Below are 115,343 nucleotides of genomic sequence, written 5' to 3' on the forward strand. Positions count from 1 at the left end.
CTCCTTTGTCGTTGATTACCGGCGACATGGCGATTCTGAAGGAGCGCGGCCCTACCGTGATGGTCGAAGTGGCCGGATTGCTCAGCTTTTTAAGAAGGTTGCGTTGATGTGCGGGATTGCGGTGGAATATGTCTATGTTTTTGCCCAGCAGCCGGGTCGCGTCGAAATCCGGGTAAATGGTTCGCAAATCCTGTTCGGCCATCTTGAACATTTCGATTTGCGCGTTGTTCAGATAAACGATGTTGGCCTCGTTATCGGTAATCATGGTGCTGGCTGCCGAACCGTCCAGCGCAAATTTGATGCGGTCGGTGACATTTGCATGGCGTTTTGCCTTGGTCATCGTGCAATCGAGCTGCCCCTGCATTTCCTTGATGCGTTCCAGCAGCAGGTCGATTTCATTGTCGCCCTGAATTTCGATGTTGTTGCGGTAACTGCCTTCCGAAATTTTGATCAGGACCGTCGCCATCAAGTTGAATCGCGATCCCAGCCACAATCTCAGCAGTGCTCCCAGCGAAACTGTCGCGACAAAGCTTGCGCATATAAACCCCAGCAGCAATTTTAAATCGAAATCGCGCGCGGCCTGATCGGTATCCTCCGCAAGGGAGAAGGCGAAATAAGCGATCAGGGCCAGAATGACTGCGTTTATTGTAATTTCTATCAGGATGCGCGCCTGCACCGAAAGATCGGCCAGCTTGTAAGGAATGGAGCGAATCCCGGTAGGTTCTACCCTGCCGCGATTCAAGCGGATGCCCTTGGCTTTTCCTTCTCTTATCCGCCGGTAAAGCTCTTCCGCCGTCTTGACTTGCGCGCGCGTGGGTTTGGTGCGCACCGATATGTATCCGACTATCTTCCCATTTTCGCGTTTCGGGGAAGCGAAGGCATGCACCCAGTAAAAATCGCCGTTTTTACAACGGTTTTTTACCAGACCGGTCCAGGATTGGCCTTGTTTCAGCGTTTGCCACAAGTCGGCGAAACCCGCTTCCGGCATATCGGGATGGCGCACGATATTATGCGCCTTTCCCATCAATTCGTTTTCGGAAAAGCCGCTGATCTTGAGAAAATCATCATTGACATAGGTAATGACGCCTTTTAAATCGGTTTCCGAGATGATGGTGGTGCCTTCGGGAACGAGGTGTTCGTGTTGTGTAACGGGCTGGTTGTTTCTCATATTCCTGTGCCATCTAATTGGGGGCCCCAAATGAGTCATTTATATACTAATTAATCAGCTACCCGGTTTATAGGGGCTGCGGGTAAGGCTGTCGAAACACGCGGAGCGAGCCTATCTTTCGTTACGCAGTGGATTCATTTCTTGCGGCTACGCTTTTGGGGCAGGCCATGGAGGAACCTCCTCCATGGCATCTCAGCGCCATAGATGGACGGTCTTGCCAACCTCGCCCGCGCAGCCCTTGTGCAGCTTCAGACTCGATGGTTATGAAATGGTTGTTTTTTAAAACGATCATACGGTATGTATTTGTTATTATTATATGAATGAAAATTAACCTTTATTTTATGGTGGGATTGTAGTCTATCATGCACTAACGCGCCAAGTGTGCGTACGCCTCCAGGGTTTGTATGCGCATATCGAACACGGACCCTCCCACTGTAAAATGATATAGGCTATGCCATCGTCTTTTGGTGATATCGATCAATTCCTGTACCGGATCGTCAAAAAAACAGCCTATGCCCGTGCCTCCGTATCCGGCTGCCACGGCTTCAAGATACAGGATCTGGCCGATTACGCCGCATTCCCAGTACAACTGGCGGTAGGCCCACGGCGCTGCTTGCAGCGCCGGTTCGAACTCGGCAATCATGCCGAGACTGAAGCAGCTGTCGGCGGCAATGGCCTGATGGCATGACAGGCGTTTGGCGGTATTTTTCGCGTTGGCCGCTACCAGCCTGAAAAAGTTCAGCGTTTCCGGGCAGTTGTCCGGTTTATTCCATTCGAATTCCGCTCGTAACCCGGTGCGGAGCTCCGTCGGCGCGTCGTCCGAGCGGCAAAACAGATAAAGTCCCGGCGCCAGATCCTTGACACGATGCACGAACAATATCAGGTGTACGCGCGGCGCCCATGGCCAGGTTTGAAACGGCGGGCCGTCGCGATAGGGCAGCGTGGCGTCCAGCATGCGGTACAGCTGTGCGCTGGAGATTTGAGTTTTACCGTCGTAGGCTTGCGCGCTGCGCCGATTTCGGATGACTGCTGCGGCCGGTTCAAGACTGATCAATGGCAAACGCGGCTGTGCCGCCGTTGTCTTATAGCGGGAGGCGGCTGTGCGCGGTTTTTCGGTGGCGCGGCTGACCGCTTCGATGGCGGGCCAGCGAATATGTTCGCTGCCGAGCGCGTCTGCCGTCCCCCTCCAAAGTCCCGCGCCCAGCGCTTGAATCAGGCGGTCCACGCGGATATGTCCCTGCTGTATCGGCGTATCCGTCGACGCAGGAAAGGGAATAAGCCGGCAGATCATGTCCGGCGTTTCCCGTTCGCCGTCGATAAAGTCGGCGCTGCGCGTCAACCCCAGAATAGCGGCGATATCGTCATCGCTCCATTCTTCCAGCATTTGCGCATGCCAGCCGTGCACTGCCGCAGCATATTGCAACGCGGCGTAGGCATGACCTGCATCATGCTGGCAGTAGCGGAATGCCCTGACGCCGTACTTCCAGGCTTCGCGCCAGTGCACCGAACTGAAGGCGATCAGCAGGCCGGTAAACGGAGCTTCGACTTCACAGCGCAGTTCCAAAGCGTGTTCATGAACCGCATAGTGGTACAGGCCGGATTTGAAATCAGCCATACCCGATATAAGGATATAAACCTCGGTAGGATGCAGATTGCCGCTGGAAGGGTTGCAGCGCAACGACCAGCGCTCGCCGCCGTATTGCTTCCATGCCGCCAGACCGAAACTATATTGCAGCAATGTCGACAAAGTCGACAAATTGATGTCCGCGCTTTGTTCGGGTGTCTGAAACAGCTCCTGGTAGCTGGGCGCAAGCGGCGTTTCCTGCAACGGCAGTTCGACCAGCGGCGCGCCGGAAAAGCGCCGAAACGGGTTGGGCTGGCAGGTCCAGTCCAGAAATTCCGGACCTGGGGCATAGGCGTCGAAATGATGCTTGCTTGCGTCGTGATAAGCGTAAACTTGTTGTAAAGCGTCATTCATGGTTGGTGTGCCTCATTGGACAAGAGGAAAGCTGGTTGTGATATGTTGTTTTTTCAGTAGCTTGACTCTATCTGGAGTAACTTGGCAAACTTTCTGCCAGCGGGCGATAAGCTTAGGCTTGCGGCGTATTACGTCAGGGCGCGGCGTTTCTGGGATGTTTTTCCGCAAGCGGCATAAGTTTGACGGAACCGAAAGTTTGTCGAGAATAGTATATTTTATGCATTAAACGCGCCAATTGCTGGCTATCTGATGCGGACGATTGCACTACTCCTGTAGTCCGATCCGTTAGGGAACTTGCATCAGCGATTGCTTATGTCAACCGCATGCGCTCGGATTAAGCCGTTAACCGTTTTGAGAGGAAATTCTGGATAACGGCAAACCGGATCAGGCCGCCGGCTTGCCCAAGGATGGGCGCGACCGGATGTCGTAGCCATGAAACATCCCGGCCTTGAAGCTTTCAGCCATATGTTCGGCGCGGGCGATGGCGTGTTCGGCAGCTTCCGCCGGCAGCGTTTCCAGGGCCGTTTTTCGAAACAGGTTCAGCCAGCTTTCGAAAAGCTCCGGACGTAGCGGCAGGCGGGCATGCAGAGGGTAGGGGGTGCCCTGGTAGCGGTCAGTTTGCAGCAGCGTGCGCGACCAGAAGTTTTCTACCACGCGATGGTGAGCGTCCCAGTCATCAATTACGGATTCGAAAATGGCTTGCAGACCGTCATCGGCCGAGGCGCGCTCATAAAAGCGGCGGACCAGTTCGGTAATATGGCGTTCGGTGAGGGTATCGTCTTCTGCATTCATCCTTAATACCTGTGGCGTCGACGGATTCGTCTACTATTCTGTTCGAAGCTGCCGGAGACTATACCCGATGCCAAGGATAATGTTAACTTTATCGAACCGGCGCGCAGCGCCTGGAAATAAATACAATGTTTCCTCGATAGCGATTATCCCTCAACGGCTGTTTTTACTCCCTCAGGCTTGATAAATATGACTGATAATTTGCACCTGACCGCACCGTCCTGCAGCGATGACCACGATCCCGCCGCGTTGCAGGCGGATGTTGCGCGACAACGTATATTCGATGCGGTTGCCCCGCAGGGAGCCGCCGGCGCAAGCGAACGGCTGAATCTGCTGCAAGCGCTGGATCGCGTGCTTGCCGAAGACATTGTCGCCGCCATTGATGTTCCGCCTTACGTCAATTCGGCGATGGACGGTTATGCGCTGCATGCCCATGATCTGCCCGACGGCGGCATGCGCGAGCTGCGCATAGCGGGCGCCAGTTTCGCCGGACATCCGTTTAATGGCGTCTGCGGCAGCGGCGAGTGTGTGCGGATCATGACCGGCGCGGTGATGCCCTCCGGCGCCGACACCGTGATTCCCAAGGAGCATGCCGAGTGCGTAGACGCTACGGCTATCCGCATTGATGGCCGCACCCGCGCCGGCGAGAATGTCCGCGCAGCCGGAGAAGACATTCGCCGGGGCCAGACCGTGCTGACCGGCGGACGCCGGATCACCTCGGCCGATCTGGGACTGATCGCTTCGCTGGGCATTGCGCAGGTCGCCGTCAAGCGCCGCCTGCGCGTGGCGGTCTTTTCCACGGGCGACGAATTGTGCGCAGTCGGCGCAAGCCTGCAACCCGGCCAGATTCACGACAGCAACCGTTATACGCTGCATGGCCTGCTAACCCGCCAGCATTGCGAAGTCAGCGATCTGGGCGTGGTGCGCGATGATCCGTCCGCGTTGCGCGGCGCCTTGCAATCCGCAGCGCGCGAGCATGACGTCGTCATTACCAGCGGCGGCGTTTCGGTCGGCGAGGCTGATCTGGTACGCCAGGTTTTGGGGGAGTTGGGAGATATCGCTTTCTGGAAGGTCGCGATCAAACCTGGACGGCCGTTGATCTTCGGTCATCTGGGACGGGCCGTATTCTTTGGCCTGCCCGGCAACCCGGTCGCTGTGATGGTGACCTTTAGCCAGTTCGTCCAGCCGGCGTTGCAGCGTCTGGCCGGTGAAACAGCCGAACCGCCGCTGATATTACGCGCGGTGTCCGGCTCGGCTTTGAAAAAACGCGCCGGGCGCACCGAATATCAGCGCGGCATCCTGACCCAGGACAGGGACGGAAAGCTGGTCGTATGCAAGACAGGTGAGCAGGGCTCCGGCATGTTGAGTTCCATGTCGCGTGCGAATTGTTTCATTGTGATGCCTTCCGAACAAACGCGCGTGGAGCCGGGGACCGAAGTCATGGTACAGCCCTTCGCCAGCTGGATGTAAGACCGCGCCCGGCGCGAAGCATGCTTCGTGCAGGGATGAGCGCTTAACTCATCGGCAATATGGGCATGGGCGAGGATTAATGCCGTTGCAGCCCGGTTCCCGGCGTGTTTATGTTGCCGTATCCGGCGGAGGAAACGGCCTTGAGCGGCTGCGGCATTTTCATTAACTGCCGCGCAGCGACGCATCGGGTCATGCCCGGCTTCTACATGCGGAACTGTGCAGCCGCTTCGACCGCGAGCACTTGTTCTTCGACCAGGATAGCATCGAATCGGGCGAGCGCTTTCCTGAACGGCTGCGACAGGGCGTGCGCGAGTCGGCAAGACCCAGCCGGCGTTGCGCTACAGCCTGGACTACGGCGGCGAGTACGCCGGATTTTGGTGGTTCCTGGCGGAAGACAAAACCGCGCTGGAACACGGCAGTCTGGGCCTGCTGCCGGTGCTCGAAGATTAAGTTCTGTCCCTGTTCGGTACCGCCGGGTTTGACGTTACGTGAAGGGCTGGGGCGAGGTTGGCGAGACCGTCTATGGCAGGCAGCCAAAAGTCGAGCCTCCTGGTAAGGATTCACTGCGTGTCTCGACAGCTACCCCTTGACCCAATCCCTGTAGCACGTAGCTCCGTGGCGCGGAACAAGACGAGCGAAGCCGGTCACGGCGCAAAAGCATGCCGGTTCCGGCGCGACATCACACCCCGTTGGTCATATCAATTTACCGATTCACACTCACTGCATAATATTTTATTAAATACATATTAAAGAACTCCCGGTATGCCGGATTGTCTAATATGTTGAAGGTTTACGAGTATGGCGTTGTGCAGATGTGAGGTGTGTCATGCGTGGTAAGTTACTGATTTTATGTTTGTTGTTAGGTTGCTTCCTGGGGCTGGCCGGTATCGCGCAGGCGCAGCGCATCAAGGATCTGGTCAGCGTGGAAGGCATACGCGAAAACCAGTTGACCGGTTACGGTCTGGTGGTGGGGCTGGACGGCACCGGCGACCAGACCACGCAGACGCCGTTTACCACGCAATCCATCAATAATCTGCTCAAGCAATCCGGCGTTTATCTACCGGAAATCAGCAGCACCACCATGCGTCTCAAAAATGTGGCCGCAGTGATGATAACGGCGTCCATGCCTGCTTATGCCCAGATTGGGCAAGCGATCGACGTTACCGTATCCTCCATGGGCAATGCATCCAGTTTGCGCGGAGGAACGCTGGTGATGACGCCGTTGAAGGGCGCGGACGGGCAAATCTACGCGGTGGCTCAGGGCAATGTATTGATAGGCGGTTATGGCGCGAGTCAGGACGGCAACTCGGTAAAGACCAATCAGCTGAATGCCGGCCTGATTTCCGACGGGGCCACCGTAGAACGACTGGTGCCTACCACGCTGGCCGAGGACGGAGTCATGCGCATCGATCTGGGCAACGCCGACTTTACCACCGCGAGCCGTATAGTCAACGCCATCAATCAACATTTCGGCTTGACTACCGCGTTCGCACAGGATGAGAGAGTGATTCTTGTGCGAGTACCCCGGAGCACATCGGATCAGGTTGTTTTTCTCAGCGAAATGGAAAATCTCGACGTAACCCCCGGTCAGATGCCGGCCAAAGTGGTTCTGAATGCGCGTACCGGTTCGGTGGTGATGAACCAGGTGGTCAGACTCGACCCTTGCGCGATTTCGCATGGCGATTTGACCGTGGTGGTCACTTCTACGCCGATTATCAGCCAGCCTGGCGCATTTTCGAACGGCAGGACCGTAGTGCAGCGTCAGACCCAGATAGGCGTTAACAACCAGCCGGGCAAAGTGATGGAACTGGATGGCGGTCCGACTTTGTCTGATGTGGTGGAAGCCTTGAACTCGATAGGCGCGACCCCGCAGGATCTATTGTCCATATTGCAGGTGATGAAGGTAGCCGGTTCCCTGCACGCGAATTTGGAGATAATCTGATCATGGGGGCAGGATTTTTTCAGGCGGTCCTACCGCCTGAGTTTCAGCCCGTCAAACGCTTGAAACGAAGTTTTGCGGCTATCGTCGCGTTATAGCTGATCCGGGGCATTACGCGCTTGCGATCCTTGTCAAGCCGGATGAATACCGAGATACCGATAACCTTCCGCACGCGCTGGATATTATACCCTCTCCGGCACTTATAGATGCAATGATCGCTGAAGCAGGTTTGACGGGCGATTTTCAGCAGGGTTTTCAACGGTATTCCAATCTTCATCTAAATTTGTATTGTCATCAACATAGTCAATACTCCCCGTTCGCGATGCGCCTGCCGGACCATGAACAGTCCTTCGACAGGCTCGGCGCGAACGGGGTAGAGTGTGAGCCCGAAACTGGTTTGTCCAAATCCTCCTGACATTTTAATTTAATAGTAATTAGTGTAACTCTTGTCTTTCCTGCGTTCGGTTCTGATCGTAGCGCTGTTGTTGAATGATTCCATTGCACCCAGAAGCAATTCCTGAAATCCTCCGCTCGGCAGCGCCTGGGCTGACTGCTGTGACCGGGAAGCTTGTTGAACGCCGGTTTCGCGCATGACGCTGGTTTCATCACCATAGCTTTGACCCAGACCGTCCACTTGTGACCAGTTCCTGGTGTAATGCGAAATTGCGCTAACGTTCATGGCTGCACCCTCTGTTGCTGCGGATTCTTCGGTACTGCCTCAACCTCCCAATTCATCCGCTGTATTACAAACCGCTTGTATTACTTATCGGATATTTCGCACCACATTTTAGGCTGTGGCGTCATAAAATATTGTCGGTTCAAGCGCTTCCGATAATGGGTATGCTTCAGCAACTGATGGAAGCATCGGGGCTTGATGTTGGTGAAATCGAATGCGACGGCGCATGGCTATAGCCGCGGTCTACGCTGCCGCCCGGTCAGGAAACAGGGGCGCGGCAACAAAATTGCCGCACGGTTTGACTACGCATGCATGCTCACGTTAGCATGCTGAAAACGCATGGGGGTATAGTGACCGCATTTCTTACACACTTGGGATTAACCGCAGCCTTTTTGCTGCTCGTCGCTCATCTGGTGCGTGGCGTACAGGTGGATGGATGGGGTCCGGCTTTGGTCGGCGCCATAGTCCTCGGCCTGGTGAATGCGTTTGTGAAGCCCGTCATGGTGCTGTTCACGTTGCCGCTGACGATACTCAGTCTCGGATTTTTTCTATTGATTATCAATGCCTTCATGCTGATGCTGGTGGCGTCGATCGTTCCAGGCATCCGTGTGCAGGGCTTCTTGCCCGCGCTGCTCGGCAGTTTGTTGCTGACGGCGCTGAATATCGCCATCGCATCGCATATTCCTTCATAGTTAAAAAATAAATATCTATTCAACCACCCGATTTTCGTTCGTTCCTTATGGCTCCCTTCGGCTATGCTCAGGTCAAGCCGCTCGCGACAGGATTGCGCTCGCCGCCCACAGCAGCGTGTCTGCTGTGGGCAAGCTGCCTGGACCGATGTCGACGCTCGCCATGAACAGAAACAATAGCCGGAATATGCTAATGAGATGAGTTGGCGCGCTTTTTATCCGTTTCTGCGAACTCGCTGTCCTCCGGCTGCCGGCTTTCGCCTTCTTCGGCAGCGGATAGAGCGGGATCGCGAACAACGACTTCAACATCGCGCAACCCATCTATCATCTCTTCATCGACACGGCAAATCTGTACGCCGTCTATGGACGGTACGTCGAACATCGGTTTACGCAGCACATGCTCCAGTATGCTGCGCAGCCCGCGCGCGCCGGTTTCGCGTTCTATCGCTTTCTGCGCAATGCGTTTCAACGCAGCCTCGGTAAATTCCAGTTCTACATTTTCATAGGAAAACAGCTTCTGATACTGGCGCGTCAGCGCATTCTTCGGCTCGGTGAGTATGCTGATCAGGGCTTCTTCGTTTAACGGCTCCAGCGGCGCCAGCACCGGGAAGCGCCCGATGAATTCGGGTATCAAGCCGAAGTGACGCAGATCGCCCGGCTGCGTTTCGTTCAGCAAAGCCTCCAGGTCCGGTTTTTCATCGCTATCGACCGGCTCGGCATGAAAACCTATGCCGCTACGCGAAGGTTTCAAACGCTTGGAAACGTGTTTCTCCAGGCCTGGAAACGCTCCGCCGGCTATGAACAGGATGTTACGGGTATCGAGCGCTACTTCGTCGCCGCCGCCATCGCGTTTTTTACCTTTTTGCGAAACCTTGACGACGGCGCCTTCCACCAGCCGCAACAATGCCTGCTGTACGCCTTCGCCGGAAATATCGCGGGTGTTGGTCGCCATTTCCGGGCTGCGTGCCAGCTTGTCGACTTCATCCAGGTATACGATACCCCATTCGGCGCGGCCGACATTGCCGTCGGCGACTTCGAGCAAGCGTACCAGTATGTTTTCGACATCGTCGCCGACATAACCGGCCTGGGTCAGCGTGGTTGCATCTGCAACCACGAAAGGCACGCCCACGGTTTTAGCCAGCGTGGATGCCATCAGGGTTTTACCTGTTCCGGTCGGGCCGATCAGCAGGATGTTTGATTTCCCCAGTTCGACCTCGTGGTGCAGGTGATTGAAGCCCTGATCGCCGCTTTCATGCTTCAGACGTTTGTAATGGTTGTAGACCGCAACCGACAGTATTTCCTTGGCAAGATGCTGGCCGACGACGTAAGTGTCGAGTATTTCCTTGATTTTAGAGGGCTTCGGTATAGGCCCATGCAGCTCGGTCAAAACGCGCTTGCGCCCCCAGTTGCTGACCACCTGGTCGGCCAGCTTGACGCAGGCTTCGCAAATGGCGCCTTCGGCTCCGGCGATCATCGGCGTCGCCGGTGTTTGCTCTATGCCGCAAAAAGAACAATGGGAATGAACCGAAGTATGTGTTGTTGCGTTCATGATCTTGCTCCCGGTTGTGTTGGTTTTTGTAAACTGCGTATCCAATTTCTGCGGCGGCTTTCCCTGGTGCGATCCTGCAGGATAAGGCGGATCTGCGGCGTCGCTTTTTTCAGCGATACCGTTTTCGCCGTAGTGATCGATTTGCACCAGAGCAAATGAAAGCCCATTTCCGATTCCACTATGCCGCTGATCTGATCCGGCTTCATTTCGAACAGCGCCTTATCCAGTTCGGGATAGAGCTGCCCGCGCACCACTGCGCCGATTTTACCTCCGTCCATCGCAGTCGGACACTCGGAATGTCGAGTAGCAAGTTCCTCGAACATGCGCGGTTTCTGCGCCAGACGTTGTGCAATTTGCTTGATGCGCACCAACGCCTGCTCGCGGCTGTTTTCCGGAAATTGCTCGTTGACGGTAATCAGTATATGCAGAACTTCGCGTTTTTCCGGCTGCACGAAACGCGTCTTGTGTTCGTGGTAAAACAGGCCGATATCGACCTCGCTGATTTCGTCGTCGCCGGCAACAACCTTGTCCAGTACCGTATTGACCCGGCATTGCCGCGCCAGCGCGAGCCGTAGCGTTTCTTCGGTCAAGCCGTTTTCAGCCAGTGCAGCCAGAAATCTATCGTCGTCCTCGTAGCGGGCGCGCACTTCCTGAATGGCGCGCGTGACTTCATCCTCACCGGCCACCACACCGATTGCTTCCCTGGCGCTTAAAATGCGCGATTCGAGTTCGAGCACGCGCGCCGCCTGACGTTCGGCCTGGATGCGTTCTTCATCGCTCAGTTCGGCAGGCGCGCGTTCGAAAAGCTCAAGCGCCGAACGCAGCATGGCATAAGGTAAATCGGCCTGGCCTGGACTTGCGGCCGTCTCGATGCGTGTCTGTTCGAAGCTCATGCAGTTTCCTCCTGCGTATCCTGTTCTTCCAGCGGCAGCAAACTGGCTTCGGGAACCAGCAGCGTATGGCCTGGAAAACGCACGTGGTATAAAACATTTTCGGGGTTGTCGCGCACGACTTTCAGTATTTCTCCTTCCGCGCCGCTGGCTGCGATCACCTCGCCCTTTACCGCCAGCGCATTGCGGCTGCGCACCTTATCCCTGAATTCGAAGCGGCTCGGCGCCCATGGCGCGTCCGCGGGGATCAGTTCTTCGGCGCGGCAGCCGACCATGCGCTGCTCGTTCATAAAGTGCACCGAGTAAATGACCTGATCCTGCAGGAAGGTGCCGACATTGACTACATAACCCACGCTGCCGCGCCGCACCAGAAAGTCGCCTACTTCCATCCCCGGATAAGTGCCGTCGTTGCGGACGTTGCGTATCACGCGAACTTCGGTTCCGTAATCATAGCGTTCCGGTTCCATAATACCCCCGATTACTTCTTGAACAGCCCTTCGATTGGAACAAACGTTGTTTGCGGCTCGTGCATGTGAAACACCTTGAACACTTTTTCCGTCAGCGCGTCGGAGACGACAAAGTCCTGGTAAGCCTGTTCCATTAGCCGTTTATAGACCGCATGCTTCGCTTCTTCATCTTCCGGCATTGTTTCCGCGCCCTGGTTCAGGTAATTATGGAAGCGTTGCAGGATATGCAGACGGTTTACATGCACCACCTTGGGGTCGTATTCGAGCTTGAAATAGTCCAGGAAATCTTCCGCGGATTCGAGGCTTTCAAGGTCTTCTTCAAAATTCATGGTAACTCCTCATATTCAAAACAAACCGCGTTTGCGGGACAAAACCTTCAGCACTTCAGCGGTTTGGGTATAGTATCGTTTTCTTCGGCTATATCCAGCACATCCAGCAACTGCTGAGCTCCCAGACGATTGTTGCTGTCCAGCGCCACCAGTTTTTGCAGCATCGATTTGCCGGTTTCCAGCCGCCCCAAACGCAGTTGCACGAAAGCGGCGGCTTTCAGGCATAATAGATGAAAACGCAGCAGCGTCATCGATTGCGTAATCGCCTGTTCGACATGACCGGTTTGCAAGGCCTGCCAATCCGGCGGAAAACCAAGGTCGCGACCGGTAATGGCCAATACTCTCCGGGATACTTCCAGTGCATCTTCAAGACGATGCTGATAATAATAAAAGCGGTAAAGCGCAACCAAAACGGTCAAGGACTCCGGCTCCAGGGCACAGGCTTCAAGTAAAGGCAACTCTCCACCGTCTTCCGCATAGAGCGCGGATGACTTCAAAATCAAGGCATCTATTTCCGGGTGTTGTGGTTTATCGAAATAGAGATCCTGTCCTTCAAAATCCAGTAAATCCACTTATTTGCTCCTTTATCCCTGACATGGCGTCGCACTCCAGCGCGTCTTGCCCGGAATCGGCGGCGCGGGTATTACGAATGTCGTTCTGAAATTGTCGCTTTTCTTGATTTGCCCTGATAAATCGGCCGGAATCGTATTGCTGGCGGCCTGATTCTTTTTTTCAACAGCTTGTGTATTCATAACGTCATCTCCGATGGGTAACAGGTCATGGTTTCATTCCGTTTGACGGACACTTCAAGTCGGCGGTACAACTTCCAAAGCAGTCCGACATCAGGAATCCGTTTGTAACAAACGACATAGGCGCGTATATCTTTCAACAGGCTTTCGGCCTGTGGCGGCTCCAGTCTGATGCCGATTTTTTGGTAAGCATCGATAACCGCTTGACGGCCGGAGTGCTTCCCTAGAATGAACTCGTGCTCGCGTCCTATGATGGCCGGATCAACCCCCTGATAGTTGAGTTTGTCTTTCAGCATGCCGTCGACGTGGATACCGGCTTCATGGCTGAAAACACGCTTGCCAACCAGGCTTTTGCGCCAGCCGACCGGTTCGCCGGAAGCGCGTTCGACGCAGCCGGAAACGCGGCAGAAATCCTTGAGATCGATCCCAGTTCCAATGCCGTGCAGTTGATGGAGCGCCGCGACTACTTCTTCCAGCGCCGCATTGCCGGCGCGTTCGCCCAAACCATTGACAGTCGTATTTACATGCGACGCGCCGCCCAGAACCGCTGCAAGGGTGTTGGCTGTCGCCAGCCCCAAATCGTCGTGCGCATGCATTTCCAGTTCCAGATCGGTAGCGCTACGCAAACGGCTGAAGGCGTCCCGCAATGCAAACGGCTCCATGATGCCGACGGTATCGGCGTAACGAAGACGGTTTGCGCCCGCTTTTCCAGCCGCTTCCGCAACTTGCAGTAAAAAGCCGATGTCCGCGCGGGATGCGTCTTCCATGCCGACGCAGACGTGAAAGCCGGCGTCGACGGCCGAGCGCACGCAGACGTTTATGCGCGACAGCACCTGCTCTTGTCCCAGATTCAGCTTGCGCCGCATCTGCTGTTCGGATACCGGAATGGAGAGGTCGATGCTGGGTACGCCCAGCCCGTTGCTCTGTTGTAAATCGGCAGGACACATGCGCGCCCAGACCATCAAACGCGCCTTGAGTCCCAAAGCAGCCAGTACCCTGATCTCGTCGCGCTCGCGCTCGCCCATGGCCGGAATACCTATTTCCAGTTCCGGTACCCCCAGGCTGTCCAGTTGCCGTGCAATCTCGATCTTTTCATCAAGCGAGAATGCAACGCCCGCCGACTGCTCGCCGTCTCGCAAGGTCGTGTCGTTTATGGTAATCGAGCGAGTCATGACAGCTCCTTAAGTTATAAGCTGGTAATCTGTTCGGGCCGTTGCGCGCCTAAGCAGCATATAGCGAAGCGGCAAAAATACAGCCCGGAGGCAGCCACGCGTTATCCGTGGATATCAAAACACGGAGTCTCTCCCTGATTTCACTACCTTTCATTCGGGCTACAATAATCGGTTTCCCTCACCCCAGCCCGCTCCGCGCTCCACGGACTGCCTTGCAGCGCAGTCCGTCTACGGCGGGGCGAAGCATGCTTCGCAAAGTTCCCTCTTCGCCCCAGCGGGAGATGAGGGTCGGTGTTCGCTACGCGATTTGCACGGGATAACGTTGCTCTTGCTTTACCCTTTATGCATAGGCCGGTGCAAAGGCCTTGTCCGGTTCGGTAATTGGGCCGTTCTCGCCCCAATACGGAGAAAGACGGCGCAATTCGGCCACAATGGGCGGAACCGCTGCGATCACGGCGTCGATTTCCTGCTGCGTGTTATAGCGCGACAGCGAGAAACGGATGGTTCCGTGCGCCGCCGTGTAGGGAATATTCATCGCGCGCATCACATGCGAGGGCTCCAGCGAGCCGGATGTGCAGGCCGAGCCCGACGAACCTGCTATCCCCTGTTTATTGAGCAGCATCAGGATCGACTCGCCCTCAATGTATTCAAACGCAATGTTGGCGGTATTGGGCAAGCGATTCGCTACATCTCCGGTTACGAAACAGTGCGGTACCTGGGCTAAAATCCCGGCTTCCAGCCGGTCGCGCAAGGCCTTCACCTGAGTATTCTCGAACTCGATATGCTGCTCGGCCAGTTCGCAGGCCTTGCCCAGGCCGATTACCGAGGCCGCGTTTTCGGTACCCGCTCGCCTTCCGCGTTCCTGGTGTCCGCCGCGCAGCAGCGGACGGAAGCGCACGCCGCGTTTAAGGTAGAGTACGCCGACGCCCTTGGGAGCATGCAGCTTGTGTCCTGAAACCGACAGCATGTCGATCTTGGTATTTTTTAAGTCGATGGGCACTTTGCCGACGGCCTGCACCGCATCGGTATGGAACTGCACGCCCACTGCATGCGCCATTTCCGCCATCTGCTCAACCGGAAACAGCGTGCCGGTTTCATTGTTGGCCCACATCACCGAAACGATGGCGACGTTGGGCGTTAACAAACGCTGGTACTCGGCCAGATCCAGACGCCCCTGACCGTCCACCGCCAGGCGGTGTATGGTGTAGCCTTCCTTTTCCAACTGTGCGCACAGCGCCAGTACCGCCGGATGCTCAACCGCAGTGGTGATGATTTCCTTGCGGCTCGGAAAGCATTTGATCGCAGACAGGATCGCGGTGTTGTCCGATTCCGTCCCGCACGAAGTCAGGATGATTTCCGAATCATGCGCCGCGCCCAGCAGGCTCTGGATCTGCTTGCGCGCCTTGCTCAACGCGCGGCCGACGCCGTTGCCGAAGCTATGGATGGACGAGGGGTTGCCGAACTGCTCCAGGAAAAACGGCAACATGGCCTCCACAACTTTCGGGTCGCACTGCGTCGTCGCGTTATTATCGAGATAGATATCAGCCATGAGCAGCACTCCTTTGATCATGCGCCAATTGGTCGGCGGGTATTACCCGGATGAATTCACCCAGATCTTCCATCAATTTTTGCTGGATGCCGCCGATGGTCATGTTGGCCATCCCGCATCCGGCGCAAGCTCCGGTCATTTTGATGTAGACGCGGTTGCCGTCGACTTCGACCAGTTCGGCGTCGCCGCCATCCATGCGCAGATTCGGACGTATCGCCTCGATTACCGCTTCGATACGGCGGATACGCTGCACCGAGGTCAAAGCGCCGCTTTTCTTGGCGGCAATCGGCAACGGCGCTGGCTCTTCCACTTTTTTTACGTCAGTGGAAAAAACTTCTCCTTTTTCGGTCAATACCTTTACCAGGATTTCTTCTATCCCTTCGTGGCACGACGAGCAACCGCCGCCGGCCTTGGTGTAATTGGTGACTTCTTCGACGGTATGCAGATTGTTAATGCGTATGGTTTCCTCTATCAGCACCGCGTCGACCGCGAAACATTTGCAGATCAGCGCGCCTTCTTCATGGTCGTCGCTCCATTCTTCGCCGCGATAGTTGGCAATCGCCGCCTGCAGCGCCTCGCGCCCCATCACGGAACAATGCATCTTTTCCGGCGGCAGGCCATCGAGATACTCGGCTATGTCCTGATTGGTGACCTTGAGCGCATCGTCCAGCGTCATTCCCTTGACTATTTCGGTCAGAGCCGATGACGACGCAATGGCGGAGCCGCAACCGAAGGTCTGGAAACGCGCATCTTCGATAACATCGGTTTCCGGGTTGACCTTCAGGCTCAAGCGCAACGCATCGCCGCAGGAAATCGAGCCGACATCGCCGACGCCGTTGGCTTCTTCCAGCACACCGACGTTGCGCGGTTGATAGAAGTGTTCTTTTACTTTTTCAGAATAATCCCACATGGGGTGACCTCCTCGGTATTCAATGTTACGCTGAGAAAGAATTGCCGCAGGAGCAGGCATTCTTGGCGTTTGGATTTGAGAATTTAAAGCCGGAACCTTCGATACTTTCGACAAAATCGACGCTGGTGCCTTCGATCATCGGTAAACTGCCTGGATCGACAAACACTTTGATTCCGTCATATTCAAGAACGGTATCGTCTTCAGCTGCGGCTTCTTCCAGCTTCAGACCATACTGCAAGCCGGAGCAGCCGCCTCCGGAAATCTGTATCCTCAATCCCGAAGCCGAGCCGGCTGAATCGGAACCGGAAGTAAAACGGTGTATGGCTTTGATGGCATTATCGGTTAGGGTAAGCATATGGATCTCCTGCTATGGGTGGTGGCACTGTCTTTGTAATATGTATTTGCACCCCGCGTGCCAAGTTTTTTTGTTGAAGTTAATATATTGTTTTTTATGATTTATTTTGAAATTCAACCTTGGGTAATGGCGCGGGTAGACCAAAATCACTCCTTTTGGAGTGTCGTATTTCCGACAAAATAGCAGAGGTATACAAAAATGCAGGCAGTAGAAACACTCGAAGAAGGCGACATCGTTTATGCGCTGATCGATTTTTATAATGACGGCAGCATCGAGCATCTAGATGAGGGCGCCTTGTTGGCCTCCAGGGGCGCTCGCGGCGTCATAGTGCGTATCGGCCATGTAGAACACCTTCCCGACAAGACCGTATTTCTGGTGCGATTCGAAGACAAGGATAATAACCTCGGCGACCCGGTCGGGTGCTGGGCTGATGAGCTGGGTGTTACATTGGCAAGCTGATTTATCCTGACAACGAGATCATTCAAGGGATCGTCTGCCCCGTCCGTCATGGTTGCCGGCGTCATGGCCGCCTTGAGTCCGGCCGGGGCGGAATGCGATCCGGATATAATCATATGGGGAGATCGTCTATGGCTGGGAGCCAAAGGCCGATTCTCCATACGGATTTTGGTGTGGTTGATCTACCGACACGCCCCCGCATGTCCAAACCGCCTTACACCCAAAAAATATTTAATGCGGTAGCCGGATAGTTGGCAAAAGACAAAAAAATACAGACAGAGTCGATCATTACTCATTACCCTGATAGAATAATCATGGAATTAGTTAAGCGCCTGCGCATAAACTCAGGTATCGGTCGGACCCGCAGAACAGCTCCCGAAATCCAATAAGGGCTTTTATGAGTCTTGACAAGAAGAGCAAGCAGAAACTGTCGAAGAGCCAGTTTCTGGTCGGAAAACCTATCGAATTCGACTGTTTCGATGAGCAAGGCGTATTGTTGTTCAGGAAGGGTCTGGTCATAGATTCCGCGCGCACGCTGGAACATATCCTCGAGCGCGGTTTGTTTGCCCAGATAGGGCAACCGTCGCAGAACACGTCTCAGCCTGCTGCGTCCGAATCAAGGCGTTTGCTGCTTGGTAAGTGGTCGGAAGCCGATGGTGATGCTGATGCTGATCCTTCGCCTTTCCAATATTTTTCCGGCTTGAACCGGCAACTGAAACAGCTCTATAGCGATATATGCGCAGAATCGGGGGCTGACGGCCTTGATTTTGCTTCGCGCGTGGGGCGCATCGCCGGTCAGGTGCAATCCCTGTGCGAGGTTGACTCGAATGCCGCCATCGGTCTTCTACACCTTGACCAGCGCAATCGCTACACTGTTTTCCACCCGCTGCATCGCTCGGTAGTCTGCAATCTGGTCGGAAAACGCTACGGTTATTCCGAAGAAGAGTGTAAACGCATTATCTGTGCCGCTTTGACCTGCGATTTGTCCACGCTCGAACTTCAGGAAAAACTCAACAACCAGGTAGCGCCATTGAGCCCTGAGCAACAGGCCAGTCTCCGAAATCATCCCGGCGATTCGGTCAGATTATTACGCGAACTGGGCGTTACCGACGAAGAATGGATTACTGCCGTCAACCAGCATCATGAAACTCTTTGCCAGTCCGGGTATCCGGGCGGAATACACCGCGACGAAGTCACTGTGTGGTCACGGCTGATTAAGCTTTCGGACAGCTATACCGCCATGATCACCCCGCGCCGCTATAAGCAGGCCATTACCTCCCAGCATGCCATGCGTACCCTGTTTTTGGCACGCGGCAGCCAGGTTGACGAGCATCTTACGATACTTTTTGTGAAAGCTTTGGGGGTATTTCCGCCGGGCGCTTTTGTCAAACTGGCAAACGGCGAGACCGCTGTCGTCGTCCGCCGCGGCAAGGATTCGAAAGCGCCGATGGTTAAAAGCGTGGTCGGCCCGCGCGGTGCGCCGCTCAATAGACCGTGTTTGCGCGATACTCAAATCAAACAGTTCGAGATTCGAGGCGTGGTTGAGCGAGACGGTGTCGCTGATATCGATCTGAATCAGCTTTGGGATTACACGCGGGGATCAAATGATGAACGTGGATGATGGGTCCGAGATGACGTCGAACAATGTACCTGCGGAAAGCTATGACCCCTATTTTAAGGAAGAGAATCTGGCTGCGCAGACGCGACGCTTTATCGCTACGTCGACGGATATTCCCGCAGACGCGCATGGCGCGCTGGTCGATATTCTGGTTGCCTACGAGTCGCTGCTGCGCGAAACCAAGCAACTGCTGCGCCAGGCGGACAAATTCAATCTTCGCCACAAGCGTGCAAACGAAAAGCTGAAGCGCCAGTACGAAGAACTTAAGACGACGCAGGCGCGCCTGCAGCAAGCCGAGCGCATGGCCTCCCTGTCGCTGATAGTTGCAGGCGTCGCTCATGAGGTCAATACGCCCGTTGGGATTTCGATCACTGCAGCGAGTCACCTGCAGGACACCAGCAAGCAGTTCGACGAGATGTTTAATGCAGGCCAAATGAAAAAAACCGACCTGCGCAACTACATTTCCAGGACAAAGGAAATAACCGAATTGTTGACGACAAACCTGCAGAGAGCCGCGGAACTGATCACCAGTTTCAAACAGGTTTCTGTCGATCAGACCAGTCAGAAACGCAGGGTATTCAATCTTAAAAAAACTATTCTGGAAACCCTGAACAGCCTGGGGCATCTTCGCAAGAGCAGCTCGCGAACTTTCGATCTGGACTGTCCAGACGCCATCGTCATGGATTCTTTTCCCGGCGCGCTTTCGCAAGTCATCATAAATCTGGTGATGAACGCGAATATCCACGCGTTTGACGACACAGGAGACGGACATATTGCCATTACAGCTGATGCCGATACGGATGAGGTGACGTTGAAGGTGGCCGACAATGGCAAAGGCATTTCCACGGGGAATCTGAAGCATATATTTGATCCGTTTTTTACAACGCGGCGTGGTCAGGGAGGCAGCGGCCTGGGATTACACCTGGTTTTCAATATGGTGACAGGTCCCCTGGGCGGCAGTATCGAAGTTAAGAGCACAGAAGGTTCAGGCACCTGTTTCACGCTGAAGCTCCCGCTGGTCGCACATGACGAACCGGAAGCCGTCACACCGATTCATGAATTTCAAGAGGCATGACATGAACTTACACTCTCCCCAGGAATTGGTCGATATTCTTGACGACGATGGCTTGCTGTTTGCCGAAGAAACAGACGCGTTAAGCGGCGAGGCTGAGCCAACCTGGAAAATAATGATCGCTGACGACGACATCGACGTCCATACCGTCACGAAATTGGTATTTCACGATTTCAGTTTCAAAGGGCGCAGTCTTCAATTCATCGATGCCTATTCAGGTGATGAAGCCTGCAATCTGCTGACGCAACATCCCGACACGGCTGTCATTCTCCTTGATGTGGTCATGGAAAGCGAACACGCCGGACTCGACACGGTCAAGCGGATACGTAAGGAAATCGACAATACCCTGGTACGCATCATTTTGCGTACCGGGCAGCCTGGGCAAGCGCCGGAGCAACATGTAGTCGTGGATTACGATATCAACGACTATAAGTCCAAAACCGAGTTGACATCTCAGAAGCTGTTTACCTCACTGATCGTTGCGCTGAGGTCTTTCAACGACTTGAAATCGATAGATGCCAACCGGCGCAGCGTGATGAAAATCCTGGATGCGTCGAGCCATCTGGATTTCAAGTCGTTGCGCGTGTTTGTTTCCGGGATGCTGATGCAGTTGGCCAACTTGCTGGAGTTCGAAGAGGACGAGCTTATTCTGATACAGCAACGCGAGAACAGCGGGTTGCTTCAAATCATTGCCGCCAGCGGAAACTATGAGCCATTCATCGGTGATTCTGCTCAGGAGGTGTTCGGCTGTGATGTTTGTAATACGATACAACAGGTTATAGATGAGCAAACCAACCTGATCCACCCCGGTTATGGTGTTTACGTTGCCGGTGAAAAAGCCCTGGACAATGTAGTCGTCTATGTAGATGGCTCGAAAACCCCGAAAATCCTCGGTAAAGTCGATCTTGCTCTGGTGAAGGTATTTTGCGAGAAGATCCTGCTTGCTTACGAGAACTGCGATTTGCTCGCGGAGCTTCAGACCGATCTGGAAACCGGCGTGGCTGTGCTGGCTAAAATGGCCAACCCATCTTATTCCGAGCCGGCAGCTCATGCCAAGTATATTGGTATGTTAAGCCGGGATATAGCTGAAGTCCTCGCCTGCCATCAGTGGGATGGGTACGTCGTCAGCCGCCCTGTTCGCAATCGCATCACATCCGCCGCGATGCTGTGCGACATCGGCAATTATAAGTTATCCGACGCGCTATGGAGCAATACCGGGGTACTTGGCGAGAACGAACGCGACCAGATCCGTACGCACCCGATTCGGGGTGCTGAATTTCTGGCTGAAAATATGGTGAACTCATGCGTAAATGGCGTTTTTTCGCTCGCATGTGAAATTATTCGCTCGCATCATGAACGTTACGATGGTTCGGGTTACCCGCTGGGTCTGTCAGGAGATGATATCCCGCTTGTAGGCCGGATTGTAGCGATTGCCGATAGCTTTATCGCGATGACTTCATTACGACCTTACCGTCAGGCCCTCTCTTACGAAGAAGCGATTGGAGTGATTGAGGCGGCTTCCGGTCATCTTTTTGACCCGGTTGTTGTCCATGCGTTCCTTGAGGTCGCCGGCAATTACCGGCAAAGCTAGCGAACGGATGATGCCGGAACGGCAGTATCAACCAACGACCCGTGAGTACGGACGGTTGTTCAGCGCAGCGGTTTCATGCATTACATTACAGTCCCTTCTTGATGATGCGTTTTCCGTGGAAGGCTCTAACGAGCCGGCATGGTTACGCCCCGGTCGATCAAATTCCGTGTGTGAATTATCCTGCGCATCACTACAATTATTCCATCGCAATGGATGTTGATGGCTGCGGTGGCGGCGGCGATGGTGTTGCGCCGAGCACAGTCACCGGGACGCCGAGAGCGGCCCATCGATACAACCAGCCGGCTTCTTCCTCTGCATTGGGCCACCGCTGATTGTGCTCGCGCGTGGACATGTTGACGCAGCCATGACTGGCAGGGTGGCCGAAGCTGTTATGCCACCACGCGCCGTGAAACGCATATTCCGCATGAAAATACTGCGCGTAAGGCACGTTCTCGACTATGTAATGCCCTTTTTCCCCTTTCTTGGCTTTGCTTTTCATGGTTTTAATTGGGAAGCGCGCATAAATGTAAAACGAGCCGGCAACCGTGGGTGTCTTGGGTTTACCGGTGCTGACCTTGAAGGTTTGAATTGCCTGGCCGTTTTCCATCGCAACCATGGTCTGCGTATCGAGGTAAACAAAAATTCGCCGGTCGGTACCGGTGGTAAAACTGAAGTCTAACGGCGGCTCCGGCTGTCCTCCCTGCACCGACAGGAGCTCGCCTTTAGGTTCGACCTTGATGGTGCTGGATGCCGGCCATCCGGCTTTGGGCGTAAACTGCAGCCGGTTTTCGCTGATCCAATTCCATTTCCCGCTGATTTCGTTTCCATTACGCGTTGTTATCAGAATTTGATGGCCCGCTTCCTCCTTATTGGCCAGCGCTTCGCTGAACGTAATTTGCAGCGGTATGGCCGAGCCGATATTCTGTGCGCCGCGCAGATTGGCTTCGGCGGAAATCGGGTGTGGAACAGTGACGTTGAGGTCGAAATCAGGAAGCGGAATGTCGTTTGCCGTTGCCCATTTGATCCTTAGCGGATAAGTCTGGTTTGGCTCATAATGACCGGCGAGGAGCCGGAACGATAGCCGGGCCGCGTCGGGCTGTACCGTTATGTCGAGAGCGCTATCCGCCTCGAGCTTTCCCACCGGGCGGTCGAATCTAAGTGTCAAGGAACCGTCCGGAGCAAGGGTGCGCTGTGGCGAACCGCCTTCCAGTACGGGAATGGCGGCGGTTTCGAAGTGCAACACTTGGGTTTGCTCCTGCATGAACCAGGGCCGTTTAACTATAGCGGTAACAGTGTAGCTTTTACCGAAAGCCAGAGGGCTGTTCAAAGTATAATGCTTAAGGTTTTTTGTGTCCGTAATCACAGTGCCGCCGGCTTCGCGCAGCTCTATCTCCGCAAATTGCGTTCCGATGCCGACGACATCCAGTTTGACCGGAGTATTCGGGTCGACCATCACGCTGCCGTCAGGCGGACTCATCACCATCCCATATACGGAAAAGTTTGGGCTGAATAAAACCCCGCCCAGGCCTGCAGCTGCGGCTAGCACTATTGCTACAACCACGAGTCCCGTCCACCCCGGACCGGCATGCGCGTTTGCAGAGTTTTTCACTACATTACTCCTTACCTTCAGGGAACTTGATCAATTCTATCGAATTTAACGGGATTTAAAGTATATTTCCACTATTTTGTTAAATTGAGCGTAAATTTCCGGTTGCCGTGGCCGCTGTCTCTTGCCCGCCCGTCGTTATAGAATATATCCGGCCCGGAATGCGCATGGTGCGGGTGTGATATGATCCTCGGCCGCATCATGTTCACAGAGAATAAATAATCATGCGTTTTATAATATCGTTATTGCTCATAGCCTCGATCTGTCCGGCTGCGTCGGCAGTACAGGTTCCCACATCAACAAACGGCAAAAAAATGACTGAAAATACCATACAAGTAAAGCTGGAAACGACGCTAGGCGATATTATTTTGCAACTGGACAAGGAGAAGGCGCCGGTTTCGGTCGGCAACTTTCTGGTTTATGTTAAGGAAGGCCAATATAATAACACTATATTTCATCGTGTTATTTCTGGCTTCATGGCTCAGGGCGGCGGGTTCGATACCGATTTTAAACAAAAGCCGACACACGATCCGATCAAAAACGAAGCCAATAACGGTTTGAGCAACGAGCGTGGCACCATTGCAATGGCGCGAACCTCAAACCCTGAGTCCGCCACCGCTCAGTTTTTCATCAACTACAAAAACAACGACTTTCTGAATTTCAAAAGCGAAACGCCGCAGGGTTGGGGGTATGCCGTGTTCGGCAAAGTGGTGGACGGCATGGATGTTGTGGACGCCATGGCCAAAATTCCTACCGGCGCGGGCGGCCCGATGCCCAGCGATGTACCGCAAACCCCGATCGTGATAAACAAAGCAACCGTAATCTCCGAATAGTTGATGGAAACGCTGAATAAAACCCCCCGTTCATGATTCGACAGGGCTTTTCCTTTTCCCAGCGACTACGCTCAGATCCGGCTCTGAGCGTAGTCGCGGGTCTCTCCGCGTATGGCAACGATCTGACTACCCTAATATGAACAAACGTATCGCTTTTATTTCCGACCTGCACTTAAGCGAAGCGCGTCCGGAGATAACGCAGTGTTTTTTTGATTTCGTCCGGGAACAGGGAGATACGCTGAGCGCGCTCTATATATTGGGCGACCTCTTTGACGCCTACATCGGCGATGACGATAGATCCCCGTTGCAGCAAGCAGTCCGGTATGCGTTGCTTAGACTTAACCAGGAAGGCGTCAAGGTTTATTTGCAGCTCGGCAATCGTGATTTTCTGTTGGGAGCCGGATTCGGCGGCGCTACCGGCGTGGTGTTGCTGGATGAATACGCAGTCGTTGATCTGGGTGGACAACGGGTGCTGCTGACGCATGGAGATCTGCTTTGTACCGACGATGTAAAATATCAGACCGCTCGTGCGCGTATTCGCACGCCGGAGTGGAAACGGAACGCGCTTTCCAAACCGCTGTGGATTAGAAAACTGTATGCGTGCTGGTATCGGTATCGTAGCGGCGTCGATAAGTCGAAGAAAACGCAATACGTGATGGACGTCAATCAGGCGGCTGTCATTGCTGCGTTGGAGCAGCATAACGTGACCGCGCTGATCCATGGGCATACCCATAGACCGGGAATGCATCGGCTTAGCGTTCATGGGAAGCCGGCGCGCCGTTTTGTACTCGGTGAATGGAATCCTGGAGGCGCCGTGTTGTACTGGACGTTGGAGGGCGGCTTTAAGCTTTAAGCCGGCGCGTTAAAGCATCCTTTCCGCTCTACCGCCATATTACCTATCGAGATCAACTTTTCGCTAATTCCAGCATCTTATCTAAAAGTTGTTGAAGCTTCGGACATTTTTGGCAGGCGATGCCTGGATCGAGTTTTCCGAAAAGCTCTCTCCCATTTACCACCTTTTTGTATGAGCGCTTGGTATGCAGTGGATAAAGACGTTCAAGCAGTTTTGCTGGCGGCTCGGTAAAGTACACTGTCTCTGGATGTTGAATTTTTTTCGGGAAGGCGCGCGGGACTTCTAATGGAAAATCTCTGGATTGCTGAGTAGCCATGCCTCCACTTCGTGGACCGCAAAAAACTGAAAAAACTTTGGCTGCCCGACTTTTTTTTCTATATATTGTTTTGCCCAATCGTAACGCGCTTCATATCCGGTTAAATGTACTGGATAGAAAGTAGGTCCGTAAAAATCCAACAAGGAAATTATTGCAATAATTTCATCTTTACGCGGGCCGTTCAGATGCATTTCAGCTTTTTTGGGGCGTCTTTAACTCACTCCGGCCAACCTTCGAAGCGCACGGTTTTAATTCCGACAGAACTGGTTAATTGTGGGTCGAGCCATCTTTTTAAAAATTGTGGCAATGCTTTATCTCCCGTATAGCCCTCGACAAAAAGGATGAACTTCATTGCATTTGCTTCAGTTCTCCTGATTTAAAAAGAGTTCCGAGCGAGTATCCCTCCAACCAGTAGTCAAGATCGCTCTCTTGTATGGTTCGCAGAGTCGTTTCACCGTTTTCCCATTTGGCTACAGTTGTTGTCGGTCGTGTTTCGTCGAAAGCATCCAGAAGTTGTGGCGAATGTGTAGTTAGTATGATCTGCGATTGTGAGGAGGCATCGACTGCGTATTCTGCAATAACAGGAAGCATTGACGGATGTAGGCCGGTTTCCGGCTCGTCTACGGCGATGACAGGCGCGGGTGATGGACTTGCCAATACCGCTAAGCAAAAATAGAAAACGGAGGGTTCCATCTGAAAGTTCAGCGGCAGATTGTTCGCGTTTCAGTGACCTCCAGCGTACTCTCAGTTGAATTCTTTGATCGGCGGCAGGAGGGAAAATAAGCTCTTCAAAGTCATCGCCAAATGCCGCCTTCATAGCGGAATTGATGTCATTTTTGAAATCGCGATCGCCTGTGTAAAGAGTGTGTAAGACTGATATGAGATTTTGGCCGTCCGGGTCAACCCGTCGTTCCATGCGGGCAATAGCAGGTTGACGAATAATTGCATCTGGACTGGTATTCAAATCACGATAAACGGCTATGGAGGAAAGCGCTCTTTGAAAAGGTGGTATGGATTTGTTATGAATAAATGGCCCGGATGCTATGGAAAGAAGATTTTCTTCATCGGCTACAAATTCTTCCGGCGTGGTAAACTTACGTTTATGCTCTTTGAAAATTACGGCGTTTTTTGCATGCCTTTCCAGAAACGTGAACGGTTTCTTTTCTGTTCCTTTTCTGACTTTATGGGAGTTTATTAAATGCTCCTGGCCTATTCTATATGAACTTCCTGATCCAAGCCTTACCAGTTCCAACTCGTATTCTTCCTGCCCTAATTCTCCGCCTACAGGTTCTGTTTTCATCGAGAACTTGATCGAAGTCGCTGCGCCGTCCCAAACTATCGGGTCCATTCCACCCAGCGACTGAATATATTTTCCGAGTCTCCCTTGCGACGAAACTGAAATCAGCTCCAGGAAACGCAGTAAATTGGACTTTCCCGTGCCATTTGGGCCTATGATTAGATTGAGGTTGCCGGGAGACCAGCTTATGTTTCGGAGAGAGCGAAAGCCTTCAATATCCAGTTTTGTGATTTTCATTTTTTTCCGTTAAATTTGGATTGATCGAAGCTGTTCTCCGCAGTCAGTTGCGGCCTTTAAAACAACCCGCTGATTTTACCGTTGTCATCTACATCGATATGCTCAGCAGCCGGTACTTTGGGCAGCCCCGGCATCGTCATCATGCTGCCGCAGATAGCGACGACGAATTCTGCGCCATGCGCGGGACGTACTTCACGAATCGGCAATACATGGCCGGATGGCGCGCCCTTGATCGTTGGGTCGGCGGTGAAGGACGATTGGGTTTTGGCGATGCACACCGGATAATGCGGATATTGCTCGCTCAACTCGGCGAGTTGCCTGCGCACCCTGTCGTCGGCGGAGATATCGGCAGCGCCGTAAAGTCGGGTCGCAACCGTCCTGATCTTGTCCCACAGCGGCAGATCATCCTGATATAGAAAGTTGAAGCGGGTTTGTCCGCGCTCTATAACATCAATCACCGCGTGCGCCAGCGCTTCTGCGCCTTTGCCGCCTTCGGCCCAATGCCTGCAGATAATGGCTGTCGAATCCAAAGCTTCGACCTTCTGTTTGAGCAGCGCAATTTCGGCGTCGCTGTCCGAAACAAAATGGTTGATTGCGACGATGCATGGCAACCCGAATTGTTCCTGCACGTTGCTCAGGTGGCGGGCAAGATTGACAAAGCCCGCTTCCAGCGCGGTCAGATTTTCCTGTGTCAGCTCCTTGACCGCTACGCCGCCATGCGATTTAAGCGCGCGCACCGTGGCGACCAGCACCACGGCATCCGGCTGCAAACCGGCTTTGCGGCATTTGATATCGATGAATTTCTCGGCGCCGAGATCGGCCCCGAAGCCCGCTTCGGTTACCACGATATCGGCCATTTTAAGCGCGGTTTTGGTTGCAATCACCGTGTTGCAGCCATGCGCGATATTGGCGAAGGGGCCGCCGTGTACGAATACCGGGTTATTTTCCAGTGTTTGTACCATGTTGGGACGTAGCGCGTCCTTGAGCAATGCCGCCATCGCGCCATGCGCGTTCAATTCGCGCGCAAAAATCGCGCGTCCGTCATGCGAATAACCGACCAGGATATTGCCCAGGCGCTGTTTGAGTTCTTTTATCGTATTCGACAGGCATAATATGGCCATGACCTCGGAGGCGGCAATGATGTCGAATCCGTCTTCGCGCGGAAAGCCGTTCGCGGCGCCGCCGAGTCCGACCACGATGTCGCGCAATGCGCGGTCGTTCATGTCCATCACGCGTTTCCAGTGTATCCGGCGCAGGTCCAGATTCAGCGTGTTGCCTTGATGAATATGGTTGTCGATCATCGCCGCCAGCAGGTTATGCGCGACGCCGATGGCGTGGAAATCTCCGGTAAAGTGCAGGTTGATGTCTTCCATCGGCACCACTTGGGCATATCCGCCGCCGGCCGCACCGCCCTTGACGCCGAAGCACGGTCCGAGAGCCGGCTCGCGTAAACAGATCATCGCACTTTTACCGATGCGGTTCAGCGCATCGCCCAGGCCGACCGTGGTGGTGGTCTTCCCTTCTCCGGCGGGCGTCGGGCTGATGGCCGTTACCAGTATCAGCCTGCCGTTGGGCCGGTCTTTCAGGCTGTCGATATATTCCAGCGACAGCTTGGCTTTGTAGTGGCCGTAAGGGTCCAGGTGCTTCGCAGCGATGCTCAGCCGCTCGGCGGCCAGAGCGATGATGGGTTGCATATGGGCTTGCTGTGCGATCTCGATGTCGGACATGAAATACTCCTGCTTTTGTTCAGTCAGGTTGATGATGGCGGCTATCTTATCACTGCGGCTCATTCCGCGCTGTTGAAGCTGTGAGGTATAATCAGCTCTTTCCTTTCATCATCAAACAGGATATTGTTTCGCAGTCCTTGTCCTGATGATATAGCTCGACGGAGCTTGCCTCAGTTTCAAAGCCGGGGCGGGTAGCTTGAATAGCTCTAACATAATAAAAATAACAAAAGTTTCCCCAGATAGATCAGATCATGCCTATGTCTAGTATCCTTCCTGGCGTGGCAAACCTTGGCGATTTCATGCCGCATGGCATGTGCCTTCTTTGGCGAACCGACTTGTTGTTGCTGCATGTCGTTTCCGATCTTCTGATTGCCGCCGCTTATTATTCCATCCCCGCTGCACTGGCCTATTTTGTTATAAAAAGGAAGGACTTGCAGTATCCTTGGCTATTTGTCCTGTTCGCCATTTTTATCCTGGCGTGCGGAACGACGCATGTGATGGCGATATGGACGATCTGGCATCCGGATTATGTAGCCGACGGCGTTATCAAGCTGGTTACAGCCATCACTTCTGTAAGTACGGCTGTCGTGTTGTGTCGGGTGATACCGCAAGCGCTGAGACTCGTCAGTCCTGCCAAATTGGTCGAAGCCAATGAGAAGCTGCAGTATGAAATCGGTATGCGCACTCGTACCGAGGAAGCGCTACGCGCCAGCGAAGAGCGCTGGAAGTTTGCGCTGGAAGGCTCAGGCGACGGGGTGTGGGATTATAACTTTCAGACGCATAAAGTGCTTTCCTCCCGGCGCTATAAGGAAATGTACGGTCTGGCCGAACACGATAACGAGGATGTAGTCACCCAATGGGAAAAGCGCATTCATCCCGATGATAAAATATGCGTGATGACTGATCTGCGCACCTATCTCGATGGCGACGCCTCGTCTCCCTTTTCCGCCGAGTACCGTATGCGGTGCAGCGACGGCAGCTGGAAGTGGATATTGGATCGCGCCGTTCTGGTAAGCCGGACCGCGGACGGCAAGCCTTTGCGCATGATCGGCACGCATACCGATATCACCGAACGTAAGCTGCTGCAAATGAAACAGCTGATGATGGTGCTCGAATGTTCATCGGAAGCTGTGCTGCTGGTTAATAAGGAGGGCTTCATCCTGTTCGCCAACGATAGCGCCGTGCGGCTGTTCGGTTACGCTCAAAATGAATTGGTTGGCTGCAGTGTAGACGTACTGGTGCCGCTAAAGGCGCGTCCGGGCCATGGTTCGCATCTTGCCGCGTTTATGAGCAATCCGAAGCCACGCCCGATGGCCACGGCTCAACAATTGTTTGCTGTGCGCAAGGACGGTTCCGAGTTTTCTGTCGAAGTCAGTTTGAGTCCGATCGAAATCGATAATCAAGTCTTTGTTATCACCGGCGTGCTCGATATTACCGAGCGCAAACGCCTCGAGCGCGAGATGCAGCTGGCGGCCATGGTTTACCGCGCCATAGGCGAGGCGATCATGGTGGCGGATGCCGACAACCGCATTGTAGCCGTCAACCCCAGTTATACGCGATTAACCGGTTACACCGAGCAGGAAGCGGTTGGGCAATCGACAAAACTGCTCAAATCCGGACGCCACACTAAGGATTTTTATTGGCGTATGTGGCAATCGCTGGAAAAAACCGGACACTGGCAGGGCGAAATCTGGAACCAGCGCAAGAATGGCGAGGCGTACCTCGAATGGCTGGTTATTAATACGGTTTATGACGATAACGGCGCGGTGCTGCGGCGCATCGCAATGTTTTCCGATGTGACGGATCAAAAGCGTGCTGAACAGACTATCTGGCAGCAGGCAAATTTCGATCCCTTGACCGGACTTCCCAATCGCCGTATGTTTCACGACCGTCTGGAGCAGGAAATCAAGAAAGCGCATCGCTCCGCTTTATCGTTGGCGCTGTTGTTTCTTGATCTCGACCGTTTTAAGGAAATCAATGATACGCTCGGTCATGCTATCGGCGATCTCCTGCTTAAAGAGGTTGCCCAGCGCATAAGCGGCTGTGTGCGTGATGTCGATACGGTAGCGCGTCTGGGAGGCGATGAGTTCACCGTTATTTTGTCGGAAATCGATGATTTCGGCAGCATCGCGCGGGTGGCGCAGGGTATCTTGCGGTCATTGGCCGGTCCGTTTCAACTGGACGGCGAAATACTTTATGAATCTGCCAGTATAGGTATTACGCTGTACCCGGACGATGCCGCCACGCTCGAAGAATTGCTTAAAAATGCCGATCAGGCCATGTATGCCGCGAAGCATCAGGGCCGTAACTGCTACAGTTATTTTACGTCGTCCATGCAGGAGGCTGCGCACGCGCGGATGAGGCTGATCGCCGATTTACGTAGCGCTATGGCGGAAAATCAGTTACTGGTGTATTACCAGCCTATTGTTGAATTGGCAACCGGCGCCATCCATAAAGCAGAAGCGCTTATCCGTTGGCGTCATCCTGTGCGCGGTTTTATCGCGCCTTCCGAGTTTATCCCGGTTGCTGAAGAAGTCGGCATGATAGTCGATATTGGCGATTGGGTGTTTCGTGAAGCCATACGTCAGACGGCAAGCTGGAGACTATCGCACGACCCGGTATTCCAAGTCAGCATCAACAAGTCTCCGGTGCAGTTTTTGCGTGAGGATAATAGCCATGGAGGGTGGGCGGACTATTTAAAAGCGCTCGGCCTGCCCGGACAGGTCATCGTCATCGAAATCACCGAGGGCTTGCTGCTGGAAACCAGCAAAATCGTCGCCGACAAATTGCTTGCGTTTCGCGATGCCGGCGTGCAGGTCGCGCTCGACGATTTCGGCACCGGCTATTCATCGCTTTCCTATCTGAAAAAGTTCGATATAGACTATATCAAAATAGACCAGTCTTTTATCAGTAATCTGGCGCCGGGATCCAGCGATATGGCATTATCCGAAGCGATTATCGTCATGGCGCATAAACTTGGTTTGAAAGTGATAGCCGAGGGCGTGGAAACTGCGGAACAACGCGATCTTTTGATTGCTGCCGGTTGCGACTATGGGCAAGGCTATTGGTTCTCCAGACCGGTGCCGGCCGAAGAATTCGAAAAACTGTTGTAATGCGGCTGTACACGAAAAAAATATCACAATACGCTTTGTTCGGCTTTGTTGTTGTGATGGGGAATCCTAATCGTATTTCTTATTATTTTCAGGTGGTTTTGTCGTGGCGCCGTCTCTGAAGTTATCCGTATCCCTTTTCGCGCCTACGTGTTTTTCGTGAGATGCGCATTTGTGATAGCATTCGACATGGACGAGTGATTAATACTGTTGCGTTGGAGATGTATGTCTGATAATCAATTTTTTTTTACCAAACCTGAACCGGATGAGCTTAAAGCCGCGCTCACAGAAGAACAGTTTCGGGTTACCCAGGCTTGCGGCACTGAACCGCCTTTCGAAAATGCCTATTGGGACAATCATCGCCCCGGTATTTACGTCGATGTGGTTTCAGGCGAAGTATTGTTCAGTTCGCTCGATAAGTTCGATTCCGGTTCGGGGTGGCCCAGCTTTACCCGCCCATTGGCGCCTGAAAACATCCATGAGCGCCGCGATTTATCTCATTTGATGCTGCGCACCGAAGTGCGTAGCACGCATGCAGACTCGCATCTGGGTCACGTATTTGATGACGGCCCGCCGCCGTTGCGGCGGCGTTATTGCATCAATTCGGCTTCCTTGCGTTTTATTCCGCAAGAGGCCTTGCAATCCGAGGGGTATGGCGCCTATCTGGCGCTATTCGAAATATAGCGCGATACATTTAAAATGTAAGACAAAGCATAATTATTCAGGTAGCGAATTAATGGTGATACGCCGCAAGCGCACAAGCGCAAATACCGAAAATACAGCGTCCATTGTTTTATCCGAAGCTGTGGACGTATCGGAGCATGTTCCGCCAGGTGACGATAGTGTCGTCGAAACAGCCGCCGATATGGTTGATTTGACGGCGCCCGAGCTTTATATCAATAAGGAACTGAGCCTGCTCGAGTTTAACTGGCGCGTGTTGGAGCAGGCTAGAAGCGGAGCGACTCCATTGCTGGAGAGGCTTAATTTTCTGTGTATTTCCTGCTCGAATATGGACGAGTTTTTCGAGGTACGCGTTGCCGGCCTGATACAGCGTGCAGAACTTGCCAGCGAGCCGCCCGAGGAGCCCGATGCGTTGCCGACGCAGGAGGTGTTGGCGCGCATCAGCCAGCGGGCTCACGAGCTGGTTGCCGAACAGTACCGGGTTTTCAACGAGGTACTGCTGCCGCAGCTGGCTGCCGAATCCATACGTTTCATACGCCGCGCGAAATGGAGCGCCGCGCAACGCAGCTGGCTGCAGCGTTATTTTCGCGACGAACTGTTACCCATGCTTAGCCCGCTGGGCCTCGATCCCTCTCATCCTTTTCCGCGGTTGCTAAATAAAAGTTTGAACTTTATCGTGCCGCTGTCCGGTAAGGATGCCTTTGGCCGTGATATACATATGGCGGTTTTGCAAGCGCCGCGTTCCTTGCCGCGTATCGTGCCGTTGCCGCCCAAAGAAACCGGGAGCGGGCCGCATGATTTTGTCTTTTTGTCGTCCATCATCCATGCTTTTGCGGAAGAGCTGTTTCAAGGCGTGCAGGTTCTTGGGTGTTATCAGTTCCGGGTAACGCGCAATAGCGATATGTATCTGGACGAAGAAGAGGTTGACGATTTGCTGCAGGCGGTGGAGGGCGAGCTGACCGCGCGCAATTACGGCGATGCGGTGCGGCTGGAAGTAGCCAATTGTCCAGAGGACATTGCCGCACTGTTGATGCAGTATTTTGAGTTGAGTACGGACCGGCTTTATCGGGTGAACGGGCCGGTGAACCTGAGCCGTGCGCGCGAGGTTTACGATCAGATAAATCGGCCCGATCTCAAGTTTCCGGTATTTACTCCCAGCGTCGCTCCTGCTCTTGCCGCCCATCCAGACGACTTTTTTGCGGCGATACGCGAGCACGATATTTTGCTGCATCATCCTTATGAATCGTTTGCTTCCATCATCGAGTTGATACATCAGGCCGCGGACGATCCGCAGGTTGTAGCGATTAAACAAACGCTTTACCGCACCGGCATCAATTCGCCGATAGTCGAAGCCTTATTGCGCGCCGCTCGCGCGGGTAAAGAAGTTGCTGTGGTGGTGGAGTTGCTGGCGCGTTTTGATGAGCAGGCCAATATTTCGCTGGCGCATCGTTTGCAGGAGGCTGGCGTACAGGTGGTTTATGGCATCGTCGGTTATAAAACCCACGCCAAAATGCTGCTGATTTTAAGGCGTGAAGATAAGAAAATAGGGTATTACACGCATCTGGGCACCGGCAACTATCATTCGCGTACTTCGCGCTTGTATACCGATTATGGTTTGTTGACGCACGATAGAGTCATGGGCGAGGATGTACGGCGCGTGTTTCTACAGCTTACCAGCCTCGGACAGATGACCGCGCTTAGCAGAGTGTTGCAGTCGCCGTTTACGCTGCATAGTACCCTGATCGGCAAAATAGATCGCGAAATCGAGCATGTAAAACAGGGCAGGGTGGGGCGCATCGTTATCAAGGTGAATTCCGTCGACGAGCCGCAACTGATACGGGCGTTGTACCGCGCCTCAATGGCAGGGGTAAAAATCATCCTGCTGGTGCGCGGCCTGTGCTGTCTCCGTCCTGGTGTTCCAGGGGTTTCCGATAATATAGAAGTGCGTTCCGTTATCGGACGTTTCCTGGAGCATAGCCGGATTTACTGGTTTGCCAATGATGGGGAAGACGAAATTTACGCTGCCAGCGCCGACATGATGGTGCGCAACATGTTTCGCCGCGTGGAAACTGCGTTCCCTATTGTTGACCCTGATCTGAGCGCCAGATTGAAGAGCGACATGGAACTGTACCTTCAGGATAACACCTTGACCTGGATATTGAATACCGACGGTTCCTACCTGCACGTTTTGCCTGCCGAAGGAGAGCCTGTCGTAGCCGTACAGTCAGCACTACTGCAGCAACTGGCGGAGCGCGTATCTTGATGCAGCAGTTTCACTTTTCAAGCTTACGCCAACCCAACCTAGGGGCTGAGCAGCTTTCGCAGTTCCGAAAACCCCTGTTCGAACAGATTATTCAACGGCCCTGCCATTAGCGGGACGATGAATAGCAGGATAATGAAGGCAACGCCCAGGGTAAAAGGGAATCCTATCGCGAACAAATTGAGCTGTGGCGCCGCGCGGGTCAGGATGCCGAGCGCCATATTGGCTATCAGCATGGCGGCAACCACCGGTAGCGCCAGATGCACTCCGCTTTTGAAAATATTTCCTCCCCAATACACAAGCTGCCGCGAAAAGCCGGCGCTTACAGGCGTAGCCGAGACGGGCAGGCTATTAAAGCTGTCCGCCAGAGCTGAGATCAGCAGCAGATGACCGTTGAGAGATACGAACAGGGTTGTCGCAATGATGACCAGAAACTGACGTATTACGCCGGTCTGGCCTTGGCTTTGCGGGTCGAAAAAGGCCGCAAAACCCAGCCCGGAGCTCATACTTATAGTGTCTCCCGCCATTTCGATCACAGCGATAATCATGCGAAACACAAAACCGATGCCGATACCGATAAGTACTTGTTGCGCAAGAATGAACAAGCCGGCCATGGAACCGACCTGAATGTCGGGCATGGCGGGAAGCGTCGGCGCGATCATCACTGTCAGCGCCGCGCCCAATCCGATTTTGACGGTTCCGGGAACCGACTGGTTGCTGAAGAATGGAGCCGTCGCTATGACAGCCAAAATACGCGCAAGCGGCCACAGAAAAAAACTGAGCCAGGCGTTGATTTGCGCGCTGGTAAATTCGATCACGCTGTTTCTCCTGGCAAGCCGATATTGCTGTCATTATCCGCGAAAGATACGAAAAGCATCTCGTAATCCTATCCGTGCCGCCCTTGCCGGTTAATAACGAGTAATGATGGGAATGCTTGTTAATACCTCACGCATGTAATCGAGAATGAGAGTCAGCATCCACGGTCCCAGTATCATCAGCGATGCTAAAACTCCGAGAAATTTAGGGATGAACGATAGCGTGGCTTCGTTGATCTGCGTTGCGGCCTGAAAAATACTGATCACAAGACCGACTATCAAAGCGGTCAGCAGCGGCGGGGCCATCAACTCCAAGGTAATCTCCAGCGCATGGCGTCCCATGGTTATAACGGTTTCAGGCGTCATGCGGTGCACCCACTTGATTCTTGCCTTGCGCGGGTATAAGGGAACTGTGCAACGGCGGGCCGGGAGAGAAGGGTTATGTAATGGGCCATCAGGCAACACTTAATAAAAACTTTCGGCCAGCGAGCCGATCAGCAGTTGCCAGCCGTCCGCGAGCACGAACAGGATTAATTTGAAGGGTAGTGAAACGATGGAAGGAGAAACCATCATCATGCCCATGGACATCAATATGGTGGCCACCACCATATCGATGATTAAAAAAGGGATAAAGACGCTGAAACCAATCTGGAAGGCTGTCTTCAGTTCACTGGTTACAAAGGCGGGAATCAGAATACGAAACCCCACGCTTTCAGGTCCCTCCAGAGGCGGGACATTAGCCATTTTGGCGAACAGGGCCAGATCGGTTTGACGTGTCTGGCGCAGCATGAATTCCCTTAACGGTTTGCCTCCTATATCCACTGCTTCCAACAGGCTGATGCGGCTCTCGGAGTAGGGTAGATAGGCGTCCTGGTATATGCGATCAAAAACCGGCCCCATGATGTAAAACGTCATAAACAGCGCAAGTCCCATCACAACCTGATTTGGCGGTGCGCTTTGCGTTCCCAGCGCCTGACGTAGAAACGACAGCACGATGATGATGCGGGTAAAACTGGTCAGCATCAGCAGGGCGGCAGGTAGAAACGACAATGAGGTTAAAATCAGTAGCGTTTCTATTGGCAGGGCAAAGCTTTGTCCACCATTGGCCAGCGGCGTGCTGGTGAAACCCGGCAAGGCTGGAGCGGATGCGGCCATGACAATATTCATGGGCATAGCCGATAGCAACGCGGTCAGCAATGGAGCTAAAACGCAAATTTTTTTACTCCGCATTGGGTTTGTCCATATATCGAGACAACCAGGAGGAAAAATCGCCGGCGACAACGGCTGCCGGTGGGTCGGGCGTTAACTCCTGACGCGGCAACTTGGCCAGCATGCACATGCGCCCCGGAGTAATGCCGATAACCAGCCATTGGTTTGCGATTTCGACTATCGCTATGCGCTCGCGAGAACCCAACGCCAGTGTGCCTACAACCTTGGCTGCCATGCCGTTGCGGGCGTTCATGAAGTGCAAGCGTCGAAGCGACCACGCGAATACGGCAATAAAAGCCAGAACAAGAACGAGTCCAGCCAGCATTTGCAAAGAATCTGTCGCAGTGGAAGTAAAGACGCCGTTCGGGCTCATTTGTTCAGTTTACGGATACGCTCGGCCGGAGTGATGATATCCGTCATACGGATACCGAATTTGTCGTTGACGACGACAACTTCTCCCTGAGCGATCAGAAAACCGTTCACCAGCACATCCATGGGTTCGCCCGCCAAGCCGTCCAGTTCAACCACCGATCCTTGAGCCAGATGCAGCAGATTTTTAATTGTGATTTTGGTGCGTCCCAACTCAACTGTCATTTGAATGGGGATATCAAGAATAAAATCCAGATCCTGCGAGTTTTCGTCCGCTTTATCTGCGGCGCTCTTAAGCTCCTGAAACGGCATGGCGGCAGGCGCAGTTTGACGCGCTTGTTCGGCGAGCGCGGCGGCAAATTCATCTTCTAAAGATATATCTTCAGTAGCCATACTTAGCCTCTTGTACTATGGCGTGGGTTGCTTCTATATCATTGATTGATAGCATGTTTTTTATGCGTATTGCGCGATGACCGTTAAATATCCCATAGCTGCATTCAGAAACCGGCACACCGTTTATTTTTGCGATGATGATTTCCGGTACTTCGAAAGGGATAATATCCCCTACTTTCATGTTTACGATATCTTCCATTCTGAGTCTGACCGAACCCAGGTCGGCTATTATCTCCAGTTCGGCAGCCCGGATCTGGTGCGATAGCTGATTCATCCAGCGATTACTGCCGGTTATGGACTCGCCCTGCACGCTGCTGGCCAGAATTTCCCTGAGCGGTTCCAGCATGGTGTACGGAAAGCAGATATGCATTTTTCCGCCCCCTGCCTCTCCTGCGTCCAAGGTAAAGCTGGCGGTAATCACCGGCTCGTTGGGCGTGGCGATATTGACGAACTGGGTGTGCATTTCCGAACGCTGATAAACGAACTCGACCGGATATACCGGTTCCCAGCATTTGGTGTAGCAGTCGAAAATAAGATCGATAATGCGCTGGATAATACGCTGTTCGGTTTCGGTGAAATCGCGTCCTTCCACCCGCATGGTAAAACGCCCATCGCCGCCGAACAAGGTATCTACGCACATGAATATTAACGTAGGTTCCATCACTATCAAGGCTTGCCCGACCAGCGGTTTGACATAAATCAAATTAAAGTTGCTGGGTACGACCAAGCCGCGTATAAAGTCGCCGTACTTGGTGACATTAAGCATTTGACGGGATATTTCTATATTCCGCCGCAGTAACCCGAACATTTCCTGCTTTAGCAGGCGGTTGAAACGATCGTTGATCATTTCCAGCGTAGGCATGCGCCCACGGACAATACGTTCCTGGGTCGCTAAATTGTAAGGCCTGACGCCGTCCGGGTATTCGTTGCCCTGATCAGGTATGTCATCGGGCTCGTTCGTTACCCCCTTGAGAAGCAGGTCGACTTCATCCTGCGAGAGCATTGCATCCATTGTGCCGCTTACCTTTATTGAATCACAAACGACGTAAAGAAAACCGCTGTAACTTCCTGCGCGTCTTTGCGTCCGGTAAACGGCTGGTTGATCTGTTCGATTATTTCATTGGCCAGTACCGTTTTGCCTTCGGTTGTCGATATATCGGACCCCGCTTTACTGGACAGCAATATCAACAATCGGCTTCTGACTTCAGGATTGAATTGCTTCAGCTTCTCCGCCTGTTCTTCATCGCTGACCTGTAATGATAATGTGATCTGCATTCGTTTGCCGATAGGACTGGGCTGAAGGTTGACAATGAACGGCTCCAGGGTAAAGAAAACCGGCGCTGCTGTAGACGTTTCCTTTTCAGTACTTTCCTGCTCGGGAACAGCAGGGCTGCGTGAAACAAAGTACCAGACACCCCCGCCTACGGCCGCCAGCAAAACAAGCACCGCCAGTCCGATCAGCAAGGGTTTACGAAACTTGTCGCGTTTGTTTAACGGTTCATCATCGAGTTCGAGTAGTTCCATAATTGCCGATCATTATCCGTGGAGTAAATCCGATATTACAAGCTTCATCAAAGACCACAGAACAGAATAACGATATTTAACGGTTACAGTCAATGGTTACCTGGGTGTCAGCCTTTCTTTCGGTCGTTTGAGCGAGTTAAAGATTTTAATTGTAGCGGTATTGATGTATGGGTTAGCCGATTGAATTACAAGTGTACTCGCCGGTTGAGTCCTCGTTGTTTAGGGGGTATGAACCCTTCGGCAGGTCGAAAAGGACACACGCCGAAGGGTTCAATTGAATAGCTTAATCAACCTTATATCTCTGTGCATGCCGGTACCCCTGGCTGCATTTTCTCAGACCGGCAACTACCGACAGCTTTAAACATGCGTATCGATCAAGCCTATTCCCGCGCTTTGTTGATTGATCTGCGGCGTGACGAGAGTTTCTACGCCGGTTACCAACTCACCATTATCGCCGGAAAAAAAAGATTGTGACTGTGACTGTGGGCGGTTGTTGCCGGCCCAGTTACTGGACGGCGTGTCCCCTGAGCCTACGCTGGTTTGTCCGAGTTGTATGCCGGCGCTATCCAGCATTTCCCGCAGGCGCGGCATGGCGGCTTCAAGCGCTGCACGCGTTTCAGGGTGGGCGGCGAGAAATGATGCGCCCAATTGGTGGGTATTGTCGGATAAATTGAGCACGATACGCATAGGCCCAAGGTCAGGCGGGTTTAGCGTTAAAGTAGCGGTTTGCTGCTGGCTGTTCGCCATCCAAGCAACCTGCTGACTCAGCGCCGTGTTCCAGTCCTGGCTGCCTACAGGAGGGCGCAGGCTGTCGCTGGCGCCTGATACCACTGAAGAAGCGTTGATCTGGCTTTGCGGAACTATTGTTCCCAGCGCGACCATGCCGTCGGTTTGTTGGGCGTTCAAACCGACACCGACCTGGTGCGTCGTGGCGGTGGCGACGCTGGGCGTATTAGCTTCCGTTGATGCCATGTGCTGTACGATGGATGCTGCATTTTGTACAGCAGCGGATTCCGAGGATGCGGATGAATCTGCCATGACCGCATTTCGGTCGGTTGGCGTTGTTGCCTGGGATAAGCTATTATTCGCTGCTGGCGCGTTCTGAACGGATGCTTTGCCGGGTGCCGGTGTACTGGCGACCGGGACTGATAAACCCGTCAGTGGCTGAGTCGCCTGAGCTGCTTTGAGTGAGGCTGACGAAACCGCGCTGTTTCCCTCCAGACTCGCGGGTGATGTTTGCTCAGACGCTGTTTTTGCCGTTTTCCCACTGGTAGTCTGCTGATAACTCAGGGCGGTATTTTGCAAGGCGGCGGTAGCTATGGTCACGGCATCCGGCGGCAGTGCCGTGGCTACCGCATTCTGTTTGTTGGCAGCGTCGGCTTCTTGTGCGCCATCGCCTGGATTCTGCGTAGCCGGATTCTTATTTTGCGGCGCTGCGTTTGTTGCCGATCCGGAAACCTGGGCGCTTCCGACCATGCTGGCGACGCTGTCCATCAGCGCGGCGATGGCCGTTGCGCGGGAAACCGGCGTCATGTCAGCCGGCGATGTAGAAGCGGACACTGCAGTTGGCGTTGTTGCCGATTGAGTAACCCCTGATTGCTCGTCGGCCTGCTTCGTCATCGTCGTATTGGAAATATCACCGGCAGTTTGCCGCTGAGCGGCAGAGCCGGATGCCGTATGTTGTGAGCGAGAAGTTTTTCCGGCAGTCGCGGCAGTATTGGGGGGTAAAGACGTTGTCGTCTGATTCGTGTCGGATACACTGGAAGTAATCGTATCAGTAGGCGTTGCGACCACGATTGGCGTAACAGCGGCGATATCGGCAATTGCCGTTGCGGCAGTAGACGTTGCCGGCGACGTTGATATATTGGACGTGGCTGCGGCGTTAAGCGTCGTAGATACATCGGACGCGGTCGCTGCATCAGGCGTCGTTGATGAATTGGACGCTGTCGCTGCATCAGCCGTTGTTGAAGCATCGGGTAATGTCTGCGTATTGGAAGTCGTTGATGCGTTCGGCGTTTTTTGAGAATTGGAAACTGTTGATGTATCCGGCGTTTTCGAAGTATTGGACGTAGTCGCCGCATTGGACGCTGGCGATGCATTGTTCGAAGTCGGCGCGGGAGTTCCTGCTGCCTGGGCGTTTGTGTTGACCTGGCTTGTTGGCTGCGCCTGGGCGTTTGAGCCGTGCTGATTACTGCTCAGCTGACCGGAAAGTATTTGACTGAAGTCCAGACCTGCGCCGACAGAAGTGTTTTCATTTGAAAACGAACTGATACCAGAGCTGGCTGGGGGGGTATTTAACGGATTAACAGCGATTGTAACCATCTGCGCACCTCACTAACGTGAATTTTTTCGATGCTGCTTTGTTAGTGAAGCATACTCGTCCATCAGCTTTTGATCAAGGCGATTTTCTCGATGCAGACGCTTTTTTTCTTCCTGTGCCTGCAATACGTCGAAGGACAGGCGTTTACGTTCCGCCGCCTGCCAGACACCGCGCGCGTTATCCACACGCTCCTGTATTTTCTCGACAATCTGCTGTTGTCCGGCGATGGTGCGATCCATATTTGCCATAAAAGCCTGAAAGTTGCTGTACTCCAGTATAGAAAGTCCTTCCACCATGCGCGCAGCGCAAATATCGCGGTATTCTTCTCTATATTGTTCAAGCACAGCCAATTTGTTTGCCGCAACCTCTTTTTCCCTTATGGCGTCGCTCATGCGCACTGCCGTTTGTTCCGCTTCACGAGCGGCCAGTTCAACCAGTGTCGCGAGCGATGAGTTTTCCACCATAATGATCAAGCAAATAGTGCAGATAGTCGGGAAAGGGATTCTGTCACGTCGGAGCGTTCGTTTATGCCTTGCTGCAAATAGGCCGCAATGTCGTCGCGCCGGTGAATGGCTTCGTCCAGTACGGGGTCGGTACCCGCAACGTAGGCGCCGACGCGAATCAGATCGCGCGCGCGTTCGTAACGCGAATATAATTGTTTCAGGCGGCGTGCGAGATTCAGGTGTTCGGGCGTGGTAATTGCCTGCATGACGCGGCTGATCGACTGTTCGACATCAATGGCAGGATAATGTCCGCTTTCCGCCAGCGACCGGTTCAGTACGATATGTCCGTCGAGAATGGCGCGCGCCGCATCGGCAATTGGGTCCTGTTGGTCGTCGCCTTCGGTCAGCACGGTGTAAAAGGCGGTAATGGAGCCGCCGCCTTCCATGCCGTTGCCGGCCCGCTCCACCAGTGCAGGGAGCTTTGCGAAAACCGACGGCGGGTAGCCTTTGGTTGCGGGCGGCTCGCCCAGCGAGAGTGCAATTTCACGTTGCGCCATGGCGTAGCGGGTTAAGGAATCCATGATGAGGAGCACATCATGGCCCTCGTCGCGAAAAAATTCCGCGATAGCGGTGGCATAGCTGGCGCCCTGCAACCGCAGTAACGGCGGCGCGTCCGCCGGCGCGGCGATAACCACCGAGCGCGCCAAGCCTTCTTCGCCCAGGTTGTGCTCTATGAATTCTTTGACTTCGCGTCCGCGTTCGCCTATCAGGCCAACCACGATAATATCTGCGGTGGTATAACGCGCCATCATTGCCAGCAGAACGCTTTTGCCAACGCCTGAACCGGCAAACAGGCCCATGCGTTGCCCGCGTCCGACAGTCAGCAGGCCGTTAATGGCGCGTACGCCTACATCGGCTATTTCGGTAATCGGCGTTCGCGCGAGCGGGTTGATGATGCGCCCGGTCAGCTGCGCCAATTGCTCAGTATGTATGGGGCCGCCTCCGTCAAGCGGTTTGCCAGCGCCATCAAGTACGCGTCCGAGCAAGGCCATGCCGACCGGCAGGCGTCTTGCGTGGCTGTTGACCGGGGAGGCGCCCTCGTCCAGCTCCCGCGCCGACGGAGGGAGGCAGGCGTATTCCTGCACGTAGACCGGTGTGCCTGGAAGTATGCCCTCGACTTCACTGTGCGGCATCAGAAACAGGGTGTTTCCTTCGAAGCCGACCACTTCTGCGTCGACGTTGTTGCCGTTGGGCATGGGTATCGAGCAAGCTGCGCCTATGGGCAGTTGCAAGCCGACTGCTTCCATGACCAGCCCGGTAACGCGTGTGATACGTCCCGAAGTTCGTATCGTATCCAGCCCGTTCAGTCTTGCGTGCGTTGCCGCAAAACCACGCGCCCAGCGGTGCAGGGTAGGTGGTGGACTGGCGTTTACGCCGTCAGTCATTCCGCGCCTCCTCCTACAATCTGGCGCGAGATGCTTTCCGGAGTTTTCCGGCGCTCACGCTCCACCAGCCACTCGGTATTGCCTCCCAAAGCGAGGGCGAGCCGGCGCCAGCGTGTTGACAGCGATGCATCGACTTGCGTATCCGGGGTTTCCAGCAAGCAGCCGCCGCGTTCCATATTCGGATTGGCGCTCAGTTTCCACGATGCCTGTTCCAGTTCTTCTCCCATGTGATGTTTTAGCAAGGCCAGATCATCGGGATGCAGGTGTAATTGTGCTCCGCCTTTACTGTAGGTGTCGCGAACCAGCCCATTTATTAGCGGGAGCAATAACTCCGGATGTACCGGGAGCGCGGTTTTTAGTATGGCGCGGGTGAGGTCCAGTGCCAGGGTTTGCAGATCCTGAGCGATCAATTCGTCCGCATGCTCTCGTTCGGCCTGGAAGCTCTCCATAATCGCCATGATTTGCGTTGCGGATGCTTCCCCCAGTCTACGGCCTTCGGCCATTCCTTCGCTCATGCCCTGTTCATGGCCGCTGTTGTATCCGTCCGAGTAGCCTTGTTGCTTGCCTTCGTTGTAACCTTGCTGCCGTCCCTCCGCTATGGCTATTTCGGTTTCTTTCTGGCGCCGCAGCAGTTCGATGTCTTCTTTGCTATCTTCATGCCGAGGCGTTTCGAGGCTTTGCATGGACCAGCGCACGTAGTTAGACATAGCCGTCCTCCAGGCCTTGTCTTGGCATGATGACCTGATCTTCGTCCACCAGACGCCTGACGATTACCAGTATGTCTCTTTGACGTGCGGTCACATCGCTGATGCGCACCGGCCCCATCAGATCAAGCTCTTCGCGCATGGCCGCCGCGGCGCGTTGCGACATGTTCTTGAAGACTTTTTCGCGGAGTTCCGGCGGTGCGCCTTTCAACGCGATCAGTAGTGCGTCCTGCGGCACTTCGCGTATGATGATCTGCATGCTGCGGTCATCGAAGTCGACCAGGTCGTCGAAGACAAACATCTCGTCTATAACTTTTTGCGCCAGGTCTTCGTCGTATTCCCTGATGTGCTGAATCAGGCCGCGTTCGGTATCGCTGGGGGCGATAAAGTTGAGTATTTCCGCTACCGCGCGCGTTCCTCCCATCTCCCACTTTCTCATGCCGCCGCTGTTGGTCAACAATTTTGTCATGACTTCGTTCAGTTCGCGCAACGCGAAGGGCTGTATGCCTTCCAGGGTGACGATGCGCAGTATGACATCGTTACGGAGCCGTTCGTTTAAATGTGTGAGAATTTCGCAGGCGTGGAAGCGTTCGAGATGCACCAGTATGGTCGCGATGACCTGCGGGTGTTCGTTATTGATTAATTCGGCGACTGCTGCGGGGTCCATCCATTTCAGGCCTTCGATACCGCTTACGTCGCTGCCGCCTCCCATGATGCGGTGCAGCATGGACGCAGCCTTGTCCTCGCCCAGCGCCTGAGTTAATACGCCACGTATGAAGTCATCGGCATCCACCGTCAGCGGCACCAGGCCTTTTACCTGGCTGTCAAAATCGAAAATGACTTCTTCCATTTGATCCTGCATGACGGATCTCATTCCGGCCATGACTTCGCCCAGCTTTTGAACCTCCTTGGGCTGCAGAAACTTGATGACCTCTGCTGCGTCGTCCTGGCCGATGGTAAGCATCAGAATGGCGCTTTTCTGGACTCCGTCGATCATTTTTTCACCTTTTCTTTCTCTTCTTCAGGTTTGGCGTTTAACCAGCCCTGGATAATCTGCGCGACCAGGCGCGGTTCGTTACGGGCCAGTTCTCTGGTTCTTTTGAGTTTTTCCTGGTAGAGGGTGGGGCGCTCGGATCGCGGCTGTCCGGTGAGCTCGTCAATTTCTTCTTCCGCCTCCACTTGCTGCGTCAACTGGGTTTGCAGCGCAGCCAGGCCTGGCTCGCCTGTTTCGGGTGCTACTTCCCCTGCTTCCTGTCCGGCAGGGAGCGCTGGAGTCGGCGGTGGTGGGAACATGACGTCATTCAAGCGGGCCAGCAGCGGTTTGAGCGCGCGCCGGTACAGTACCAGTATGATGATACCCAGCAGCAGATAGCGCGCAACCTCTTTTGCCAATGCGATGTTTTCCGGTTGTTTCCACCAAGGCAACTCGGGCAGCTTTTCTGGCGCAGCCGACAGGAACGGACTGTTGACGATACTGAACGAGTCGCCGCGCTCCTTGCTGTAGCCCATGGCTTCCTTGACCAGGTTGTTCAGCTGCTGGGTTTCCGCATCCGATAATGCCTGCGCCGGTGAGCCAGGGTTGTCGCCGGGCTTGCGATAGTTGACGACAACGGCGACGGTCAGTCGTTTCATTCCACCCATGGGTCTTTGAATATATTGTACCGTTTTGTCGACTTCGTAGTGTGTCGTCTCGTCCTTGTGCGTGTTAACCGGCGTTTGAGGCGCTGCTGAGATGTCCGGTTGTTGCGGATTGATCAGCGCGCTGGATTGAGCCGGCGCTTGCGGTTGGTTGGAAAGGGCGCCCGGAATGCCTGATGCCGTAGTCGAAGATCCCACCGATTCACTGGATTGCTGGCTGCGTATGGCGGTGTTGGGCGGAGGATTGGGCTTGTAGTTTTCCGCGGCCTGTTCGCTACGGCTGAAATCGACTTCCGCAGTCGCCTCCGCCCGGACATTGCCTGCGCCTACAATGGGCGTCAGTATCGATTCGATGCGCTTGACGATGTCATTTTGAACGTCATGAATATATTTAAGCTGAGCCGGATTGGGGCCGGAGCTGTTTTGCTCGTTCATCGGTTCGGACAGCAGATTACCGTTTTGATCGACGACGCTGATTCCCTTGGGGTGAAGATCCGGAACGCTGCTGGCGACGAGATGCACGATGGCGTTGACCTGGGCCTGATCGAGGTAGCGACCCGGGTGCAGGTTGATAATGATTGATGCCGTCGGTTTTTGTTGTTCGCGTGTGAAGACGGTGGGTTTCGGCAATGCCAGGTGTATGCGGGCCGATTGAATGGAGCCGATGGTTTCGATTGAGCGCGCCAGCTCTCCTTCGAGAGCATGCTGAAAATTCACCTGCTCCAGAAATTGGGATACCCCCATTTTCTGGTTGCTCATCAGTTCGAAGCCGACGTTGCCGCCTTTGGGCAGGCCCTGAGCCGCCAGTTTGAGCCGGGTATCGTGCACCTGGGCTGCGGGAACCAGTATGGCGCCGCCGCCCTCGGCATACTTGTAGGGAACGTTCATTTTTTGCAGTTCGCCGACGATGGCTCCACCGTCGCGGTCGCTGAAGTTGGCCAGCAGCACGCGGTATTCGGGTTCCTGTCCCCACAGCCAAACTCCCGCCATCGCAGCCGCGATGGCCGCAACGCCCAAGGTAATGATCAGCTGCCGTCCGATGGCGCTGCTAAAAAAGCTCGCAACGGGCGAGGATGCGGAGACTTCGATCAGTTCGGCGTCGTTAGCCATGGTAATCGGTTGTCATGCGGTGGGGATTGATTAAAGAGATTAAAGACCGTTCGAATATACAGGCATGCTTCTAAGTATACCCACTTTACATAAAAAGCACAGACTACTGTATCCATCGGATTGGATTTGTTATAGTCCCCATTAATTCACGCCTTGCGGAGGGAATATGAAAGTAGGTGGAATCGAACAAAGCAGCATAGAATCCATGGTTGCGCAATTACGCAGCATAGCGGCTCAGACGCAGGATGTCGGCACGGGCTCTGCACTGACCGGCGTATCACCCATCGGGTCAGGCGCCGGAGCGGGGCCGGTGAATTTTGGCGATGTATTGAAGGCGACGCTTGATCAGGTGAATGAGCGCCAGCAGGCGGCGGATAAAATAGGCCAGCAGTTTGCGATGGGCGATGACAGCGTCAATATCTCCGACGTGATGATTGTCGGGCAAAAAGCGAATATTTCCTTGCAAACCGCGGTGCAGGTACGTAACCGGCTGGTTTCGGCTTATCAGAGCATTATGAGTATGACGGTTTAGCGTCATGGCTGCCGTCACATTTGTAACGCGCAAATTTGCCGATGCTCTCAAAGCAGCCGATATCCCTGACAACCTGGCCGGGAGCTGAAGCCTCCGTATATTGATTGAGTCAGCGCCGCTTCATTAGATGAAATTAATATGCTGCACATCCTGTTTAACCAGCTTGTCGAGGTAACGGTTTACTTCGTCCATACGGCAATTCAGACGGCACTCGTGGATATCGAGTTCTTCGCGTACATAGCGGAAGTTTTTGCGGCGGGCTTCACCCTCCCAAATATCGCGAAAGGGAGATTCATTGATATTGCCGTACTCAAAACGAGGGTCGAGTAGATAGGCGCTGCATCCATACACCGCTCCGGTTGACATGATATAGGCCCAGAAGGCCGGAGTGGCCTGGCAACGATTATAGCGATGCGCATCGCCCTCGTCGTGCTTCTTCATGGTGTTCTCGCGGTAGACTACATTGAAGCGGTCCGTATTCAACGCCGCCAATTGTGATTGCAGTTCGGCATAGCCTTGATAATCGATATCCTGATAGCGTTGGGTCACGCTGAAAGCGTGTTGAGAATAGGGTTTGATCACCAGATAGTCCAAACCGATCTCGTCGCGGCAAATAAGGGCCAGCCTCTCCACCTCGGCGGCATTTTCCGGCAGCAGCAATATCTGGGCGCCAAGCACGCAGGAGTAGCCGCCCTGACGGCGCGCCTCCACCATGCGCTTGAGGTTGGCCTGCACCCGCTCGAATTCGCGTTCCTTGGTTTGGTGGATCCGGGAGTAAGTTTCCGAGGTTCCCGCATTCACCGATGCCTTGATCCACGACATCAACGGCAATGCGCGCTCGACAAAAGCGTCGGAAAGTATGGAAGCGTTGGTGGTCATCGCGGTATCGATTCCTGCGGCTGACGCGGCCATCACCATGCGGTCGATTTCCGGGTGCAGCATGGGTTCACCTTCCCCGGCGAACATCACGCTCTTCACGCCTTGCCGGCCCATCTCCGTCAAAGCGCGCTCGATGACTCCCAAAGGCAGGCGGACAGGTTTGTAGCCGATGTAATCAACGGCGCAAAAGGTGCAACGGTGATTACAGGCGCCTACCGGCGATATCTCCACATAGAGCGGGTAGATTGTTTTCATCTTCTCCCAGTCGTCTCCGGCGTCGAGAAATTGCGCTACCCGACGGGGGTGGTAGATGAGTTTGTGACTGTCAATGGCGTAGCGGTCGGACATGGTATTTTTCTCAGAAAGGGCCGCGAAATTCACGTTGAGGAACATCGTGTGGCGTGGTTCTGTACAGTCGGCTGACGAGCTCGGTATCAGGCACCGCAGCATTGAGGTGGGATACTATTGCGCGGGCAACGTGAAGCGCATCCGGGTAGTAATCCTTGCTAAGGTGGTGCGAGGTCGGTGCGGGTATATCCGGTAGCGCTATACGTAGTGGCGGACGCCGTAAGGAACCGAATACCGTTTCGGTGACGCTCGCAACCAATTCGCCGGCAATGCCGCCGGTTTTCCATGCCGTGTCGATTACAATCAGCACGCCGCTGTTTTTGACCGATCCAATGACAGTGGCTATATCGAGAGGCCGAACCGCTCGCGCGTCGATTACTTCAAGCTCGATTCCCAGCTCGGCCAACGCTGTTGCGGCCAGCAGCGTCTCGACCACCATGAAGGAAAAGGCCACCACAGTGGCGTCCTTGCCATGACGACGAATCGCGGCTTTATCGAGGGGGACGGTGTAGGGCTGTGTCGGTACGTCGTCAGCAATGCCGTGCAGCCAGCGATGTTCGATAAAAATCACCGGGTTGTCATCGCGGATTGCCGCAAGCAACATTCCCTTCGCATCATGTCCGCTTGACGGCATCACCACTTTGAGTCCCGGCACATGGGCGAACAAACCCTGTAAGCTTTGCGCATGCTGCGGTCCCTGCCCCCACCCTCGGCCAACTATTGCGCGAACCACCAACGGTACGCTGACTTGTCCGGCGAACATGTAACGCCATTTGGCTGCGTTGTTTACGAGCTGATCCATGCACAATAGAGTGAAATCGATACGCTGATGCACCATAACCGGCCGTAAGCCGGAAATGGCTGCGCCGATGCAAATACCCGTCATGCCGTTTTCGGCAATCGGCATGTCAAAAACCCGCGAGGCGCCGAAACGTTCCTTGAGACCTGAAGTGGTGCCGAAAATTCCCTTGGGATCAGGCACCCCTTCGCCGATCAGGATTACGCGTTCATCCTCGGCCATGGCCTGCTCCAGCGCCTCACGAATCGCTTCGGCATGGGTTATTTGGCGCGTATTGGCTGTATTCGTTTCAGGCATACAAATATCTCGGCAAGTCTTCGTATTGCGGGACAGCTCCAGCCTGCGCGGCGATGAATGCTGTTGCGATTTCCTCGGCGATTTCACGCTCGGCATTTGCCACAAAGGTTTGACCTTCGGGCGTGGCGCCCAATGCCGTGGCAAGCCGTTTAACCGGGCAGGCGTCTATCCACTTGGCTATCTCCGTTTCCGGGCGATATCCGAGCGCATCATCACTATTCGGGCCGCAATGCTCTTTCCAACGATAGGTCGGGCACTCAATGAATACCGGACCGCTTCCTGCGCGCAAGGCGGCAACTGCGCCGGCTGCGGCCTCGAATACGGCCATCGCATCGTTACCGTCGGCGGTCATGGCCTTGCATCCGCTGGCGGCAGCAACCATATGGATAGGCCGTTTCGGCTGGCGCGTGGATAGCTGCGTATAGCATGCGTAGAGATTGTTCTCGCAAACGAACAGCACGGGCAGTCGGTGCAAAGCCGCGAAGTTGATGGATTCGAATACCGCGCCTTCCTCGAAGGTACCTTCTCCAAAAAACACGGCAATGATCCTGTTTTCGCCACGCAGGCTTGCCGCCCAGGCGGCGCCGACCGCCAAGGGTACCGTCGCTCCGACTATAGGCACGGCGCCCAGGAATCCGGCGGCCAGATCTATCATGTGCATCGATCCGCCGACGCCTTTGCAGCAGCCTTCGGCTTTGCCGTAAAGTTCAGCCAGCATGGCGGTCAGATCGCCGCCTTTGGCGAGGTAGTGCGCATGGGCCCGATGGTTGCTAAAAACCCCGTCCTGACTTGCCAATGTAGCGCATACTCCCGCCGCCACCGCTTCCTGACCGATAGACAGATGTACCGGACAGCGCATTTCCTGTGCCGCGTAATGCTCGGCGATGGCCTCCTCCACCCGGCGAATACGCAGCACCGTGCGATAGAGTGACTTTATGTGGCCAGTGGTAGCAGCGTTATTCATGGTTCTATGTCTTTCGTGTTTACAGCGGGCCAGGCCTGTTCAGCCAGCAGGCCAAGGGCGGCTTGATGAACGCTTTCCACTGAAATATGGGTTATGCATGGTGTTTCTTTAGGGCAGAACGTTTCGAGACAAGGTATGCAATCCCAGTCGAGAGGCGGCATAATTTTGGTGAGAAGTTTCCCCGACACTTCGCTTGCAATAGTTGGCCCGAAAAGACCTACCACGGGTTTGCCCAGCGCCAGGGCAATGTGCAGGCCAAGTGAATCGTTGGTAACAACGACGCGACAGCTGGCGATCCATTCTATATAGTTTTCCATGTCGTTTTCACCCTGCTGCCAGCAAACCGAGTGCTCTTTCGATAGCTTATCATAAAGGCTTTTCCATTGCGTTTCAGGCCAACGTTTGAGCGGAAACTTTTTACCGATAAGGTGATTCAGGCCCACATCATAGCGGATTTCAGAGCGGGGACGGTAGCCGAGCAAATAGGGTTGGCCCGTATATTTGTGTCCCAGCATTTCATAGAGAATTTCTGACCAGGATTTTGCTTTCTTGCGTTTGGCAGTCGAATCGGTGGTAAAGCTCAGTGCTTCGTCAGCATGGTCGTAGGCAACAGCAGAATGCGTTTGCGGATCGAGCCTGAACCCATAGCGTCTCCACGCCGGGATGCGGTCGGATACGGCGCAGATTCCGGGCTCTTTCTCGAAGTTGATAACGATATCGAACCATTCGGACAGCAGTAAATGCGGTGTGAATGCGTTCACCGTCAGCAAGCGGTGGATATGGGTGTTGCCCTTCAGCAATGGTATGCCTTTTTTGTCTACCAGCCAGGTGACCTGAAAATGCTCGGGCGGAAACAAATGCAGGATCACCGTGGTTCGAAGGATATCCCCCAGACTGACCATACCGCTGTCATCTGGGTCCAGCGTCTCGCTATACCCCGGTTTGATGACGAGCACGCGTTTGAGTTTCTCGCCGGCAGTTGTTTGAGTCTCGTGCATGATTGTCAGCGGTCGGTGGGTGCAAAGAATCGGCTCGCCAGCTCCAGGTTGTCGATCTTGTCATAAAGACTTTCCGGCATGCGGATATTGCGAATCTCGACGGAGGTATGAGAGATGCCCTGATCGTAATAGCTTTGGAAACGGTCGTTTTTGATCTTGGTGTCACAGCCGATGCAGCGCCCGTATTGATGGCAGGCGCGATAAACTTCCAGGTCGGACATCGCAAAATCAGGGTCCAACAGGTGCCCGACAGGCGCAAGGATCCGGCTGGAAAATATTCCCGCGCCGCTTTCCTTATACCGGAAGTCTTGCGCTTCCAGTGCTTCGAACTCCCTTAGCGGCCCGCCGCTAACCCAGCTTTGGTAAAGGTAGAAATGGCAGCCCCAGACGAAACCCAGCGGATCGATCAATAACTCGGTTGTACGGCATTCGCAGCTTAGCGTCCTTGGGTGGATCCCGCCGGCAATCAGATCGGTTGAAAACGGATAGAGGTAATGGCCGTAAAGCTTACCGTCATGAAGACCCAGGAATTCCTTGGTTTCGAAAGGCACCCGCCCGGCATAAATCGCTTCCATCTCGGCAGTTAACCGATTTTGGGGGTGAGCCACCATATAGATGCCGACATCGCTGTCGGCTTTGACCGGAGACACGCGAAAGCCATAACGGGATAGCGCCTCGCAGCGAGCTACCAGCTCGGCGAAGCCGTGTCCGTGCCAGACACGGTTCATCTCTTCGGCGTGATAACTGACGCGTATCGATGGGTAGGGGGCATCCCGTTGAAGCTTGTGTTGCTGTCCGTTCAGGTTGTTGGCGAAAGCTTCGGGTTTCACGGGGAAATTCGTGAGCAGGTCGAAATAGTGCTGGGTTCCGGACAGTATCTGGCCTACCCCTTTGCTGCCCCAGTAAAGCATCGGTTCGCCGCCTTGCAGGGTGATCGGCAGGTCCTGACGGTACGGTATGCGGTTCAGCGCTCGCGTCCATTCGTCTGGCGTCAGGCAGATTCGCTGCGTTTTGGCCTTGATTGGGAATAAACTTTCGCGTTGCCCTTTTTGTTCCGGATCGTTGATGCAGTAGCTGCAGCTCAAATTGCACTGGAGCGTGAGGAACGCCCCGACATAGTTCAGCGTATCGGGTAATTTGAGTTCTGGTAGCGTCATAAGGTTTCCTCCGTCGATTTCCGCGTGCACCACTCCCGCCATAGCTGCCGGTATTCCTGCTCTACGATTCGTGCGTATGCGGCCTGATCCCCGATGACCGATGAAGTAAAAATACCTCGAAGTTGCCGGCGGAGAGAGGCCAGGGATTGCAGGTCGCTTGCCTTTTGGACGGCGAGCTCGACGTATTGTTCCTGGCTTTCCGCGATCCAATCGGTTAATCCAAGTGTCGTCATGATCGAAGCCGACAGTCTTCCTACCGGGGTAGGCCAGCGCAGGGTGATCGCCGGCACTCCCATCATCAGGCCTTCCAGCGCTGTTACCCCGCCGCCATGCGGGAACGGGTCCAGCGCAATGTCGATCTGATTATAAGCCTGCATATGCTCTGCCCATGACGAGCCCCCCCGTATGATAATCCTCTCTGCAGCCACTCCGTTAGCGGTGAAATGTCCGGTAATCCGTTCTCGGGTCAAGGCATCATCCAATTCTCTTGTTTTGAGAATCAGTCTGCTTTGGGGCAGCGCCAGCAATACTTCCGCCCATGCATGATAGGCGTATGTTGATATTTTCGATAAACGGTTGAGTGAGCCAAAGGTAACGATTCCGTCCGGCAAGGCGGGCAGTTCATTCACTTCCGGGAAGTTATCGGCAAAAAAAGATCCTACCACGCTTGGCAGATACCTGATCTCTTCGCCGAAATAGCGTTTGTCTTCAGGCGGCACCATCACCGGGTCGGTCAGGAACACGTCCATAGCCCTCATCCCGGTACCCGTCGCATAGCCCCAGGCGGTTATCTGGATCGGCGCCGGCTTGCGCGCGAAGATCAGCAGGCGGTGGTTTGCACTGTGTCCTGATAAGTCGACCAGAATATCGATCCGGTCTTCTCTGATCATGCTCGCCGCAGCATCATCCGATAATTCGGCGATATTGCGCCAAACCGTTACGCTTTGCTTGAATAAATCGGTGTATCTGTCTTCGCTTTCCTTGAAATTGTAGTAAGCAAAGACATCAAATTGCGAACGGTCATACTGGGTCAGCATGCCGCCGAAAACCCTTACCGCGGAATGGTCCCTGAAATCGGCGGATATATAGCCGATTCGCAGGCGGCGAGTGGGGGTGGGGTCGTTGCTATGATCTGCCTGCCGCCATAAGGACGCCGCGTGCACTTGGTCCCATTTCTTGCGCTCTTCATGCAGTTCGGCAAAATCAGCCGTGTCCGCCATATCCAGAAAAAAGATCAGGTTGCTATGCACTTCGACATAGTCCGGCTTGATTTCCAGCGCCCGGCGGCAACAGGCGATCGCCTCGTCCAGCCTGCCTTGCAGCTGGTATATTACTCCCAGGTTCATATAGGCTTCGACATAATCCGGATTGACAGAGAGCGCCTTCAGGTGATGGGCGCAGGCCTCTTCCAGATGGAATTGCCCCTGGAGTAGGCACCCCAGGTTGTTAAGCGACTGCAAAAATTCAGGATTGAAAAAGAGCGCACGCCGGTAACTCGCGATGGCCTCGTCCGTTTTACCTTGGGTTTGGAGAGCAAATCCGAGGTTGTGATGAGCTTCGACAAAGTCCGGGTTGATAGCGAGCGCCGCAAGGTGGCTGGCGATTGCTTCGTCCAGTTTTCCCTGGTTGTGCAAGCGAAGTCCCAGGTTGGCATACGCTTCCGCACAGTCCGGATTCAACGCAATAGCCTGCCGATAGCTAGCCATTGCTTCGGCCTCATGCCCTTGATCCGCCTGCGCTATACCCAGGCGGTTATAGGTTGCGGCGGAATCCGGTTGGTATACGAGGCAGTTGCGGTAGCTCTCGATAGCTTCGTCCAGCTTGCCTTGACGGTAGAAAATGATCCCCAGGTTGAGATGTGCGTCCGCAAAGTCCGGTTTGATAGCGATCGCCTGTCGGTAACTGGCGATGGCTTGCTCATGCTCGCCCTGATCCCTGAATACATTGCCGAGGTTGTTATGCGCTTCGGCATAATCCGGTTTGACGGCGATCGACTGTTGGTATGCGGCGACCGCTTCGCTCAGTTTTTCTTGCGAGTGAAATATAACTCCGAGATTGTTATAAGCCTCGGCATAATCCGGCCGGTATGCGAGTGCTTTGCGGAAGCTGGCGATCGCTTCATCCGGTTTGTTTTGTGAACCCAGCGTATGCCCCAGGTTATAATGTACTTCCGATGAATCGGGCTTGAGCGCGAGTGCTTGCAGGTATTTCGCAAGCGCCTCATCCAGTTTGCCTTGATCTCTAAGCGCATTTCCCAGGTTACATAGCGTATCGGCAGAGTCCGGTTTGAGGGCGAGCGCCTGTTGATAGTAGTCGATCGCTTCGTCCGTTTTGCCTTGATCCCTGAGTACATTTCCCAGATTACCGAGTGTTTCGACGGAGCCGGGCCTGAGGTCTAGCGCTTTCCGGTAGCTGTCGGCCGCAGCATCCAGTTCGCCCTGAATTTTGAGAGTCAGTCCTAGGTTGTGGTAGGCGTCGACATAACCCGGTTCCAGCTCCAGCGCGCTACGGTAGCAGGCTATTGCCTCATCCAGATCGCCTTGAACTTTGAGCGCAAGCCCCAGGCAGTGATGCGCTTCGGCATAACCCGGTTTTATGTTAAGCGTCTCGCGAAACAGGGCGATGGCGCTTACCGTGTTTCCCATTTGGTAAGCAATCATGCCTGATAGATACAGCGCATCGGGGTGACCGGGCTGTCGTTGCAATATTTGCTTGTAAATCGTTTCTGCCTGGACCAGATGTCCGGCGTTATGATGCGCCAGCGCTTCCTGAAGCAGGTCAACTGTTGCCGTTTGATGCATATCGGTTGTTTTCATATCCTAATGGTCAGCTCATCTGCGGTAAGAAGGAAGTTTGGTGCGTTACGCAAGTGATTACCCAATTCAAGAGCAGGTTGATCGATTGCCTGTATCTTATACATGGTCATAGCATTTTCTCAGGCCATGTTAACCAGTGCCGCATGCTGTTCACTGTCACCGGGATAATCGTGTGCGAATTTGTTGCGGGTATTACGCGTATCCTGCCACGTTTCCGCGCACCGAATATATACCAGTTTCACCTGTCGGTTAAGCTCGTTTACCATAGGGCGTTCTTCATAGGGTTCCAACAGGTATGGCAGAATAGGCGGAAATAAACGGCTACCCGTCGCATCCTGCAGTTTGGTAAAACGCAAAGGTAATTGATCCAGGCTTTGCACCTGCGCATCAGTATTCAGTTCCATTCTTTCCCCTAATGTTATTGGCAAAATGGGGTTGAGCGCTTGGCGCAGATGATGGAAGTTGCGTTCGCATTCACGCCACGCGTCTTGCAGCCGCAGAAGTGAAATATTGTTGCTCACAACAAAATACCTGTTTGTCCGGCAACGGAAAAAGTCGGGGGCGAGTTTTGCGCGAAGGGTAATCCGGCAACACAGCTATTTTTTTGCTTGCCAAGTATCGATTGGACTCCGGACAGGAATGAAACTTCCGCTCGCACTATTTCATCATCGACCTGAACGGCTTCGATCAAAAGATCGATGTCGCCTCCTCGCATACTGTCATCCGCTTTCGAGTCAAACAAGCATACATGGGCTCCTGCACCAAAGATTTCTGTAACGGCTTGTGCGAATTATGCCGCGTTGTTGCCCGGTTAGGCGCATCGTTTTCATTATTTCGTACAAACCATAGCAATGGAAGAATCGCTATCAACGACAGCATTGGCAACTATTTGGCCCCTGGCGGTCCGAGCGCGCGCAGTTCCGGGTTTTGCGCGTCCACGGAGTAAAGCCATGCAAGGAGTTCGGCAACCGCTCGGTACAGTTCCGGCGGGATTTGCCGGTCAAGCTCTACCTGCATTAACAAGGCTACCATTTCCCTGGATTTATGCACATAAATACCATGCTCTTCGGCGCGAGCGATGATTTCTTCCGCAATCAGCCCCCGCCCTTTGGCGACTACGACAGGCGCCGCTTCTCCAGCCTGATAGGCGAGAGCTACTGCGGTACGCACCTGCGCGGCGTTGTCGGCGGCAGCGTGTTCCGGTTTTATTCTTGCTTGCTCATTTTCCGGCATCAGTGCGTACGCTCATAGCGTCGAGCCGAGTACCTGCATCGTCCAATGCGCCGGCGAGTCGCAGGGCTTGAGCACGCATGGCGCTTGCAGCCGTTTCATCTGCGGCGTTGATTTGTACCTGAACCTGACCGTTACTGTAAAAAACGCTGGCCTGTATTTTTCCCAAATGCGGCATTTCGAATTGCATGTCGCTGCGCCATACTCTTGAAGTATTCTCATCCTCGGTTTGCGTTTGGCTATGCTGTCCGGATGTATCCTCTTTAACTTCCCAGTACATCTGTTGTCCAGGCCAGATTTGTCCTTGCCAGACAATCCGATTCTGCTCCAGCGTGTTCAACTGCTGGGCGACAAGCTGTGTCAGCGTGGCGTTCAAGGGTTCGGACGGTTTGGCTGCGGCAGAGTCGGATGCTGTCGGCTGTCGGGCCTGCGGTTCCTGAAGAAGTTCGCTCAAGGCGCGCTCGTTTTGTATCGTTTCTCCGATATGAGATTCATAAAACAGTCCGCTGAGTTCTACGGTACTTTGCAGCGCCTTGGCGATTTCCGGGGTGGACGATAACGAGGCCGGCGCCGTTTCCAGTATCGGTTTGCTGCCCTGCAGCGCGGGCATAGCCCCTTGTTGTCGGGCCATCTGCAATAGCTGGTCGATCAATTTGCCGGTAGCGCTGAATACCGTCGTGGTCAGGTTCCCGCCGCCGGCAGCGGTTTCTGCCGCTATCTGTTCAGGTAATGGCGCAGCGGCTTCTGTCGTTGCGATTTCGCTTAGCTTCCCGGCATTTTCCGGTAGTTCATAGCCGGAACGCGCCGTTATCGCCTGTCTGTCCTGCAGGACGGTTTGCTTGCCGGTTTCACCGATGTTTTCCAGCAGCGCGCTGGTTTCGTGTTCATCCTTGGCGAACAGGTTTTGCTGACTGCTGCCGCCCTTCTCGCCCTGTGGCGATTTACCGACCTGCGTTGCCGGAGGAACCGCGCTTGGCGGCATCGGCGGCAGCATGTTGGGGAGAGGGGTGGCGGGGATGGGTAGTATGGCCACGATAGCACCGTCGGATCGATCCTGAGCTACGGCGAGTATGCGTCAGTCAGCGATATCCGCACTCGATTGATGCGCATCTGTCCTGATACTTGCCTATGCCACTGATTCACAGCGCACTCCAGCAGCTTTTCCTGAGCCAGTATTTCGGCAAGAAGACGCATCTTGTGATCCTTGGCGGCGGGGCTCAGCACGGAAGGGGAAAGCGCTTGCAGGGCGTCCAGAATTTCGCCTTGCTCGGCGCTCAGTTTTACCACCGAAGAAAACTCCTGCGCGTTGGCCGCCTCCAGCATTTCTCCGGTTTTGGCTGCCAGCGCTTGATAGAGCTTCAGCTCGGTAATTGCCAGCGGCGCGGTAATCATGCAGGCGACTCGGCAAAACGATAGGCGCCAGCCGCCGTCTGTTGAGGGTTTGGTGTGGTCGTGGGTTCCTGGGATGGCGCAGGGGGTGGGTGGGATGGGTCGATACTGTCCCATGCCGACTTGAGCTCACCCAGCAGACCAAGTACTTCATTCAGTTTGACGGGGTCGTTTTCCATATTGGCCTGTAACAAACGCATGGCCATATAGGAATAAAGTGATTCGAGATTATTGGCGATTTCGCCGCCTTCCTTGTGATCCAGCGCGCCTCTGAGGCCGCTTTCGATGATCAGTATGGCATGCGAGATCGACTTGCCCTTGGCTGCAACGTCATGTTCGCTCATTTGCCGCACGCTGTTGCTGATGGCGGTCATCGCGCCTTCGAACAGCATCGCTACCAGCCGGTGCGGGTTGGCGGCAAGAACGCCGGTTTCCAGTCCCACCTGTGCGTAGGCGTTGGCTCCTCTACTTCTTGTGGCGGGTCCAAACATGGCGGTTCCTGCTCGGTAAGTTAAGATGTGTAAAAGTTAACGGCTCATCGCGGCGAATTGCGCGTTAAGATACGAACTGGTCGACGACATCTGGCTCAATACGGTTTCCAGCGCGGTAAACTGCGCGGTGTATTGCGCCTGCAACGCATCCAGATGCGCCTGCATGGCGGTTTCCTGATCGGTTATGAGCTTCGCCTGGCTTTTCAGGGTTGTGGTTGCCGTGGCAATGGTGCCGCTGGTAGTGTTCAATTGCGCATCGAGAAAATTGTTCAGCGTTTGTCCGAAGTCGGAAAACCCCGCCAAGGCGCCGGTGGGGTTGCTTGCCATCGCCGAATTGAGCGTGGCGGTGTTTAACGACAGCGTGCCGTCGCTGTTGAGTGATACGCCGAGATCTGCCAGGGAGGTAAAGCTGCCGGTACCCTGATAGGCGCTGCCAAGGCCGGTGCTCATCTGGCTGAAGGTCGTGCTCAACATGGCGCTGAGCTGGTTCTGGAGGCTGTTCGGTATAACGTCGCCGTTCAATACCCCCGCTGTCTTGGTGCTTGTATCGTAAGCCGTCAACCCCCTGAGCGTGCTGTGGGTGCTGTTATAGGCCGTTACGAAACTGGAGATCGCGCTGTCGATCGAACTGGTGTTCAGGCTGACGCTCAGCGTGCTCGTTCCGGTCGACACCAGACTCAGGGTAACCCCTTGCAGCGCGCCACTGACGGTATTGGACGGCTCGGTGGTGGCGATGCCGTCTATGGTAAGCGCCGCGTTCAGCGGCGTGGTATAGCTCAGATAACTGCTGTTTGGAGAGCCGTTGGCCGTAATGGTGCCTGATGTATTGGTATTGGCCGCAGTGGATGAGGCGTTCCAGTTCAGCGACGCCAGGTTGCTGCCTGTGGTATCCGTGCCGGTGACGGTAAACGCGTTGGCTGTGCCGCTATTCGCCGAAGTCAGCACCAGATGATTCTGGGTGCCGTCGTTAACGATGGAGGCGGTTACGCCGGTATTGGCGTTGTTGATGTCCTTGACGACATCGGCCAGCGAACTGCCGCTGGCTATGGTCACGTTGGTCGCGCTGCCGCTTCCTACCGTAATGCTCAGGCTGCCGTTAAACGTAAAGTCGGTCGTGCTGAAACCGGCGCTGGTCAGCGATTGCGTTGCCGCCAACTGGGTTACCGCTATCGTGTGGGAGCCGGTGACGGCGGTGCCGTCGGAAGTCGCCGTTGCAACGCTGCTGGCGGTGCTGCTGACGTTTTGCGCCGTAATCGCGCTGCCGGTGCCATATAGATTCTGCGTTGCGCTGTACAGGCTGGCCAGACTGCTTTGTATCGAGCCGTAGGCCGATATTTGCGACTGGTTGGTCGTCAGTTGCGTCTTCAGGTTGTTCAGCGGGCCGGAAGAAGCGGACACCAGTCCGCTCACCAGCGAGGATACGTTGATGCCCAGTCCTGACGCGCCGGCATTGAAGCCGGATAAAATATTCAGGCCCGTGGTGCTTAAGCCCGATGTGGAAGATGTGGATGACATGGCTGACTCCGTGCCTGATTCAGGCGGTTGAGTTATGCAGGACGCCGGTAGTGGATATCAGGCCTTGCAGTTCATTTATGGCCTGCGCCAACGCGACAATTTCCTTGCTGGGGTATTGCGCGATTTCCTGATGCGTAGCGGTATCCGTGACTTTTACCACCTCCAGCCCGCTGCTTTTGTCCAGACTGAGTTGCGTCTGTACGTTCTGTTGAGAGTTGATGAATTTTTCCACGGTTGCTGCGGCTTTCTTGACCGTTTCAGCACTGAGATAGCCTGACGACGCGTCCGCTACCGGCGATACAGTCCCTGGCGTGGGTGTTGCTATGGGATCCGGCGCGCTCGACGCCGATGTCGCAGCGGTTGTACCCGGCTGCGATGGAATATTCGTTGGGGCGGCAGTTAGTGCCCCGGTACTGCCTAAGGCTGAAATGGACATGATGCTTCTCCTTCTGCCCAAGATGCCGCGCAACGCCCAACCAGGCGCTGCACGGCACTATTTAGCTTGCGTTGGCTCGATTATAATCGATTTAACGCAATAATTGCATCACGCCGGAATTCGACTGGTTGGCTTGCGCCAACATGGCGGTACTGGCGTTCTGCAGGATCTGCAGACGGGACAGCTGCGCCGTGGTAGACGCATAGTCGACATCCACGATTTGTCCCTGTGCGGAACTGGTGTTGGTGACGTTGGCCTGCAGATTGCTGACCTGGGTGGTCAACTGGATTTGGAAGGCACCCAACTGCGCCTGCTGGCTCGACAAGGTGCTCAGCTGGGTATCGATGGCGGCAAGCGCTGCGGCTGCAACAGTGGCATTGCTTACGCTTGCAGCAGAGGCATTTGTAGATATGGCGGTGATGCCTGCGCTGAACTGGGCGCCGGTGGCGGCAGTGCTGGATTGTGCTGCAGTCAACCCCGAGGCGGTGCCTGCGACGCTGAACGCGACGGCGGCAGCGGAGCCGAAGGCGGTGGCCGCAGTTGCGTTTGCCGAGACAGCGGCGGAGGATGCGGTGCCGCCGGCGCCGATAACTGCAGCCCAAGCCGTCGTATAAGCGGTGTTGGCCGCGCCGACGACGGAGGTGTTGAAAGTGTTAAGCGTCGCCTTGCTGGGCGCCTGGCCTCCGGCTGCAACGATAGTGGCGGTCAAGTCGGCGTCGGCGTTTGCCAGCGCGGGGCTGCCGGTGGTTAGCATCGTTGTGTTGGTGGATGCGAACGGACCGCCCGACAGGGAGCCGATGTTATTCAGCGCCGCCGTGGTGATTGCGAGCGTGGAGGTTGCTTGCGTGTCCGCGCCTACCTGTATCGAAACCGCGCTGCCGCCGAATATCTTGTTGCCGTTGAACGAGGTGGAGCTCGCAATATTGTCGATTTCCGAGGCCAGCGCCGAAAATTCCGAGTTCAGGTTTGCCAGATCGGTCGAGCTGTAGGTGCCGGTGGATGCCTGCACCGCCAGGGTGCGCATGGTTTGCAGCGCATTGGTGATGTTGGTTAACGCGCTTTGTCCGGTCTGCACCAGGGAAATACCGTCGTTCGAGTTGCGAACGGCCTGGTTCATGCCATTGATGTCGCTGGTCATTCGTATGTTGATAGCCCAGCCGGCAGGATCTTGCGAAGCGTTGTTGACGCGCATGCCGGTAGAAAGGCTTTGGATTGTTGTGGCCAACTGCGATTGTGCAGTTGAAAGTCCCTGCTGCGCATACAGCGAAGCGGTATTTGTGTTGATATCCCAGACCATGGCAGTCTCCTTAACGTTAGAGTGAATGAATCAAAGTAAACTAAACTAAACGGTGTTGCGTTACGAACCATCCGGTTCCGGTTCGGCTCGTTCCACGAGCCGCTGTTTGCTTTATTAATCGGATACGGACGAGAAAAGTTTAGGATTTTTTCCCGCTGTGTTGTTGACCCGTATTCAACTCCGCTCACAGCTTGAGTCACTTATCGGTATCATAGCAAAAAACTTTAGCATGGATGGCGGCGCATCCCGATTGCCGTTGGCATTAAGCGCGTACCCGCAGGCTACGCGGTTGAATACCTTATATTTGTGTGTATTGTGCCTGTGTGAACCTGTGTGAACCTGTGTGAACCTGTGTGAAATGGAGCGGGTAGTTTGACCTGAAAGCAAAAGTTTTGTAGCTATTCAACCAACGGAACCTGCGCGAGTTTTCGGCGGAACAAAATTTTGTAGGAGCGGGCTTCAGCCCTTGATCGGTCTGCCATTCGCGGGCTGAAGCCCGCTCCTACACAGACAGGCAACGGTAGCTGAATAGTTACGAGGTTTGGTTCTATCACGAAATGAAATATTTATCAAGTGCAGTATAATTCTCCGAGCGTAGGTGGTACATTTATGGCGAGTCATTTGGAGAGTAGTATCCCATGAGCAACGTAGAAAACCTGGTGTTGGGGCACCTGCGAGCGTTGAGCGCGGGCCAGGACCGCATCGAACTCAAACTATCCGAGGTGAATGCGCGGCTGAACAGCCTGGAAACAGCGGTTGTGAAGTCGCGCCTGGATAACCTGAATAGTTAATAAATAGTTAAAGTAGACGAATATCGGCAACAAGCGGCCGTATACCGTTTGTCGGAGCGGATAGAGCGCCGTTAGGAACTTGACCCCAAGTGATCGGGTTGTTAAGCAGGCTCCTGTAGGGTAGGCAATCGGCGCAAAGTGTACCGGTAATCACCGCCGCTTTTTACTTTTGGAAACCTCTGAATGCATTGCGCGGTTATCATCCCCGTCGATCCGGAAAATACACAGCCTGCCGATGAAGCGGCCTACTCGGTGCAATTTGCGGCTGAAACCGGCTGCGGGCCGTTTGACAATATTTTTATCATTCGTATCAGCGTTGCAGCAGACGATTTGCGCGGTCGCGCCGCAGCGTACGGCCAGGCGATCCGGCAAGCCGGTGAAAACGGCATCCAATGGCTGTTCTTTCTCGACCGAGGCGACATAGTTCACCCCTGTGCCTTCCAATCGGTGTTGGCGGCGATTGAACGGCACGACGCCATTTTCGGTTTGCTGAGTGAGCAGGATATGTCCGGGCAGGGCGTAATTCAAGAGCCTGTGCAAGTCCGCGCCATGAGCCGTTTCGAAGATTTGCTCTGCAATGATCCCGATCTGACGCTGCAATGCGGGCATTTGCTGCGTAGCGAAGTGGCGCTGATGTCTGATATGGCTGAAAGTATCGCCGGTGGCGAAGATCTGGTTTACTACCTCCGCCTCTGGAGCCGTTTTCGCTGTTGCAAATTGGATAAAACGCTCAATGTGCGTCGCGTGCGAGCGTCGCGTGAACGGCAGGATGCCCATACCGTCGATGAGATCGGCGGCCGCCATCGCCAGTTGCTGGATAGCTGTGCGCTGCTGTTGGCGGGAAGCGGCGGGGCGGTTAAAGTCCCTGATACGGAAGTGCTGTTTCGACAAATACAGCGCATGCAGCAACAAGGATATGCCTCACTTCCGGAAGCGCTTTTCCTTCTGGTACTGCAATACGACGCGCTGCCCTATAATCGGGCCTATGCGCTGAATCAGCTGAAGCGCCAAAATGAAGCGTTCGAATATCTGCGGCAGGTGCTCGCGGATAATCCATTGTCTGTTCCCGCCTGGAGCCTGATGGGAACGCTGTTGCAGGAGATCGGATACCATCAGGAAGCGTTGAATTGTTTCGAGCGGGGGCTTGCTCTTGAGCCGGATAGCCCGGAATTGCTGTTCAATAGGAGCGTCTCCTTGCGTAAGCTGAAGCGTTACGAAGAGGCATTACAGAGTTGCGATCAGGCCCTGGCGTTGCGCACGGACTTTGTTTCGGCTTTATATATCAGGGGAGCGATTTTTAACGATATCGGGCGTCAGGATAAGGCGCTGGAAAGCTTTTCCAGGGTATTGAAGCTTAACCCGGATTCGGAGATGGCCGCAAAGGCTTTGCATGACAGCGGGATGGCGCTCAGATTTCGCGGTTTGCTCAAGGATGCGCTAAAATGTTACGAGCGCGAACTGACCTTGAAAACCCGATATTGCCTGTATACCAAGGGCGAACGACTGTACTGCCGTCAGTTAATGTGCGACTGGCTGGACTTCGAAGCTATCGGAACGAATATCCTGCAGGATATCGACGCGGGCGCGCCGGTGTCTACTCCGATGGCTATTTTTGCTTTACCGTCGACGCGCCGGCAACAGCGGCGCTGCGCTGAAATGTATCGTGCCAGCTTTGGCAAGCGTGAAACGGCGGAGGCTATGCCAGGCTATCGGCACGATAAAATCCGCATCGGTTATTTCTCCGCCGATTTTTACTCTCACCCGGTTGCTTATTTGACTGCGGAGCTGTTCGAACTGCATGACCGCGCGCGCTTCGAGGTAATTGCTTTTTCTTTAGGGCCCCTTTCACAAGACAGCATACGCCGTCGTCTGGAGCGGGGGTTCGACCGCTTTATCGATGTGCGCGGTCAATCCGATCAAGAAATTTCCGAGCTGGCGCATGCATTGGAAATCGATATGGCGATCGATTTGAGCGGTTATTCCCAGGATGCCCGTCCCGGGCTTTTTGCGCGGCGCATGGCTCCTGTTCAAGCGCATTATCTGGGGTTTGCCGGCACTATGGGAGATAACTTCATGGATTATCTGATAGCCGATCCGGTTGTCGTCGCCGAAGATCACCTGCCCGATTACGCGGAAAAAATCGTCTTTTTACCCGATTCGTTCATGGTGAGCGATCGCCAGCGTCAGATCGACCCGCGCCCGTTTACGCGCGCCGAGGCGGGCTTGCCGGAAAATGTTTTCGTGTACTGCGCGTTCAACAATCCGAACAAGATTACTCCGCAGGTGTTCGAGATCTGGATGAGTATTTTGCGAGAAGTCGAAAACAGCGTGTTATGGTTGTCCGCGCGCAATGAATGGTGCGTGCCAAATTTGCGCCAGGAAGCGGCGCGGCGCGGCGTTTGCGCCGACCGGCTGATATTTGCGCCGCGTATGGAGGAATCCGCGCGGCATCTGGCGCGTCAGCGTGCGGCCGATCTGTTTCTGGATACGTTATATTACGGAGCCCATACCACGGCGAACGACGCGCTATGGGCGGGGTTGCCGGTTCTGACCTGCCTGGGAGAGACTTTTGCCGGCCGGGTAGCGGCCAGTCTGCTCAGCGCCATAGACTTGCCGGAATTGATCGCGAATACGCAGGAAGCCTACCGACTGCGCGCGATTGAGCTGGCGCGCGATCCTGAACAATTAAATACGATAAAAAATAAATTGGCTATGAATCGCGCAACGGCGCCATTGTTCGATACGCCGCGTTTTACCCGCTACCTGGAAGCCGCCTATATTGAAATGTGGCGGCGGCAACAAATGGGGCTGGCGCCTGATCATATTCATGTTCAGGCAATGGGCGCAGTGTAGCCGGCGCGGCTTTCTTCCTGGAGTAGCATTAATCCATTAATTGCTGACAATTAACCATGCGCTGTGCTGTTATCCTCCCTGTCGATCCTGAAAACATACAGTTTGCGGACGACGCGGCTTACTCAGTGCGGTCTGCTGTCCAGACCGATCCCGGTCCGTTCGACGATATTTTCGTCATTCGCGTCGATACGGCTTCAGTATACGTCCGGGAGATTCGCCAAGCCTGGGAGAACGGCATCGAATGGTTGTTTTTCCTGAAGGCAGGCGACTTGGTTCATCCCTATGCGTTTCAATCGGTCTTTGTAGCGGTAGAAGAGCGGGACGCTATTTTCGGTTTGCTGAGCGCACAGGACGCGCCCGGGCAGGGCGGGATTCGAGAGTTGCCGCAAGTCCGCACCATGAGCCGTTTCGAAGATTTGCTCTGCAACGATCCGGACCGGACGCTGCAATGGAGCCATTTGCTGCGTAGCGAAGTAGCAGTGATGCCGGGCATCGCTGAAAGTATCGTCTGCGGCGAAGATCTGGTTTATTATCTCCGCCTGTGGAGCCGTTTTCGCTGCTGCAAGCTGGAGCAAACGCTCAATGTGCGTCGCGCGGAAGAACCACGCGAACAGTCTTGTGGGCAATCTACCGACGCGATTAGTGTCCGCCATCGGCAACTGCTGGATAGCTGCGCGCAACTGCTGGCCCGGAACGACGGTACGGTCAAAGCCCCCGATACGGGTGCGCTGTTTCTACAAATACAGCGCTTGCAGCAACAGGGGAGCTTGTCTGTGCCGGAAGCGCTTTTCCATCTGGTGTTGCAATACGACAGCCAGCCTTTTAATCGGGCGTACGCGCTGAAAAATCTCGAACGCGATGATGATGCGCGCGAATATCTACTGCAGGTGCTGGCAGAAACCCCTGCTCATCTTTCTGCGCTGATCCTGATGGGTAGTCTATTGCAGAGAGCCAAACGCCACGAAGAGGCGTTACCGTATTTCGAGCGGGGATTTGCCCTGGATTGCCGTAACTCCGAACTCTTTATCAAGCAAGGTATTACCTTGCGGATGCTGAAGCGCTATGAAGAAGCGTTGCAGAATTGCGACCTTATATTGAGGTTGGAACCGAAGTTTGCCGCTGCTTTCTATGTAAAAGGACTCGTTTTCAAGGATATGGGGCTCCAGGATAAGGCGTTGGAAAATTTTTCGCAGGTCTTGGCGCTGGAGCCCGGCCTGGAACTGGTTGTCATGGCCTTGCATGAAAAGGGGATGATACTCAGAGTGCGCGGCATGCTTGAGGATGCGCTCAAGTGTTATGAGCGTGAAATGGCTTTGCAGAGTAATTACTGTTTATTAACCCGGGGCGAATGGTTTTACTGCCGCCAAATAATGTGCGATTGGCAGGAAGCCGAGGCTATCGGAGCGCGTTTGCTGCGCGAAATCGATGCGGGCAAGGCGGTGTCTACGCCAATGACGATTTTCGCATTGCCGTCAACACGCCGGCAACAACGGCGTTGCGCCGCGCTTTACATCAGCCATGATGCCGCTACCGAGCATCTGGAAGTCATCCACGCGGAAAACTATCGCCACGATAAAATTCGCATCGGTTACTTCTCTACCGATTTTCATTCCCATCCGGTTGCCTATCTGACTGCCGAATTGTTCGAGCTGCATGACCGCTCCCGCTTCGAGGTGATCGCTTTTTCTTCCGGGCCGCAGGTTCGGGACAGCATGCGGTTGCGTCTGGAGCTGGGGTTCGATCGCTTTCTCGATGTAAGGAAACAATCCGATCGGCAGATTGCCGATCTTGCGCATGAATTGGAAATTGATATTGCCGTTGATTTGAGCGGTTATTCCCAGGATGCCCGTCCCTGGCTTTTTGCACGGCGCATGGCTCCTGTTCAAGCGCATTATCTGGGATTTGCCGGCACTCTGGGGGGAGACTTCATTGATTACCTGATAGCCGACCCGGTCGGCGTTGCCGAAGACCATCAGCCTGATTACGCGGAAAAAATCGTGTTTCTACCCGATTCGTTCATGGTGAGCGACCGCCGGCGTCAGATCGATCCTCGTCCGTTTACGCGCGCCGAAGCGGGCTTGCCGGAAACCGGTTTCGTGTATTGTGCGTTCAACAATCCGAACAAGATTACTCCGCAGGTGTTCGATGTCTGGATGAGTATTTTGCGGGAGGTCGAAAACAGCGTGTTATGGTTGTCCGCGCGCAATGAATGGTGCGTGCCAAATTTGCGCAAGGAAGCGACGCAGCGCGGCGTTTGCGCCGACCGGTTGATATTTGCGCCGCGTATGGAGGAATCCGCGCGGCATCTGGCGCGTCACCGTGCGGCCGATCTGTTTCTGGATAGCTTTTACTACGGCGCCCATACCACGGCGAACGATGCGCTGTGGGCGGGGTTGCCGGTTCTGACCTGTCTGGGTGAGACCTTTGCCGGCCGGGTAGCGGCCAGTCTGCTCAGAGCTATAGACTTGCCGGAATTGATCGCGAATTCGCATGAAGCCTACCGGCTGCGCGCGATTGAGCTGGCGAGCGATCCTGAACAGTTGCGAGCGATCAGGTATAAACTGGCGAACAATCGCGATACGGCGCCATTATTCGATACGCCGCGCTTTACCCGTCACCTGGAGGCCGCCTATATGGAAATGTGGCGGCGGCAGCAGGCGGGGCTGGCGCCTGAGTCTATTCATATTCGGGCTATGGATGACAGGTTAGGATGGTAGTAGAGAGCTAAGGAGACTTGCTTGCTTCAGATTTTAATAAACGCATCGTAACTCTTTCCCTCTGACGGCGAGGTGGTGCTGCAGCATGAATAAATAATGAAATCACGAACAGGAAAAACAGCAGAATGAACACGAATTCGTCTACGGCGTATACAAATTTTCTTGAATATATTCTGATTAACAGGCTCGCGTCTCCATCCCAGCTTTTGCAGGATTTGTTTGTTTTGTATTTTACGAACTGCAAAAGGGAAGGTTTTTTTGTGGAGTTTGGCGCAACCAATGGTGTTTCGCTCAGTAATTCCTACTTGCTGGAAAATCAGTTTGGATGGAACGGTATCCTGGCCGAGCCATTACCCAGCTGGCATGCCGACCTGGAAAGGAACAGGAAATGCATTATAGATAAACGATGTGTTTACTCTGTGACAGGCCAAATGATTGATTTTCTGGATGCTTATGATAGTCCGGAGATGTCCGGCATACAGGGCGATATTAAGGCGGACGGTAATAGTTACCTGCGTGAAAAAAATAATATATTTTCGGTGCAAACGGTTTCCTTGAATGATTTGCTTATTCAGCATAATGCACCCGATCATATCGACTATTTGTCGGTAGACACCGAAGGTTCCGAATATGAAATTCTCAAGGAGTTCGATTTTGCCAGGTTTAATGTCTCGATAATTACCGTCGAGCACAACTTCATGGAGCCGCAGAGAACCCAGCTAAAAGAGCTGCTGGAAAGGTTTGGCTTCGTTCGCGTATTTGAAAATTTAAGCCGTTGGGATGACTGGTATTTGAAAAGGTATAATCCGGTGTTGCTGCTGCAGGGTGATTCCGGAGTATCCATCACCCGTGAACAGGATCGCAACGCTATTGAAAAAACGGCGGAAGAGGCGTTGGCGCTGCAACAGCAAGGCTTGCTGGACGACGCCGAGCGATTATTCAGAGTGGTGCATGCCGCTGATCCCGCCAATATCATAGCGTTGCATTGCCTGAGCGTAATATTGGTTAACAGAGGTTCCTATTCAGAGGCGTTGCCTTATATTGCATTGGCCGCCAAGGTAAACCCGAATTTTGAACCGGTATGGTTTGTCAGAGGTATCGCCATGCATGCTTTGCGCCGTTATGAAGAAGCGCTGGAAAGTTTTGACCGCGTACTGGCGCTGAACCCGGAATATCCGGAAGCGCTTGTTAATCGCGATAACCTGCTGAATGAAATGAAAAGCCTGCAAAGCGCGCCATAGCGTTTGCAACCGTCCGGATTTCAATTAGTCAGGAAAGCAGTCTGTTCATACTGCGTTCGCGTAGTTTCATCAGCCCATAGAGCGTTTCAAGGTGCGGGACGGCTACCCCCAGCCGTTGTCCCCATCTGACCGCATTGCCGAGTATGGCTTCGGTTTCCATCGGGCGTCCGGCTTCGAAGTCGATCAGCATGCTGGTTTTGTAGGTTGGCATGGTCAGCGTGCTGCCTATGCTGATATCGATAACGTCGGCGGCCAGGGTATGTCCGGCGGCGTGGGCGATTTCGGTGATTTCGCGCATGATGCCGCGCAGTAAAGGTTCCTGCTCCTTGAGTATTTCTGCGGTGCCTAAACCGCCGGCCAGCACGGAAATCGGGTTGAATGCGGCGTTCCATACGCATTTTTGCCAGCGCGCGGTGGTGATGTTCTCCGACGTTGCGCAGCTGATTCCTGCCAGCTTGTAGGCGTCGCATAGCGCCCGCGTGCTGTCGCTGACGCCTTGCGGGTAGTTGCCCAGCACCAGTCTGCCGTAGGCCTGATGCCAGACCTTTCCGGGTTCCGTGCGCGTGACGCAGATAAATGCCAGCCCGCTGATTAATTCATGCCCCGGAAAAGCTTCCGCTATTTCATTCTCAATATCGATACCGTTGGATATCAGGACGATACGGGTATCCTCTCCCAGCACATCCTTTAACAGGCCGATGCGGTCCGCACCCTTTACAACCTTGACGCATAGCAAAACGTAATCGGGTTTTTCGGCGAGTTCAGCGCCGGAACGTACAACTCGGGCCGGCTGAAAATGGTAGTCGCCGAGCGGAGCGCTGTTGATGGCTATGCCATGCTGTTTGACTGTTTCGTAATCGCTGCGCGCCACTACCGAGACCGTATGGCCGCTTCGCGCCAGTAGCGATCCGTAAAAACTGCCGATGGCGCCTGTGCCTATGACCAGAATATTCATGTCGATGATTGATTTTCAAGATAGGATTTGACGAAAGGAAGCGTCAGCCGGCGTTTCGCCGCCAGCGACGCGCGATCCAGCCGATGCAGCAGTTCGAGCAGGTTACGCAGATCTCGCCGGTAATGAGCCAGCAGAAACCGGCCTACCGCCGGTTCCAGTGTGAAGCCCAGGTTGTGCGCCTGCAAGCCGAGTGCCTGCAGTTTATCGGCATCGTTGAGCGGTTTCAGCATTAATGTCAGACCCCAGCTCAGCCGGGTTTTCAGGTCCGGCAAGCTGACAGCCAACTCTGCGGGCGGTTTCGATGCGGTTACTATCAATCTATGCCCATTATCGCGGATACGATTGTACGTATCGAATAATGCATGTTCCCAGTCGGAGTGGCCCGCTGCTACGTCTATATCGTCAAGACAGACCAGTTGCTGCTGCTCGATCCCTTCCAGTATCCCGATGCCGTGGGAGCATAGGGTTGCCAATGGTAGAAAAGATAGCGACAAGCCCAGATGATGCGCTTCCTGACAACAGGCTTGCAGCAAATGGGTTTTCCCCTGGCCCTGTTCTCCCCATAGAAAAATCAGCGTCTCATCCGGTGCGTTTAAAAAGTGGCGCAAATGACCGACGGTTTCCGCGTTGGCGCCCGCATAAAATTGCGCAAAGCCTTGCTCTTCATTAAAGCCTAACGGTAGCGGGAGTTGATAGGGGAGGGAGTGATTGTTCATCGTTTCACATCCGGAAGGCGGCGGACGAAAGTTAATGAGCGCTTTTTCGCAGCCATACGAACGCACCCGAAAACAGCGACAGGCTGGCTATCGTCTCAATAATCGCCAATACGCTATGTTCCGGCTGCCGTGCATAGAGCGATACGATACCGTGAACGAAGTAAAACAGACTGACCAGACCCAGCCATATAAACGAGGCCCGCCGCTTGCGCAGCAATCCATGCAGGCCCGCCAATAACGGCAGCGTAGCTACTGCGAGACTCGCTGCAAGCGGGGCATGGCGCATTCCTCCCCACACGGTTATCCATGCGCTCCACAGGGTCAACAAAGCCACCAGGCTGCATAGCGTGATCCACCACGCCAGGCGATTAGTCATGCCTGTCTGGCGTTTTTCAATGCGATAGCGATTTGCGCCAGCCGTGCGCCAAAGGCGCGGCACAGCTTTTTCTCATCGTCGCTCATGCCTTCGGCACGTCCGCTGTGTCGGCTGGGTCCGTATGGCGTTCCGCCGGAAACGGTTTTGGACAGGGCGGCCTCCTGACTGGGAATGCCCACCACCACCATGCCATGGTGCAGCAACGGCACCAGCATGGTCAATAGCGTCGCTTCCTGTCCGCCGTGCATGGACGAAGTGGAGGTGAAAACGCCGCCCGGTTTTCCCGTCAACGCGCCAGAAAACCAGACGCTGCTGGTGTTGTCGAGAAAATATTTCATCGCGGCGGCCATGTTGCCGAAATGGGTAGGGCTGCCCAGCGCCAGGCCGTCGCAGTCCCTGAGGTCGTCCAGGCTTGCGTAAGGCGCGCCGGAATCGGGAATCGTTGCCGCGCCGGTTTCGCAAACGGTTGATACTTCGGGTACGGTGCGCAGTTTTGCCGTGGCGCCGGCGATTTCTTCCACGCCGCGCGCGATCATATTCGCCATTTCCGTCGTCGCGCCGTAGCGGCTGTAATATAAGATCAGGATTTCAACCATAGATATATTTTCAATAAAGATAGGGGGCTAATAAACTGTTGAGCATAACAAGTTTAGTGATTGGACTCCACCTCATAGTGTCCCATCATGCCGGCCTCGATATGATCGTTGACATGGCAGTGATACATCCAGATGCCCGGATTATCGGCTTTCATATCCAGCGTCGCGTGCGTGGCCGGCAGTAAATTCACTACATCGATACGGTGTCCCCCCGACAGCAGCGTATTGCCGTGCCAATGCGGGGTATGCAGGTCTACCTCGGTTCCGAGCGCCAGCTGGTACCAGCGTATGTTTTCTCCCGTTTTCATTTTCAGCCCCGGCAGGTTGTCATAAATATAGCCGTTCATGCTGTGTTTCAGATTGCTTTCCTGAAAAGCTTCATCATCTTTTGCGTTCCTGGCCTGCGGTGCAAATTGCTGAATATTGCGGTCAAGATAAAAACTCTTGTTTTCATCGAAAACAGTGAACAACACGATAAACTCTCTATCCACGCCCTTGAGTGTGTTGTTTTTATCCAGTGCGCCCTTGCTGGAAATAATAATAGGTCCGACCAGTCCGGTATTGGTGTCCATGGTTTCGTCGGCGTGCGAGTGATACAGCCAGACGATGGAGTTGGGGTCGCTGGGGCCAGGACCTGCGCGTTCTGGGACTTCCCATGAGTAGGTATAACCTGCTCCGGGCGCGATTATATCGTCCTTTTTGTCTTCCGCACCGGTGCCGTCCTCATAATGCGTGCCTTCGCTGTTTTTCAGGTAGAAAACGCCATGCGGGTGAACCGAGGTCATCATGCCTTTGGTGTTGTTGCGGTATACAACCTTGATGGTATCGCCGACATTGGCCCTGATGACCGGGCCCAGAATACCCAGATGCTCCCATTCCTGAGGGCGGGGTTTGACGCGGCTGAAACTCGCATCGCTATATTCGACGAAATGCGCTTTATAGCATCGATGCCCGATACGGTCTTTGCCGTTGCCTTCGACAAAAACTTTCTGATCGTCGCCGAACTCGGTTTTGTGCATCGGGTTGATCGGGTAGGATGGCGCGTAGTCCCACAGAACTTCCTCTGCCGCTATGTAATAGGTGCGAGTTGCCGACTGTTCGGCGTTTTCGCTGCGGTTGGCGTTTATCAGTAGAACAACTGCGGTGAGGGCAAGCAGTATCAGGGCGATGTTGCGTAGGTGGGGGATTTGTGGCATCGGAATTTGTTGGTGTGCGTTTAAAGATTATGATAATCAATATCAATAAATGGCACCAGACTTGTTGAGTGATTTCTTGTGTAAATAAGCCGGAAGAGGAAACCCGGAGAGGGTAACCCGAATGGGTTGTAGCGGAGCGGGCAGTTGAATGCTCCGCTCCCCGCTCCGCTCTATCGCTTTATACGGCTAGTAAAATACGCAAGGCATCCAGCCTAAGGCGCGTCGCCTGTATGTGTCCGTGGGTTTCCAGCGTATCGGCCTTGAGTTTGTCCAGCTCGTCCTGCCGTACCGACGGATTGACTTTCTTCAGTGCGGCCAGACGTTGCAGTTCGGCCGTGGCCTCGTCCAGCATGGTTTTCAGGGCTATGGCAACCATGGATGGCATAGCGTTTTTGGCTGTTTTTTCGCTGAGCCGGATCATCGTCTCTATGGCTTTGCGTTGCGCCTGAAACATTTGGCCTAGCGCTTCGCGATCCGGCCTGCGCGGAATTTCGATCAAGTCTTCAGGCGGCAGATCATTTATTACGCCGGCTTCGCTGTCAACCAGTACCCTCACCAGCGTCTGTGGCATATGGCGATAGGCTTGCAAGCGTTTGGGAGCGGCGCATTCCAACAGGTAAACCGCGTCCAGCAATAGCTGGCCCGGTTCCAGGTCTTCATGTTGCACCAGCGCAAAAGCGGCGTTGCCTTGTTCACTGCCCAGAATCAGATCGATTGCGCCACGCACCATGGGATGTTCCCAGGTCAGGAATATCATGTCTTCGCGCGCCAGAGCCGTCTCTCTGTTCCGGGTTGCGGTCACGCCTTCTTCCGGCAACTCCGGAAAGCGCGAGATCGGCATGTGATCGCCGGGCAGTAAAATATGGCAGTGCTCGGAATGTTCCTCGACATTTACGCCATAAACTTCGAACACGCTTTCCAGCCATGGCCAGAGATTGTTGTCTTCGTCTTGCGCGCGTATGGCGTCGGCCAATGTTTCGGCCGCATGGCTGCGGCAGGAGTTGAACTCCAGCAGCCGGTCGCGTCCGTCGTGCAGCCGCGTCAGCACTTCGTCGCGCAGCTTGCGTGTGCGCGCCAGTAGCGCTTCCAGCTTTTCCTGCCGTACAGGCGCAAGCAGAGTTTGATGCAGTTCAGCACTTAACCGGTCATAAACCTCCATGCTTGCCTGCCCATGATGAGTGAATGCATCCAGGCCTTCATGGTACCAGCGGAACAAGGTTTCCTGCGCGGATTGCCGCAGGTAAGGGATATGCAGCTGTATGGCCGAAGTTTGCCCGATGCGATCCAGACGACCTATGCGCTGTTCCAGCAACTCCGGATTCAACGGCAAGTCGAACAGCACCAAGTGGTGCGCGAATTGAAAGTTGCGTCCTTCGCTGCCTATTTCCGAGCAGACCAGTACTTGCGCGCCATCTTCTTCATCGGCGAACCAGGCTGCGGCGCGGTCGCGTTCCATGATGCTCATGCCTTCATGGAAAATCGTTGAACCCACGGTAGTCAGCCGGTTGATGGCGGCGTCCAGTTCCATTGCGGTAGCCTGCGTCGCGCAAATAACCAGGATCTTGGCGGGGCGCAGCTCGCTCAGCAGTTTACAAAGCCAGTTAACGCGCGGATCGACTTTCCACCAGGGAGTATCGCTATCTTGTAGTGTACGATAGCTGGTTTCCGGGTGCAGCAAGGCTGCGAGCGTGGTATCCGTATCGGTTTTGTAGGCGTCGGGAAGCGTTAACGGATAGGGTTTCGGCTGTCTTGCGGGAAACCCTTTGACCGTGGCGCGAGTGTTGCGGAACAGTATGCGTCCGGTGCCGTGCCGGTCCAGCAGCAGCCGTACCAGCTCATCGCGCGACTGCTCGTTTGTTTCCGGATCATCCAGACCGGCGATCAGTTGTTCGGCGCGATCATGGCACAGCGTGCCGCGCAGCTGTTCGCGTGTTTTTTCGTCCGGCGCCGTTGTTGCGGTGAGGCGCTCAATGAGCCGCGCAAGTGGAATATAGTTCGCCTCTTCGGCAATGAAGGCTTCGTAGCTGGAAAAGCGATCCGGGTCGAGCAGTTTCATGCGGGCGAAGTGGTTTTCCTTGCCGAATTGCTCGGGGGTAGCCGTTAGCAGTAACAGTCCAGGTGTTTTCCTTGCCAGTTGTTCGACCAGCAAATAATCTTCGCCAGGCGTTTCCGGCGACCAGTCCAGATGATGCGCTTCGTCGACGATGCATAAGTCCCAGCCGGCTCCCAGCAGCATGGCTTTTCTTTCCGGCTCCGCGCTGAACAGCGTCAAGCTGGTCAGTATCCACTGCTCGGAAAGAAACGGGTTGCCCTCAGGCGTCTGCCAATAGCGTTCTTCGTCGTACAGGCTGAAATTAAGATTGAAGCGGCGTCTCAGTTCCACCAGCCACTGGTGCAGCAGCGGTTCCGGCACCAGGATCAGTACCCGTTCGGCGCGCCCGGATAAAATCTGATGATGCGCAATCAGGCAGGCTTCTATGGTTTTCCCTAGCCCGACTTCGTCTGCAAGCAGCACGCGCGGGGCATGGCGTCCCGCGACTTCGTGCGCTATGTAGAGCTGATGCGGAATCAGGCCCGCGCGTGCTCCCGCCAGTCCTCTGATTGGCGACTGCTCCAGGGCTATCAGCGCATCGCGCGTGCGGCAGCGCAGCTTGAATTGTTCGGATGTATCGATCTGCCCGGAGAATAGGCGGTCTTGGGGGCGGTTGAATTGAATGTTGTGGCTTAATTCGGTTTCTTCCAGTTCTCTTGGTTTATTTTTGAGATCGGCGCCGATGTAAGTAATTAGTCCGGCTTGTTCCTGAATCCGGGAGACGCAAATCTGCCAGCCGTCTGCGCTTTCTATGGTATCTCCTACCACAAAGCGCACCCGGTTGAGGGGGGCATTGTCTGCGGCATAAGTGCGCCGTTCATTGCTGGCGATGAATAAAACAGTGACGCGTGCCCGCGTGGCTTCCAATACCATGCCTAAACCGAGCTCGGGCTCGGTTTCACTGATCCAGCGTTGTCCGGGAATGAATGTGGGCACTCAGATACCTCCAGTCTGCACGAAAAACTTACAATTATAGCGGGTTGCAGCTGGGTTGTGGAAATATTGTTTTGTGACGAAAGGTAGGGGGCAAATCAGCGCCGCTGCTATCCCTGTCGTTGCCGAGGCGGTAGCGAACGCGCAGGGAAAACATAGCGGCTGTTCTCCTTTTCAGAAGGTCAATAATTTTAAGTATGCCGGCATAGTTGAGAACTGCGCTCAATGCGATGCCTGTAACTCCTCGAATTGATGTAAAAATAAAGAAATTAAGACTCGGCCAGAGCAGCTTGTCCAGCGGCGCAAGTTGATGCAGGAGAATAAAGGCAGCGACAGGAAAAGACCGTATGAAGCCGGAATCAAACCAATGTTGCCTTATGAAGTACATATGGATTTGTCCTGTTGTTGCGCGGCCTACTTCATTTTTGGCGGCTCTTGTTTTGTCCGATTTACGCGCTTGCCGCTAGGGAACCGCTGATTAATGGCCCAAACATGGGCCGGAGCGCAATTTTTTTAAGAAAAATTTCGATTTCGACGCATTTCTTATGCGTTTACGCTAAAATAACCGCTTTTACCGGCATTTTCCGCCTTTCTGGCGGATTGATGGCGCAATAATCCCTCATATTGACCCCATCAGCAGCTTTTGGGCTACGCTACAAATTCGAAAGCCCAAATAAAATCTGTAGCTGATGCGTATTCTTTTCCAATCCCTATATAGCGCGCCTTGCGATAATGGAACACATGGAACGTATGCTCGACTTGCGCGCGAATCTGCGCTTTCTTTTTATAGAAAAAAAGTTCTCTACGCCCATGAACCGACGTAGAGAACCTCCAAAGAAGGATGCTCGGCATGATTAATATCCAGCACGGTTCTGTCTATCTTGACGGACTTGCCTCTCTTCGGCGGTGCCGGTCTCAATTTAAAAGTACAAGCTGAATAATTGCGGCGATTGTAAGTTTTATTCCCGGGTTATAAACCCAAGCTTGGTCACTCCCGCTTTATGCGCCAGCGCCATGACTTCAGCCACCCGGCCATAGGGAACCGCCTGATCGGCTTGCAACTGAACCGAAAGATTGGCGTTCGCCTCCTGCAACGTGCGCAAGACCTCTTCCAGATTCTCCAGGGTCTGCGGGCGGTCGTTGAGCGTAATCAGGCCCTTTGCGTCTACCGCCAGCGTCGCCAGATCCTTGTCGTCAACCGCTTCCGTCTTTTCGGTCTTCGGCAAATCGACTTTCACCGCCTGCGTCAACAACGGTGCGGTGATGATAAATACCACCAGCAGCACCAGCATGACGTCGACCAGCGGCGTAACATTGATTTCGCTCATGACCTCGCGGTCGGATGAATCGGGTTTAAATGCCATGTCAGGCTCCGGCGTTGGATTTCAGACTGGATTTCACCGCCAGATTATGAAAATCGGTAGCAAAATAATCCAGCTCCGCATCGCACGATTTGATTTTGCGCAAAAAGAAGTTGTAGGCCAATACCGCTGGTATCGCCGCGGCTATGCCGATCGCCGTCGCTACCAGAGCTTCGCCGATGGGACCGGCAACCACGTCCAGGCTGGCCGATTTGGCTTCACTGATGCCTTTCAGAGCATCCATGATACCCCACACGGTGCCGAACAGCCCGACAAACGGCGCGGTGCTGCCTATGCTGGCCAGCAGAGCCAGCCCTTGCTCCAGTACACTGTGTTCCTTGTTGACCTGCTGGCGCAGACTGCGTTCCAGTATGGATTGAATATCGCCGCTCATATCCAGGCCGTGGCGGCTGGTTCCGCTGCTCAATTCATCGAGCACATCGAAACCTGCTCCGGCGATACGCCCCAGCGCGCTGTCGCGCCCTTCTATGGCGGCGGCATTCTGCAAACTGCTGGCGCTCCAGAAAGCTTCGGCGTATGCGCGATTGCCATGGCCTACTTTCCATATGATCCATCCCTTGAAAATAATCATGCCCCAGGTGACTACTGAAAAGGCAATCAGTACGCCCAGGGTAATCTGCACAATATTATCCGAAGAAAATATCATTTCTTGCTTCCTCTTGAGTTATTAATCTTTAGTGTGTATTTTGAATTCGATTGGGATGACGACCCAACTTGCCACGGCCTGCGCGCCTCTATGCGCCGGTTCGAAATGCCAGAGCGTCTTGACGTGCTCCAGCGCGCTTTCATCCAGCAGATCATGCCCCGAACTTTGCAGGATTTTCACTTCTCCGGCGACGCCGTTCGGTAACACCTCGACCTTGAGGCGCACAGCTCCTTCCCAGTGCCGCTCCAACGCCAGACGCGGATAGCGGGTCGGAGGATTATGTAGTCCGGCCCCCTTGTAGCTCGCTGCGGAATAGGCCGACGCGGCATCGTGCGCATGCTGGGTAGCGGCCGTCGCGGCGGCGCTGTCAGTGTGGGCAGGCGCTGAGCTTGCACTGGGCGGCGCTACTGCAGTTTCGTGTTGAGGCTGTTGCGGCTCAGGCTCGGGTTCCGGCTGGACCACGGGCCTGGGTTTCGGTTTCGGGGTCTTGGCTTTTTCTATTTTTTTCGGCTCGGGTTTAGGCTTTGGCGGGGGCGGGGGCGGAGCAACCGGAGCGGGAGCCGCCGGCGCTGCAGCAGCGGCCTGAGGAGCTGCCGAAGTCAACGACACCGTAATCACCTGCGCCGGGGTTTCCTTCGGTTCAGGATGCGGCATAAACGTCCAGGCCAGCCAGAACAACCCGTGCAGCAGCACCGAAACCGTCAAGCCAACGATGGGGTTTAACCAGCCTCGCGAGGGAAATGCAGATCTATTCGTAATCATTCAACTAAACTTCTACACTCAATTACCTTGGTGCGTCGTTCTCCGGGAAAAAGCGTAATCAGCCCTTCTCCGACTTTCGAAACGCTCAGAGTCATTTTTTTCCGGTTTGCCCCTGTAAGGCAACGCTACTGATCCTGCCCTGTCCCAGCCATAACTCGACTTCGGTGAAATCGGCTGCGCCACGCAGAGTCCGGGTTTTGCCGTCGGCACCGGTCAAACGCGTATAGGGCAGCTCTCCAACCCATGTTGAGTCGATTTCATAACGCATCGCATCGCTTAAGTAGGCAGCCAAAGACCAGTTTTCAACCCGCCCCATGCCGCTGTTCTGCAAAAGCTTTTCAGCCTGCTGCGGCGTCGCTTCATCAACCTGTACCAGAATCAGCGGTATCTCGGGGTGTTGCCGGGTAAATTTAGCCCAGGTCTTGAGTTCATCCACACAGGGTCCGCAGGTAACTCCCCAGAAATGGACAATATGGTGCTTTCCTGCATAGGACTTCTCTATCCGGTTCCAGCTGTTTTCGTCGTATGGCGCCGGTTCCGCCGATAGCTGCCCATATTGTAGACACATAAAAACAAACAACAAGCCAGCCAGCGGATTCAGCCGGTTAAAAAATGCCGGCAAACTCAATCGAAACAATAAATATGGCGTTTTCATTTTTTCTGCAGCGCGATCAGACGATAGCCTTCGTTGCGGGTAAACCATGACAGCCAGGTTTGTCCGGCGTTGTTTATCAATATAGGGTGGTCGGAATAAGCGGAAGTTTCAGCAATCATGCGCGCTTTCGACCAGTGTCGCCCCCTGTCGCCCGACATCTGCGCATAAACGGTGGTTTGCTTTTCGACAACTTCCTTCCATACCAGCCATAGTTTGTTTCCATTGGCCAATAAGTAGGAACGTCCCGCCATTTTTCCAGCCGCGCCTATCGGCAAAGGCGTCGAAAAGCCGGTTGCGCCGGCTTTTTTATAAGCGTAAAACGCACCTTGGCGCTTGGCCCCCTGAGTAAACCACGCTACGTGATAACTGCCGTCATCCATCACCGCCAGTGCCGGCCCGTGGTGCGGGCAACCGTTGATCGCCCAGGCATCATCGGCAACGCGCAGAATCCGGCCCGGCTTATCCTTGTCAAAAGTCAATACGGCATGATCGCGGATACCGCCCTCGAACAGTTTTCGATAGACTATAACCGGCTTGCCGTCATTGCCCATCGCCAAACCCAGACGGCAGCATTCGCAGGCGGGCTGATCGGCAATTTGCACCGGTGCAAAACTGTTGCCGCCATCCCTCGACCATGCAAACGCCAAGGCTGCGCCCGGTAATTTCTTGCCGTCCGCACCGGTGCCGGCATTGCGCTTATCGATCCAGGCCGCGAAAATATTGCCGTCATCATCGGCGGCGAACATCGGAAAACGCTGGCTGACCGGATTATCGGCCAACGGCCTCGGTTCAGAAAAGTGCGCGCCGTCGTCCTGCGACGTAGACAGATACACTTGAGCGTTGTACTTGTCGTCCTTGAATACGCTCCATGCGACGGTCATGCGGCCCTGTTTGTCGATCAGCAATTGCGGACGGCTTTCCGATCCCGCATCAAGCCTGTCGGCACGAGGCCCCACCACGACCGGCGAGGAAAAGTTACGCCCTTGATCCGTTGAAAAAGCGACGGAAACCGTTCCCCCAGCCGCCCATGCCAGGCATAAACGGCCATCGCCGGAAAATACCGGGGTAACCGAAGTAGCGCATTTCAGCTCCGGCTCTGTACAGGTAGCCGCATCATGCATGCGATGAGAAACGCCCGATGCCGGCATTATCGCCGCATTTGGGTCTTCCGCCACCGCCGCCGTCACCCAGAAAAAACCGCCTGCAAAAATAAGCGGCCATCTTTTTAAATGTACCATTTTGTAAACCCATCGCACGGTTAAGGGGAAATTATACTCTCGCACCGCCCTGCCGCTTTAAAATTCGTGCGGAAAGAATCGGTATCACCACACGCCGGCAGGCCGGAAGCGGGCGTTTACAACTGTTTGAGCGGATAACTGCAAGCAGCATCCGACTACCAGTTCACGTTGAGTCCACCCATGACATTGAACGGCATACCCATGGAAGGCGACGAGCTGCTGCTGGTGCCTGGCGCGGAGGCAAGATAGTATTTATTGCCGATGTTCTGTATCGAAACATTGACTCCAATCTCCTTCGTTGCCTGGTAGTTCAACATGACATCGCCGGTAGTCGCCGCGCTGAGCTGCTGTTGCCCGCAAATCAATGTCCCGTTTATGGTCTGGCATCCGTTAAGCTGCTGCGTGCTGTTATAAAAAGTCGGCCAGCTTTTCAAAACCCAGTTGAAAGTCAAACCCGGCACCCAATCGACGAAATCCACTTTGCCGCCGGCGGTGATGGTCAGCGGCTGGGTATTCGGCAGCTGGGTATGCAAGGCCAAAGGCGACAAGCCCCCGGCATTGACAATAGAAGCATTCAACGCTCCGAAAAGCTGGTTGTAACCGCTCATATACGAAACCAGGCGTGTGATGCCGAAATTCAGATCGATTCTTTCGTGCGCCTTCCAGTTTATTTCGAATTCGCCGCCCATCATCACCGCCGTGCCGATATTCTGATTCTGACCGACGGAATAGCTGCCCGAAGTTGCCGGTATGCCGTAAACACTCCATGCATTACTGCCGACGCCGCACTGCTGATAACCGTTGGCTGCCTTGCCGTTACTGCCGTTCTGACACATGGTGACCGAAGTGATAAAGTTCTGCAGCTGGTTATGGAACAAGGTAAACCCGACGCGGAGGGTGTCGTTGACAAAATCGAATCCCACCTCCTGACCGAAGTTGCTTTCCGGCACCAGGTTGGCGTTGGACATGCTGGCGCTGGAGGGTGAGAAATAACTGCGGTACAGATTATTCATGCCCGGAGCGGCGTAATTGCGATAGATGACTGCTCTCAGATCGAAGCCGCTGTCGAAACTCCATTTTGCCCCGAAACGCGGATTGAACTGGGTAAAGTAGGTGCTGGGCAACGCCTGGGTAGTCACCCCGGCAGAACTGCCATTGGGATTGTAAAATGCTTTGGTGGTATTGCCGTTATAAGCCTGCCAGAAATCCTCGCGCAAGCCCAGCGTCAGATCCAGCGCGTCCAACGGCTTATAGTTGCCCTGCAGAAACAGGCCTTCGAACATGTTGCGCGCGCCGGTATGCACGAACCCGGTGTTGTAATAACCGGTGGCGTAGGTTGCCACTCCGGTCGCCAGACCGCTGGCATTCTTGGTATTGGTGGCGCCGTTGGCAAAACCGTACAAGGTGTTGTTGTCCTGTATGGTTGTGCCGCGCACATCCAGACCTCCTTTTATATCGACGATGCGTCCGAACTCGCCGAAATCCAGCGATTCCTCGACGAATGCGCTGCCGCCGCCGGTCTGGTAGGGCATGCTCTCGACCTGGGAGAGCGCCTGTTGCGCGGTGAGGTTATTGAAACTGGATGAAACGGTGCTGGTCGCAAATGAATTGAAGGTATTGGATACGTAACCGCCATTCTGCTTGTTCATGCCGGAGTAATTCCAGAAAGTGCTCAGGTTGACGCTGCCGGTATCGGAATATTTGGTCTGGCCGCCGCCGCGGTAATCGAATTTATACCATTGGTTGCCGGAATTGGCGGTCGTCACGCCGTTGTTCAGAATTTCGTGTCCGTTGAGTTTGATGTAATATTTCGAGCCTTCTGCCGGCGTAAAATAAGTCGACAGCAGTAAGTTGTTGGTCTGGGAGCCGGCCGGCACGCTGAACTGATTTCGCAATTGAATGCCGTAAGGCGCGTAAGCAGGCGTCATGTTATAGCCGTTCGAATAAGTGGTGTTGAAGTTTGCGCCCACTTTTAGAGATTCGTCATGGTAGAGAGTGGCTACAGCGTTACCGACCTTGGTATCGAAGCTGCCGTATCTGAAGCCGATGCGCTTTTCACCTTTTTCCGGTTCGCGCGTAATAATATTGATCACGCCGCCTTCCGCCAGATTGCCCCAGAGACTGGCCGCGCCGCCGCCGCGCACGATTTCGATACGCTCTATGGTATCGCGCGGCACCAGATTCCAGTCGATGGTGCGGAAGAATCCGTCATTGATCGGCACGCCGTCGACCATCACCAATACTTTCTCACCGTTGGCGTTACTGAAACCGCGCATCGCCACTACCGTGGTGCCGCCTGTCGGGTCCGACTGGTTGGCGGGAATGGGCGGAATGTAAATCCCCATCGCCTTGTTGATCAGCTGATCGACATAAAGCTCGGGGCTTTCATCGATTTGTTCACGCGTCAAAACGGTTGCGTTCACATCCATCTTGTTGACCGGTGCGCCGCGGCCTATCGAAAGCCCCGGCACTTCCACCGAGTCCAGTTCGGAAGATACCTGTTGTGTCGAAGCGGCTGCGGGATCTGCTGCGTTCCCTCCTGGATGGGATGTAGTGGAAGTTACCGCGTCAACGGCTGCAACAATACCCGGCTGCCCGATGAGACCCAGTATCGTCACGGTTAAAATATTTCTTTTGACTGTCTTTATAATCATGATATTCATGCCATGTGCTTATTTTTATAATTTTTAGCGGTTTCCGGATACAATCGCCCGCTTTTTCCGATAGGGTTTCGCATGCATGGCAACAACAAACTGTTGCGCATAGCAAACACAAATCTCTGTAACATAAGCGAAATATATGCCAGATACCGCAACTTGCTCCCAAGTAAATCATTATCAATATGTTAGGTTTTTATCAGATTCATTCACCATATGGGGTATACAAATACCGCGTCATATGACACAGCAACTGTGTTATATAGCTCAGTAAAGTATTGAAATCCGGCAAAACGAGGAACAACCAAGAAAAAGCTGAATACCGATATTGTGGTATTTATGACGCAGGACGCTGTTCCTATCAGCAGCGATCCGCTCGACTCGATCAGCGCTGTAACTATTCAGCATGTCCTGGAGGCATACGATCGACAAATACCTCCAACCCTGGACATTTCAGGCCTAAATATCACCAGTCATACTTAAGCTGGGCCACGAAGGTCCTCTGAGGGAAGGGGTGATACAGCCAGTAGAGCTTGTTGGTCACGTTATCGATCCCCGCATTGAAGGTGAACTTGTCATCGATCTTGTAGTTGACCTTGAGATCCAGAACAAAATAGGCGCTATTGCCTACATAGGTATTGTGATAAACATCGCTGTTGTTGAGCTGGCTGAAGGTCTGGCTGCTGTAGCGTCCACTGACGGAAGTGGTCATCCGTTCCAGGGGGCTGTAACTGACCGTGAAGGATGATCGCCATTCGGGAATCCTCGGTACAACAGCACCCGAGACCGGCATGCCGGTCCCCGGATTCGTCAGAAGCGCAGTCGGGGTAGCTGCTGCGATATTGGCTGCATCGGCGGCAGGGTCAGAGCCAATACGCCCATGCGCATAGGTTGCCGTTCCGTAGAGATTGAGGCTTTTAAAAATGACATCCTTCATTTCTCCCGAGAACTCGGCTCCGAAGATGTTCGTCGACGGGACATTCTGGGTTGTGTTGGAGACCGTTCCATTCGACATCAAGGTGGATACGCTATAGATGGCGTTGTTCACAGCCTCTGAAAAGAAGCTGAGCCGGGCCTTGCCGTTTTCCATGAAATACTCGTTCGAAAGCTCCGAAGAAAACGCCTGTTCCGGTCTGAGGTTTGGATTGGCGTTATAAACCGATGTGCCCACGGTGGAGGTCTGGAAGGGCTCGCCTACCGTGGGATAGCGCCACGCCTCGCCAAAGGCTGCGCCGATTCGCCAGTCGAGAGAGGGATTCCAGGTCAGTTTTACCTTGGGTGAAAAGTTGGTGGACTGCTGGTCCTGCTGGTTCACCGTTTGGAGCGTTGTGCCTACCATCGTCTGGTTAACACCGTTATAGGCATCCCAGTGCTCCAACCGACCGCCCAGGGTGAAGTTCCATTCCTTGTTGAAATCCAGCGAGTCCTGAATCCAATACCCCTGGGTCATCGTTTGACCCTGGGCGTTCTGGTAGATGTTGCTATTGGCCCCATTGATGGCGGTTGGGGACCCGTTCTGCCAGTTATTGGTGGTGTATACCGGGTTATTCAGCTCATAGCTGTCATTGTGAAAGCCGAAGCTGACTTCGTGGTGTCCGAGAAGGTCTTCGTCTACGCGATAGATGCCTTTGCCATCCACTGTGTACCAGTTACTGCCGGAAAGAATGGTACTCCGTCCATAACCCGTGGTAGCGGAAGCTGCCGCAGTCGGTGGAACCGTAGCAGTCCTGCTGGTATCCACACCCAGATTGACAATACTGCCCACGAGCTCCCAGTCAAAGGCACCGCCTGTCTCTGATTTAAGGGTAATGCCGTGGGACCAAGTCTGTTGATGGGCCAGGACGGGAGAAAAGATCGAATACTGCGAGCCTGTATAGAGATTACCGTTGATATTGATGGATGAGTTGGAACTACCCGATCCACCCGTAAATGAATTGCCATTCGTAGTCAGGTAGCTGCTGTATTCCGCATCCTGGTTATTAAGCCACAACCCGATGGTATAGGAGAGCCTTATTGTGTCTGTAATGTCATAGGCCAGCTTGAGCTTCATGTTATCCTGGGTGGTCGCATACTGTCCATTATTAACCCCAAGAACATACATGGGTGCTCCGTAAGAGTTGTAGGACGGAACCGCCCCCTGCACGGGTATGCCTGTCGAGGAGCGCGTCCCGACGGCCTGAACCACTGTTGAGTAGCCTATAGGCTGCGAAAGACTGTAGAGATGGTTGTAGTCAAAGCGAAACGAGAAATCATCCAGCTTGTCGCCAACGTACATCGCGTAGTTCTGGGCATTGGTGTCCCCGCTGGCCCCCAGAGCGTCATAAGTACCGAATGCCCCCATGGCATTGACTCCCGCTACAAACTTTGTGGGCATTTTTGTAGTCATTACCAGCACGCCACCCATTGAGTTACCGGCGTATTGAGCGGAAAAGGGGCCATACATCATGTCGGAGCGTTCCAGCTCACCGGGTGCGACCGTATTCCATCGGGGTGAACCCGTGTTCGTATTGTTGTTATTGAGGTAGGTAGAAAGCAGTATTCCGTCTGCGAAGATCATCGTCCTTGCGCTTTGAGAAAGTGAGGCGGTTCGTGTTCCCATGGGTTCGTTGGTATCACCTGAGTATCGTTTGCGAACCTCGATACTGGGCATGTACTTGATGGAATCCTCGACCGTAATAAGGTTGACCCTTTCGTCGATTTCCTTGGTATCGATGCTCTCCGTTGTCACAGGAAGCTTGTACTTCTCGACCATCGGAGCTTTCTTTCTCCATTTCCTTTTACTTTCATTCGCCTCCTGGGCCTCGTCGGGGACAACCTCTACTGTGGGCAAGCTGGCGATGGGTTCAGGATCACTCGCAGCGGAGAGGCTGGGAGATACGAGCAAAGCTGTTAAGGTACCTGGAACCACAAAACGCGAAACTGAAGTGGCTATAAGTAGTCATGTATTACTAGTGTGGAACTTTATGGTGTATGCTGGAGGCATCCACAGCAAGAAGCCCGAATGAAGAAGCGCAACATACAAAAACGAAATCTGCTCGATCAGCCGCTGACCAGTGAAGAGATCGAAACCTTGGAACAACTCGCAAAACACCATCACTATCCTGATTTCCGTCGGCGCGCGCTGGGCCTGCTGGCATTGAATGCGGGACGGAGTGTCGCCGATATTTGTGAGTTTTTGCATGTCAGTGATCAACCGATATACAACTGGGCTAAAGGCTGGCGAGAGAAAGGCATTGCCGGTATTCTGAGCGGACACAAAGGCGGAGCACCGGTGAAGTTGACCCAGGAAATGCTGGATGTCGCTGCGGAAATAGCCTGCCAGGAGCCGCTAACCTTGGCGAAGATTGCTGTTCGCATAGCAGAACGTTTTCCCGATGCGCCCAGCTTCAGTTTGGATCGTCTCGCTGCGGGGCTGAAAGCCAGAGGGCTTTCTTTCAAGCGGAACCGGCTTTCCTTGAAAAAAAACGGGATGAAACCCGGTTTCAGCAGGTGAAGGAAGCGATGGGGAAAATTCAGCGCGATGCTCACAACGGCAAGGTTGAATTGTTTTATTTCGATGAAGCGGGTTTTTCTTGCCTGCCCTCTGTGCAACGAAGCTGGTCGCCTTTGGGGAAGCCTCATTGCGCTGATGCGAGTGTCGGACATAAACGGGCCAACGTGATGGGGGCGCTGAATTATGCACAAGGAGCCCTGCATTTCGAGGTCTGTGACCACACTATCCGGCGTGAACATGTCATTAACTTTCTTGATCGCCTGGCTGCCTCTTCTGCGCAGGAAAAGTGGACTTTCGTGTGGATGGATAACGCTTCGATACATCATTCTATCGAGCCGGAAATCACCGACCGTTGGTTGGTCGACCATCGGTTCGTTCTTTTGTATCTGCCGCCCTACAGCCCGGAACTGAATTTGATCGAAATACTTTGGAAGCATGCAAAATACCATTGGCGTGACTTCACTTCCTGGACACGAGATACGTTGATTCAGAATGTTCAAGTGCTTCTGAATGACTTCGGCACAAAGTTCCACATATGTTATACGTGATTACTTACTACTTTTTTTCTTCGACATGAGCTTTTATTGTTCTTCTAAATTAATAAGTGAGTTCCAATAGAAAGAAATATGCCAAAAAATAATAAACAACCAGTCAATTGATTACGGGCATATCGTCATGTATTAGTGAGTTGTTTGACGCAGCGCTGTGTCAAATAACGCACTCCTGTAAAGCGATGTACAAGTAAGCAAGATGACCCTGACGGAAAGATGAGTAGGATCAGCAATCCTCGTGGTGTTTGCCCGTCATTTGTTCAAATAACGTGATGGGTTAAGGAAAAGCCCCCTCAAGGAACTTGAACAAACTTACCTTTTTGGTGAGTCTCTGCTCCGGGCAATAAATCTTCGAGAACATGCCGCCCCTGCTACCCCAGAAGTCGATGGATGGCACTGCTGAATCGGCATCGTCCAGGACGTCCAGCAGGTTACGTGCAATGATTTGCCGTGTGGGCGATAATGGACGTTACTAATTCGCCCCCGCCTTCATCAAGGCTCTCAACTTAAGCCTTGATACTGAATCATATCTTTGATTTATATGTATATTTCAATGTGGTTTAGGGTGTTTAGAGTCGAAGCGTGGATGCGCCTGGAATGAAGTGAATGAGGTTTTTTGCGATTTCTGCGAAAGTGGCAACTCAGTTACGCCCTCCAAAACCTGCTCAAGCGAACTGTCATGCGCTCCTGCAAACTCCAGCATGCCCGTCGCGTTATACTAGAGTTTTATAAGGTTTGCCCGCTTCTTCCCGCACCAGACGTGGGACCAGATAACCGGGGAGCAGCCGGCGCAGTTCCTCGTGAATTTTCAATGCTTCGTCCAAGGGAACGTCAAAGTGGGCAGTCCCCTGAGCCTTGTCGAGCAGGTGCAGGTAATACGGCGTCACCCCTTTTGAAAACAGAGTTTCGCTCAGTTCGGCCAGGGTTTCCGCGTTATCGTTCACGCCGCGCAGCAACACGGATTGATTCAGCAGCCTGCCTCCCTCCGCTGGCAAACGCGACAGCGCAACGGCGGTTTCGCGGTCCAGTTCCGCGGGGTGATTGGCGTGTATTACCGTCACGCACTGCAGCCGCGTTTGCCGCAGTAAGGCGATCAAGTCATCGCTGATTCGGCTCGGCAACACCACTGGCAAACGCGTATGTATGCGCAGCCGCCTGATATGGCTAATCGCCGCAATGGCTTCGATCAGCGCCGCAAGGCGCTCGTCATGCAGCAGCAACGGATCACCGCCGCTCAAAATCACTTCGTTAACGCCGGCATCTGCTTGCAATGCCGAGATTATTTCCGCCTCGCGCTGCCTGGTCATGGCTCCGTCGGCATAGGGAAAATCGCGCCGGAAGCAATAACGGCAATGGATTGCGCAGGCAGGCGTCGCCAACAGCAACGCCCTGCCCCGGTATTTATGCAGCAGCCCGGGCAAGACGAGCGCGTCCAGATCGCCAACCGGGTCGGCGCTATAACCGGGTACACTCAGCAATTCTTCTCCCAACGGCAAAACCTGACGCAATAGCGGATCGCAGGCATCGCCCTTGCGCATGCGCCGTGCATAGTCAGCAGTGACGCGAAAAGGGAACGGTGTCTTCAGGGTTGAAGCGAACGGTAATGACGGCAGTTCGAGAAACGCCAGTAAATCTTCGACACGCGTGTAGGATGAGGCAAGTTCTGCCTGCCAATCGGATTTGGGCATCAGCGGTGAGAGCGATCAATAGAAGATACGGTTCGGGGCTGTTCACAACAGCCCTCATCGCTTATTCTAACGCAACATGATAGTTTCCCACTTGGCATATTTAAGGTAGTTATGAACCTGAAAAAAGCATACTGGCTGTTGAGCGTTCCGGTCGTACTGAGTCTGACCGCATGTTCTGAAAGTTCCTGGAGCGTGAATAGCTCATCGGATTCTTCCGACAGCCTATCGAAATCCTCTTCCAGCCCATTTACCTCATCCTCCGATTCATCGCGCACACCGAAAGAAAAATACCAGCGCGACCTGAGCGAGTATGCGAAGGAATATGCGCTTTCTTCTTCCACAACGCCGGAAACATTCCGCAGCAAGGTCGGACAGATCGCGCAAAAATACGGCATCCTGAATTGGGAAAACGACAACGACAGCTATATCGCCATAGGACAGGGCTTTCGCAAGGCCAAGCTGACCGGCACGCAATACGGCGCATTTAAAACCTCGCTATTGGCGGAACACCCCGACAAGGCCGTGTATCTCGACCAGGGTTACAAGCCTTAAGCTACCCAGCACGCTAAGCCAACCAGCCGGTACTTCCGCTTGGCCCGGAAAGGCATCAGACCGGGACTCCAGCTGCTGCAATTAAGCGCGCTGCTGCTCGCTTGCCAGACCGCTCCGGCCAATAGCGCCCCGTTCGAGTTCCTGTATATCGAAGCGAACGAGGGTACGGCCAGCGGCGGTCATGTCGCCGCGCGTCTCGGCGATGAAGTATTTCATTACCAGCATGTCGAACCGGGCTTACTACGTCTGTTTCGGGATGATTGGCTGTGGTTTAATCTCCATTATGGTACGCATGAAAATCGTAATATTCATGCGCAAACCATCGAACTCAACCCTGAAACGCATCAACGCCTTTACGACGAACTGGAGCACCGGCGGCTGCTACAGGATGAGCAGTTCGCAACCTTGCAAGGACTCCACCAGCAACTGTCCTTGCTTCGGCTATTCCATGCGCAGCAGCAAGGCGAGCAGGTCGTCCTCGACGTAGCAGGCGCCGGGTTGTTCAACGACAAGCCCGGCGTGCGGCAGGAACCGGCGCTGTTATCGCTCCGCGATGAAATCACGGAACTGGCCGGAAACAGACTCGCGCAAAAAATCGCTACGCTGACGCGCGAGCTCGAACAACCCGTTTTTACCCTGTCAGCGCCTGCAACAAACGGACTTTCAACGCTGGAGTTTCAGCCCAATCCTTACACAGCAGCCCAGCACTACGCCGATCTGCTTCTGCTGCGGCGCGCATTGCAAACACTCGCCGCCGCTTACCCGTTACAAAGCGGCCGCATTCTGGAACCGGCCCCGGCTGAACTCATACTTTCCCTCCGACAAAAACAGACCCTGGAGAACTACCGGCAAAAATTGCATCGGGAACTTCGACTGCTCGCGCTCAACCCGCAACCGGAAAAGGCGCTGGCGCTGATCTCGGGGCTGGCGCAACTGGCGGCGCTCAGCCGCAGTCTTGATAGCGGACAGCTGTTGTTCCTTGATACAAAAGAAACGGCTGGGCCGGCGCAAGGCGGCGCGCCGAAAGTCGAGCACGGCGTCACGTTGCAAACGCTGTTCGCACAGGCGCGCGGGCTATGGCTGCAGCAGAAATCCCGGCTTGATTCAAGCGAAGAACTGAACGAACTCAATTACAGAGCGCTGGAAAAAGCGGCGAATGTATTCATGTATTTTCGTGGAGCGCTGCAATCCCCTGCAACCGCGAGGATGATACGCTTGCAGACCGTTCCGCAAACCGGTGCCGCTATCGCATTGCCGTCCTGCAATCTGGGCGCTGAAAAAGTCAAGGAGTCCATCGTCGAGCTGGAAGAACGTGAACGCAGACTGACCGAACAAATGCATACCCTGTACCGCTATCATTTGATCGAACGTAATTGTGTAACCGAATTGCTAAGCAAGCTCAATGAAGTCCAGCCGGTCACCGTCTCCCGGTCCACGTTACAGGCATTTTCCTTTATCCCGTTTATCAGTTACGAACTGATGCAAAGCAACGCCGGAGCGAACCGCAACCACCTTATTCCGTCGCATCGCAATCGTCTGCTGGCGCGCAGCAAAGCGCTGGAAGACCCGGTATGGGTAGCATTGCGTGAGTCCAATACAATTACTGCGACGCTGTACTCAAATCAGACGCAACCTCCCGCCTTCCTGTTTTTTACCGAGGATGCGCTATGGCCGCGTCCACTACAGGGGTCCATGAATGCCGCAACGGGTCTCGTTCAGGTCACGGCAGGCCTATTCAGCCTGCCATGGGATAACGGCGAGCGCCTCAAACTGGGTGCCGGCGCGCTGCTGGTCAGTCTGCCGGAACTGTTTTTTTTCAACATACGCAAGGGCAGCTACCCGGAATGGACGCAGCCTGTTCCATGGAACTGAGGTAAGGCGTGCCGAACAACCGTTATTCTTTTATAATGACCGGATTTTACGATTGATCTAGCCCTTCACGCGAGGAAATAATGGCCGTAATCAGCACCAATGAGTTCAAAAACGGATTGAAAGTCATGCTTGACAACGATCCGTGCACGATACTGGAAAACGAGTTTGTCAAACCGGGCAAAGGCCAAGCCTTCAACCGCGTTAAACTGCGCAACCTGAAAACCGGCCGCGTTATCGAGCGCACCTTCAAATCGGGGGAAACCCTGGAAGGCGCGGATGTCGTCGATGTCGAAATGCAGTTTCTGTACACCGACGGCGAGCATTGGCACTTCATGCAGCCGGAAACTTTCGAGCAGATCGCCGCCGATGCCAAAGCGGTGGAAGACGCGAAAAAATGGCTGAAGGAACAGGATATCTGCTTCGTTACGCTGTACAACGGTGTTCCGTTGTCGGTAGCCCCTCCCAACTTCGTGGTGTTGACCATTACCGAAACCGATCCCGGCGTGCGCGGCGATACTTCCGGCGGCGGCGGAAAACCGGCCACGCTGGAAACCGGGGCGGTAGTGCGCGTACCGTTATTTATACAAACCGGGGAAATCATACGCGTCGATACCCGCACCGGCGAGTATCTGGCTCGCTTCAAGGAATAGCAAACTGTCCGGGTCGCAGGAAACGGCTCATCGCGCGAGCTGGGAACCGGGCTGTTCACTGGCCAAGCTACGGGCCAGAGCGCGTATGCTGGCGGATATACGCGTTTTTTTTTCAAACAGGGGCGTGCTCGAAGTCGAAACTCCCCTGATGTGCCAGACCGCAGCCACAGACCCCGGACTCAGTATCTTTGTAACACAGTTAGCCTGCTCCGGAGAGAACAATCCGCAGGCGCGTTACTTGCAGACCTCACCGGAATATGCAATGAAACGCCTGCTTGCTGCGGGATCGGGCGCGATCTACCAGATCACGCGTGCTTTTCGCAACGAGGAAAGCGGACGCTTTCACAACCCCGAATTCAGCCTGCTGGAATGGTATCGCCCCGGTTTCAGCCTGGGCGAGCTCATAGCCGAAATCGACGCGCTGATCCGCTCGCTGTTCGACGCCGCCAGTCCCCTGCAGCCCAGCGCCACGGTCGACTACCGGCAACTTTTCGACGCCCATACCGGCCTTGACGCGCTGACGTTCGATCCGGATGCCTACAACGCCTGCGCATTAAGCTACGGTCTGGTGGACGCAGCGCGCTTATGCGGTGATCAGCACGGTCATTGGCTGGACTTTCTGTTCAGCGTGCGCGTCCAACCGACGCTGGGTAAACAGGGTGTCTGTTTCGTCCACAACTACCCAGCCGTTCTGCCTTCGCTGGCAAGAAATAAAATCGATGACTCACGCGTTGTGGAACGCGTCGAGATATTCATGGACGGCATCGAAATCGGCAACGGCTTTCGTGAGCTGACAGACCACAGGGAACAACGCGCGCGCTTCGAAAACGATCTGGCCGAGCGCACACGGCGCGGACTACCCTCCATTCCGATCGATGCGCGCTTGCTGCAGGCTCTGGAGCATGGTTTGCCGGACTGCTCCGGCGTCGCTATCGGCCTGGACCGGTTGCTTATGCTGTTAACCGGCGAAACGCATATCGATCAAGTGCTGGCTTTTGCGGACGGCAGGGCATAATGCAGCATTCATCAAGTTCGCACCAATAAAAAAACACCTTGCCTGCACCCCCTGACACGCTTATAACACACGCCCAATTCGGAGTCCCGACAATGGTTTTGGAAATAGCAATTCTCAACGTCGCCGCCGGTAGGGAAGCGGAGTTCGAAGCCGCTTTTCATCAAGCGTCAAAAATTATCGCTTCGATGCAGGGTTATGTTTCCCATCAATTGCAGCATTGCATTGAGACGCCAAGCCAATACGCTTTATTGGTAAATTGGGCAACGCTCGAAGATCACACCCAGGGGTTTCGCGGTTCCGCCCAATATCAAGAATGGCGGACATTGCTGCATCATTTCTACGATCCGTTTCCGACAGTGGAACATTACACGCTGATAACGGAAAATCGAGCTTCGTAATACGTAATGGCTCCTTGTTTTTCTCAGTGCGTTGTATTTGCAGTCACGCGCCAGACCTTGTTGCCGGAATCGTCGGCAACCAGCAATGCGCCTTGCCGGTCGAACGCGACGCCTACCGGTCTACCGTAGGCGTCGCCATCGGCGCTCACAAAGCCGCTCAAGACGTCAACCGGCATCCCGAAAGGCTTGCCCTCATCGAAGGGGATAAAAACAACCTTGTAGCCGCTGCGGGGGTTGCGATTCCATGAGCCGTGCTGCGCGACAAAAACCCCGCGCGCGAATTGCGCGGACAAACCGGCGCCTTCGGAAAACGCCAGACCGAGCGAAGCGGTATGCGTCCCGAGAGCATAATCCGGTATTATCGCCTTGGCTACCAGATCAGGACGCTGCGGCTGCACGCGCTGGTCAAGATGCCGGCCGTAGTAGCTGTAAGGCCAGCCGTAAAAACCTCCCGTCGTCACCGCGGTCAGATAATCCGGAACCAGATCGCTGCCGAGCTCGTCGCGTTCGTTCACTACCGTCCACAATGTTCCGCTGCCAGGCTCCCAGGCCAGCCCGTTGGGGTTGCGCAAACCCGACGCAAAAACGCGATGGCTTCCGCTGTTCAGGTCGACTTCCCAAATGGCCGCGCGTCCCGTCTCCATGTCCATGCCGTTTTCAGCCACATTGCTGTTCGAACCGACGGTCACATAAAGCCGCGTCCCGTCTCCGGAGGCGATGATATTTTTGGTCCAATGATAATTGACCGTCCCGGCGGGCAGGTCGATCACTCGGTTTCCCGGTTGAGAGATGCGCGTCTCGCCGGCACGGTAAGGAAAACGCATCAGCGCATCGGTATTGGCCACGTAAAAGTCATTACCCACCAGCGCCATGCCGAACGGCGAGTTCAGTCCGTCAAGAAATACCGCTCTGGTTTCCGGTACGCCGTCGCCGTCGGCATCGCGCAGCAAGGTGATGCGATTGGCGCTGGACCCGCCTGCGCCGGCCTGTTTCTTAATCCATTTGGCGATACACGCTTTGATGCCGCCGCTCATATCGGACCTGGACGGAGCATTGGTTTCGGCAACCAATACGTCGCCGTTGGGCAACACATAAAGCCAGCGCGGATGATCGAATCCGGCTGCAAACAGGCTTACGCTCGCCCCTTGCGCAACAAGCGGTTTTTGTCCTTCTGGCCACCCTTTGGACGGAGCGATGTTCACTGTCGGGATCAGCGTCCTATTGGGCGGCGGCAGTTGGGGGTTAGCCCCGGTACCCGCCTCTATGGGCAAACGCGCGATCTCGCCGCACCCGGTCAGCGCCGCCGCAAGCACTACGATCATGAATGGCATTGATACTTTTATGTGCATTGAATGGATTCCCGGTAATGGTGCGAAACGAGGAAGGAGGAAGCATATGCGTTTTCAAAACGATACCCTGACGCACAGGAATCGATTAGACTGAATTGTAACTGTTCTGCTGCCGGTATCGGGAGAGGGGTAACGCAATCAAGCCCCAAACAGGTAAACATTTTAGTTGCCGGACATGTGAAAGGTACGCAGAGCGCCTTACGCTCTGTTAATGTTACTATGCGCCCGTAATCATTTTACGGAGTTCGATTCGGCTGAAAGTTACATTGAAACTGTCGTAAAAACTATGCACGCGCTCCCTGGCGCTCCGGATGGTGGACAAACAGCGTTATCGACAGGCAACCGGAGGTTCCATCGCTTTAAATAGGCGTAATCATAATTGAAACAAACGTTTGAGGGCGAACCTTGATGGAGAATCTGTTGTACTCCTGATCGGTATGCGCATCAATCAATCGTTAAAGATACATGAGTGGCGACCGATAGCCATAGCCATGCCCTGGATAATCAAAGAGCTCCGGCAGCAGCCCGAATCAGGCTTTTTGCATGCGGAGTGTGTTTCCGCGTACCGCCATCATGATGCAGTATTGGCGATCGCCGGAACAATTGCCGGCCTACGCGAAGAATCGCGAAGCCCTGCATTTGCCTGCATGGCCGGCCTTCAACAATGCCGCAGGCTGCAACGGTGCACTTGGTCATCTGGCATGAAACGTATACGGCTACTCAGGGCAGTTACGAGATTATCTATGTCAACATGCCGCCGTTCGGTTCGGGATGTGCGGGTACGCTGCATACGGCATCGGGAAGCAGGCAATCGGCGGAAGGCCGTTTATGCGGCCAATAAAAATTCTGCGCAGGACATTTGGAGCAATATGAGCGCGAAAATAAGCACCCAACAAGCGAAAGCAAATCAGTTTTCATTGAATTATGCATAGTATCGGCTTGCTCGAAAACATCGCTATCGCGCTGAGTGCGGCCTTTTTTGGCGGGTTGATCATCCAACGTATCGGCCTGCCCACCATCGTCGGTTATTTACTGGTTGGCGTGGCCATAGGCCCGTTCACGCCCGGGTACATTGGCGACGGCGCATCCATTTCCGAGCTGGCGGAACTGGGCATCGTGTTCCTGATGTTCGGGGTGGGGTTACATTTTTCCTTCGCCGATCTGTGGAAGGTGCGCGACATCGCCATCGTCGGCACGCTGGGACAGATGCTCACCATGCTGGCGCTAGGCTACGGTATCAGCCGGCTCTGGGGATGGCCGTCCATGGCCGGTTTGGTGCTGGGCCTGTCGCTGTCCATTGCCAGCACCATCGTCATGCTGCGCGGCTTCATGGATCATGGCCTGCTCAAAACGCCCCACGGACAGGTTGCGCTGGGCTGGCGCGTAATGGAAGACCTCGCCACCGTGCTGATCCTGCTGATAATGCCCAATCTGGCGAGCTCGGGTGCTGCTATTGACTGGCGCGCCATCGCCATCGCGCTGTCGGCGGCTCTGGGCTTCATGGTCATCATGTTATATGCAGGCAAACGTTTCATCCCATGGCTGCTGTTGCGAGTGGCGCATACGCGCTCGCGCGAATTGTTCATTCTGGCCATCCTGGCAAGTTCGCTCGGCATCGCCATCGGCGCATCCGAACTGTTTGGCGTATCGCTGGCCCTGGGCGCGTTTGTAGCCGGGGCCGTAATCAACGAGTCGCCGCTCAGCCATCGCATTTCTTCGGATTTGCTGCCGTTTCGCGATGCGTTTTCAGTGCTGTTTTTCGTGTCAGTCGGCATGCTGCTTGACCCTCGCTACCTGATGAATAATTTGCAGCCGGTCTTGCTGCTGACCTGCCTGATTGTCTTCGGCAAGTTCATTGTGTCCGGGTTGTGGGTATTACCGTTTCCACGGCCTGCGCGCACGGCGCTGGTGGTCGCTGCAGGTTCCTGCCAGATTGGCGAGTTCTCCTTCGTAATAGGGCAAACAGGCCTTAACCTGGGCTTTCTCGACAAAGATCAATATTCCCTGATTCTGGCCGGGGCGATGCTGTCCATCGTTGTCAATCCGTTGATGCTGAAAACCATCGCACCTCTGGAGCGCGGGTTGCGCATGGTCAAACCGCTATGGCGCTGGCTGGATCGTTATGCTTCTTCAAGCCAGCCAGTGGAAGAGTCGGTCGCCGGACATGTCGTCGTTGTCGGCTATGGACGGGTCGGCTCTCATATCGTCAACGTACTGGGCGAACTGCACATACCCTATCTGGTGATTGATACCCGCATTGAGCGCATCGAGCGCCTGTCAAAAAAAGGCGTGCCGACACTGCTTGGAGATGCCGCCAACTCCGAGATTCTGAGTCATGCCGGATTGTCGCGCGCGCGGCTGCTGGTGGTTACCCTTCCCGAAGAAGCCGCCACTGAGTTGACTGTCGCGGCTGCGCGCGATTTCGCGCCCGATCTGCCCATAATTGCCCGCGCCGCAACTCGTAGCGGCGTGAAACGGCTATCGAATCTCGGCGCGAAAATGGTCATTCACCCCGAGCTGGAGGGCGGTTTGCAAGTACTCCGCCATACCTTGCTGCATCTGGGGTTTCCTTTACACGAAGTTCGCCAGTATGCCGATACCGTACGCCGGGAACATTACAACACGCTGGTTACCTCCAAAGGAGAGCACGCGCTGCTTGCGGAGATGCTGGACGCCGATAAATTGATGGATATCGCCTGGCGTAAAATACCGCCGGGCAGCACGCTGATCGGGCAGACACTCGGAGAAGCCGCACTGCGCGGACGGACCGGGGCCACGGTGGTAGCGATCATGCGTAACGGGTCATTGATGCTGAACCCGACTACGGATACGATCTTCGAAGCGCGCGACCGGCTAGGCATGCTTGGAACCGAGGAGCAGGTTGCGGCGGCAACCTCCTTGTTTCCTGAAGCGGCTGTGAGCGAGGCCGCGGGTTAGACCAGCACCAATGCAGCGAGACGCGCAAACTCATGAATATCTAGGGTTTCCGCTCTGGCGCCAGGCGTAATGCCGGCCTGCTCTATTTCCTCTGCGGTCAGCAGCGTGCCGAGCGAATTACGCAGGGTTTTACGGCGTTGCGAAAACGCTGCGGCCACCACGCGCTCCAATGCCTGTAAATCGACATCTACCGGCTTTTTTTCGTGCGGCTGCAAGCGAACCACGGCGGAAATCACCTTGGGCTCAGGGTAAAAACTTTCCGGCGCTACTTCCAGCACCGGCTCCATCCGGCAATAATATTGCGCCATTACGCTCAATCGCCCGTAATCCTTACTGTTGGGTTCCGCGCATAAGCGCTCGACGACTTCCTTTTGCAGCATAAAATGCATATCGGCTATGCAGGAACACTGGCTAAAGAGATGAAACAGTAGCGGAGTGGAAATATTGTAGGGTAAATTTCCTACCACCCGCATTTTTCCCTGCCCCGCCGCCGTCAGCGAACAGAAATCGAAACGCAAGGCATCTGCGGAATGTATGCGCAGATTTTTGCTGCCGGCAAAAGTCTGCTGCAGCAAAGACACAAGGTCGCGATCCAGTTCAACCACATCCAAAACATTTACGGCAGGCAACAAATAACGCGTCAATGCGCCTTGCCCCGGCCCGATTTCAACCATGCGGTCACTGCTGCGCAAATTCATCGCCAAAATAATCGCATGAACTACCTGCTCGTCGCGCAGAAAGTTTTGTCCAAAACGTTTGCGAGGGCGATGGCTCATGGCAGGCTTAGCCGAAAAACCGCAGCTTTTTGTTGCCGCACTAATGCTGTGGCCGTCTTAATCGCATATTCCAGACTGCCGGTTTCTACTTTTCCGGTTCCCGCCAATTCCAATGCCGTTCCATGATCGACGGAAGTACGAATAATTGGCAACCCCAGAGTGATGTTCACGGCGCGTCCGAAGCCGGCGTATTTAAGCACCGGCAACCCCTGGTCATGATACATGGCCAACACCGCATCGGCGCATTCGAGGTTACGCGGGAGAAACAGCGTATCGGCAGACAAAGGTCCAAGCAGATTCATACCGTTTGCCCGTAATCCGTCCATTACGGGATTAATGACATCCAGCTCTTCGCGGCCCAAGTGTCCCTGCTCCCCCGCATGTGGATTCAGGCCGCAAACAAGTATACGCGGGTTGGTGAGGGCGAAACGCGCCCGTAGATCGGCATGCAGTACTCGAATTACCGTTTCCAGTAATTGGGTGGTTATCGCCGCGCTTACCTGTGCAAGCGGAAGATGGGTTGTAGCCAATGCAACCCGGAGATGTTCAGTTGCCAGCATCATGACCGGATAGCCTCCGGTCAACGATGCAATATACTCCGTATGGCCTGTAAAGTGTATGCCTGCATCGTTGATGACGCCTTTATGCACCGGCGCCGTCACCAGTGCATCGTACTCGCCTTGCAGGCAGGCGCGCACACCTTGATCAAGGGTAGACAGCACATAGGCCGCAGAACTGGTCCGCAACTCGCCGCAACGGCTATCGGCGGCCCCTGCTACGGGGCGCACATATAATGTGCCGGGCTGATGCAACGGCGCGGCTTTTTCAGCCGCGCCATTTATCTCATCTATTTCCAGGGATAGCCCCAGCAGTTTGGCCCGCGCGGCCAGTAACTCGGGGTCGCCGATGACGGTCAGACTGCAGTCGAGCGATTCCTGCGCCAATAGCACGCAAAGATCCGGCCCGATCCCCGCAGGCTCACCAGTAGTGAGGAGAATGCGTGTCGGACGAGAATCTGACCGCGCCGAAATCATTGGCCGAGACGAATTTCGACATAAGCCTCATCGCGCAGACGGCGTATCCAAAGCTCGGTTTCTTCATCGACCTTGCGCCTGAAAATTTCCTCGCGCGCCTGATTTTTCAGGTATTCCACGGTGTCGTCGGATTCCTGACGCTCCAGCACCTGTATCAAATGCCAACCGAACTGGGTTTGCACCGGCTCGCTCAATTGTTTGATCGCTAATGCGTTCATCGTGGACTCAAAAGCAGGAACGAGAGCGCCCGGCTGCACCCAGCCCAAATCTCCGCCCTTGACTGCAGAGCCCTTGTCGTCGGAATGTCCCTTTGCCAGAGTGGCAAAGTCTTCCCCATGTTCGATACGATTACGTAGAGCGACTATTTTTTTGCGCGCATCGTCGTTATTAATCAATTCGTTGGGCTTGATCAAAATATGGCGCGCATGCGTCTTGGTCAGTCGATGCTCGGCGCCGTCCTTTCCTTTCAATCCCAGCAGCTTGATTAGATGAAAGCCGCTGGAGCTGTGTACCGGCCCCACCACGTCGCCTTCATTCATGTCGTCAATATATTCGGCAAACAGGCTCGGGATTTCAGCTTTCTTACGCCAGCCCAGATCTCCGCCCTTAAGCGCTTGCTCATCATCCGAAGCGGACAAGGCGGCTTGTTTGAAATCCATGCCCCGGCGAATCTCGGACAGTAATTTTTCGGCTTTTTCCTTTGCTTTCTGTACTTCAGAGGAAGATGCGGCTGAAGGCGTTGCGATCAGTATATGACCCAACAAATATTGCTCTTCAGCACCTCCAGCACTTTTATCTTTTGTTTCCATATAGTTGCGAACTTCGAGATCGCTCACTTTGATTTGCGAATTGACCTGGCTAGAGCGCAGTCTGCTGATGGTTATTTCATTGCGGATCTGTTCGACGAAATCGCCATAATCCATCCCTTCGCTGGCCAGAGACTTGCGGAATTGCTCCAGACTCATGTTATTGCGCTGAGCAATCTGCTGCACGGCGGCATGCAGGGTTTCTTCATCGACCTTGATGCCTCCGCGTTCCGCCATCTGCAATTGCAGTTTATCTACTATCAAACGTTCCAGTACCTGTTTGATCAGTACGTCTTCGGGTGGGAGACGCGTTTTGCTTTGCAATAGCGTGCGCCGTAGCGATTCCACTTTAAAGTAAAGTTCACTTTCCAGAATCACGCCGTCATCGACGACAGCGGCTATGCGATCAATGGGATAGGCCAGTACGATGCCATGAACAAACAACAACCCCATCAGCCCTGCCACTATCCGGCGGCTATATTTTCCCATTGATAACTCCCGTTTCGATTTTTGCTTACAATTCACTTTCCCTGCGGAACCCGGGCATGCGTTGGAACAGGAAGTTGTCTATACCCATATCCATCTCGGTCAACCCCTTGAACGTAATATTAAAAAAGATCGTCCAGGTCGACGTAGGGCATCCAGCGGTATTGGGAACGGCGCAATCGACAGCCAGCGATTGCCCTGATTCCGAGTTGGGAACACTGCTCGCCGTGCCGTTCAGATACCGCCAATACAATATGCTGAAGCGCCAGCAGCATGTTTCCTTGTCGAATCCGAAATAAGTTTGCGCCGTTGCTTTGTAATTAAGCGCATAAGCCCATTCTGCCAACAAATGCCAGTTATCGAATAAAGGCAGACGAAAACTGATATCGCTTTGGTTAGTTGCGATCTGTGTACCGCAGTTCGGATTGCCGAGATATAAATAACTGATATTTAACAAATCATTTCGACGATTATTATAGCGCAACCCGAATTGGTATCTTGGTATGACCTTACCCTGCCCCGGGTAGGGGTTGGATGAAGTTTCGCCCGGATACTGGTAATTGCCATTGGTTGTCGGAGCGCAGACTATCGTCGGCGAGCTTGGCGACGGATCCCATTGCATTGAGGATTTAAGCGCCCAGTCGGGAGTAATCTGCGAAGTAAGTTCGCCTATCAGATTGGAATATTTGCGCGTGGCTATGCCATAGACAGCCTGGCCCGGAACGGACAGCTGCCCTTGCCCCGGGCTGTTCATCTGTACCGTCTGATTTTCCAGGTAATAAATCTGCCCCAGCTTCAGAGTCAAAAGGCTCAAACCGCTTTCCTGATCTATGGAACGGGTTGTCAACCCCAAAGTAAACTGATTCGAGTCCGCCAAGCGGTCAACACCGGTAAATCGATTATCACGGAACAACTGCCAATAGTTCATATCATAACTCGCTGTATCGAAGATAGGTATGTTCTGCTGGTTGATACGCGGTATATAGAGATAATACAAACGCGGCTCCAATGTTTGCCGTATCGGGCTATCCCCCACATTGAAATCATTATCGAAAAACATGCCGTTGTCTATCGACAATATAGGCGCAAATCGGCTGATTGATGAGGGAGCGGTAGTGCTCCACGTTTGCTCATTCGTCAATTCGTACTGGGTATATTGCAGCGCGAGTTTGGATGTTGAGTAGGCGTAGGGCGTAGCGTAATTGTAAGTCACGAACGGGCGTATGTTCAGTCTGTAGCCCGTGGTAATGGCGCTTGGGGTAGACGAGCCGTTGACTGAGACTTGCGAATTGTTCACAAAGTTGACGGCTTCCGACACACTCTGAAAAGAAAAACCGTTCCCCTGCGCATTCACTAATGGAATGCTGGTATTGAATATTAGTTGCGGCACCCGCGAATACGGTACCGTATATAAGGCGCCCTGCTGAACGTAATTGTTAATCTGCTGATAGGTGTCTATCATTCCCACGGCCGACATACTGCCTATCGTGCCAAGCCGGTCGGAATATGTAAGATTACCGAAACTGCGCGCATAACTGGTCGCTGTCGCCAGCGTCAGATAGTTGCCGTAATCCTGGAAATAATTCTGATCCGAAACGCGGAAGATCTGCGCCTGAGATAGCAGCTTGTCGGTGATCTGACTGGTATTATTCGCATTGAACACCCAGCGCGTCGTTGGCAATTGAACAGCGGAAGCCCCGTTGGCGGCTATTGCCGCCTGATTTTGCGACGGCACGTTCTTATCGTACGGCGTTATCTCGCCCTCAACGAGACCCACCCCATACTCGGTCAAATAGCGAAATTGACCGCGTCCGGCGACACCACGCGTCGTTTGCTCTCGCAGCGTAACCGTTGCATCATAATTGGGCGCCAGATTCAAATAATAGGGCAGCATAAAACCCAACCCATTCGTTTTATTATAGCCTACCGCCGGCGTAAGGAAACCGGACTTTCTGCGATCATCCAGCGGAAAACTGTAATAAGGCGACCAGCCGATAGGAATGCCGCCGACCTCCATCCAGGTATTATGCAGTTCACCCACATTGGCTTCCTTGTCGATATGCGCCTTTTCCGCATGGACTACCCAGTCCTGATTGCCGACAGGGCAACCGGTCAAGGTTGCGTTTTCGTAACGCTGCTGGGTCTTGCTGTCCATGTACGCCACGCGGGCCGTGCCGCGCGCGGGTACGGTTTCCAGAAAATACTGCGCATTGCGCAAAACGGACTGATCGCTATCCATGCGCATAAAAGCGGTCGAACTGGCGAATGAAACGCCTTTCTCGAGGTAAAAAACATTTTTCAGCGCATTAAGATTGGCGCTTTTACCGTTGTAACTAACCAAATCCGCGTACAAATTTTGATCTGCGCGACGCAACAAAGCATTTCCGGAATAAGTGGATAGCTCGCCTTCGACCATCTCGGCTTTATCCGCGTCTATTTCCAACGGCGAGCGCTGCCGCAGCAAACTATCTTCCTGCGACATAATAAAAACGCTGGCTGGCGTAAATTGAGAACGAGGCCGCTTGCAGGACAGATCCCATGGATTGGCCGGTAATTTGGCAAGAAGCTGCGACATACGCAACTCATCCTGATCGGTGATGTATTTCGACTCGGCCCAGCGCGCCTCCGGCTCATTCCCCTCTTCGGTCACGATATGCGCAGCCCCTGCCGGATCGGCGCCGCGCAAGTCGCAGAGCCACTCCTGGCTCGCTTCATCGGCATGACACGCCCAGCCCGGCACTTCTATTTCATCTTTCTTCAGTGCGGAATTGGCAGGGTTTTCTTTAATCTCGGGCGCACGATTGCCCGGCATGCGCGTTATGGCAATGGCAGGCTGCGCGGGCGCTACGGATACCGCGGCGGTTGCTGACGAAAGAAAAGGCTCTACTAACGGCGGCAAGACCTCGGAATTGGCCGCGACTGCCGCAGCATTTCCGGCTACAGGCGTATCCGAGGGCGTTGGCGCAGCCTCTGCAGCTAAAACGGGAGGCGGCTCGAAAGAAGTAGACACAGACTCAGGCTTGGAGACGCCTTCCGCTACGACAGGCGCTTCCGGCGCCGACAAAACCGCGCCCGGATCAGACTGAACCGCTGCAGAGGGAAACGCGGGGATGAGCGGTTGGGCTATCATCGCATCGGGTACGTTCGATATTGCAGCCTTGTCCTCCAGCGGCAACGCTTCAGCTACCGGGACAGCCCGCGGCGCGGGCGCCGCAACAGCAGGAACGGTATCGACAGCGGTTGTGGATGCGCCGGCTACAGAACCTTTATCATACACTGAGGCGGAAGGGGTTTCCTCTGCAGCAGCCTCTTGTTGTTTGCCCGCAACACACACCCACTCCTGACTGCGCGCATCCTGCTGACAATCCCAGCCGGTAGCGGCCGCCCAAGCTTGCCGTTCGGCCAATCCGCATATGACGACAGCGCGCACCAGCACGGCTAGCAGTCTGACGCTGGAGGGAAAAGGCTTTCGGGTCATAAGTCGGCTGGAGAAACTACTTTCGAGTGATGAGGCAATACTCTAAATTTTAAATATATATAACAAGTCAAGAGAGATAATGTCGCAAGCTGTCCACGGGATTGCACATCATACCAATGAATCCGAAAATATGGTCAAATGATATGGGTTTGTTTTAATTATTTTAACGCATTCATCGAAATCCGTTCAAAATTTATAGACAACGCACCCCTACACCCCAAACCTTAGTGAACCATGATGGCAGATACACATGATACCCGACTGGCAACTTTGCGTCAGTGGCTGGCTTTTACCCTACGGCGGCCAGGCGATACGCTCCTTATTTCTCCGGCCTCCAGCGACGCCAGTTTCCGCCGTTATTTTCGCGTAACTGACGAAACGCAAAATCTGATCGCGATGGATGCACCTCCGTCCCATGAGGACGTCAAGCCCTTTATGCACGTCGCGCGACTGCTTGAAAAAGCCGGCGTTCATACTCCCGGTATTCATGCCGACAACATAAAAGACGGATTCCTGCTGCTGGAAGACTTTGGCTCGCACAGTTATCTGGATCTACTGAACGAATCGAATGCCGATGCGCTATACCATGACGCGATAAACGCCCTTGCCACCGCTCAACGCGCCATCGATATTGAGGCCGGCGACTTGCCGCCTTATAGCAAGACCCTCTTGCACAGGGAAATGGAATTGTTTGTCGAATGGTTCCTGGTGGAATTATGCGGGCTGGAACCTGACAACGAAACCCGGCGCATGCTTTTTGGCGCTTTTCAGCAACTGACTGGCAGTGCGCTGGAGCAGCCACGGGTATTCGTTCATCGCGATTACCACTCGCGCAACCTGATGCATACCGCGACTGGCAACCCCGGCGTCCTCGACTTTCAGGATGCAGTGGTCGGACCGATTACCTACGATCTGGTATCGCTGCTGCGCGATTGTTATATCGCCTGGCCTCAACACCGAATAGACGGCTGGGTCGACGCATTCCGGCAGCGGCTCCATGAAGACGCGCTGCTGAGCAACAGCCAATGCGCATCATTTACCCGCTGGTTCGACTGGATGGGCGTGCAAAGACACCTGAAAGCCGTCGGCATTTTTTCCCGTCTCAAACTACGGGACAACAAGCCCGGTTATCTTCAGGACATTCCGCGTACGCTGAACTATATTCGCGAAATCGCGGGCCGTTATCAGGAGTTATCCGGATTGTCTCTATTACTCGAAAACAGGGTACTACCGCTTTTACCCGACATACTACTGGAAAATCAGCAATGAAGGCCATGGTACTGGCCGCCGGCCGCGGCGAACGCATGCGACCGCTGACCGACCACACGCCCAAGCCGCTGCTCAAAGCAGGCGAATACACATTGATTGAGCGCACAGTGCTGCAACTGGTGCGCAACGGATTTCATGATATCGTGATCAATCACGCCTATCTGGGCGAACAAATCGAACGGACGTTGGGCGACGGCGGACATTACGGCGCATCCATAGTCTATTCACGCGAAGGGGACTCGGTATTGGAAACCGGCGGTGGTATTTTAAAAGCCCTGCCGTTACTGGGCAACGCGCCCTTTCTGGTCGTCAATGGCGATATTGCGACGGATTTCCCTTTTTTCCGGCTCAAAAACGCGGCTCTGGATCTGGCTCACCTGATTCTGGTCGACAACCCCAGCCATCATCCCGGCGGGGATTTCGCTCTGCACGGAAAAACCGTAGTCGAGACATCGGAATCCCGTCTGACCTTTTCCGGCGTCGGCATTTACAACCCGGATTTATTCAGCGAATGCAAACCGGGAAAATTTTCACTGGCCCCGCTGCTGAAAGCCGCCATGCAAAACGGCAGAGTAAGCGGCGAAAAGCACGAGGGATTCTGGATGGACATCGGTACGCCGGAACGGCTGGATATATTGAAAAATATCATCCTCCACCAACAATGACAGTATCATCCATGTCCGCCCCACATAAAAACGCCCGCAACTCACCAAGGGATTGGGAGTCCTGATATTCACTGACAGGGTGGTGAAAAACTCGATTTCTATACCACCGATTGTGTATTTATTGGGTGCTGAGGCACAAGATATAGTGGGTTTTTTGAGTTTTTCACCACCCTGCTAATCCGGTTACTTTATTGACTCGAAGGCGGGGCTTCTCGTCGCAGAAAACTCGACGCCTTGCACGATATTCCTGCAGAATCCCGTCTGGAGCTAAGGAAGCGCTGATTGAATCGGTTTTTGCGCGGACTTTCATGGTACCGATTGATTTTACGTGTCCGTAATCAGCAATTTTTGAATTAATCAGTGTTTCCAAAGAAGCTTTCATAATTTTTTCAGTAATAACGCCAGGAAGGCCAAATGGACAAACTGCAAGCCGGTATTGAGCTGACACTCGCAGTTTTTCCATAAACCCCGGCATTTTTCCAACCAGGCGCAAGAACGTTCAACCGCCCGGCGTTGAGGTATCACCGCAAAGGTATGTAGCTCGTTACGCCTGGCTGCCTGCACGGTTGCCCCCGGTTTCTCTTTAACCGCCCGGGCAAACGGTTGTCCGCTGTAACCGCCATCCACCAATCCGCTACGCACCTGCTGAAGACTCGAGAAACATCGATCGAAGGCCGCCAGCGCTCCCTGGCGATCGGTTACTTCCGCCGTGCTGACCGCTATCGCATGCGGCAGACCCTGCGTGTCCACGGCACTATGCCGCTTGATGCCGGAAACTTTTTTGCCCGCGCCGTAGCTTTTATGCCGCGCGCTATCCGTGTTCCTGACGCTCTGCGCATCGACGATCAAAAAGCTTGTCGAGGCGTTGCGCCCCTGTTTCATGCGGGCCTCTCCAACCTGATTTTTTTAAAACCCGCTCCACAGCGCTTATGCCTTCCGAATCAGGTTCGCTCCATTTGGCAAAGTACGAATGGAGCGTGCGCCATTTCGGAAAGCCGCTGGGCGGCATTCGCCACTGACAGCCGGTCTTCAACAAGTACAATACGGCGCGGAAGGTTTCGTACCGATCGACCGTACGCGGTTTCGTTCGTTTGCGCACGCTTTCCAGGATCGGTTGGATTTGCTCAAAGGCTTCTTTACTGATATTGCTCGGGTATTTTATTCTCATTCCGCTACGTTACAACTTTTTAGCAAAAATCGTGAACAGCTTCTAAGCAAATAACCATTTTGTCTAAGGCGAAGTGCAAGTTCCTGTTACATTGGATTCGTACCGAATCAAACGTGAAAGGAGCCCGTTATGTCCACAGTAGCCGCCGCCGAAACCCAACAGAACTCTTATGAAGTCAGTGAGTTTGTCAACGTAAAACCCGGTTTCAACCCGGTGCAGATTCGCCGCTACAAAGCCGTTCATCAGAGCGACGGTAATATCAGTTTGCAGTCGCTGGACACCGCAACCTTGCTCGGGAATGTCATCAGCGCATTGAAGGGCAAGGTCGAACAGTCCGATGCCAACATCATCGCCGTTTTTTCTTCTCCCGAACTCGCACAGGAGTTTGCGCGCATTACCGCGGAATTTTATCACAACACGGTGCTGGTCGAAGGCGAACGCGTATTTATTCCAATTTGAAGTGAGTTTGCCGGGTTAGCGGTCGGCGCCTTCAAACAGCGAGAGGGTCAAATAAACCCGAACCGGACACCTCAAAAGGCGGAAGTTGTACTGCCAACAAAGCAACCATGACTAACAGCTCGATGGGCTCACCACGAATGGACACATTAACCTGCCATTCATCCTGAGCCTGTTGCTTGACGCAGGTATTGCTCAGCGCGATCTCAAGTCTTATTCGTCGTTTGCGCCTGAACCGGAGCAGCCGGGTAGTGCCGCCATAGGCGCCAAAACGACTAATAGCAGCACCATGGGTTTATTGAAATATCTGATTTTCTGTTTGGCCGTCATGTTATTCACGCTGCTCAAAAATTTCCGGCGTGATAATGTTTCGTTCGCTTCAGAGCATTGAAATCAATGAGCGCACCAGGAAATGAATTCGTTTTTCCCGAAAAACAGCGTGCATTGTTGAGTGAGCAGTTGTTTTTGCTGATTCTGTGTTGATCGGGCAGTACCTAATAACCATGGCGGAAAACGCAACCGGCACGCTACTAAACCATAATGGCGATTAACTACGGTATGATGGCGAATGCCGAGTAAACGGTCCCGCTTTCCCTGTCATTTTTTTGCGGCGATGGCGACGATACGATGGCCTTCGAGGCGTATCCCTTCCGCTGTTCTGAGCCGCTCGAGTTCCTGCTTTATCTCATCCATGGCCGAATCGCGCAGCGCCTCCGGCAAATGGCCGATGAAATTGGCAAAGGAACTGGAATGAGAGAAATCGATTGCATCTTCGGGATTGGCAAGGGTGAAGATGTTGTTCTGCACTTCAACTTTGTTAATGGAAAACTGGTTGCGATCCAGCAGCCAAACCAGTTCCGGAACGCTGACCAGATGAGGGAATCTCGATAAGGATTCCGAAAACGCGTTATAGGGCGGTTTCGACAGGACTCTGTTGCGGATTTTTTCCAGGTGAAAAGGATGATCTTTCGAGCCGGAATTTAATCCCAGGTGTCCTCCCGCTTTCAGTACGCGGTGGATTTGCTGCAAGGGCTGTTCCTTTTCTCCGAGCCAGTGAAATACAGCGTTTAAGTAAACCGTATCGAAATGGTTTTCGGGAAACTCGCTCAAATCGTAGGCATTTCCAACCTGGAATTCGAGGTTGGCGCGGATTTTGCGGCGCGCTATGTCGATGCGTAACGGCAACGGGTCGATGCCGGTAACGCTACCGGCAGGGCCGACGATATCGGCTACGTATTCGGCGAGAAGTCCTGTGCCGCAGCCTATGTCCAGTACGCTTTCACCCTCGCTTATGTTTAAATCGTCGATGAGCCATTTGCCGCGTTTGAACAATTGCCGGTCGCTGCTTAACTCTTCGCTTTTTTCCGCCAGTCGTTGAGTATCAAAAGCAAGACTTAATGCATGCATATTTGTAATTCCTTTTTCCCTGATAAAAAATTAGAAATATTATTTTAACGGTAATCCGGGTATCTAGTGCATGTTGTGTACCAGCACCGCTCAAGTTTGGCTAATTTTGGCAGTACTATCGCCCGATGATCAGGTGAAAAATCCCTGGCAGATGGCTTTTTTCTGTAAAAAGCAGGCCAGTTCTCCGGTTTTTTCGCAAAAATACACATTTATCTGAGGCGTCTAATTGCCGCTTCAGTCTTGCGGGCAAGGGAGACGCCAGCGGAGAGCGAGTTTGCCGTGCCTCTACAAAGACAACAAAGTAACACCGGATTGCTTCACAAACAGCAAACTGTACTCCGAATGCTTTGCGGCCTATTGCTGGGAAGTACCGGAATGAACCAGCTGGTACGGACAAAAACTCGACGGATACTACCCAAAAGCAGCACTATTCAAGACGGAAGCCCTTAAACCATCACTATGGAACCGCTGATTAATGGCCCAAACAACACGGGCCGGAGCGCCGGAGCGCGATTTTTTAAGAAAAATTTCGATTTCGACGCATTTTTTTATGCGTTTCTTCTAAAAACTACAGGTTTTACCGGCATTTCCCGCCTTTTTGGCGGATTGAGGGCGCAATAAGCCCTCATATCGCCCCCATCAGCAGCTTTTGGCTCCGGTACAAATACAAAGCCCAAACAAAATCTGCAGCTGATGCGTGTTCCTTTCCAATCCTCGATAGCGCGTCTTGCGGTAATGAAACAGGTTCTTGGTCACATGAAACGGATGCTCGACTCGCACGCGAATCTGCGCTTTCTTTTTTTCTATCCGGCGCACCGTTTCTTTCCACTGGCCTGCTGGCATCGCTTTTAGTTTCCCGCGCTTCATGGCCATCATCCACTTCAGCGATTTTCCGCTGTTCTCTTCGCGTTTTTCAGCGCCGATATAACCGGCGTCGGCGATAACCACTTTTTCCCGGCCATGAAGCAACTCGCTGGTCATCGCCACATCACTGACATGAGCTGACGTACCTACAACCGTATGCACCAGCCCCGATTCCGCATCCACGCCGATAGGCGCTTTCATCCGTCTGAAAAGCCGTACCATTGCTGGATAAAATACAGCCGCAGCATCCTTTTTATCCCGATAGGCGGGCGGCCCCCCGCCCGGAAGCGGGATACACCGGCTGAATGATCTCAATCAGCTCGGACCAGGGAACTACCGATCCATCGCGTTCAAAAAGTCTCGCGCCGCGTGATGTGGGATTTCTGCTGGAAAAGTAGGTCTGGGAGAGTGGTCTGTTTCATCATGCGCCGGACGCCGTTACAGTGTAATATATTGATTGTTATATAATGATTAAATATCGTCCATAACTAAAATAGGGTGCGATTAAATCAGTGTTTCCGTAGTGGGAGTTTTCCTGCATTATTGAGAGGGTAGATGGCAGTTTCCTGTCGCACGCCCATCTATCCGGGATACTGCCGATCCTCGGCGGTGCTGAACGTATCGCCTTCGTTCTTGGTTCGACAAGCTTGGGATTAACTCCGCGATATCTTTACAAACGCTTAAACAAAATATCCCACACGCCGTGACCGCGCAGCTGGCCTCGGCGTTCGAATTTTGTCAGCGGACGATAATCAGGCCGTTTGCTGTAACCGCCGTTATCGGCCATATTTTCCAGAGTGCTGTCGGCCTGCAGCACATCCAGCATTTGCCTGGCGTAGTCCTCCCAGTCGGTCGCCATATGAATGACGCCGCCCGTCATCAGTTTTTGAGCCGTTAAGGCAACGAATTTATCGTTCACCAATCGCCGTTTGTTATGACGCTTCTTGTGCCACGGGTCGGGAAAGAATAGCTGCAATCCTGACAGGCTGGCTTCAGCTATATGTTGTTCCATGACCTCCAATGCGTCGGCATTGCATATCCGGACGTTGCCGAGTCCCAGTTGTTCTATTCTGATCAGCAGGTGGCCGACGCCGGGCCTGTGCACCTCAATGCCGAGAAAGTTTTTTTCCGGGGCGGCCAGCGCCATTTGCGCGAGGCTTTCGCCGTTGCCGAAGCCGATTTCCAGTATCAGCGGAGCGGGGCGGGGAAATGCCGTTCCAAGATCGATCCCTGGTAAAGTTTCTATGCCGTAGTTCGGCCATAACGTTTCAAGGGCATGTTGCTGCGCTTGGGTAATGCGTCCCTGGCGTCTGACGAAGCTGCGAATTCGGGTTTTTTCGAGGGGATTAGAAAGAAGTTCCGGCATGATGCAGATGCAAATGTAAAAGTAAAAAATATCCCGGCTAAGTATTCAGGTTGTGGTTACGCCAATTTTCAGCCGATGGTATAGAATAATACCATGGGGATAGAAATAACCGGCGATACCAACCGATGAGGACTGCAGGGTGACCGATATTATCGTAGAACATGCGCCGAGCGAAGCGCGCATGGCCGAATTGGGCGTGGAAAGCTGTGCTACCTGGCGTAAGGAGGTTTCTACCTTCGAGAGGGATTTCGACAAAGCCGAAACGGCTTATATCCTGGAGGGCGAAGTGGTGATCACGCCGGATAAAGGCGGAAATCAGGTCAGTTTCGGCGCGGGCGATCTGGTCACTTTTCCCGTAGGCCTGTCCTGCACCTGGGCGGTGCGCAAACCTTTGTTTAAACATTAACCGGTTGGGGTAGTGAATTTTGGTGTGTTCTAGTTGATGAATTTCCCGATAGATAGCGCTATAGCCGAAAACCGGACGCTGGTTCTCGTCGACGGCTCGTCGTTTCTTTACCGCGCATTTCACGGCCTGCCGCCGCTGACCAATTCGCGCGGCGAGCCGACCGGCGCCATTTTCGGCGTCGCCAATATGTTGCGCAAATTGCAGGGCGAATATCCGGGCGCGCATATCGGCGTGGTATTCGATGCGCCCGGCAAGAATTTTCGCAACGATCTGTACGAACACTACAAGGCGCATCGCCCGCCGATGCCGGACGATCTGCGCGCTCAGACCGGGCCGCTGCTGGAACTGGTGCGCGCGATGGGACTGCCGGTAATCAGGGAAAGCGGCGTCGAGGCGGACGATGTGATCGGCACGCTGACGGTTACCGCTGTTGACCAGGGTTATCGGGTGGTGATCTCCACCGGCGACAAGGACATGGCGCAACTGGTTAATGCTTCGGTGATGCTGGAAAACACCATGAACGATACGCGCATGGATGTTGCCGGCGTGCAGGAAAAATTCGGCGTGTCGCCGGAACGTATCGTCGATTATCTTGCCCTGGTGGGCGATACCTCCGACAATATACCCGGTGTACCCAAGTGCGGCCCCAAGACCGCGGTTAAATGGTTAAACGAGTTCGGTTCGCTGGAAACGCTGATGCGTCGCGCCGGCGAAGTCGGCGGCAAAATCGGTGAGAATTTGCGCGCGAGCCTGGAAATGATTCCGTTATCGCAGCAGCTTGCAACCATCAAATGCGACGTCGAGCTGCGGCTGCAGCCTGACGATCTGGCAGTACAGGCTGCCGATACGGCGCGTTTGCGCGAGCTGTTGACGCAATTCGATTTTCATAACTGGCTTAAGCAGCTCGATAGCGCAGCCGCCGGTCAGCCGGAAGTCGAAGAGCAGGGCGCGAATTACGAATGTGTATTAACCGAAGCAGCTTTCGAGCGCTGGCTGCAGCGCCTGCGGGCATCCGAGCTGTTTGCTTTCGATACCGAGACCACCAGTCTGGAGTATACCAAAGCGCGTATCGTCGGCGTTTCTTTTGCGCTTCAGCCCGATGAGGCGGCTTATGTGCCGTTGGCCCACGATTATCAGGACGCGCCCGCGCAACTGAGTACAGACTGGGTGCTGGCGCGGCTGAAACCGCTGCTGGAAGACCCTCGCCGGTTCAAACTGGGCCAGAATCTCAAATACGACGCCCATGTGCTGACCAACCACGGCATCATTTTGCGCGGCGGCGTACACGATACCATGCTGCAGTCTTACGTGTTGAACAGTGCCGCCACGCGCCACGACATGGATACGCTCGCGTCGCATTATCTAAAATACACCACACTGCATTACGAAGACGTTGCCGGTAAGGGTGCCAAGCAGATTCCGTTCGCCCAGGTCGATATAGAGCGGGCTACACGCTATGCGGCGGAAGACGCCGATGTGACGCTGAAATTGCACGAGGTCTTGTGGCCGCGACTGCTGGCGCTCCCGTCATTGCGCGCGTTATACGAAGATATAGAAATACCGTTGATTCCGGTGCTGGGGCGCATGGAAGAGACAGGCGTGCTGGTGGATGTGTTCATGCTGGCTGCGCAAAGCGGCGATTTGGCGATGCGCATGGCCGAAATCGAGCGGCAGGCGCATGAAGAAGCCGGCGAGGTTTTCAATCTGGGCTCGCCGAAGCAGATTCAGTCGCTGCTCTACGACAAGCAGAAACTGCCGGTGATCAAGAAAACGCCTACCGGACAGCCCTCCACAGACGAATCCGTGCTGCAGGAGCTGGCGGAAATTTACACTTTGCCGCGTCTGATTCTGGATTACCGCTCGATGAGCAAGCTTAAATCCACCTATGCCGATCGTTTGCCGGAGCAGGTGAATCCGCTCACCGGACGCGTGCATACTTCGTATCATCAGGCTGTGGCCGCGACCGGACGCCTGTCGTCCTCCGACCCCAATTTGCAGAATATCCCGGTGCGCACCGAAGAGGGGCGTAAAATTCGTCAGGCTTTTATCGCGCCGTCCGGAGCGAAGATCGTCGCAGCCGATTACTCGCAGATCGAGCTGCGCATCATGGCGCATTTATCCGGCGACGCAAGTCTGCTTGCCGCATTTGCGGCCGGAGCCGACATTCATCGCGCTACGGCGGCAGAAGTGTTTGCCAGTACGCTGGATGCGGTGACCATAGACCAGCGCCGCGCAGCCAAGGCGATCAATTTCGGTCTGATCTACGGAATGTCCGCATTCGGACTGGCGCGTCAGCTCGGCGTCACGCGCGAAAAGTCGCAATTGTATATCGAACTGTATTTTCAGCGTTATCCCGGCGTCAAGGCCTACATGGACGGCACCCGCGAGCTGGCTCGCGAACAGGGCTATGTGGAAACCCTGTTCGGACGCCGCCTGTATCTGCCCGAGATCAAGTCGAAAAACGCGCAGCGCCGGCAATATGCCGAACGCACGGCGATCAATGCGCCGATGCAGGGCAGCGCCGCTGATATCATCAAGCGCGCGATGCTGGCGGTGGACAGCTGGATTATCGAGAGCCATGCGCCGGTGCGCATGGTGATGCAGGTGCACGACGAACTGGTTTTTGAGGTGAGTGAGGCGGTGCTGGAGCCGGTAGTTCCGGAACTTCGCCGCAGGATGACCGGTGCAGCAGCGCTGAAAGTGCCGTTGCTGGTCGATGTGGGAATAGGCAATAATTGGGACGAGGCGCATTAGCGCATGATTTCGATGAAGCCGGCTTCGATGTATTCGCCACACAAAATATTTCTCTGCGGCAGCGCGGGGTTGTTGTTGCTGGCGTCATTGCCTGCCGCAGCCGATGTATACAAGTATGTCGATGATAGCGGTCACGTTTATTACACCGACAAGCCGAAACATTCAGGCTATAAGGTAGTGGTAAAAACGCCGATGTCGATTGCGCTGCCGTTTTCCCGCTCCAACGGCGGCAACGTCGTCATTGGGCGTAGCGTACAGTCCGCGCAAGCCTCGGCTTTGGGACGCGCGCAGTTCAGTCAGGCTATCGATTTCATGGCGAGCAAGTACCGTCTGGACCCGTTTTTGCTGCATGCGGTGATACAGGCGGAGTCAGCCTACAATCCGAGCGCGCAGTCGAATAAAGGCGCGATGGGCTTGATGCAGTTGATGCCTGATACGGCAAACCGCTACGGGGTGCGCAACCCGTGGAATCCGGTGGAAAACATAGAGGGGGGGGCGATGTATCTGCGCGATTTGCTCGGTATGTTCGAGTCCAATGTCGTGCTGGCGTTGGCGGCCTATAATTCGGGAGAGAACAACGTGCGCAAATATGGAAACAAGATACCTCCGTTTCCGGAAACCCAGGATTATGTGATGAAGGTGT

General features: G+C 54.2%; 105 protein-coding genes and 3 pseudogenes (2 of these 108 only partly in view). 35 read left to right on the forward strand and 73 right to left on the reverse strand.

Translation table 11 applies throughout. The annotated features are described in order from the left end of the window. The 3 genes from F6R98_RS22600 to F6R98_RS03645 form a co-directional block, all read right to left on the reverse strand. Positions 1-1,168 carry the 5' portion of a methyl-accepting chemotaxis protein gene (locus F6R98_RS22600; RefSeq protein ID WP_194270117.1) on the reverse strand. 1,088 nt of this gene lie to the left of the window's left edge, so the window shows 1,168 of its 2,256 coding nt (coding positions 1-1,168); its start codon is at positions 1,166-1,168; its stop codon lies beyond the left edge, outside the window. A gap of 367 nt (positions 1,169-1,535) precedes the next feature. Further along, on the reverse strand, positions 1,536-3,146 hold the full coding sequence (locus tag F6R98_RS03640; RefSeq protein ID WP_153247813.1) for a SagB/ThcOx family dehydrogenase: 1,611 nt from the start codon (positions 3,144-3,146) through the stop codon (positions 1,536-1,538). Between the two features lie 384 nt (positions 3,147-3,530). Continuing rightward, the gene (locus tag F6R98_RS03645; RefSeq protein WP_153247814.1) at positions 3,531-3,938 is read right to left on the reverse strand and encodes a group III truncated hemoglobin; all 408 of its coding nucleotides are present in this window, start codon (positions 3,936-3,938) and stop codon (positions 3,531-3,533) included. 186 nt (positions 3,939-4,124) lie between these two features. Here F6R98_RS03645 and moeA point away from each other — a divergent pair, with 186 nt between their 5' ends. Both moeA and F6R98_RS03655 read left to right on the forward strand, forming a co-directional pair. Continuing rightward, positions 4,125-5,405 carry a molybdopterin molybdotransferase MoeA gene (gene moeA, locus F6R98_RS03650; RefSeq protein WP_153247815.1) on the forward strand — a complete coding sequence of 427 codons (1,281 nt, stop codon included), beginning with the start codon at positions 4,125-4,127 and terminating at the stop codon, positions 5,403-5,405. Positions 5,406-6,231: 826 nt separating this feature from the next. Further along, positions 6,232-7,347: a flagellar basal body P-ring protein FlgI gene (locus tag F6R98_RS03655; RefSeq protein WP_153247816.1), complete on the forward strand. Its 1,116-nt coding sequence runs from the start codon at positions 6,232-6,234 to the stop codon at positions 7,345-7,347. Between the two features lie 43 nt (positions 7,348-7,390). Here the strand turns inward: F6R98_RS03655 and F6R98_RS03660 are convergent, their stop codons facing one another. Then, the gene (locus tag F6R98_RS03660; protein ID WP_153247817.1) at positions 7,391-7,621 is read right to left on the reverse strand and encodes a hypothetical protein; all 231 of its coding nucleotides are present in this window, start codon (positions 7,619-7,621) and stop codon (positions 7,391-7,393) included. A gap of 147 nt (positions 7,622-7,768) precedes the next feature. Continuing rightward, on the reverse strand, positions 7,769-8,023 hold the full coding sequence (locus tag F6R98_RS03665; RefSeq protein WP_153247818.1) for a hypothetical protein: 255 nt from the start codon (positions 8,021-8,023) through the stop codon (positions 7,769-7,771). Positions 8,024-8,370: 347 nt separating this feature from the next. Between F6R98_RS03665 and F6R98_RS03670 the strand changes: the two genes are divergently transcribed. Further along, positions 8,371-8,712, forward strand: coding sequence for a phage holin family protein (locus F6R98_RS03670; protein WP_153247819.1), 342 nt, complete (start codon positions 8,371-8,373; stop codon positions 8,710-8,712). Between the two features lie 187 nt (positions 8,713-8,899). Here the strand turns inward: F6R98_RS03670 and clpX are convergent, their stop codons facing one another. From clpX to F6R98_RS03720, 10 genes are all read right to left on the reverse strand, one after another. Continuing rightward, positions 8,900-10,258 carry an ATP-dependent Clp protease ATP-binding subunit ClpX gene (clpX, locus tag F6R98_RS03675; protein ID WP_153247820.1) on the reverse strand — a complete coding sequence of 453 codons (1,359 nt, stop codon included), beginning with the start codon at positions 10,256-10,258 and terminating at the stop codon, positions 8,900-8,902. Beyond that, complete coding sequence (gene nifM / locus F6R98_RS03680; RefSeq protein ID WP_153247821.1) at positions 10,255-11,151, reverse strand: nitrogen fixation protein NifM; 897 nt, start codon at positions 11,149-11,151, stop codon at positions 10,255-10,257. The genes clpX and nifM overlap by 4 nt, the downstream gene beginning before the upstream one ends. After that, the gene (locus F6R98_RS03685) at positions 11,148-11,615 is read right to left on the reverse strand and encodes a nitrogen fixation protein NifZ (protein WP_153247822.1); all 468 of its coding nucleotides are present in this window, start codon (positions 11,613-11,615) and stop codon (positions 11,148-11,150) included. The genes nifM and F6R98_RS03685 overlap by 4 nt, the downstream gene beginning before the upstream one ends. Before the next feature lie 11 nt (positions 11,616-11,626). After that, positions 11,627-11,944 (reverse strand): nitrogenase-stabilizing/protective protein NifW, encoded by a 318-nt coding sequence (gene nifW / locus F6R98_RS03690; RefSeq protein WP_153247823.1) that lies wholly within the window; start codon positions 11,942-11,944, stop codon positions 11,627-11,629. A gap of 47 nt (positions 11,945-11,991) precedes the next feature. Further along, the gene (locus tag F6R98_RS03695) at positions 11,992-12,516 is read right to left on the reverse strand and encodes a hypothetical protein (protein WP_153247824.1); all 525 of its coding nucleotides are present in this window, start codon (positions 12,514-12,516) and stop codon (positions 11,992-11,994) included. Between the two features lie 12 nt (positions 12,517-12,528). Beyond that, a complete protein-coding gene (locus F6R98_RS03700; RefSeq protein ID WP_153247825.1) occupies positions 12,529-12,696 on the reverse strand; it encodes a hypothetical protein in 168 nt (55 codons plus the stop codon). Beyond that, positions 12,693-13,865, reverse strand: a complete 1,173-nt coding sequence (nifV, locus tag F6R98_RS03705) for a homocitrate synthase (RefSeq protein WP_153247826.1) — start codon at positions 13,863-13,865, stop codon at positions 12,693-12,695. The genes F6R98_RS03700 and nifV overlap by 4 nt, the downstream gene beginning before the upstream one ends. Before the next feature lie 340 nt (positions 13,866-14,205). Then, on the reverse strand, positions 14,206-15,414 hold the full coding sequence (gene nifS / locus F6R98_RS03710) for a cysteine desulfurase NifS (RefSeq protein WP_153247827.1): 1,209 nt from the start codon (positions 15,412-15,414) through the stop codon (positions 14,206-14,208). Next, positions 15,407-16,324, reverse strand: coding sequence for a Fe-S cluster assembly protein NifU (gene nifU / locus F6R98_RS03715; RefSeq protein WP_153247828.1), 918 nt, complete (start codon positions 16,322-16,324; stop codon positions 15,407-15,409). The genes nifS and nifU overlap by 8 nt, the downstream gene beginning before the upstream one ends. A gap of 25 nt (positions 16,325-16,349) precedes the next feature. After that, a complete protein-coding gene (locus tag F6R98_RS03720; protein ID WP_153247829.1) occupies positions 16,350-16,679 on the reverse strand; it encodes a HesB/IscA family protein in 330 nt (109 codons plus the stop codon). Positions 16,680-16,877: 198 nt separating this feature from the next. Between F6R98_RS03720 and F6R98_RS03725 the strand changes: the two genes are divergently transcribed. From F6R98_RS03725 to F6R98_RS03740, 4 genes are all read left to right on the forward strand, one after another. Beyond that, positions 16,878-17,138 carry a nitrogen fixation protein NifZ gene (locus F6R98_RS03725; RefSeq protein ID WP_153247830.1) on the forward strand — a complete coding sequence of 87 codons (261 nt, stop codon included), beginning with the start codon at positions 16,878-16,880 and terminating at the stop codon, positions 17,136-17,138. A 394-nt stretch (positions 17,139-17,532) separates the two neighbouring features. Continuing rightward, positions 17,533-18,756: an HD-GYP domain-containing protein gene (locus tag F6R98_RS03730; RefSeq protein WP_153247831.1), complete on the forward strand. Its 1,224-nt coding sequence runs from the start codon at positions 17,533-17,535 to the stop codon at positions 18,754-18,756. Continuing rightward, positions 18,740-19,828: a sensor histidine kinase gene (locus F6R98_RS03735; RefSeq protein ID WP_228125072.1), complete on the forward strand. Its 1,089-nt coding sequence runs from the start codon at positions 18,740-18,742 to the stop codon at positions 19,826-19,828. The genes F6R98_RS03730 and F6R98_RS03735 overlap by 17 nt, the downstream gene beginning before the upstream one ends. 1 nt (position 19,829) lies before the next feature. Then, a complete protein-coding gene (locus tag F6R98_RS03740; protein ID WP_194270118.1) occupies positions 19,830-21,416 on the forward strand; it encodes a response regulator in 1,587 nt (528 codons plus the stop codon). 196 nt (positions 21,417-21,612) lie between these two features. Here the strand turns inward: F6R98_RS03740 and F6R98_RS03745 are convergent, their stop codons facing one another. Then, complete coding sequence (locus F6R98_RS03745) at positions 21,613-23,025, reverse strand: L,D-transpeptidase family protein (protein WP_228125073.1); 1,413 nt, start codon at positions 23,023-23,025, stop codon at positions 21,613-21,615. A 311-nt stretch (positions 23,026-23,336) separates the two neighbouring features. On the opposite strand from F6R98_RS03745, the gene F6R98_RS03750 reads away from it, so the two are divergent. Next, a complete protein-coding gene (locus F6R98_RS03750; protein WP_153247833.1) occupies positions 23,337-23,855 on the forward strand; it encodes a peptidylprolyl isomerase in 519 nt (172 codons plus the stop codon). A 136-nt stretch (positions 23,856-23,991) separates the two neighbouring features. Continuing rightward, a complete protein-coding gene (locus F6R98_RS03755) occupies positions 23,992-24,708 on the forward strand; it encodes a UDP-2,3-diacylglucosamine diphosphatase (RefSeq protein WP_153247834.1) in 717 nt (238 codons plus the stop codon). A 52-nt stretch (positions 24,709-24,760) separates the two neighbouring features. Here F6R98_RS03755 and F6R98_RS22405 read toward each other — a convergent pair whose 3' ends face one another. The 4 genes and pseudogenes from F6R98_RS22405 to F6R98_RS03775 all read right to left on the reverse strand — a co-directional run bounded on the left by F6R98_RS22405 (position 24,761) and on the right by F6R98_RS03775 (position 28,285). Continuing rightward, on the reverse strand, positions 24,761-25,024 hold the full coding sequence (locus tag F6R98_RS22405) for a DUF4276 family protein (protein WP_153247835.1): 264 nt from the start codon (positions 25,022-25,024) through the stop codon (positions 24,761-24,763). Then, positions 24,991-25,215, reverse strand: a complete 225-nt coding sequence (locus F6R98_RS22410) for a DUF4276 family protein (RefSeq protein WP_153247836.1) — start codon at positions 25,213-25,215, stop codon at positions 24,991-24,993. Before F6R98_RS22410 ends, F6R98_RS22405 begins: the two co-directional genes overlap by 34 nt. Before the next feature lie 157 nt (positions 25,216-25,372). Further along, a pseudogene (locus F6R98_RS03770) lies at positions 25,373-26,558 on the reverse strand (AAA family ATPase). A 56-nt stretch (positions 26,559-26,614) separates the two neighbouring features. After that, positions 26,615-28,285 (reverse strand): formate--tetrahydrofolate ligase, encoded by a 1,671-nt coding sequence (locus F6R98_RS03775; RefSeq protein WP_153250893.1) that lies wholly within the window; start codon positions 28,283-28,285, stop codon positions 26,615-26,617. 257 nt (positions 28,286-28,542) lie between these two features. Here F6R98_RS03775 and F6R98_RS03780 point away from each other — a divergent pair, with 257 nt between their 5' ends. The 3 genes from F6R98_RS03780 to ppk1 all read left to right on the forward strand — a co-directional run bounded on the left by F6R98_RS03780 (position 28,543) and on the right by ppk1 (position 34,339). After that, the gene (locus F6R98_RS03780; RefSeq protein ID WP_228125074.1) at positions 28,543-31,398 is read left to right on the forward strand and encodes a sensor domain-containing protein; all 2,856 of its coding nucleotides are present in this window, start codon (positions 28,543-28,545) and stop codon (positions 31,396-31,398) included. A 222-nt stretch (positions 31,399-31,620) separates the two neighbouring features. After that, positions 31,621-32,079, forward strand: coding sequence for a peptide-methionine (R)-S-oxide reductase MsrB (gene msrB, locus F6R98_RS03785; RefSeq protein ID WP_153247838.1), 459 nt, complete (start codon positions 31,621-31,623; stop codon positions 32,077-32,079). Positions 32,080-32,260: 181 nt separating this feature from the next. Next, a complete protein-coding gene (ppk1, locus tag F6R98_RS03790; protein ID WP_153250895.1) occupies positions 32,261-34,339 on the forward strand; it encodes a polyphosphate kinase 1 in 2,079 nt (692 codons plus the stop codon). A gap of 38 nt (positions 34,340-34,377) precedes the next feature. Here ppk1 and fliR read toward each other — a convergent pair whose 3' ends face one another. The 8 genes from fliR to F6R98_RS21490 form a co-directional block, all read right to left on the reverse strand. Then, on the reverse strand, positions 34,378-35,154 hold the full coding sequence (gene fliR / locus F6R98_RS03795) for a flagellar biosynthetic protein FliR (RefSeq protein ID WP_153247839.1): 777 nt from the start codon (positions 35,152-35,154) through the stop codon (positions 34,378-34,380). Positions 35,155-35,244: 90 nt separating this feature from the next. Further along, entirely contained in the window at positions 35,245-35,517 is a 273-nt protein-coding gene (gene fliQ, locus F6R98_RS03800) for a flagellar biosynthesis protein FliQ (protein ID WP_153247840.1), read from the reverse strand. A gap of 99 nt (positions 35,518-35,616) precedes the next feature. Further along, positions 35,617-36,318: a flagellar type III secretion system pore protein FliP gene (gene fliP, locus F6R98_RS03805; RefSeq protein WP_315700431.1), complete on the reverse strand. Its 702-nt coding sequence runs from the start codon at positions 36,316-36,318 to the stop codon at positions 35,617-35,619. Between the two features lie 52 nt (positions 36,319-36,370). Beyond that, positions 36,371-36,733 carry a flagellar biosynthetic protein FliO gene (gene fliO, locus F6R98_RS03810; RefSeq protein WP_153247842.1) on the reverse strand — a complete coding sequence of 121 codons (363 nt, stop codon included), beginning with the start codon at positions 36,731-36,733 and terminating at the stop codon, positions 36,371-36,373. Further along, on the reverse strand, positions 36,730-37,122 hold the full coding sequence (fliN, locus tag F6R98_RS03815; protein ID WP_153247843.1) for a flagellar motor switch protein FliN: 393 nt from the start codon (positions 37,120-37,122) through the stop codon (positions 36,730-36,732). The genes fliO and fliN overlap by 4 nt, the downstream gene beginning before the upstream one ends. Further along, positions 37,112-38,134, reverse strand: a complete 1,023-nt coding sequence (gene fliM / locus F6R98_RS03820) for a flagellar motor switch protein FliM (RefSeq protein ID WP_153247844.1) — start codon at positions 38,132-38,134, stop codon at positions 37,112-37,114. Before fliM ends, fliN begins: the two co-directional genes overlap by 11 nt. A gap of 14 nt (positions 38,135-38,148) precedes the next feature. Further along, positions 38,149-38,646 (reverse strand): flagellar basal body-associated protein FliL, encoded by a 498-nt coding sequence (gene fliL / locus F6R98_RS03825; protein ID WP_153247845.1) that lies wholly within the window; start codon positions 38,644-38,646, stop codon positions 38,149-38,151. A gap of 357 nt (positions 38,647-39,003) precedes the next feature. Next, positions 39,004-40,266: a flagellar hook-length control protein FliK gene (locus F6R98_RS21490; RefSeq protein ID WP_194270120.1), complete on the reverse strand. Its 1,263-nt coding sequence runs from the start codon at positions 40,264-40,266 to the stop codon at positions 39,004-39,006. Between the two features lie 127 nt (positions 40,267-40,393). Here F6R98_RS21490 and F6R98_RS21495 point away from each other — a divergent pair, with 127 nt between their 5' ends. Further along, positions 40,394-40,669, forward strand: a complete 276-nt coding sequence (locus F6R98_RS21495) for a hypothetical protein (protein ID WP_194270121.1) — start codon at positions 40,394-40,396, stop codon at positions 40,667-40,669. Positions 40,670-40,672: 3 nt separating this feature from the next. Next, positions 40,673-40,834, forward strand: a complete 162-nt coding sequence (locus F6R98_RS21500; RefSeq protein ID WP_194270122.1) for a hypothetical protein — start codon at positions 40,673-40,675, stop codon at positions 40,832-40,834. Between the two features lie 146 nt (positions 40,835-40,980). Here the strand turns inward: F6R98_RS21500 and fliJ are convergent, their stop codons facing one another. Genes fliJ through fliF form a run of 5 tightly spaced genes read right to left on the reverse strand, consistent with a single transcriptional unit; the run spans position 40,981 to position 46,306 of the window. Further along, entirely contained in the window at positions 40,981-41,430 is a 450-nt protein-coding gene (gene fliJ, locus F6R98_RS03835; protein WP_228125075.1) for a flagellar export protein FliJ, read from the reverse strand. 5 nt (positions 41,431-41,435) lie between these two features. Next, a complete protein-coding gene (gene fliI, locus F6R98_RS03840) occupies positions 41,436-42,854 on the reverse strand; it encodes a flagellar protein export ATPase FliI (RefSeq protein ID WP_153247848.1) in 1,419 nt (472 codons plus the stop codon). Next, a complete protein-coding gene (locus tag F6R98_RS03845) occupies positions 42,851-43,561 on the reverse strand; it encodes a flagellar assembly protein FliH (RefSeq protein ID WP_153247849.1) in 711 nt (236 codons plus the stop codon). Before F6R98_RS03845 ends, fliI begins: the two co-directional genes overlap by 4 nt. Beyond that, the gene (gene fliG / locus F6R98_RS03850) at positions 43,554-44,555 is read right to left on the reverse strand and encodes a flagellar motor switch protein FliG (protein ID WP_153247850.1); all 1,002 of its coding nucleotides are present in this window, start codon (positions 44,553-44,555) and stop codon (positions 43,554-43,556) included. The genes F6R98_RS03845 and fliG overlap by 8 nt, the downstream gene beginning before the upstream one ends. Beyond that, positions 44,552-46,306, reverse strand: coding sequence for a flagellar basal-body MS-ring/collar protein FliF (gene fliF, locus F6R98_RS03855; protein ID WP_153247851.1), 1,755 nt, complete (start codon positions 46,304-46,306; stop codon positions 44,552-44,554). Before fliF ends, fliG begins: the two co-directional genes overlap by 4 nt. Before the next feature lie 166 nt (positions 46,307-46,472). Between fliF and fliE the strand changes: the two genes are divergently transcribed. After that, positions 46,473-46,838 (forward strand): flagellar hook-basal body complex protein FliE, encoded by a 366-nt coding sequence (gene fliE, locus F6R98_RS03860; RefSeq protein WP_153247852.1) that lies wholly within the window; start codon positions 46,473-46,475, stop codon positions 46,836-46,838. Positions 46,839-46,961: 123 nt separating this feature from the next. Here the strand turns inward: fliE and F6R98_RS03865 are convergent, their stop codons facing one another. The 15 genes from F6R98_RS03865 to F6R98_RS03935 all read right to left on the reverse strand — a co-directional run bounded on the left by F6R98_RS03865 (position 46,962) and on the right by F6R98_RS03935 (position 61,454). Beyond that, on the reverse strand, positions 46,962-48,065 hold the full coding sequence (locus tag F6R98_RS03865) for a radical SAM protein (RefSeq protein WP_153247853.1): 1,104 nt from the start codon (positions 48,063-48,065) through the stop codon (positions 46,962-46,964). 10 nt (positions 48,066-48,075) lie between these two features. Next, positions 48,076-49,161, reverse strand: a complete 1,086-nt coding sequence (locus F6R98_RS03870; RefSeq protein ID WP_153247854.1) for an alpha-ketoacid dehydrogenase subunit beta — start codon at positions 49,159-49,161, stop codon at positions 48,076-48,078. Next, positions 49,154-50,125, reverse strand: a complete 972-nt coding sequence (locus F6R98_RS03875) for a thiamine pyrophosphate-dependent dehydrogenase E1 component subunit alpha (RefSeq protein WP_153247855.1) — start codon at positions 50,123-50,125, stop codon at positions 49,154-49,156. The genes F6R98_RS03870 and F6R98_RS03875 overlap by 8 nt, the downstream gene beginning before the upstream one ends. Continuing rightward, entirely contained in the window at positions 50,122-51,123 is a 1,002-nt protein-coding gene (locus F6R98_RS03880) for a glycosyltransferase family 9 protein (RefSeq protein WP_153247856.1), read from the reverse strand. Before F6R98_RS03880 ends, F6R98_RS03875 begins: the two co-directional genes overlap by 4 nt. A 5-nt stretch (positions 51,124-51,128) precedes the next feature. Next, a complete protein-coding gene (locus F6R98_RS03885; RefSeq protein ID WP_194270123.1) occupies positions 51,129-52,280 on the reverse strand; it encodes a 4Fe-4S cluster-binding domain-containing protein in 1,152 nt (383 codons plus the stop codon). Then, the gene (locus F6R98_RS03890; protein WP_153247858.1) at positions 52,277-55,096 is read right to left on the reverse strand and encodes a tetratricopeptide repeat protein; all 2,820 of its coding nucleotides are present in this window, start codon (positions 55,094-55,096) and stop codon (positions 52,277-52,279) included. Before F6R98_RS03890 ends, F6R98_RS03885 begins: the two co-directional genes overlap by 4 nt. A gap of 119 nt (positions 55,097-55,215) precedes the next feature. Then, a complete protein-coding gene (locus tag F6R98_RS03895; RefSeq protein WP_153247859.1) occupies positions 55,216-55,500 on the reverse strand; it encodes a hypothetical protein in 285 nt (94 codons plus the stop codon). Positions 55,501-55,613: 113 nt separating this feature from the next. Further along, positions 55,614-55,811 (reverse strand): hypothetical protein, encoded by a 198-nt coding sequence (locus F6R98_RS03900; RefSeq protein ID WP_228125076.1) that lies wholly within the window; start codon positions 55,809-55,811, stop codon positions 55,614-55,616. A gap of 170 nt (positions 55,812-55,981) precedes the next feature. Beyond that, entirely contained in the window at positions 55,982-56,329 is a 348-nt protein-coding gene (locus tag F6R98_RS03905; protein ID WP_153247860.1) for an EscU/YscU/HrcU family type III secretion system export apparatus switch protein, read from the reverse strand. Then, positions 56,316-57,359: a flagellar hook-length control protein FliK gene (gene fliK / locus F6R98_RS03910; RefSeq protein ID WP_153247861.1), complete on the reverse strand. Its 1,044-nt coding sequence runs from the start codon at positions 57,357-57,359 to the stop codon at positions 56,316-56,318. The genes F6R98_RS03905 and fliK overlap by 14 nt, the downstream gene beginning before the upstream one ends. Before the next feature lie 26 nt (positions 57,360-57,385). Beyond that, entirely contained in the window at positions 57,386-57,718 is a 333-nt protein-coding gene (locus tag F6R98_RS03915; protein WP_194270124.1) for a flagellar protein FliT, read from the reverse strand. Then, positions 57,715-58,206 (reverse strand): flagellar export chaperone FliS, encoded by a 492-nt coding sequence (gene fliS, locus F6R98_RS03920; RefSeq protein ID WP_153247863.1) that lies wholly within the window; start codon positions 58,204-58,206, stop codon positions 57,715-57,717. The genes F6R98_RS03915 and fliS overlap by 4 nt, the downstream gene beginning before the upstream one ends. A gap of 36 nt (positions 58,207-58,242) precedes the next feature. Then, on the reverse strand, positions 58,243-59,721 hold the full coding sequence (fliD, locus tag F6R98_RS03925; RefSeq protein ID WP_153247864.1) for a flagellar filament capping protein FliD: 1,479 nt from the start codon (positions 59,719-59,721) through the stop codon (positions 58,243-58,245). A 19-nt stretch (positions 59,722-59,740) separates the two neighbouring features. Next, complete coding sequence (locus F6R98_RS03930; RefSeq protein ID WP_153247865.1) at positions 59,741-60,157, reverse strand: flagellar protein FlaG; 417 nt, start codon at positions 60,155-60,157, stop codon at positions 59,741-59,743. 91 nt (positions 60,158-60,248) lie between these two features. After that, on the reverse strand, positions 60,249-61,454 hold the full coding sequence (locus tag F6R98_RS03935; protein WP_153247866.1) for a flagellin N-terminal helical domain-containing protein: 1,206 nt from the start codon (positions 61,452-61,454) through the stop codon (positions 60,249-60,251). Positions 61,455-62,092: 638 nt separating this feature from the next. On the opposite strand from F6R98_RS03935, the gene F6R98_RS03940 reads away from it, so the two are divergent. The 4 genes from F6R98_RS03940 to F6R98_RS03955 all read left to right on the forward strand — a co-directional run bounded on the left by F6R98_RS03940 (position 62,093) and on the right by F6R98_RS03955 (position 69,056). After that, positions 62,093-62,245 carry a hypothetical protein gene (locus F6R98_RS03940; protein ID WP_153247867.1) on the forward strand — a complete coding sequence of 51 codons (153 nt, stop codon included), beginning with the start codon at positions 62,093-62,095 and terminating at the stop codon, positions 62,243-62,245. A 183-nt stretch (positions 62,246-62,428) separates the two neighbouring features. Beyond that, a complete protein-coding gene (locus F6R98_RS03945) occupies positions 62,429-65,098 on the forward strand; it encodes an O-linked N-acetylglucosamine transferase, SPINDLY family protein (protein ID WP_153247868.1) in 2,670 nt (889 codons plus the stop codon). A gap of 56 nt (positions 65,099-65,154) precedes the next feature. Then, positions 65,155-67,815 carry an O-linked N-acetylglucosamine transferase, SPINDLY family protein gene (locus F6R98_RS03950; RefSeq protein WP_153247869.1) on the forward strand — a complete coding sequence of 887 codons (2,661 nt, stop codon included), beginning with the start codon at positions 65,155-65,157 and terminating at the stop codon, positions 67,813-67,815. 125 nt (positions 67,816-67,940) lie between these two features. Continuing rightward, positions 67,941-69,056: an FkbM family methyltransferase gene (locus F6R98_RS03955; protein WP_153247870.1), complete on the forward strand. Its 1,116-nt coding sequence runs from the start codon at positions 67,941-67,943 to the stop codon at positions 69,054-69,056. A gap of 28 nt (positions 69,057-69,084) precedes the next feature. Here F6R98_RS03955 and F6R98_RS03960 read toward each other — a convergent pair whose 3' ends face one another. From F6R98_RS03960 to F6R98_RS04020, 14 genes are all read right to left on the reverse strand, one after another. Beyond that, on the reverse strand, positions 69,085-70,011 hold the full coding sequence (locus F6R98_RS03960; protein ID WP_153247871.1) for a ketopantoate reductase family protein: 927 nt from the start codon (positions 70,009-70,011) through the stop codon (positions 69,085-69,087). Beyond that, positions 70,008-70,727 carry a DnaA regulatory inactivator Hda gene (hda, locus tag F6R98_RS03965; RefSeq protein WP_153247872.1) on the reverse strand — a complete coding sequence of 240 codons (720 nt, stop codon included), beginning with the start codon at positions 70,725-70,727 and terminating at the stop codon, positions 70,008-70,010. Before hda ends, F6R98_RS03960 begins: the two co-directional genes overlap by 4 nt. A gap of 31 nt (positions 70,728-70,758) precedes the next feature. Then, complete coding sequence (locus F6R98_RS03970) at positions 70,759-71,103, reverse strand: DUF2069 domain-containing protein (RefSeq protein ID WP_153247873.1); 345 nt, start codon at positions 71,101-71,103, stop codon at positions 70,759-70,761. After that, positions 71,100-71,699, reverse strand: coding sequence for an NAD(P)H:quinone oxidoreductase (gene wrbA / locus F6R98_RS03975; protein ID WP_153247874.1), 600 nt, complete (start codon positions 71,697-71,699; stop codon positions 71,100-71,102). Before wrbA ends, F6R98_RS03970 begins: the two co-directional genes overlap by 4 nt. Positions 71,700-71,752: 53 nt before the next feature. Further along, a complete protein-coding gene (locus F6R98_RS03980; RefSeq protein WP_153247875.1) occupies positions 71,753-72,895 on the reverse strand; it encodes a multicopper oxidase domain-containing protein in 1,143 nt (380 codons plus the stop codon). A gap of 178 nt (positions 72,896-73,073) precedes the next feature. Next, positions 73,074-75,923: an RNA polymerase-associated protein RapA gene (rapA, locus tag F6R98_RS03985; RefSeq protein WP_153247876.1), complete on the reverse strand. Its 2,850-nt coding sequence runs from the start codon at positions 75,921-75,923 to the stop codon at positions 73,074-73,076. Positions 75,924-75,957: 34 nt separating this feature from the next. Next, the gene (locus tag F6R98_RS03990) at positions 75,958-76,308 is read right to left on the reverse strand and encodes a hypothetical protein (protein WP_153247877.1); all 351 of its coding nucleotides are present in this window, start codon (positions 76,306-76,308) and stop codon (positions 75,958-75,960) included. A 571-nt stretch (positions 76,309-76,879) separates the two neighbouring features. Beyond that, a complete protein-coding gene (locus F6R98_RS21505; RefSeq protein ID WP_194270126.1) occupies positions 76,880-77,284 on the reverse strand; it encodes an ExbD/TolR family protein in 405 nt (134 codons plus the stop codon). Position 77,285: 1 nt separating this feature from the next. Then, on the reverse strand, positions 77,286-77,948 hold the full coding sequence (locus F6R98_RS22605; RefSeq protein ID WP_194270127.1) for a MotA/TolQ/ExbB proton channel family protein: 663 nt from the start codon (positions 77,946-77,948) through the stop codon (positions 77,286-77,288). 21 nt (positions 77,949-77,969) lie between these two features. Beyond that, on the reverse strand, positions 77,970-78,710 hold the full coding sequence (locus F6R98_RS04000) for an energy transducer TonB (protein WP_153247878.1): 741 nt from the start codon (positions 78,708-78,710) through the stop codon (positions 77,970-77,972). 91 nt (positions 78,711-78,801) lie between these two features. Next, the gene (locus F6R98_RS04005; RefSeq protein ID WP_153247879.1) at positions 78,802-79,365 is read right to left on the reverse strand and encodes a TlpA family protein disulfide reductase; all 564 of its coding nucleotides are present in this window, start codon (positions 79,363-79,365) and stop codon (positions 78,802-78,804) included. Next, entirely contained in the window at positions 79,362-80,603 is a 1,242-nt protein-coding gene (locus tag F6R98_RS04010; RefSeq protein WP_153247880.1) for a sialidase family protein, read from the reverse strand. The genes F6R98_RS04005 and F6R98_RS04010 overlap by 4 nt, the downstream gene beginning before the upstream one ends. A gap of 155 nt (positions 80,604-80,758) precedes the next feature. After that, positions 80,759-83,257 carry a TonB-dependent receptor gene (locus tag F6R98_RS04015; protein WP_194270128.1) on the reverse strand — a complete coding sequence of 833 codons (2,499 nt, stop codon included), beginning with the start codon at positions 83,255-83,257 and terminating at the stop codon, positions 80,759-80,761. A gap of 469 nt (positions 83,258-83,726) precedes the next feature. Continuing rightward, positions 83,727-86,090 carry a TonB-dependent receptor gene (locus F6R98_RS04020; protein WP_194270129.1) on the reverse strand — a complete coding sequence of 788 codons (2,364 nt, stop codon included), beginning with the start codon at positions 86,088-86,090 and terminating at the stop codon, positions 83,727-83,729. A gap of 171 nt (positions 86,091-86,261) precedes the next feature. On the opposite strand from F6R98_RS04020, the gene F6R98_RS04025 reads away from it, so the two are divergent. Next, entirely contained in the window at positions 86,262-86,753 is a 492-nt protein-coding gene (locus F6R98_RS04025) for a helix-turn-helix domain-containing protein (RefSeq protein ID WP_153247883.1), read from the forward strand. A gap of 8 nt (positions 86,754-86,761) precedes the next feature. Beyond that, positions 86,762-87,301, forward strand: a complete 540-nt coding sequence (locus F6R98_RS04030) for an IS630 family transposase (protein WP_265588095.1) — start codon at positions 86,762-86,764, stop codon at positions 87,299-87,301. A 716-nt stretch (positions 87,302-88,017) separates the two neighbouring features. Here the strand turns inward: F6R98_RS04030 and epmB are convergent. Then, a complete protein-coding gene (epmB, locus tag F6R98_RS04035; RefSeq protein ID WP_153247885.1) occupies positions 88,018-88,992 on the reverse strand; it encodes an EF-P beta-lysylation protein EpmB in 975 nt (324 codons plus the stop codon). A 111-nt stretch (positions 88,993-89,103) separates the two neighbouring features. On the opposite strand from epmB, the gene F6R98_RS04040 reads away from it, so the two are divergent. The 5 genes from F6R98_RS04040 (at position 89,104) to F6R98_RS04060 (ending at position 93,479) form a co-directional block, all read left to right on the forward strand. After that, positions 89,104-89,544 carry a putative lipoprotein gene (locus F6R98_RS04040; RefSeq protein WP_153247886.1) on the forward strand — a complete coding sequence of 147 codons (441 nt, stop codon included), beginning with the start codon at positions 89,104-89,106 and terminating at the stop codon, positions 89,542-89,544. Between the two features lie 39 nt (positions 89,545-89,583). Further along, positions 89,584-91,416: a hypothetical protein gene (locus tag F6R98_RS04045; RefSeq protein ID WP_153247887.1), complete on the forward strand. Its 1,833-nt coding sequence runs from the start codon at positions 89,584-89,586 to the stop codon at positions 91,414-91,416. 80 nt (positions 91,417-91,496) lie between these two features. Beyond that, complete coding sequence (gene efp, locus F6R98_RS04050) at positions 91,497-92,066, forward strand: elongation factor P (protein ID WP_153247888.1); 570 nt, start codon at positions 91,497-91,499, stop codon at positions 92,064-92,066. A gap of 4 nt (positions 92,067-92,070) precedes the next feature. Continuing rightward, a complete protein-coding gene (gene epmA / locus F6R98_RS04055; RefSeq protein ID WP_153247889.1) occupies positions 92,071-93,081 on the forward strand; it encodes an EF-P lysine aminoacylase EpmA in 1,011 nt (336 codons plus the stop codon). A 92-nt stretch (positions 93,082-93,173) separates the two neighbouring features. Continuing rightward, the gene (locus F6R98_RS04060; protein ID WP_153247890.1) at positions 93,174-93,479 is read left to right on the forward strand and encodes an antibiotic biosynthesis monooxygenase family protein; all 306 of its coding nucleotides are present in this window, start codon (positions 93,174-93,176) and stop codon (positions 93,477-93,479) included. Positions 93,480-93,502: 23 nt separating this feature from the next. Here F6R98_RS04060 and F6R98_RS04065 read toward each other — a convergent pair whose 3' ends face one another. Beyond that, positions 93,503-94,828: a PQQ-dependent sugar dehydrogenase gene (locus F6R98_RS04065; RefSeq protein ID WP_228125077.1), complete on the reverse strand. Its 1,326-nt coding sequence runs from the start codon at positions 94,826-94,828 to the stop codon at positions 93,503-93,505. A 437-nt stretch (positions 94,829-95,265) separates the two neighbouring features. Here F6R98_RS04065 and F6R98_RS22695 point away from each other — a divergent pair. From F6R98_RS22695 to F6R98_RS04075, 3 genes and pseudogenes are all read left to right on the forward strand, one after another. Further along, positions 95,266-95,533, forward strand: a pseudogene (locus tag F6R98_RS22695) (monooxygenase family protein). Continuing rightward, positions 95,493-95,669: a monooxygenase family protein gene (locus F6R98_RS22700; protein ID WP_407079277.1), complete on the forward strand. Its 177-nt coding sequence runs from the start codon at positions 95,493-95,495 to the stop codon at positions 95,667-95,669. Before F6R98_RS22695 ends, F6R98_RS22700 begins: the two are co-directional and overlap by 41 nt. Before the next feature lie 83 nt (positions 95,670-95,752). Beyond that, on the forward strand, positions 95,753-97,765 hold the full coding sequence (locus F6R98_RS04075; protein WP_153247891.1) for a cation:proton antiporter domain-containing protein: 2,013 nt from the start codon (positions 95,753-95,755) through the stop codon (positions 97,763-97,765). On the opposite strand, the gene rsmA is transcribed toward F6R98_RS04075, so the two are convergent. The 4 genes from rsmA to lptD form a co-directional block, all read right to left on the reverse strand. Beyond that, positions 97,762-98,541, reverse strand: a complete 780-nt coding sequence (rsmA, locus tag F6R98_RS04080; protein WP_153247892.1) for a 16S rRNA (adenine(1518)-N(6)/adenine(1519)-N(6))-dimethyltransferase RsmA — start codon at positions 98,539-98,541, stop codon at positions 97,762-97,764. The two genes, F6R98_RS04075 and rsmA, sit on opposite strands and share 4 nt — an antisense overlap. Beyond that, a complete protein-coding gene (pdxA, locus tag F6R98_RS04085; RefSeq protein ID WP_153247893.1) occupies positions 98,538-99,575 on the reverse strand; it encodes a 4-hydroxythreonine-4-phosphate dehydrogenase PdxA in 1,038 nt (345 codons plus the stop codon). Before pdxA ends, rsmA begins: the two co-directional genes overlap by 4 nt. Continuing rightward, positions 99,572-100,834, reverse strand: a complete 1,263-nt coding sequence (locus F6R98_RS04090) for a peptidylprolyl isomerase (protein WP_315700467.1) — start codon at positions 100,832-100,834, stop codon at positions 99,572-99,574. Before F6R98_RS04090 ends, pdxA begins: the two co-directional genes overlap by 4 nt. A 61-nt stretch (positions 100,835-100,895) precedes the next feature. Continuing rightward, positions 100,896-104,345, reverse strand: coding sequence for an LPS-assembly protein LptD (gene lptD / locus F6R98_RS04095; RefSeq protein ID WP_153247895.1), 3,450 nt, complete (start codon positions 104,343-104,345; stop codon positions 100,896-100,898). 234 nt (positions 104,346-104,579) lie between these two features. Here lptD and F6R98_RS04100 point away from each other — a divergent pair, with 234 nt between their 5' ends. Together F6R98_RS04100 and murU are read left to right on the forward strand one after the other, a co-directional pair. Beyond that, entirely contained in the window at positions 104,580-105,614 is a 1,035-nt protein-coding gene (locus tag F6R98_RS04100) for an aminoglycoside phosphotransferase family protein (protein WP_228125078.1), read from the forward strand. Beyond that, positions 105,611-106,279, forward strand: a complete 669-nt coding sequence (murU, locus tag F6R98_RS04105; protein ID WP_153247896.1) for an N-acetylmuramate alpha-1-phosphate uridylyltransferase MurU — start codon at positions 105,611-105,613, stop codon at positions 106,277-106,279. Before F6R98_RS04100 ends, murU begins: the two co-directional genes overlap by 4 nt. A gap of 378 nt (positions 106,280-106,657) precedes the next feature. Here murU and F6R98_RS04110 read toward each other — a convergent pair. Next, positions 106,658-107,447 (reverse strand): IS5 family transposase gene (locus F6R98_RS04110; protein ID WP_153247897.1). Its coding sequence is split into 2 segments (ribosomal slippage): positions 106,658-107,186 and positions 107,185-107,447, totalling 792 coding nucleotides; the frame shifts between segments, so codons are not numbered across the junction. Positions 107,448-107,576: 129 nt separating this feature from the next. Here F6R98_RS04110 and F6R98_RS04115 point away from each other — a divergent pair. Continuing rightward, positions 107,577-107,906 (forward strand): hypothetical protein, encoded by a 330-nt coding sequence (locus tag F6R98_RS04115; protein ID WP_153247898.1) that lies wholly within the window; start codon positions 107,577-107,579, stop codon positions 107,904-107,906. A gap of 594 nt (positions 107,907-108,500) precedes the next feature. Here F6R98_RS04115 and F6R98_RS04120 read toward each other — a convergent pair. The 4 genes and pseudogenes from F6R98_RS04120 to trmB all read right to left on the reverse strand — a co-directional run bounded on the left by F6R98_RS04120 (position 108,501) and on the right by trmB (position 111,540). After that, complete coding sequence (locus tag F6R98_RS04120; RefSeq protein WP_153247899.1) at positions 108,501-109,310, reverse strand: class I SAM-dependent methyltransferase; 810 nt, start codon at positions 109,308-109,310, stop codon at positions 108,501-108,503. Between the two features lie 639 nt (positions 109,311-109,949). Then, a pseudogene (locus F6R98_RS04125) lies at positions 109,950-110,375 on the reverse strand (transposase); the annotation flags it as partial. Continuing rightward, entirely contained in the window at positions 110,372-110,422 is a 51-nt protein-coding gene (locus F6R98_RS22705) for a hypothetical protein (RefSeq protein WP_407079305.1), read from the reverse strand. The gene F6R98_RS22705 and the pseudogene F6R98_RS04125, both read right to left, overlap by 4 nt. Before the next feature lie 422 nt (positions 110,423-110,844). Beyond that, positions 110,845-111,540: a tRNA (guanosine(46)-N7)-methyltransferase TrmB gene (gene trmB, locus F6R98_RS04130; RefSeq protein WP_153247900.1), complete on the reverse strand. Its 696-nt coding sequence runs from the start codon at positions 111,538-111,540 to the stop codon at positions 110,845-110,847. A gap of 139 nt (positions 111,541-111,679) precedes the next feature. Between trmB and F6R98_RS04135 the strand changes: the two genes are divergently transcribed. The 3 genes in view from F6R98_RS04135 to F6R98_RS04145 are tightly spaced (at most 36 nt apart) and all read left to right on the forward strand, a layout consistent with a single transcriptional unit that may run on beyond the window. Further along, positions 111,680-111,946 (forward strand): cupin domain-containing protein, encoded by a 267-nt coding sequence (locus F6R98_RS04135; protein WP_153247901.1) that lies wholly within the window; start codon positions 111,680-111,682, stop codon positions 111,944-111,946. 36 nt (positions 111,947-111,982) lie between these two features. Next, a complete protein-coding gene (gene polA / locus F6R98_RS04140; RefSeq protein WP_153247902.1) occupies positions 111,983-114,700 on the forward strand; it encodes a DNA polymerase I in 2,718 nt (905 codons plus the stop codon). 12 nt (positions 114,701-114,712) lie between these two features. Then, positions 114,713-115,343 carry the 5' portion of a lytic transglycosylase domain-containing protein gene (locus tag F6R98_RS04145; RefSeq protein ID WP_228125221.1) on the forward strand. The gene runs 20 nt beyond the window's last position, so the window shows 631 of its 651 coding nt (coding positions 1-631); its start codon is at positions 114,713-114,715; its stop codon lies off the right edge, out of view.

This window comes from Candidatus Methylospira mobilis (assembly GCF_009498235.1).
Classification (GTDB): domain Bacteria; phylum Pseudomonadota; class Gammaproteobacteria; order Methylococcales; family Methylococcaceae; genus Methylospira; species Methylospira mobilis.

What these genes read in the sequence shown, in the direction of transcription:
- F6R98_RS03640 (WP_153247813.1), bottom strand. Translation starts at nt 3,146, where the DNA reads ATGAATGACGCTTTACAACAAGTTTACGCTTATCACGACGCAAGCAAG.
- F6R98_RS03645 (WP_153247814.1), bottom strand. Translation starts at nt 3,938, where the DNA reads ATGAATGCAGAAGACGATACCCTCACCGAACGCCATATTACCGAACTG.
- moeA (WP_153247815.1), top strand. Translation starts at nt 4,125, where the DNA reads ATGACTGATAATTTGCACCTGACCGCACCGTCCTGCAGCGATGACCAC.
- F6R98_RS03655 (WP_153247816.1), top strand. Translation starts at nt 6,232, where the DNA reads ATGCGTGGTAAGTTACTGATTTTATGTTTGTTGTTAGGTTGCTTCCTG.
- F6R98_RS03660 (WP_153247817.1), bottom strand. Translation starts at nt 7,621, where the DNA reads ATGAAGATTGGAATACCGTTGAAAACCCTGCTGAAAATCGCCCGTCAA.
- F6R98_RS03665 (WP_153247818.1), bottom strand. Translation starts at nt 8,023, where the DNA reads ATGAACGTTAGCGCAATTTCGCATTACACCAGGAACTGGTCACAAGTG.
- clpX (WP_153247820.1), bottom strand. Translation starts at nt 10,258, where the DNA reads ATGAACGCAACAACACATACTTCGGTTCATTCCCATTGTTCTTTTTGC.
- nifM (WP_153247821.1), bottom strand. Translation starts at nt 11,151, where the DNA reads ATGAGCTTCGAACAGACACGCATCGAGACGGCCGCAAGTCCAGGCCAG.
- F6R98_RS03685 (WP_153247822.1), bottom strand. Translation starts at nt 11,615, where the DNA reads ATGGAACCGGAACGCTATGATTACGGAACCGAAGTTCGCGTGATACGC.
- nifW (WP_153247823.1), bottom strand. Translation starts at nt 11,944, where the DNA reads ATGAATTTTGAAGAAGACCTTGAAAGCCTCGAATCCGCGGAAGATTTC.
- F6R98_RS03700 (WP_153247825.1), bottom strand. Translation starts at nt 12,696, where the DNA reads ATGAATACACAAGCTGTTGAAAAAAAGAATCAGGCCGCCAGCAATACG.
- nifV (WP_153247826.1), bottom strand. Translation starts at nt 13,865, where the DNA reads ATGACTCGCTCGATTACCATAAACGACACGACCTTGCGAGACGGCGAG.
- nifS (WP_153247827.1), bottom strand. Translation starts at nt 15,414, where the DNA reads ATGGCTGATATCTATCTCGATAATAACGCGACGACGCAGTGCGACCCG.
- nifU (WP_153247828.1), bottom strand. Translation starts at nt 16,324, where the DNA reads ATGTGGGATTATTCTGAAAAAGTAAAAGAACACTTCTATCAACCGCGC.
- F6R98_RS03720 (WP_153247829.1), bottom strand. Translation starts at nt 16,679, where the DNA reads ATGCTTACCCTAACCGATAATGCCATCAAAGCCATACACCGTTTTACT.
- F6R98_RS03725 (WP_153247830.1), top strand. Translation starts at nt 16,878, where the DNA reads ATGCAGGCAGTAGAAACACTCGAAGAAGGCGACATCGTTTATGCGCTG.
- F6R98_RS03730 (WP_153247831.1), top strand. Translation starts at nt 17,533, where the DNA reads ATGAGTCTTGACAAGAAGAGCAAGCAGAAACTGTCGAAGAGCCAGTTT.
- F6R98_RS03735 (WP_228125072.1), top strand. Translation starts at nt 18,740, where the DNA reads ATGATGAACGTGGATGATGGGTCCGAGATGACGTCGAACAATGTACCT.
- F6R98_RS03740 (WP_194270118.1), top strand. Translation starts at nt 19,830, where the DNA reads ATGAACTTACACTCTCCCCAGGAATTGGTCGATATTCTTGACGACGAT.
- F6R98_RS03750 (WP_153247833.1), top strand. Translation starts at nt 23,337, where the DNA reads ATGACTGAAAATACCATACAAGTAAAGCTGGAAACGACGCTAGGCGAT.
- F6R98_RS03755 (WP_153247834.1), top strand. Translation starts at nt 23,992, where the DNA reads ATGAACAAACGTATCGCTTTTATTTCCGACCTGCACTTAAGCGAAGCG.
- F6R98_RS22405 (WP_153247835.1), bottom strand. Translation starts at nt 25,024, where the DNA reads ATGGCTACTCAGCAATCCAGAGATTTTCCATTAGAAGTCCCGCGCGCC.
- F6R98_RS22410 (WP_153247836.1), bottom strand. Translation starts at nt 25,215, where the DNA reads ATGCATCTGAACGGCCCGCGTAAAGATGAAATTATTGCAATAATTTCC.
- F6R98_RS03775 (WP_153250893.1), bottom strand. Translation starts at nt 28,285, where the DNA reads ATGTCCGACATCGAGATCGCACAGCAAGCCCATATGCAACCCATCATC.
- F6R98_RS03780 (WP_228125074.1), top strand. Translation starts at nt 28,543, where the DNA reads ATGTCTAGTATCCTTCCTGGCGTGGCAAACCTTGGCGATTTCATGCCG.
- msrB (WP_153247838.1), top strand. Translation starts at nt 31,621, where the DNA reads ATGTCTGATAATCAATTTTTTTTTACCAAACCTGAACCGGATGAGCTT.
- ppk1 (WP_153250895.1), top strand. Translation starts at nt 32,261, where the DNA reads ATGGTTGATTTGACGGCGCCCGAGCTTTATATCAATAAGGAACTGAGC.
- fliQ (WP_153247840.1), bottom strand. Translation starts at nt 35,517, where the DNA reads ATGACGCCTGAAACCGTTATAACCATGGGACGCCATGCGCTGGAGATT.
- fliP (WP_315700431.1), bottom strand. Translation starts at nt 36,318, where the DNA reads ATGAATATTGTCATGGCCGCATCCGCTCCAGCCTTGCCGGGTTTCACC.
- fliO (WP_153247842.1), bottom strand. Translation starts at nt 36,733, where the DNA reads ATGAGCCCGAACGGCGTCTTTACTTCCACTGCGACAGATTCTTTGCAA.
- fliN (WP_153247843.1), bottom strand. Translation starts at nt 37,122, where the DNA reads ATGGCTACTGAAGATATATCTTTAGAAGATGAATTTGCCGCCGCGCTC.
- fliM (WP_153247844.1), bottom strand. Translation starts at nt 38,134, where the DNA reads ATGGATGCAATGCTCTCGCAGGATGAAGTCGACCTGCTTCTCAAGGGG.
- fliL (WP_153247845.1), bottom strand. Translation starts at nt 38,646, where the DNA reads ATGGAACTACTCGAACTCGATGATGAACCGTTAAACAAACGCGACAAG.
- F6R98_RS21490 (WP_194270120.1), bottom strand. Translation starts at nt 40,266, where the DNA reads ATGACGAAGCAGGCCGACGAGCAATCAGGGGTTACTCAATCGGCAACA.
- fliJ (WP_228125075.1), bottom strand. Translation starts at nt 41,430, where the DNA reads ATGGTGGAAAACTCATCGCTCGCGACACTGGTTGAACTGGCCGCTCGT.
- fliI (WP_153247848.1), bottom strand. Translation starts at nt 42,854, where the DNA reads ATGACTGACGGCGTAAACGCCAGTCCACCACCTACCCTGCACCGCTGG.
- F6R98_RS03845 (WP_153247849.1), bottom strand. Translation starts at nt 43,561, where the DNA reads ATGTCTAACTACGTGCGCTGGTCCATGCAAAGCCTCGAAACGCCTCGG.
- fliG (WP_153247850.1), bottom strand. Translation starts at nt 44,555, where the DNA reads ATGATCGACGGAGTCCAGAAAAGCGCCATTCTGATGCTTACCATCGGC.
- fliF (WP_153247851.1), bottom strand. Translation starts at nt 46,306, where the DNA reads ATGGCTAACGACGCCGAACTGATCGAAGTCTCCGCATCCTCGCCCGTT.
- fliE (WP_153247852.1), top strand. Translation starts at nt 46,473, where the DNA reads ATGAAAGTAGGTGGAATCGAACAAAGCAGCATAGAATCCATGGTTGCG.
- F6R98_RS03865 (WP_153247853.1), bottom strand. Translation starts at nt 48,065, where the DNA reads ATGTCCGACCGCTACGCCATTGACAGTCACAAACTCATCTACCACCCC.
- F6R98_RS03870 (WP_153247854.1), bottom strand. Translation starts at nt 49,161, where the DNA reads ATGCCTGAAACGAATACAGCCAATACGCGCCAAATAACCCATGCCGAA.
- F6R98_RS03875 (WP_153247855.1), bottom strand. Translation starts at nt 50,125, where the DNA reads ATGAATAACGCTGCTACCACTGGCCACATAAAGTCACTCTATCGCACG.
- F6R98_RS03880 (WP_153247856.1), bottom strand. Translation starts at nt 51,123, where the DNA reads ATGCACGAGACTCAAACAACTGCCGGCGAGAAACTCAAACGCGTGCTC.
- F6R98_RS03885 (WP_194270123.1), bottom strand. Translation starts at nt 52,280, where the DNA reads ATGACGCTACCAGAACTCAAATTACCCGATACGCTGAACTATGTCGGG.
- F6R98_RS03890 (WP_153247858.1), bottom strand. Translation starts at nt 55,096, where the DNA reads ATGAAAACAACCGATATGCATCAAACGGCAACAGTTGACCTGCTTCAG.
- F6R98_RS03895 (WP_153247859.1), bottom strand. Translation starts at nt 55,500, where the DNA reads ATGGAACTGAATACTGATGCGCAGGTGCAAAGCCTGGATCAATTACCT.
- F6R98_RS03900 (WP_228125076.1), bottom strand. Translation starts at nt 55,811, where the DNA reads ATGCGAGGAGGCGACATCGATCTTTTGATCGAAGCCGTTCAGGTCGAT.
- F6R98_RS03905 (WP_153247860.1), bottom strand. Translation starts at nt 56,329, where the DNA reads ATGCCGGAAAATGAGCAAGCAAGAATAAAACCGGAACACGCTGCCGCC.
- F6R98_RS03915 (WP_194270124.1), bottom strand. Translation starts at nt 57,718, where the DNA reads ATGATTACCGCGCCGCTGGCAATTACCGAGCTGAAGCTCTATCAAGCG.
- fliS (WP_153247863.1), bottom strand. Translation starts at nt 58,206, where the DNA reads ATGTTTGGACCCGCCACAAGAAGTAGAGGAGCCAACGCCTACGCACAG.
- fliD (WP_153247864.1), bottom strand. Translation starts at nt 59,721, where the DNA reads ATGTCATCCACATCTTCCACATCGGGCTTAAGCACCACGGGCCTGAAT.
- F6R98_RS03930 (WP_153247865.1), bottom strand. Translation starts at nt 60,157, where the DNA reads ATGTCCATTTCAGCCTTAGGCAGTACCGGGGCACTAACTGCCGCCCCA.
- F6R98_RS03935 (WP_153247866.1), bottom strand. Translation starts at nt 61,454, where the DNA reads ATGGTCTGGGATATCAACACAAATACCGCTTCGCTGTATGCGCAGCAG.
- F6R98_RS03940 (WP_153247867.1), top strand. Translation starts at nt 62,093, where the DNA reads ATGAGCAACGTAGAAAACCTGGTGTTGGGGCACCTGCGAGCGTTGAGC.
- F6R98_RS03945 (WP_153247868.1), top strand. Translation starts at nt 62,429, where the DNA reads ATGCATTGCGCGGTTATCATCCCCGTCGATCCGGAAAATACACAGCCT.
- F6R98_RS03950 (WP_153247869.1), top strand. Translation starts at nt 65,155, where the DNA reads ATGCGCTGTGCTGTTATCCTCCCTGTCGATCCTGAAAACATACAGTTT.
- F6R98_RS03955 (WP_153247870.1), top strand. Translation starts at nt 67,941, where the DNA reads ATGAACACGAATTCGTCTACGGCGTATACAAATTTTCTTGAATATATT.
- F6R98_RS03960 (WP_153247871.1), bottom strand. Translation starts at nt 70,011, where the DNA reads ATGAATATTCTGGTCATAGGCACAGGCGCCATCGGCAGTTTTTACGGA.
- hda (WP_153247872.1), bottom strand. Translation starts at nt 70,727, where the DNA reads ATGAACAATCACTCCCTCCCCTATCAACTCCCGCTACCGTTAGGCTTT.
- F6R98_RS03970 (WP_153247873.1), bottom strand. Translation starts at nt 71,103, where the DNA reads ATGACTAATCGCCTGGCGTGGTGGATCACGCTATGCAGCCTGGTGGCT.
- wrbA (WP_153247874.1), bottom strand. Translation starts at nt 71,699, where the DNA reads ATGGTTGAAATCCTGATCTTATATTACAGCCGCTACGGCGCGACGACG.
- F6R98_RS03980 (WP_153247875.1), bottom strand. Translation starts at nt 72,895, where the DNA reads ATGCCACAAATCCCCCACCTACGCAACATCGCCCTGATACTGCTTGCC.
- F6R98_RS03990 (WP_153247877.1), bottom strand. Translation starts at nt 76,308, where the DNA reads ATGTACTTCATAAGGCAACATTGGTTTGATTCCGGCTTCATACGGTCT.
- F6R98_RS21505 (WP_194270126.1), bottom strand. Translation starts at nt 77,284, where the DNA reads ATGGCATTTAAACCCGATTCATCCGACCGCGAGGTCATGAGCGAAATC.
- F6R98_RS22605 (WP_194270127.1), bottom strand. Translation starts at nt 77,948, where the DNA reads ATGATATTTTCTTCGGATAATATTGTGCAGATTACCCTGGGCGTACTG.
- F6R98_RS04000 (WP_153247878.1), bottom strand. Translation starts at nt 78,710, where the DNA reads ATGATTACGAATAGATCTGCATTTCCCTCGCGAGGCTGGTTAAACCCC.
- F6R98_RS04005 (WP_153247879.1), bottom strand. Translation starts at nt 79,365, where the DNA reads ATGAAAACGCCATATTTATTGTTTCGATTGAGTTTGCCGGCATTTTTT.
- F6R98_RS04010 (WP_153247880.1), bottom strand. Translation starts at nt 80,603, where the DNA reads ATGGTACATTTAAAAAGATGGCCGCTTATTTTTGCAGGCGGTTTTTTC.
- F6R98_RS04015 (WP_194270128.1), bottom strand. Translation starts at nt 83,257, where the DNA reads ATGATTATAAAGACAGTCAAAAGAAATATTTTAACCGTGACGATACTG.
- F6R98_RS04025 (WP_153247883.1), top strand. Translation starts at nt 86,262, where the DNA reads ATGAAGAAGCGCAACATACAAAAACGAAATCTGCTCGATCAGCCGCTG.
- F6R98_RS04030 (WP_265588095.1), top strand. Translation starts at nt 86,762, where the DNA reads ATGGGGAAAATTCAGCGCGATGCTCACAACGGCAAGGTTGAATTGTTT.
- epmB (WP_153247885.1), bottom strand. Translation starts at nt 88,992, where the DNA reads ATGCCCAAATCCGATTGGCAGGCAGAACTTGCCTCATCCTACACGCGT.
- F6R98_RS04040 (WP_153247886.1), top strand. Translation starts at nt 89,104, where the DNA reads ATGAACCTGAAAAAAGCATACTGGCTGTTGAGCGTTCCGGTCGTACTG.
- efp (WP_153247888.1), top strand. Translation starts at nt 91,497, where the DNA reads ATGGCCGTAATCAGCACCAATGAGTTCAAAAACGGATTGAAAGTCATG.
- F6R98_RS04060 (WP_153247890.1), top strand. Translation starts at nt 93,174, where the DNA reads ATGGTTTTGGAAATAGCAATTCTCAACGTCGCCGCCGGTAGGGAAGCG.
- F6R98_RS04065 (WP_228125077.1), bottom strand. Translation starts at nt 94,828, where the DNA reads ATGCACATAAAAGTATCAATGCCATTCATGATCGTAGTGCTTGCGGCG.
- F6R98_RS22700 (WP_407079277.1), top strand. Translation starts at nt 95,493, where the DNA reads ATGCCGCAGGCTGCAACGGTGCACTTGGTCATCTGGCATGAAACGTAT.
- F6R98_RS04075 (WP_153247891.1), top strand. Translation starts at nt 95,753, where the DNA reads ATGCATAGTATCGGCTTGCTCGAAAACATCGCTATCGCGCTGAGTGCG.
- rsmA (WP_153247892.1), bottom strand. Translation starts at nt 98,541, where the DNA reads ATGAGCCATCGCCCTCGCAAACGTTTTGGACAAAACTTTCTGCGCGAC.
- pdxA (WP_153247893.1), bottom strand. Translation starts at nt 99,575, where the DNA reads ATGATTTCGGCGCGGTCAGATTCTCGTCCGACACGCATTCTCCTCACT.
- F6R98_RS04090 (WP_315700467.1), bottom strand. Translation starts at nt 100,834, where the DNA reads ATGGGGTTGTTGTTTGTTCATGGCATCGTACTGGCCTATCCCATTGAT.
- lptD (WP_153247895.1), bottom strand. Translation starts at nt 104,345, where the DNA reads ATGACCCGAAAGCCTTTTCCCTCCAGCGTCAGACTGCTAGCCGTGCTG.
- F6R98_RS04100 (WP_228125078.1), top strand. Translation starts at nt 104,580, where the DNA reads ATGATGGCAGATACACATGATACCCGACTGGCAACTTTGCGTCAGTGG.
- murU (WP_153247896.1), top strand. Translation starts at nt 105,611, where the DNA reads ATGAAGGCCATGGTACTGGCCGCCGGCCGCGGCGAACGCATGCGACCG.
- F6R98_RS04115 (WP_153247898.1), top strand. Translation starts at nt 107,577, where the DNA reads ATGTCCACAGTAGCCGCCGCCGAAACCCAACAGAACTCTTATGAAGTC.
- F6R98_RS04120 (WP_153247899.1), bottom strand. Translation starts at nt 109,310, where the DNA reads ATGCATGCATTAAGTCTTGCTTTTGATACTCAACGACTGGCGGAAAAA.
- trmB (WP_153247900.1), bottom strand. Translation starts at nt 111,540, where the DNA reads ATGCCGGAACTTCTTTCTAATCCCCTCGAAAAAACCCGAATTCGCAGC.
- polA (WP_153247902.1), top strand. Translation starts at nt 111,983, where the DNA reads ATGAATTTCCCGATAGATAGCGCTATAGCCGAAAACCGGACGCTGGTT.